Consider the following 115,343-nt stretch of genomic DNA (forward strand, 5'->3'; position numbering starts at 1 on the left):
GTACCACTGGCCGTCTTCGGTCCGGTCCCAGGCCGGCCCGCCGAACACCGACTCCCAGTCCGAGGGCGGCTGCGCACCGTCCGGGCCGGTGCCGTCGCGGAAGATGTAGCGCTCCCGCGCCGGGGAGCCCTTCGGTGCGGCCAGGGCCTCACGGAACCACTCGTGCCGGTTCGAGGTGTGGTTCGGCACGATATCGGCGATCAGCTTGATACCCGCCCCGTGCAGGGCGGCGACCAGCTCATCGAAGTCCGCCAGGGTCCCCAGCTTCGGATCGACATTGCGGTAGTCATCGACGTCGTAACCGCCATCGGCCAGGGCCGAGGGGTAGAACGGGCTGAGCCAGACCGCGTCCACGCCCAGGGACCTCAGGTACGGAACCCGGGAGGTGATGCCCCGGATATCCCCGAGCCCGTCACCGGGGATCCGGAGGCGACGCCGCTCAGGCTCCGCCGCCGGCCGACCGACTTTGGCGAATGGGCCCGGGGCGCGGCCGCCGTGGTGATCCAGCGCTCAATCCTCGGCACCCTGCACTAGCTTCCCGACGACGCCGGCGGGCGGCCCTGCAGCCCCCCCGCCGGTGCGTTCTCGGCCGTGTCCGGCCGCTGGTGAATCAGCGCCAGCCGGCCGCGGGCGCCACGTGCTTCACGATGCTCTCGAGGAGCGTTGCGTTGTACTCGACGCCCAGCTGGTTCGGGACGGTAATCAGCACGGTGTCCGCTGCCTGCACCGCCGCGTCGGCGGCCAGCTCCGCGGCAAGAACATCCGGTTCACCGATGTAGCTCTTGCCGAAGCGGGCCAGGGCTCCGTCCAGGTGGCCGACCTGGTCCCTGCCCTCGGCCTGCGCCCGGAGTCCGAAGTAGTAGCGGTCCTCATCCGTCACCAGGGGAATCACGCTGCGGCTCACGGAGACGCGCGGGGTTCCCGCGTGGCCGGCCTGGGCCCATGCCGTCCGGAACACGTCGATCTGCTCGGCCTGGAGCTGGTCGAAGGGCACACCGGTGTCTTCGGTCAGCAGGGTGGAGCTCATGAGGTTCATGCCCTGCTCCCCCGTCCACTTCGCGGTGGCGCGCGTGCCCGAACCCCACCAGATGCGTTCGCTGAGTCCCGGGGACTGCGGGTCGATCGCCAGGCGTCCGGTGGATCCGGTCATCCGGGGATCGGCCGCGGCGACTCCCGCACCGGAGATCGCGGCACGGAAGATGGCCGTCTTGCGGCGTGCGTCGTCGGCGTCGGTCAGCCCGTCCGCGGGCACGTAGCCGAAGCTCTCGTAGCCGCGCAGGGCCGGCTCGGGTGATCCCCGGCTGACCCCGAGCTGGAGTCGGCCGTTGCTGATCAGGTCGGTGACGGCCGCTTCCTCCGCCATGTAGAGCGGGTTCTCATAGCGCATGTCGATGATGCCCGTGCCCAGCTCGATGCGGCTGGTGCGGGCGGCCATCGCCGCAAGCAGCGGGAAGGGCGAGGCGAACTGGGGGACGAAGTGGTGAACGCGCATAAAAGCGCCGTCGACGCCGACCTCTTCGGCGGCGACCGCGAGCTCCACCATCTGCACCAGGGCATCCCGGGCCGTGGGGGCGAGGGAACCCGGAACATCCTGATAATGCCCGAAGGACAGGAAACCTATTTTCTTCATGCCCGGGTAGCGTACCGGGCCCGCTCCTTATTCCCCGGTTCCTCCCGGGCCGCCGCCGGCGCCGGGAAGGCCCTCCACAAACTCCACCGCCTGGTCCACGATCCGTTCCAGGGGCTGGGCCAGGTCGATCGTCACGCCCGTTTCGTCCTGCTGCAGCGTCTCCAGCACCTCGTACTGGGACATCAGGAGCGCGGGCGGCATGAACTGATGGGTACGCCCCGCCACCCGCTCCGCCACCACCTCCATCGGCCCATGCGGGTGGACCATCACCGAATCGGGTGCGAAGGAGCGCAGCAGGTCGCGGTAGGAGCGCTTCAAGGCCGAGCAGGCCATGACGATCCCGCCGTCCCCGCCCTCCGCGAGCCGCGCCCCCACGGCCCGGAGCCAGGGCAGTCGTTCGGTGTCCGTGAGGGGCGTGCCGGCCGCCATGAGTCTCCGGTTGTGCTCGGGGTGCAGGTCGTCACCGTCCACGAACACGGCACCGAGGCGGGCCGCCAGCAGCGTTCCCACCGTGGTCTTTCCGGAGCCCTGCACTCCCATGACGACAAGCGGCGGAATCGGGGAATGCGTCATGGCTGGCCCTTCGTAGCGCCGCGGGGTTCCGCGGGGAGGAAATGCACCTCCCCGCATTCTACAAACCGCTGCCCGGGGATCCACCGAAACCGATGGACGCGGCGCCGATCTAGGATTCAGGAATGACTTCTGAGATGTGGCGGGCGCGCACGGAGTGGCCCCTGGCCGGGGCCGCGGTCCTCTTCCTGCTGATCTACTCGGTGCAGGTGATCGCCCCGCTCAGTGCTGCCGAGGCGTCCGCGCTGGCCGCCGCGAACTCGGTGATCTGGGCGGTGTTCCTCCTCGACTTCGTGGTGAACCTCGCCCTCGCCGAGCGGCGGTGGCACTGGCTGTTGAGGAACCTCCACGAACTGCTCATCCTCGTCCTGCCCATGCTGCGCCCGCTCCGTCTGCTGCGGCTGCTCACCCTCCTGAGGGTGCTGAACCGGGCCGGTGGGGACGCGCTCAGGGGCCGGCTCGCGCTCTACGTCCTTGCCTCAGCGGTGATCCTTTCCTACGCCAGCGCCCTGGCTGTGCTCGACGTCGAGCAGGATGCTCCGGAAGGCAATATCCTCACGATCGGGGATGCCCTGTGGTGGTCGCTGACGACCGTCACCTCGGTGGGCTACGGCGACCACTTCCCCGTCACGGTGCCGGGCCGGCTTGTCGCCTCGGGCCTCATGGTGCTTGGCATCGCGGTCCTGGGCGTTGTCACCGCCACCGTGGCGTCCTGGCTCGTGGAGAGCGTCTCGACCGGCTCCGCCGACGACTCGGCCGACGCGGTGCAGCGGGAACTCGCGGCCGTGCGTGCCCAGCTCACCGAACTCACCGACCAGCTCGCGGCCCGGCGCGGACCACCGGAGTGAGGCACCGGGGTGGGCTGACCTACCCGGGCAAGGGTCCGCCGGTGAGCAGTTCCCCGGCGAGCCGCCGGAGTTCGTCCTGGATAACCAGATCGGGCTCAACGGTTCCGATCTGTTGGGCCGACGCGGAGGCGGTGCCATCCATGGCCGTCACGGCCATGATGTACAACGTTTGGCCGGTCGGCAGATGCTGGGTCAGCAGGTAGGACACAGACTCCGCGCCTACCGTCTCGACAGGAAGCTCCTCCATCGTGGCTGTCACCCTCTGGCCCTGGACTTCGAAGGTGAACTGGGCACATCGGCTCATGTCAAGGCTCAGCCCGTGGGCGAGAATTGCGGGATCATCGATCGATGCGAGCGCGGCAATAGTCATCGAGCCGGAGGGATCGGAGGCGCTGACTCCAGTCGCCGACGCGACATCCGCGGGAATCTGCCCCATGTTCTTCTTCACCGTCTCCCCGCACTCCGCCGGGTCGATCACGACGCCGTCCAGTGCGGCCTTGACGGCGTCCGCCCCCACTGCAAGCTGATCCTGGGGTACAAGGGCGAACGGTTGGCCCTGGGCGTCGACCAGCCGGGACACGCGGGCCTCAAGGTCCGCCAGCGGAAGGACATTCAGGGCGGGCGGTGCGGCCGGTTCCGCGGCGGCCGTCGAGGCCGGGGCGGCCGGTGCTGCGGTCTCCGGCGCCGTCTCAACCGGTTCCGGGGTACCGGAGGAGACGCCCGGCGCCGGCGAACCGGACGCCTCCCGTCCCTGCCCCGGCCCTCCGCAGCCCGAGAGCAGCAGCCCAAGAGCCAGTAGCGCTCCCGCGCGCGTGCCGTTTCTCCCCATATTTTCCCCCATTGGATTGTGTGCTGACGCAACGTTCAGCACAGCGTACAGGCCCCGGGGCTGCCCCACGTAGAGACCGGCCCGAAGGTTCTGCGTCGACTTGGGCCGAGGGGGCGGCGGATCGAGTCGGACGGTACCGCACAAAAAAGTAAGCAGGTGTATTGCTAGATCGTCTAGATAAATGTCATACTCGAACCCTTCGCTGGGGAGTGGACGGACGGGCTGTGCGTGCGGCAGGACGCCGGCGGGACCTCCACCGGTCTGTGAAGGTCGAGTCCACGAACAAAGCAGGTTTCCATGCCGGGCCACACTCAAGCGACGGGTGCGCATCCGTCTGCCAGCGCATGCGCGGACGCAGGGACCCGGCAGCCATGACGGAAAAGGGCTCAACGACCCCAACCCTGCTTCGGCTCCTTGAGGAGGTGGCGGGCGGTAGCGAATCGGCGTTTGAGTCGCTCTATGAGCAGACGGTCCGCCGGGTCTACCGGGTGGCACTCAATGTGATCAAGAATCCTGCAATGGCCGCCGAGATCGTCCAGGAGGTCTACCTCCTGGTGTGGACCTCGGCTGGAAAGTACGACCCGGCCCTGGGCTCGCCGCAGACCTGGATCCTCACCCTCGCCCACCGGCGGGCCGTCGACCGGGTCCGGAGCGAGCAGAGTTCCTCCGAGCGCGGTGCCCGGCACGCCGAGGAGATGAAGGCGCTCAAACACGATTCGATCGACGAAACCGTGCACCGTTCCCTGATGGCCGAGACGGTCCGCCGATGCCTCTCGTCGCTGACCGATCACCAGGCCGAGGCCATCCGGCTCGCGTATTACGGCGGCCTGACCTACGTCGAGGTCGCCGAGGCCCTGAACCTCAAGGTCCCGACGGCGAAATCCCGCATTCAGAGCGGGCTGGTGAAGCTCCGCCGCACCCTGGAGGTCGAGGGGTACGACGCCTACTCCCGGTAGCTCCCCCGCGCAGCGGCGCACCGGCCTCCGATTGCGCGGGGGCCGGTGCGCGGACGGCGTGGGCCGGGGCTAAGGCAGCTTCACCGCCAGCACGTTGCACCGGGCCGAAAGCAGGATCGTCTGCGCGGTGGAGCCCATGATGAGCTTGCCGACCGGCGTGCGGTGCCTCAGCCCGATCACGAGGAGGTCGGCGTTCAGGCTCTCTGCCGCCTCCAGCACCTCCTCGGCGGCCGTCGCCTCGGAGGTCCCGTGGCGCACCTCGTAATCGACGGTGGAGGAGGCGAGTTTACCCTCCAGCTTCGACACGTCGGCGTCGTCGGCATAGGCCGGGTCGACCAGGCGGTCGGCGCGGGTGGTGTTCACGACGACGAGTTTGGCTTCCCGGCGCCGCGCCTCGCGGATCGCCTCGTCCACCGCTGCGTCTCCGAGGGCATTGGGCACGTAGCCCACAACGATCGTGCTCATGGCTTGTCCTTGCTGTCGTCGGGGATGGATCCTGCGGACCGGGCGCCGGTCACGGCGTCCGCCTCGGCGCCGGGGCGGGGCGCGCCGGGGCCGGTGGTGTCGGTTGGCCCGGTGCTGGGAAGGCCCGGATCGCCGGCTCCCACACCGGCGCCGCCCCCGCCTGCATCCCGGGTGTCAGCCGGAGCGCCGTCGACGCCCTGCACGCCCTGGCCCACGGTGCCGGAGGCGCCGTTCCCGTCGGTGCCCCCATCGGCGTCGACGACCGTCTCGGCCTCCAGCGCGCTCTGGCGCCTCCTCATCCAGAAGGACAGGACGAAGATGATGATCAGCACCACGTAGATTGCGGCGGCGATCGGCGAGGAGATCAGCGCCACCGGATCGCCCTGGGAGATCGCGAGGGAGCGCCGCAGCTGGTTCTCGAAGATGGGCCCCAGGATCAGGCCCACGACCATGGGCGCCACGGGGTAGCCGTAGCGGCGCATGAAGAACCCGAGGATGCCGAGGATCAGCAGGATGATCACGTCGATGGGGGTGAAGTTCACCGAGAACGCGCCCAGGGCGGCGAACACCAGGATGCCCGCGTAGAGGTAGGGCCGCGGGATCTGCAGGATCTTGACCCAGATACCGACCAGGGGAAGGTTGAGCACCAGCAGCATGAGGTTGCCGACGTAGAGGCTCGCGATCAGCGCCCACACCAGCGCGCTGTCGTTTTCGAAGAGCTGCGGGCCGACCGGGATCTGGTACCGCTGGAACGCGACGAGGAGCATCGCGGCGGTGGCGGTGGTGGGGATGCCGAGGGTCAGCAGCGGTACAAGCACCCCGGCGGCGGCAGCGTTGTTCGCCGCTTCCGGACCGGCAACGCCCTCGATGGCGCCCTTGCCGAACTGCTTCTTCCGTGCGCCCTTGGCGAGCTTGCGCTCCGAGGCATAGGAAAGGAAGGTGGCGACGTCGGCGCCGCCGGCGGGGATGGTGCCGATCGGGAAGCCGATGAAGGTGCCGCGGAGCCAGGGACGCCAGGATCGCTTCCAGTCCTCCCTGCGCATCCACTTGGTCCAGCCGCCGGTCACCGGGATGACCTTGATCGGCCCGTGGCGCAGGCGGGAGGCGACGTAGAGCGCCTCACCCACGGCGAACAGCGCGACGGCGACAAGCACGACGTCGATCCCGTCCGCCAGGAACGGGCTGCCGAAGGTGTACCGCTGCTGGGCGGTCAGGGAGTCGAAGCCCATGGTGGCGATGAACAGGCCAAGGGCGAGGGAGGCGAGCCCGCGCAGCACCGAGGAACCGAGCAGGGCTCCAACGGTCAGGAAGGCGACGACCATCAGCGCGACGTACTCGACCGGGCCGATCTGCACCGCAAAGGCCGCCACGTAGGGGGCGACGAAGCTCAGCAGCACCGTGGCGATGGTCCCGGCGATGAACGAACCGACCGCCGCCGTCGCGAGTGCCGCCGCGCCGCGGCCGGCCTTGGCCATCCGGTTGCCCTCGAGGGCCGTGACGATCGACGAGGACTCGCCGGGGGTGTTGAGCAGGATCGAGGTCGTCGACCCGCCGTACATTCCGCCGTAGTAGATGCCGGCGAAGACGATGATGGCCGCGGTGGGCTCGAGGCTGTAGGTCAGGGGCATCAGCAGCGCCACGGTCATGGCCGGGCCGATGCCGGGGAGGACGCCGACGGCGGTGCCGACGAGCACCCCGCCGAGGGCGAACAGCAGGTACATGGGCTGCGCCGCGACGGCGAAGCCCTCGAGCAGGCTCATGAAGTTATCCACTGAAGACACCGAACCCTTCGAGGAAGCCCGCGGGAAGGGAGACGCCGAGCAGCCCTGCGAACACGAACTGCAGGACGAGCGCGAGCACGATGGCGGTGATCAGGTTGCGGAACCAGGGCCGGGCCCCGAGGGACCACGCGCATCCGAAGAACAGCACGGCGGCGGCGACCGGCCAGCCCAGGGGCACGATCAGGAACGAGTGGAGCAGGACGAAGCCGGCGAGCTTCCCGACGGTGGCCCAGTCGGTCGCGATGTTCGGGTCGACGTCCTCCCCCTCCTCGGGTACGCCGGTTCCACCGCGGAGCAGCTGGATGACGAGGCCCACCCCGACGAGCACGAGCATGCCCGAGACAAGGTAGGGGAAGGCCCGGGGCCCGATGTCGCTGGCGGAGGGCGGGGTCTGGATGCCGGCGCCGGCGACGAATCCGACGACTCCGATGCTGAGGACGATCAGCGCGAAGATGAGCTCCCCGATGGGCCTGCCGGGAGCGGCGGCCGTGCCGCTCCCGGCGGGGCTGGAGATTGAGGTACTCATGGTTACAGCAGGCCGATCTCGGTCAGGGTGGTCTTCACCGTGGCGATGTCCTCGGTGAGGAAGGTGTCGAACTCCTCGCCCGTGAGGAACGCGTCGGACCAGTTGTTCTCCTTGAGGGTCGTCTTCCAGGCCTCGGTCTCGTGAAGGTCGGTGACGAGCTGGGTCAGCTTGTCGGCCTGCGCCTCGTCGATGGAGCCCGGGGCGACGACGCCGCGCCAGTTGGTGAGCACCACGTCGATGCCCTGGTCGGAGAGCGTCTCGACCTCGGGAAGCTGCGGGGCCGCCTCGTCGCCGGAGACGGCGAGGGCGCGGAGCTTGCCGGCCTCGACCTGCTCGGCGTATTCACCGACGCCGGAGATGCCCGCGTTCACCTTGTTGCCCAGCAGCGCCGCGAGGGACTCGCCGCCGCCGGAGTACGGGATGTAGTTCAGCTTGTCCGGGGCGATGCCTGCCTCCTTCAGCACCATGCCGGCGAGGATGTGGTCCGCGCCGCCGGCGGAGCCGCCGGTGATGGAGACGCCCTGGCCCTTGGCCTCGATGTCGTCGAGGAGGTCCTGCATTGTCTGATACGGCGAATCGGCGGGAACCACGACGACGAGCGGCTCGTCGGTCATGCGCGCGATCGGCGTGGTGTCCTCGATCCGGTTGGCCGCATTGTTGGTCTCCACGGCCCCGACCATCACGTAGCCCATCACCATCAGGGTGTTGGGGTCGGTCTCGGTCGCGAGCTGGGCCAGGCCGTTGGTGCCGCCGGCGCCACCGACGTTGACCACGGAGGCGGTCTCGACGAGGTCGTTGTCCTGCAGGTCCTTCTGCATGGCGCGGCCGGTCTGGTCCCAGCCGCCGCCCGGGTCCGCCGGGACCACGATGTTGAGCTTCTCGATTGCGCCTTCGCCCCCGCCGGCCGTGGTGCTTTCGGTCATCGATCCGCACGCGGAAAGGGCAAGGGCTGAGGCCAGGGCGAGCGCCGTGAATGTGGAACGGCGCGGAACCGTGTTGGAGATCTTCATGGGGGTGCCTCTTCCTTGAGTTGTGATGTGGATCACCACGCTGGATTCAGCGTAGGAAGGCCGGCGAAGCGGCGGAAGCATACGGTCGTAACGCTCGTATTGGTCTTTATGGTCCCGGCGCCCGGGCGGAATTCCGCGCCACGGTGGCGATCCGCCGTGCCACAATGGGCGCATGATCCGGACACTGTCGCTTCGATCACAATTGTTCCTGCTGCAGTTGTTCATCGTGCTGGCCGTCGTCCTGGTGGCCGGATCCACAGCCGTCACCATGCAGATGCAGCAGATCCGCGACCAGTACGAGGACCGGATGATCGGGGTGGCGCAGTCGGTGGCGCAGCTGCCTTCGATCGTGGAGGCGTTCGACGATCCGAATCCGAGCGCCACGATCCAGCCGATCGCCGAACTGATTGCCCAGTCCACCGGGGTTACCTACGTCGTGGTGACCGACGAGCGCGGGGTGCGGTACTCCCACCCCAACCCGGAACTGATCGGCAAGGTCGTCTCCACCGATCCGTCGGTCCCGCTCTCGGGCAAGACCTACGTCGGCACGCAGACCGGAACCCTGGGTGAATCCTGGCGGGTGAAGGTCCCCATCTACTCACCGGCCGGCGGCATCATCGGCACCGCGTCGGTGGGCACGCTGGAGTCAGAACTCACCGAGGACCTCTTCGAGGACCTCCCCCGCCTGCTGATCTGGCTCGTCGCCGCGGCCCTTGTCGGGTCGGCCGGCGCCATCTACATCTCCCGGCTGGTCTGGCGCCGCATCTACCAGCTCGAACCGGAGGAGATCGCCTCCCTGCTCGAGACCCGCGACGCCATGCTCCATGGCATCAGCGAGGGGATGGTCGCCGTCGACGAGCACGGCAGGATCGCCCTGGTCAACGACGAGGCCAAACGCCTGCTGGAGCTCGACGACGCCGCAACCGGCCGGCACGTCTCAACGGTGCTCGACCCGGCCCTCGCGGAGCTGCTCACCTCCCCCGGTGACGCCGACGAGACGGTCCTCGTAGGCGAGCGGGTGCTGCTCGCGAGGACGACCGACGCCGTCGTGGACTCCAAGCGGGTGGGCCATGTGATGATCCTGCGCGACCGCACCGAACTCCACCAGCTCCTGACCGACCTCGACGGCGCCCGCGACGTCACCGCGGCGCTGCGCGCGCAGGCCCACGAGTTCGCCAACCGCATGCATACGGTGTCGGGGCTGCTCGAGCTGGGGCGCACCGAGCAGGCGGTCGACTTCATCTCCCGCTCCGGCCACGGCGGCGCCCTGGTCTCCGGCAGCATCGCCCCCGGCATCACCGACCCCGACGCCGCGAGCCTGCTGATGGCCAAGAGCACCATCTGCGCCGAGAAGGACATCGCCCTCAGCGTGACCGGGACCTCCACCCTTGAGCCCGACGGCACCACCGACGCCGTCACCATCCTGGGGAACCTCATCGACAACGCGATGGAGGCCGTCGGCGCCAACGGCACGATCAGCGTCGACCTCGAGTCCGGCCCCGAAACAACGCGCATCACCGTCGCCGATGACGGCCCGGGAGTGCCCGACGAGGTGCTGGCCCGCATCTTCTCCTCCGGCTTCTCGACGAAGGACGGCGGGCACGCCGGCACCCGCGGCTTCGGCCTGGCCCTGGTGACCCGCATCGCCGACCGCCGGAACGGGCAGGTCGTCGTCGAGGAGTCCCTCCTCGGCGGCGCCGAATTCACCGTGTTCCTCGCCCGGCAGCCCGCCGGCCGACCGCTGCAGGCCTCATGAGCGCCATCCGCACCGTCGTCGTGGACGACGACTCCGAGGTGGCAGGGGTCCACACCGGGTTCCTGCTAGCGCATGGCGGCTTCGACGTCGTCGGCGTGGCGCACACCGGTGCCCGTGCGCTTGAGCTCGTCGACCTGTTGAAGCCCCAGCTCATCCTCCTCGACATCCACCTGCCCGACATGTCCGGCATCGAGGTGCTGCGCGCCGCCCGGAACCTTCCCGGGGAGCCCGTCGACATCATCGCCATCACCGCCGCCCGCGAGCTTGAGACGGTTCGCGCCGCAATGGCCGGCGGCGTGCTCCACTACCTCGTGAAGCCCTTCAACTCCCGGGTCCTCAACCAGCGCCTTGACGCCTACGTGGAGTACCACCGCGCCGTGGCCACCCACGCCTCGGTGGGGGCGGCGGCACTGGATCAGCACCGCATCGACCAGCTGCTGCGCCCCGCCGGCCCCGGGACGGCGGCCGGGGCGGGTCCGGCCCGCTCGGGCCCGACGCCCAAGGGACTCTCAGCGCCGACCCTCGACGCCGTCGTCGCGGACCTGCGCACCCGCCCGGACGGCGCCTCGGCCTCGGAGGTCGCCGAGCGCCTCGGGATGGCCCGGGTCAGCGCCCGCCGCTACCTCGAGTTCCTCGTCACCAAGGGGCAGGTGCGCATCGTTCCGCGCTACGGCACCGCCGGAAGGCCCGAGAAGTTCTACCTGTGGACCAGGCGCTGAACGCCCGGATGCCCCCGCCACCGGCGCGGGGCCGTTAGTGCGGAACTGGCCGTGGGTGCTGCTCCTCCATGCCCTGTTCCTGCAGCTTGCCGCCTACATTGTCCGTCCGGCCGCGGCCTACCGGGCCCTTGAGCTCGGCGTCGAGCCCGCCCTCCTGGGGCTGATCGCCGCGAGCTTCGCGCTCCTGCCGCTGGTCATCGCGGTCCCCGTGGGCCGGGCGACCGACGCCGGGCATCAGCGCGCTGTGCTGCTCGCCGGCGCCGGCCTGATGGCCGCCGCCGGGGTGGGGCTGGTCTTCGCGTCGTCGTCCCTTGAACTGCTGCTCGCCTGGAACGCGGTGCTCGGGCTCGGGCACCTCATGGGCGTCGTCGGACAGCAGAGCCGGATCGCCGAGGGCGAGGCAGGGAGGCTCGATGCGGCGTTCGGGCTCTACACCTTCGCCGGTTCGGCAGGGCAGGCCGTGGGCCCGTTGCTGATTGCGGTGTTCGGCGGCGGCCGGGTGCTGCCCGACACCCGGGCGCTGTTCCTTGCCTATACCGCCTCCGCCGTCGTCCTGCTGGCGCTCACCTTCCCCCTGGTGCTCCGCCCACGGCGGGCGCGCAGGACAGGCGGACGGCCCCCGGTGCCCCGGGGCAGCCTGGCGAGCGCGTTCACCCGGACCACCCGGGAATCCCGGGGGAAGCTGTTCGGGGCGATGGTCGTCAGCGCCATGGTCCTCGGCGCCGTCGACCTGATCGCCGTGTACCTTCCGGCGCTGGGCGTCGAGCGCGGCATCCCGGCTGCCGCCGTCGGGGTCCTGCTGAGCGCGCGGGCCGGTGCCACGATGGCGTCCCGGCTCTACCTCGGGCCGCTCGTCGCGCGTTTCGGGCGGGCCGGACTGATCGTCGCCTCCACGGCGGTGTCCGCCCTCGCCGTCGGTGCACTCGCCGCACCGCTGAACCTGGCCGCGCTGGCGGCCGTCCTGGTGGTGGCGGGGGTTGCGCTGGGCGTCGGGCAGCCGCTGACCATGACCGTCATCTCACTCGAGGCGCCTGCGGGCACCCGGGGAACCTGGCTGGCGCTGCGCCTGAGCGCGAACCGGCTGGGCCAGTCCGCGATTCCGGCGGCGGTCGGCCTCGTCGCGGCGGCGGCCGGCGTGGCGGGGGTCTTCGGCGTCACGGCGGGCGGCCTCGCACTGGTGGCCGCAGGCTCCTGGTATGCGCTGCGGAAGGGGCGGGGCCAGGAGTAGCACCGGACAGAGCGCGCTCGTCAGTCCTCGCCTGGGGAGGTCCGGTCCGGGCTCCGCCGCCGCGGTGAGCGCCGTCCCACCCCGGGCAACCAGCCGACGCCTGCGGCCGGGATCTCGATCCGGCTGAGCCATGGCTTGGTGCTGCGCTCGCTGTGCTCCAGGTCAAGCTGCGAGACGGCATGGTCGATGGCGGCCAGCACGGAGCCCTGGAGCATCCACAACTCCCTTTGTTCCCGCGGATCGACATCCAGCAACATCAGTTCGGTAAGGACGGCACGGGTCTCGCGGACACTTTCGAGCATATGCGCCAGTGCCTCGTCGGCGCGCTCCCCCATGCCGCTGCCATACTCGGCCTCGACGAGGTCACCGAAGGCGCGCAGTCCGTTCGCCAGATCGTCGAGCACGAACGCGAAGGCCCGGCGAAGTTCCTTTTCGGTGGGGTTCGGCAATCCACTCTGCTCCGCCGGCGCCTCTTTTCCGATGACGACGAGCAGCGCCCGTTGCGCGGCGAGGCATTTTTCCAACCGGTCCAGTGCCGCGCGCAGCCCCGGGTACACAACCGCCATGGCCAACGCGCGCGGGTTGAACCGGCGGCTCTCCTTCACTGTCTCCACTTCGGCCGACGCAGAACGGAGTTCTTTGGCGATGTCGTCCGTCCAGTCGAACCATGCCTTCACCTCGTCGGGATGCGGTGGTCCACCCCCGAGTGCCCGTGCGACTTCGTCCATCAGGGCCGCCTGCGACCGCGTAACCCGCCGCACCGCATCGCTGGCACGGGAGTTCGGGATCGCGACCGGGACCACGAGGCTGAACGCGATGCCCACCACCGTGCCGATCAGGGTGTTCGCCAGCCGCACCTCCGCGGCAATGCCGGGCGTCGAGACCGCGAGGATCAGCATTCCGCTGATGGGCGCCTCGAGCGTCTGGTCCCCCAGCCGCAGCACCATGGCGGCGGTCAGGGAGGCGGCGATCACCAGGCCCAGGCTCCACCACGACAGGCCCATCATCTCCGCGAAGCCGACCGCGATCAGGATCCCGGTGAGCACCGCCCCGACGCGAACCATTCCCATCAGCAGCGTTCCGACCGTCGAGGCCTGAACCACCAGCAGCGCCGTGAGCGGTGCCGTCAGATCGAGGATGCCCGGGAAGAGGGTGTCGGCGACGATGTAGGCGACCACTGCTGCGACGGTGAGCCGGAGGATCTGCGTGGCAGCCGGGCTGAGGCGCTTCGGCACCTCACCCCAGGACGCCGGCATGGCAGGCCAGATCGACCACAGCATCCGGCGCACGGACCACTGAGGACGGGGCCTGGAACTTCCATTCCGTTCACTCATGTCGATCCCGGGTCTGTTGGGAGGATGCGCCACCCGGCAAAGCTAGCGCTGAGCCGGAGCGCGCCTTGGCCTGAACGTACCCCTGACTCGGCCGCGTGACTACCCCGACGGAGTTCCAACAACGGACTTCCCTGACCGCGGCCGAGGACCTGTAGTTCGCTGCGCGGTTCCCTTCGGCATCGAAGGATTCAGACCCCGGGCACCTGGGGATCTGCCGCGCCCCAGATCGAGAAGCGCCTGCCTACCGGATAGGAGAATTCGGCGTCGTCCGGCTCGATCAGGTCGCCGGGCTCCAGCGCCACCGCCGAGGAGACGACGACCCGCCCCTCGGCGCTGACGAGTGACACGGCCGGCCCCAACTGGCGCAGGCCGCGGATGAGGTGCTGCTCGAGGGTCCGCACCGCGACGTCGGTCCCGACGATCCCGGCAACCGCGTCGCTGCCCTCCCGGCGGACGGGATGGGTGAAGGTGACGACGTAGTCATCGGTGCACAGGAAGTCGATGTAGGGCCCGGTGGCGTGCGGCAGCCCGGTCCCGACCGGGATCCGGAACCATTCCGCCTTCAGGTAGCGCTCCATCGAGCTCGGGCTGAAGTTCGCCAGCGCATCAACGCGCTCGAGCTGCTGGCCCTGCCACCAGGCGATGTAGCTGCGGTCCGGCCCCACGAGGCCGGAGTTGGCGATGAATCCCGCTCCGGCGAGTTCGGGCCGGTCCCTGGCGAGCAGTCCCTTCACGGCGGGCTGGACCAGGGCGTCGATCGCCGCGCCGGGCACCACCCCCCTCATGCCCGAAAGGTCCCGGCCAAGATCCCGGGCCCACTCCTCGAGGATGCCCTCGATGCCGGCGATCAGGGACTGCACCTGGCGGACGGGTGCCGGTACTTCACTGTGTTCTGCAGCCATGGCAGGCTCCTTGGGGGCGCGGACGGTCATCGCGAATGCTCGTCGAGCAGCCAGTGGATCAGGGCGCTGATGAGCTCCTTGGTTAAGGTTTCGGCGAGCGCGCTGTCACGGGCCTCGATGGCCGTGGCGACAGCGGTCCGCATCCCGACGGAGGCCTCCCGGAAGGATCCGTCGGTGTAGGGCAGCAGGGTGAGGGTTCCCAGGTCGGCCTGCAGCCGCACCAGCTCCCGGCCCAGGCGCGCCGAGCGGGCGATGGCGGCGAGTTCGAGCAGGAACTCCGAGTCGACAAGGCGCCACGCCAGCAGCGTGTCCTCGGCAGGTCGGAGGTAGGTGCGCAGGATGCCCAGCTCCGTGGCATCGGCCCGGCGTGCGGCGAGCCCGGCGCACGCCACCGTGACGATCGAGTAGTGAAGACCGAGATCGTTGATCTGCACCCGGGTGAGCGCCCGGAGCTGTTCGAGGGCGCTTCGGGTCGAGGGGAGGAAATCCTCGGCGACGAAGCTGCCGCCGTTGCGTCCCCGGGTGGTGGTGATCAGGCCCCGGGCCCGCAGGCTCGACAGCGCTTCCCGGGCCGTCACCGGCGACACCCCGAGGGCCGCCGCAAGTTCGACCTCACTCGGCAGCCGCTGGCCGCTGACCAGCAGCCCGGTCTCCACCGCCTGCTCGATGCGCTCGACCACCTGCTCGGCGAGCCCCGCCGAGCGCAGCGGCGAGAAAACGGCGGCAAGTCCCCGGGACGCGGAGGCGGCTTGCTGGGTCACGCACCCACTGTAACGAGGAATTAATCAAAGCGTCTATACATAAAACATATAAGGTCATATGCTTTAGCGCAGATCGATGAGTGAGGCAGGTCACAGTGCCTCGACAGCTGCCGGCGCAGCGGAAAGGCACCGCCCCCGATGACCCAGACGGCCCTCAACTCCCCAAGGATGATGAACGTGTCCTCAGATGTCCCGGCGATCTCGCTGCGCAAGCTCACCAAGGAGTTCGGCGAGACGACGGCGGTCGACGGGATCGACCTCGAGATCCGCCAGGGCGAGTTCTTTTCCATGCTCGGCCCGTCGGGTTCCGGCAAGACGACGGTGCTGCGCCTCATTGCGGGCTTCGAATCGCCCACCAGCGGAACCGTCGAGCTTGAGGGGACCGACGTCACCGCCCGCGCCCCGTTTGACCGGGATGTGAACACCGTCTTCCAGGACTATGCGCTCTTCCCGCACATGAGCCTCATCGACAATGTCGCCTACGGCCTGCGGGTGCGCGGGGTCCCGAAACGGGAACGCCGCGAGCGCGCCGGGGCGGCGCTGGAACGGGTGCAGCTTGGGGGCTTCCTCGGCCGGAAACCGTCCCAGCTCTCCGGCGGCCAGCGGCAGCGCGTCGCCCTCGCCCGGGCCCTCGTGGTCGAACCGCGGGTCCTCCTGCTCGATGAACCACTCGGAGCCCTCGACCTCAAACTGCGCCAGCAGATGCAGGTCGAACTCAAGGAACTGCAGCGCTCCCTGGGCATCACCTTCATCTTCGTCACCCACGACCAGGAGGAGGCGCTCACGATGAGTGACCGGATCGGCGTCTTCAACGCCGGCCGCCTGGTGCAGGTCGGCTCGGCGAAGGAAATCTATGACAAACCGAACGGCGAGTTCGTCGCCAATTTCGTCGGAACCTCGAACATCTTCCCGGCCGCCGTCGGCTCGAGCCTCTACGGAAGGGCCGAAGCCTTCTCCGTCCGGCCCGAACGCCTGCGGCTCGCCCATCCCGCCGACGCCCGCCGGGACGGCGCCACCGCGATCCGCGGAACCGTCGCGGCCCTCGTCTACCTGGGCCATGCCACCCAGGTCCGGGTGACGATCAGCGACGGAACCACCGTCGTGGTCCTCGTCCACCCCGCCGCCCTTGCGGAGGAGGACGTCGCGCCGGGCCGGGAGGTCTCCGTCGAGTGGCGGGCCTCCGACGTCGTCTGGCTCCCGCCCACCCCCTGACCGGGCAGCCCCCCGGACCGGCACCGACTTTCCCGCAACACCGATCTTCCCGCATCACCGACCTTCGAAAGGCAGAACCATGACCACGTCCCCCAAGCGGTACTGGCCGCTCTCCCTGGCGGCCGTCGCCGTCCTCGCGGCGACCTCCTGCGGCACCACCTCCGGCGGCGGCGACTCCGACGCCAAGGCACCGGAAAAATCGGCGCAGGCCGAGATCGGCGAGGGCGAAGGCAAGCTCTCGATCCTCGCCTGGCCCGGCTACGTCGAGGACGGAAGCAACGACCCCGAGGTCGACTGGGTCTCCGCCTTCGAGGAGGAGACCGGGTGCATGGTCGACTTCAAGCCCTTCGGGACCTCCGACGAGGCCGTCACCCTCATGCGCACCGGCCAGTACGACGTCGTGTCCGCCTCCGGGGACGCCTCCCTCCGGCTGATCGCCGGCGGCGACGTCGAGCCGGTGAACACCGACCTGCTGGAGAACTACGCCGACGTCTACCCCTTCCTCAAGGACCAGCCGTGGAACACCGTCGACGGCGAGAACTACGGCATGCCACACGGCTGGGGCGCCAACGTGCTGATGTACCGCAGCGACCTCGTCGACCCCGCCCCGACGTCCTGGAAGGCGGTGTTCGAGGACGCGGAGAAGTACTCGGGCAAGGTCACCGCCTACGACTCCCCCATCTACATCGCCGACGCCGCGCTGTACCTGATGAAGCACAACCCGGAGCTGGGGATCGAAAACCCCTACGCCCTCGACAAGGACCAGCTGGCGGCCGCCGTCGACCTGCTGAAGTCCCAGCGTGAGCATGTCGGCGAGTACTGGTCCGACGTCGTCAAGGAGGTCCAGTCCTTCGCCAGCGGCGGCAGCGTGGTGGGCACCACCTGGCAGGTCGGCGCCAACATCGCGACGGCCGACGGCACCAAGGTCGAGACCATCCTCCCCGAGGAGGGCGCCACCGGCTGGTCGGACACCTGGATGATCGGCGCCGAGTCGCCGAACAAGAACTGCGCCTACATGTGGCTCGACTACATCGCCAGCCCCGAAGCGAACGCGCAGGTCGCCGAGTACTTCGGCGAGTCCCCGGCCAACCCCGCCGCGTGCGAGCTGACGACGGACAAGAACCACTGCGAGACCTTCCACTCCGGCGACGAAGAATACGCCAACCAGATCTGGTACTGGACCACCCCGGTGGCCGAGTGCATCGACGGGCGCACCGACGTCGAATGCACCGACTACTCCGAGTGGACCAAGGCCTGGACCGAGATCAAGGGCTAGAGAACATCCCCATCAGCAGGGCGGACGGAAAAGGTAAACCGACATGACACTCAAGATCCAGCCGAGGCCCACCCCGGCGCCTCCCGGCACGGGGAACCGGCGGGTATCGGCGGCGCTGCACCGCAGCCCCCGGCTGCGCCTGGCGGGCCTGCTCACCGCTCCGGCGGCCTGGCTGATCCTCGTGTACATCGCGGCGCTGGCCGCCCTGCTGATCACCGCCCTCTGGACGGTGGACACCTTCACGGGGAAGGTGTCCACCACCTGGACCCTCGACAATATCCTCACCGTCACCACCGACCCCGTGTACCAGGCGATCGCGCTGCGGACCCTGCGCATCGCCGTCGTCGTCACCCTGATCGACATGGTGATCGCCCTGCCGATGGCCTTCTTCATCGCCAAGGTGGCCACCAAGCGGTGGGAGAAGCTGCTGATCGTCGCGGTGCTGATGCCCCTGTGGGCCAGCTACCTCGTCAAGGCCTACGCCTGGCGGAACGTCCTCGCCGAGGGCGGACTGCTCGAGTGGCTCGGCGCCCCGGTCGGGCTGAACAGCCCCGGCTACAGCGAGACCGCGATCGTGCTCACCCTCGCGTACATCTGGCTGCCCTACATGATCCTTCCCATCCACGCCGGCTTCGAACGGGTGCCGGACTCGCTGATCGAGGCCTCGGGTGATCTGGGCGCGAAGCCCCTGGCCACACTGCGCCTGGTGGTGTTCCCCATCCTGGTGCCCTCCATCATCGCCGGCACCATCTTCACGTTCTCGCTCTCCCTCGGGGACTACATCACCGCGCAGATCGTCGGGGGCACCACACAGATGCTCGGCACCGTGGTGTACGCCAATGTCGGGGCGGCGAACAACCTGCCGCTGGCGGCCGCCGTGGCGCTCATCCCGATCGCCATCATCATGATCTACCTCTTCGTGGTCCGCCGCACCGGCGCCCTGAACAACCTGTAGGAGCGGACCGTGAAACTCTCGCGCAGTGCCAAGACCATCCTCGGGGTCATCACCGGGCTGATCCTGCTGTTCATCTACCTGCCGCTGCTGCTGGTCGTGGTGAACTCCTTCAACGGCGACCGCACCTTCGGCTGGCCACCGCGCAGCTTCACCCTCGAGTGGTGGGGCCGCGCCTTCGCCTCCGAGGGGGTGCGCGACGCCCTGGCGACGTCGGTGCAGGTCGCCGTGATCTCCACTCTCCTCTCGCTCGTCCTAGGGACGCTGCTGGCCCTGGCCCTGCAGCGCTACAGCTTCTTCGGACGCGACGTCATCAACCTCCTGGTCATCCTGCCCATCGCGCTGCCCGGCATCGTCACCGGCATCGCCCTGAACAATCTGTTCACCACGGTGCTGGGGGTCCCCCTGAGCCTGTGGACAGTCATCGTCGCACACGCCACCTTCTGCATGGTCACCGTGTTCAACAACGCCATCGCCCGGCTGCGGCGCATCAACGGCAGCCTGGAGGAGGCCTCGGCCGACCTGGGCGCCGGCGTCTTCACCACCTTCGCCCTGGTGACCCTGCCGCAGCTGCGCTCCGCACTGCTCGCCGGCGGGCTGCTGGCCTTCGCGCTGAGTTTCGATGAAATCATCGTCACCACCTTCACGATCGGCGCCGGCCAGCAGACCCTGCCGGTCTGGATCCTCTCGAACCTCTTCCGCCCCAACCAGGCCCCCGTGGTGAACGTCGTCGCGGTGATCCTGATCATCGTCTCCATCGTCCCCATCTGGCTGGCGCAGCGGCTCTCCAGCGATTCGGTGACGGGAACCGGCGCGCCGGGCCTCGGACGGGGCAAGATGAAGAAAGCCAAGGCTCAATCCGCCCCCTAACCCGGAGGTGACCCAATCCTCGACCTGCTGCTCGTCAACGCGGCCATCTTCACAATGTCCGAGGCCTCCCCCACCGCCGGCACCCTCGGAATCCTGCACGGGCGGATCGTGGGGCTCGACGGGCAGGTCGAGGGCCTGCCCGCTCGCCGCACCCTGGACTGCCGCGGCGCGGTGGTCCTGCCGGGGTTCGGGGACGCCCACAACCACATGGCCTGGTTCGGGCAGTCCCTCTCCGAGCTCGACCTCAGCTCCTGCACCACCGTGGACCAGGTGTACGACGCCGCGGCGGCCTTCGCTTCCGGGCTCCCCGCCGGCGCGTGGGTAATCGGTTCCGGGTACGACAACACGGTCCTGGGCGGCCACCCGCACCGGAGGGGACTCGACGCCGCGGCGCCGGGTCACCCGGTCTGGCTCAAGCACCGCTCAGGCCACGCCTGCACGGTGAACACCGAGGTGCTGGTGCGCGCCGGGGTGATGAACGGATCGGCCGGGGCCCCGGTCGGCGGAGAAGTCGTCCGCGACGCCGAGGGACCCACCGGGGTGCTGCAGGAACAGGCGCAGAAACTTGTCACCGAGCTCGTGGTTCCCTACCCGGTGGAGGACCTCGCCGGTGCGATCACCGCCGCCAGTGCGCGCTACGCCGCCGAAGGGCTAACGCACGTCACCGAGGCCGGGATCGGCGCCGGCTGGATCGGGCGCAGCCCCGTGGAGCTCGCGGCCTACACCCTCGCCCGCGAACGCGGCGGCCTGAAGACCCGGGTGCAGCTGATGGCCAGCAGCGACGCCCTGCACCCGCTCCGGTCCCACCGCCGTGACGGAATGCGCTTCGGGCTCGATCTCGGGGTGCGCACCGGGTTCGGGGACGACACGCTGCGGCTGGGGCCGATGAAAATCTTCATCGACGGCTCCCTCATCGGGCGCACCGCCGCCGTGACCGAGCCGTTCTGCGGGCACGGGCACAACACGGGCAGCCTCCAGCTCTCCCTCGAAGAGCTCACCGGCCGCATCGTCGACGCCCACTGCTCCGGCTGGACGGTCGCCGCCCACGCCATCGGTGACCGCGCCGTCGACGTCGCCCTCGACGCGTTCGAGGCCGCGCAGGCCGCCCGGCCTCGCCCGGACGTGCGCCACCGGATCGAGCACGCCGGCATCGTCCGGGAGGACCAGCCCGCACGCTTCCGGGCCCTCGGCGTCACCCCGGTCCCCCAGCTCCGTTTCCTCCACGAAATGGGACAGGTGATGCTCGGGACGGTCGGCGGGGAGCGGGAGGCCCTCGTGTACCGGCACCGCTCCTTCCTTGAGGCCGGAGTCCGGGTGCCCGGCAGCTCCGACCGCCCCGTCGCCGCCGGCGCCCCGCTGCTGGGGATGCAGTCAATGGTCCAGCGCAGCACCGCCGGCGGCAGGGTGATGAGCCCCGGCGAACGGGTCGATGCGCAGACGGCCCTGCGCGCCTACACGGTCGACGCGGCCTGGATCGCCGGCGACGAGGACATCCGTGGGACCCTCGAGCCGGGAAAGCTGGCCGACCTTGTCCTGCTCTCGGACCATCCGGCGGCCGTCCCGGCCGACGGAATCGGGCGGATCGGGGTCCTCGCCACCTTCGTCGACGGCCGGTGCGTGCACGGGGAGGACTTCGTCTCCTCCCTGGAGGTGGAGCCTGGTGCCTGATCCCCGAACGCCACCGGACGGTGTTCCCTGGTGGAAGACCGCGGTGATCTACCAGGGATATCCGCGCTCCTTCGCGGACGGCGACGGCGACGGCGTCGGGGACCTCCCGGGCCTGCTGGCGAGGCTTCCCTACCTCGCGTCACTGGGGGTCGATGGGCTCTGGCTCACCCCGTTCCAGCCCTCCCCGCAGGTGGACCAGGGCTACGACGTGAGCGACTACTGCGGGGTGGATCCGCTGTTCGGCACTCTGGCCGACTTCGACGAGGTGCTCCGCAGAGCCCACGCCCTGGGGCTGCGGGTGCTCGTCGACGTCGTTCCCAACCACTGCTCGATCGAGCATCCCCTCTTTCGGCGGGCTCTGGCCGCTGGGCCCGGTTCGGCCGAGCGGGAGCTGTTCCACTTCACCGAGGGACGAGCCGATGGGGCTCCCCCGAACAACTGGCAGAGCGTGTTCGGGGGACCCGCGTGGACGCGGGCACACCCGGAGTCCGCCACCGACACCTCGTGGTATCTTCACCTGTTCTCCCCGGCCCAGCCCGACTGGAACTGGCGCAACCCGGCCGTGGGCGACTTCTTCGAGGACGTGCTGCGGTTCTGGCTGGACAAGGGCGTCGACGGGCTGCGCATCGACGTGGCCCACGCCCTGTTCAAGGCGGAGGCACTCCCCGATTCCCCCACCGGCGCCCCCGTGGTGGACGGGCTCCGGTCGAACCGGCAGGTCTCCGATCAGGAGGAGGTACACGCCGTCTACCGACGGTGGCGCAGGCTCGCGGACTCCTACTCGCCGCACCGCGTGCTGGTGGGCGAGGTGAACCTCGAGCCGGCACGTGCCGCCCGGTACACCCGGCACGACGAGCTGCACCAGGCGTTCGCCTTCGCCTTCGTCCGCCTCGGGTGGGATCCGGCCGCCTGGGCCGCCGTCGGGACGGAGCTGGAGGCGGCGCGGAAGGCCCACGGCGCATCGCCCACCTGGGCGCTCGAGAACCACGACGTCGTGCGCGCGGCCACCCGCTTCGGCGGCGGGCAGCGCGGCACCGCCAGGGCGCGCGCGGCCCTGCTGGCCCTGCTCGGTCTTCCCGGCGGCGCCTACCTCTACCAGGGGCAGGAACTCGGGCTGCCCGAGGTCGCGGTCCCGGCGGCGGCACGGCGGGACCCGATGGAGGCCCGCGGCGGGGTGTCCCGCGACGGCGCACGCGTGCCGATGCCGTGGACCGGGGACGCGGCCCTGACCCACGGGTTCTCACTCGCCGATCCTGCGGCCGATCCCTGGCTGCCGGTGCCCCCGGGGTGGGGCCGGTGGGCCATCGAGGCACAGCGGGGCGACCCGGCGTCGACGCAGCAGCTCACCGTCCGGGCCCTTGCCCTGCGCCGCCGGCTCCTCGCGGAGGGGGTGCTCGACGCCGGCGACGGCGCCGTCTGGCGCGTGGAGGACGGCGGCCTGTTGATCTGCGAGCGCGGCCCGCGTTTCCTCGTGGCCGTCGCCATGGGCGCGGCGCCGGTCCGGCTTCCCGCCGGCACGGTGCTTGCCAGCGCTGTGCCGCAGGCCGCCGAGGGCTGGCTCGAACCCGACAACGCGGCATGGCTGCTCCGCGCTTGAGCCCGGCGCCGGCCGGGCCCAAGCGGCGGTGCCGGGCTAGTCTTCGGTCGGCAGGGTCCCGGTGGGGATCGTCGATTCCTCCGGCGACGGCGAGTCCGTCATCTCCCCGTCGGAGGTCGGCAGGGTCCCGGTGGGAATCGTCGACTCCTCAGGGGACGCCGAATCCGTGGGCACCGGGGTGATATTGCCCGTGGGGGGCGTCACCGGTTCCTCGGCCGGATTATCGCAGCCCACGAGGGCCAGCGCGCTGAGGGCCACGACGGCCGGGAAGCTCCTCATTGTCTTCGATCGCATGACCGCCTCCTGACTTCGGTCCGTCCCCTGACCCTTCAACGCTAGCGAGGCCAAAAACCGAGGGACAGCACCGTTCCCGCCACGATCTTCCTTGGAGACCGGCCGTCCCAGGCGTAAAATATGGGGGCTTTCGGCCCCGTTCAGGCCGGGGTTGTCCGGGGGCCCGGGGCAAAGCGGAGGGTCATCAGCTGGAACGGGCGCAGCAGCAGGGCGACCCCTTCGGACGCCGCCTCAGGCACTCCTGTCCGGCGCTCGAGCAGGTCGGTGACGAGCACGGCGGAGTAGTCGAAGTCCGGCGTGAGCACCGCCCTCGCCCGGGTGCCGTGCGCCTCGTAAAGACGGACGATCACATCCCCCGAACGGTCTTCGGCCAACTTCACGGCTTCGACGACGATGGCCGGATTATCCACCGTGAGCAGGGGGGCCAGGTCCGTCCGGTCAACCCCCTCCAGCTCCCGCAGCGGCAGGTTCAGCCGGTAGCCCGCCGCAACGGCCTCGGGAATCCCGGAGTCGGGGCGGAGGCTGAAATCGAACGAGTGCGTTCCCTGGTCCGCGTCGGGGTCGGGGAAGAGCGGTCCCCGCAGCAGGGACATCCTGGCAAGGGTGAACGATCCGCCGTCGGGGCCCTGCACGCGCGAGATGTCATGGCCGTACGTCGAGTCGTTGGCGATGACGACGCCGAAGCCCGGCTCCCCGACATGGACCCACCGGTGTGCCACCGTCTCGAACCGTGCGGAGTCCCAGGAGGTGTTGGAGTGCGTCGGCCGGGAGACGTGCCCGAACTGGATCTCCGACGCCGCGGAGTCGGCCAGCACATCGAGTGGAAACGCGAGTTTGAGGAGTTTCTGCTGTTCATGCCAGTCGACCCACAGCGAAATGTCGACGGCCGTTCCGTCAGCGCTCAGGCGGATGTCTTCGACGATGCGGGACTTCCCGAAGGAGCGTTCGATGTGGAGGGAGGTTCCCACCGCCTGGATCGGATCCGTGGCACGCAACTCCGTCCTGGTGAAGCGGTAGTGCTCATCGATATCCCAGGCGTCCCATTGGTTCGGGGTGTCCCGGAACAGCTGGAACACGTTGCCATGCATTCCGGCAGGCAGCACTTCCCGGCCCGAGGGGAGCGAGAGGAGCGAGACGAAGTGGCCGGCGCTGTCCACAGTCAGCCGCAGGTGGCCGCTTTCGAGGACCCACTTCCCATCCTGTTCGGTGAGCCGCGCTCCACCCTGGACAGGCGTGCCGCCCCCGAGGGCGGGGACTCCGTCCACTTCGTACGGCCCGGCATTGAGGGACAGGGCCGAGGTCCCGGGCGGGAGCAGGGCCCGCAGCGCCGTCCCGATCAGCTCCTCGAGCACCGCCTCCACCTCGGCATAGCGCCGCTCCGCCTCCTCATGGACCCAGGCGATGGAGGAACCGGGCAGGATGTCGTGGAACTGCTGCAGCAGGACCGTGTGCCACGCCTCCTCCAGTTCGGTGTAGGGGTAGGGAGCATCCGCCCGCAGGGCGGCGGTGGCGCACCACAGTTCGGCCTCGCGCAGCAGGTGCTCGCTTCGGCGGTTCCCTTTCTTGGTCTTCGCCTGGGAGGTGAAGGTGCCGCGGTGCAGTTCCAGGTAGAGCTCACCGGACCACACCGGGGAGTCGGGGTATTCGGCCTCGGCCGTCTCGAAGAACCGTGAGGGGCTGGAGAGGGTCACCGTCGGCGAACCTTCAAGGGAGGCGGTGCGGTGGGCGGCCGCAAGCATCTCCCGGGTTGGTCCTCCCCCGCCGTTCCCCCAGCCGAATGGAACGAGGGACGTGTTCGCCGCACCCTTTTCCCGGTAGGTACGCTGCGCGTGCGCGAGTTCGCGCCCGGACAGCTGGGCGTTGTAGGTGTCCACCGGCGGGAAATGGGTGAAGACCGATGTCCCGTCGATGCCTTCCCAGCGGAAGGTGTGGTGCGGAAACAGGTTCGTCTCGTTCCAGGAGATCTTCTGCGTCAGGAACCACCGGGACCCCGAGGCCTTTACGATCTGGGGCAGGGCCGCCGAATAACCGAACGAGTCGGGGAGCCAGACCTCCAGGGGTTCGATGCCGAAGTTCTCGAGGAAGAACCGCTTGCCCGCGACGAACTGCCGGGCGAGGGCTTCACCGCCCGGCATGTTGGTGTCGCTCTCCACCCACATACCGCCCGCCGGGACGAACTGGCCCGAGCGGACCTTCTCGGCGACGCGCTGGAAAAGGTCGGGGTAAAACTCCTTCAGCCACGCGTACTGCTGGGCGGAGGAAGCGGTGAAGACGAAGTCCGGGTCCCGGTCCATCAGGTCGAGGACGTTGGAGAAGGTCCGCGCGACCTTCCGGACGGTTTCACGGGTCGGCCACAGCCAGGCGCTGTCAATATGCGCGTGGCCGACGGCGTGCAGGCGGTGCGCGCTCGCGTAGGCCGGCGAGGCGAGGACGCCGGCGACGGCGGCGCGGCCGGCCGGGGCCGATCCGCCGACGTCGTCAGGGTCGACCGCATTGACGGCGGCTTCCAGTGCGCGGAGGATCTCGTGGCGGCGCGGCAGCTCGACGGGGAGTTCGTGCATCAATCCGTGGAGGGTCGAAAAATCCTGGATCAGTTCCCAGACCGGGACGTCGAGGAGTGCCAGGTCCGCCCTCCGGAAGGTGTACAGCGGGCCGGCACCGGCGGTGGACAGTGAGCCGAGCGGGGTGGGCGCATAGTTGAACCCTTCGATGACATTGGGATTGGACGCCGCTTCGAGGTAGAACTCGAACGTCCTGCCAACGGTGCCCTCCGGAAGGAGCGCCTCAACCGGAATCCACGCGTTGAGGGGCTCGACCGCCTTGAGAACGCGGCCTCCCGCGGAGTACGCAAGGGCTTCGGCCTGGAAGCCGGGCATCAGGCTGGTGAACCCCAGGTCGATGAGCACTTCGGGCCGTGCCTCCATGCCGCCGTAGGAGGCCCATTCCTCGGGGACCGTGCCCGTGATCCGGAACCAGGTGGTGCCCCACGGTGCTCCCCAGCTGGTGCTGGCGGAAAAGCAGGTGAAGGTTTGGGTCACCGCTTCGGCAAAGGGAACGGGTTCGCCGGGGCACTGCCAGGCGGCGATGTCGAGGTGCACGGCGGAATGCCAGGCCGCGGGAACGAGGCGTTCCCGCAGAAAACGGTCGATGCGCGCTTCAACCAGCAGCCGGTTGTCATGCATGGCTGATCCTATCCTTTCAGGGCTCCGGACACGGTGAACGAGCCGCCGAAACCGCGCGAGACCACTATGTAGAGGAGGATCACGGGCATTGAGTACAGGATGGAGAAGGCTGCGAGCTCTCCGTAGGCGACCGATCCGTACTGGCCGAAGAAGCGGAAGATGCTCACTGCGGCGGGCTGGTTTTCGAGCGAGAACAGGAGGATGAAGGGAACGAAGAAGTTTCCCCAGGCCTGGATGAAGACGAAGATGAAAACGACGCCCAGGCCCGGCCGCATCAGGGGGACCACGACGTGCCAGAGCGCCTTCATCGGCGACGCCCCGTCCATCCATGCCGCCTCCTCAAGGGAGATGGGCACCGAGTCCATGAAGTTCTTCGTCATCCAGATGGCCATGGGCAGGAAGGTGGCGGCCATGAAGAACGTCGTGGCGGCCAGTGAGTCGAGCAGATTGAGCTGGACGAAAAGGCTGTACACCGGAACCATGATCGCCGTGATGGGCAGGCAGGTGCCGAACAGCACCGTGTAGAGGAACGGCCGATTGAACCTGGTGTTGAACCGCGAGAGCGGGTACGCGGCGAGCACCGCCGCGGAGACCGTCAGGGCGGCGGATCCGGCGGAGAGGATCACGCTGTTGAGCAGCGGGAGAAGGGTCTGGTCCGGCGTGAGGACGGCGGCGAAGTTCGCCAGTGAGTAGGATGCCGGCAGCCTCGTCTGGTACGTCGCCCCGGCATCGAGTGAGGCAAGGATGAGCCACATGAGTGGAACGAGGAAGCACAGGGCCAGGAGGATCAGGACTCCGTTGGAGAACCGCGATGCGGTGGTCGACGGCCTGGTGTGCCCGGCAGGCCGGGAGGACGGCGCGCGGGTGGCGGTACTCATGCCTCATTCCTTTCCCGCAGCAGCCGGATGTAGGCGAGGGAGAACGCCCCTCCGATGATGAGCATCACCACCGCGATGGCCGTGCCGTAGCCGATGTTGCTGTAGCTGAAGGCTTCCTCGTACGCCAGAATCGGGAGCGTGGTGCTCCGGTTGGTGGGGCCGCCGGCGGTCATCACGTAGATCAGCGTGAAGACGGCGAGGGTCTGGAGCGTGATGAGCATGAGGTTCGTGGCAATGCTGCGGCGGATCATGGGAAGGGTGACGAACAGGAGGCGCTTGGCGCCGCCCGCGCCGTCGATTTCCGCTGCCTCGGTGATTTCCCGTGGCACATCGTTCAGGGCCGCCTGGTACACCATCATGGAGAACGCGGTTCCGCGCCAGATGTTGGCCAGGATGATCGCGGCCATCGGCGTCTCGTACAGCCAGTCCACTCCGGGCAGGCCGAGGAATCCGGTCAGCTGGTTCAGGGTGCCGTCGCGGAAAAAGAAGGCGTAGGCGACGAACGCCGCAACAATTTCCGGCAGGACCCACGCAGCCACGACGCAGGTGCCCACCACTGCCCCCACCACCCGGTTCGCCTGCCGCATCAGCAGGGCGAGGGCAAGTCCGAGGAAGTTCTGACCGATGACGGCGGAAACCAGGACAAAGACCACGGTCAGGAGAACCGAGCGGGGAAAAAGCGGATCGCGGAACAGCGTGAGGTAGTTCTCGAGTCCTATCCACCGGGGATTGCTTGCGTTGGGACCCGTGAGGGCCGCGTTGGTGAAGGAGCCGTAGAAGGACCAGAGGATCGGCCCGGCCAGGAACACCCCGATGAGCGCGGTGGCCGGGGCCAGCGGCAGCACCCGGAGCCAGCCCCTGCGGTGGCGGCGCGGCGGCCGCGCTCCCCGGCCGTCGGTGCCGCCCTCCCCCTCGCGGCCCTCCCGGTTCCCGGGCCCTGCTGCCGCCCGGGTCCTCGTCGCGGAGATGGCCTACTCCTCGACGACGTTGTCGTCCCCAACGATGCCGCGCAGCGCTTCGTCGTAGGCGGCCGCGGCCTCCTCCGGCGTGCTGTTTCCGGTGATGACCGCCTCGGTCGCCTCCTGGACCGCGGTTGAGATCTCGGGGTAGTCCGACGTCGCGGGCCGGTAGTGGGTCACGTCGACAACCTCGGAGACCTCCTCGATGAACGGATTGGCCTCGAGGTAGGCGGGATCCTCGGCGATGTCGGTCCGCACCGCGATCTGGGAGTTGTCCACGGTGTACTGCAGCAGGTTGTCCTTGCTCAGGGCCATGCTGAGGAATTCGAAGGCGAGGTCGGGCTCTTCCGTTCCCGCGCCGATGGCGAGGGTCCACCCGCCCGACATGCTTACCGCGCCGGGTTCCTGCCCCTCCTGCGTGGGGAACGGCACGGCCCCCATGACGTCGCCGTACTCGGGCCACTCGAAGTCGCCGCCCTTCTGCCAGAACGAGGGCGCGTACGAGCCCTCGACTGTGGCGCCCATCGCGTCTTCCGGCAGCAGGTCCCCCACCACCTTCTGCCATACGTTCGCGTCAAGCGCCTCGGCGGGAGTGACGGCGAGTTCCTCCTCGTAGAGGGTCTGCAGGAATTCAAGGGAATCGATGAAGCCCTGGGATCCGGCAATCCATTTCTTCTGCTCCTGGTCGTACAGGCCTCCGCTTTCCGTGCCGTAGAGGAGTTCGTAGAAGCTCTGCATCACGGTGCCTTCTCCGGTGCCGGTGCCCGCGTACAGGCTGAAGGGCACGGCATCGGGCTGGGCCTTCTTGACGGCGCGCGCCATCTCGAGGAGGTCGTCCCAGGTCTTGGGCTCCCAGGGGACCTCGACGCCGGCGTTCTGCAGGACGTTCTTGTTGTACCAGATCACCCTGGTGTCGGTTCCCAGCGGCACGGCGTAGGTGCCTCCGTCGTCGGCGACTCCCGCTTCCTTGGCCGCATCGTTGAAGCTGTCCCACTCCTCCCACTCGCTGAGGTGGTCGTCGAGTTTCAGGAGATATCCGGCTTCGACGTCCGACCGGAGCTTGAAGGTGTCCTCATAGAACACGTCGGGGGCGGTGTCGGGTGAGCGCTGCGACAGCGCCAGGCGCGTCGCGTAGTCCTCGTCGGTGCCCTCCACCGGTTCGAGCTTGACTGTGACGCCCTCATGGGCGGCCTCGAACTGTTCCTTGGTTTCCTGCATCAGCGCGTGCAGGGGGGATGCGTCCCCCATCTTCTGGTACACGATGCGCAGGCTTGCGGTTCCGTCGTCGCCGCCTCCTGCGGAGCACCCCGTCAGCGTCAATGAGCCAATCGCCGCAGCCGCGGCAAACGTCCTGGTGCTCCCCCGCATGGTTCTCCTTTGAGCCTTTGGGCAGCATGCCCCCCACGGCACGCTGCTCGGTAATAGTACATCGAATCGATTTACTCAACAATGGATGTTTTAAGCACCGGTTCAAGCGGTCATTCACCCAGGAGCAGGCGGTCCGAGCGGGGCCCAAGGGTGTTCTCCAGGACCAGGCATGCGGCGCCGATCGCCGCCACGTCCTCCCCGATGGTCGTGGCGATCACCGTGACCGGGTGGATGCTCCGCGCCGCCCTGAATTCGGCCAGGGATGCGGGGATCATCTCAAGGTAGCGCCGTTCCAACGGGCCCCAGAACGGCCCGCCGAAGATGACGCTTTCGACGTCGAGCATGTTGGCGAGGACCGAGACCGCCCGCGCGGTCCTGGCCGCCGCACGGTTGAGGATGTCGATGGCACCCTGATGGCCCCGGTCCGCGGCACGGCACAGCTGCAGGAAGCTGTCGGTCACTTCGGTTCCGGCGCTGCGCTGGCGCCGGTCCTCGAGGATGCCGAGCTGCTCGGCCTCGCGCACAAGGGTCTCCGGGATGCAGGTCACCGCCACGCACCCGCGCATCCCGCATGCACAGTGCGGTCCGCCCGGATCCGTCACGATATGGCCGATTTCCCCCGCATTCCCCGATGACCCCCGGAGTACCTCACCGTTGATCACCATGCCGCTGCCGATACCTGTGCCGATGTAGACAAAGACAAAGCTCTGCGTCGCCTGCCACCGCCCGGCCCAGACCTCCGCCACGGCAGCGGCGATGACGTCCTTCTCGACCAGGACAGGCAGCCCGGTTTTCGAGGCCAGCGCCTCACGCAGTGGGACGCGGTGCCATCCCAGCAGCAGCGGCGGATCCACAACGGTTCCGGCGGGCAGGTCGACCGGTCCCGGTGGTGCGACGCCGATCCCCTCGATCCGCCCGGAGTCGACGCCCGACTCCCTGACCATCTCATCGATCAGCTGGGCGATGGCCGCGATGATCCCGGCAGGGTCGGCCCCGAACGGCGTCTGCTTCACCCTTCGGGCGAGGACACGGCCCAGCAGGTCCATGAGCACCACAGTCATGACGGCGGGATCGAGGTGGACTCCGACCGCATACCGTCCCTCGGGGTTGATGCGGAGGATCGTGCGTGGCTTGCCGGGTCCGGTGCCACTCTTCCCGCCTTCGAGGATCAGTCCCTCGTCGAGCAATCTCCGGGTGATGTTCGAGACGGCCTGCGCGGACAGGCCGGTGGCCTTGACCAGCTCGACCCGGCTCAACCCCTCCTCCGAGCGGCGGATCGCATCGAGGATCACACTTTGGTTGAAATCTCCCATTCTCGGGAGGTTCGTACCCCGGCGCATGCTCCACCTCTCGGCGCGGGCCCGTCCCGTCACCCCGCCGTCACCCCGGCGGTGTGCCCGCTGGAGGCACCCTACCGCGAATCCACCGGCGGGCGGAGGTGGAAACCGAACGTTCCACGGGCCAGTGGCCCCAACCGGCGGAGCGGCGCACCGGGGACACCACCTCCACTAGGATCGGAGCGATGTTTTCCACCACGGGCGGAGTTCGGCATTGAGCGTTTCCATCGGCACCTCCGGGTGGAGCTACGACCACTGGAACGACGTCCTCTATCCCGCCGGGACGCCGACCGCCCGGCGGCTGCAGTATTACTACGAGCGGTTCGGCACCGTCGAGCTCAACGCCAGTTTCTACCGGTGGCCGCGGGAATCGACCTTCGCAGGCTGGCGGGAGCGCCTCCCGCCGGGATTCCTCTTCTCGGTCAAGGCGCCGCGGGGGCTGACCCACGCCAAGAAGCTGTACTCGCCGGAGGTGTGGGTGGAGCGCATCGTCCGGTGCTGGCACGAACTGGGTGACAAGCGGGCCGTCCTCCTGGTGCAGCTGCCGCCGGCCATGGCGCGCGATGACGCCCGGCTCGACTATTTCCTGACCCTGCTGCCGGACTGGATCCGGGTTGCTGTTGAGTTCCGGCATCCGAGCTGGGAGACGGAGGACGTCTATGCGCTGCTCGAACGACACGGCGCGGCGTACTGCGTGATGAGCGGAGCCAACCTGCCGTGCGTGCTGCGGGCCACCGCGCCGTTCGTGTACCTGCGCATGCACGGCCCGGACACCCACCATCTCTACGGGGGATCCTATTCGGATGAAGACCTGCACTGGTGGGCCGACCGGATCCGCGAATGGCAGGGCGCCGGGAAGGACGTGTACGTGTACTTCAACAACGACGGCGGCGGCAATGCCGTGCGCAATGCCGACACGCTGCGGGGCATCCTGGGCGCAGGCTGAACCCTCCGGCCCCGCGGCTCAGGATCCCGCCGAAAAACAGCTCGGTTCCCCGCGGGCGTTCCGTCTAGGGTAAGCACCATGACGAACTCTGCTGACACCGGACCCGACGCGAACCACCGACGCCCGGGCGGCGTCGACGACGCCACTGTCGAGGCCCTCGGGAAGCTCTCCGAGGCACTCGAAGTGGTTGAGCAGGCCCGGGGTTATCTTTACGGCTTCCACCGCCTGACCGGCAAGGCGGACCTGGCCCTGGGCGAGGCGGTCGAGCTGCTGCGCACCGCCGGTCACGCGGACCTGGCGGACACCGTGGAGACGGACCTCGTGGGCCGCAACGTGATCGAGGGCCGCTGGACCTTCCAGATCGTCGAGGACTACGACGACTCCTACTACGCGGAGTTCAAGGCGCTCGAGAAACTGGCCCGCGACAAGCTCGCCGGCGGGAAGCGCCACCTCTTCGAGGCCGAAATGAAGGAGGACCGCCGCACGCAGGGCCGGAAGCACCACGAGGCGCTGCCACCGGAGACCTCCTAGGCGCTCAGCGCTGCTTCCGGTTCGTGATCGCCGCCCGCGTCGTCTCCAGCGCGTCCACTGTCGCGTCGTAGCTGCTCTGCGCCACCCCGACGAAGATGCAGTCCACGAGGGCGAGCTGGGCGATCCGCGACGCCATGGCGCCGGAGCGGAATGCCGTCTCGCGGACCATCGTGAGCAGGCACAGGTCGGCGGCCTCGGCGAGCGGTGACCCTGCACCGTTGGTGATGCCGATCGTCGTCGCACCAGCCTCGCGGGCCCGCTCGACGAACTCGAGCGTCTCGGCGGTCCTGCCGCTGTGGGAAAAGGCAACGGCGACGTCGTCGGCTCCCATCAGGGAAGCGCCCATCAGGGCGTCGTGCGGGTCGTCGAACGAATGCACCATCCGGCGGATGCGGAAGAGCTTGTGCTGAAGGTCATCGGCGACGACGGCGCCCGCGCCGACTCCGTAGACGAGGATCTGGCGCGCCGAGCCGATGCTCCCGATGACGCTGCGCAGCTGGTCGATGTCGAGGTGGGAGAGGGTCTCCTCGATGCCCAGGGTCTCGGCGAAGGCGATCTTGGCGACGGTGTCCGCAAGGGAGTCGTCGGGGCTGATGTCGGCGCCGAACCGCTTGGTGTCGCCGAACTGCGCCGTCTCGCGCCCGATCTCGGTGGCCATCGAGAGCCGCAGCTGGGCGTAGCCCGCGTATCCGACGGCGCGGCAGAAACGGACGACGGACGGCTCGGAGGTGCTGCAGATCTGCGCCAGTTCCGAGATGGTGTGGCGCAGCACGGTCTCCGGATCGGCGAGGATTTCCTCCGCCACCCGCCGCGCGGAGGGAGGAAGTGTGGGCAGCTGCGCCTGAATTGCCGATTGGATGCTCATCTGCCGCTTTCGGGAACCGGTCGGAAGGAATAGTCAGTCAGTTACAACCATGTAAAAGGTATCGTAAGTGACCTACAAGGGAGTTGGTGCAGTGGGGGATGAAATTCGAGGCGGCCGGTCCGCTGCGAGCGCCCATTCCGGACCGCGGCCATCGCTCGTGCTCACGGCGCACGCCGTCACCGTCCCGCTGATCCGGCCCTTCATCACCGCGGTCCGCCGTACGACGGTCCTCGAATCGGTGCTGGTCGAGGTGCGTGACGGCGAGGGACGCTCCGGCTGGGGCGAGGCGCCGATCAGCCGGGTGACCGGCGCAACCACCGCGGGCGTCCTCGGCGCGGTCCACGGCCCCCTGCAGGCGCTGGTGGCCGCGGAGGACGGAGCCGGCGGCCTTCCCGCGGCGCTTGCGCGGATTGCCGGATCCGGGGAGCGAAGTGCCGCACGGATGGCGGTTGACTGCGCACTGCACGACCTCGCCGCCCGCCGGGCCGGGCTGCCCCTGTACCGGTACCTTGGCGGCCGGAGCGGCCGGATCAGCACCGACATGACGCTTTCGGTCGACGGGCCCGAGGCCCTTGCCCGGGCCGCCGCCGCCCACCGGGACGCCGGCTTCGGCTGCATCAAGGTCAAGCTGGACGCCCAGGGCGACCCGGTGGCGAGGCTTCGGGCCGTGCGGAACGCGGTCGGTGACGGGGCGAGGGTCCGGATCGACGCCAACCAGGCCTTCACCGCCGACCAGGCCATCCGGTTCATCACGACCCTCGAGGACGAGGGGATCGACCTGGAGCTGGTCGAGCAGCCGGTCCCCGCCGGCGACTGGGACGGACTCGCCCGCGTCACCCGCGCCGTGCGGACCCCGATCATGGCCGACGAATCGATCTTGACCGCAGCGGACCTTGCACGGCTGATCGATGCCGGCGCGGCCACGATGATCAACATCAAGCTCGCGAAGACCGGAGGGCTCTCCCCCGCGCTGGAGCTCGCCTCGACGGCGAGGTCCGCCGGCATCGGAGTTCTTGTCGGCTGCATGATGGAAAGCAACGTCGGCATCAGCGCCGCCGCCGCCCTCGCCTCCGCCCTCGCCGCGGACTCCGGGGCGGACGTTCCGCAGGACCTCGACGGCGGCCTGTGGCTCAAGGAGTCACCGGTCGACGGCGGCGCCCGCTACAGCGGCAGCACCATCGCGCTGCCCGAGGTGCCGGGCACCGGAATTACGAGCCTCCGGAGGCTCCAGCCGGCCCGCTGACCGACCGATGCGCCTCGATTTCCGCCCGGTGCTCCTGCGCCCACCCGACAAGCGGCATCGCCTGCCGAAGGAAACCTGCACCGAGCGGGGTCAGGGCGTACTCCACCCGGGGAGGCATCTCCGGATAGGAGGTGCGGGTGACCATTCCGTCCTTCTCGAGGGTCCGGAGCGTGGCGGTGAGCACCCGGTGGGAAATAGGGGGCAGGGCGGCCTGCAGCGCCGTGAACCTCAGGGGCCCGCCGGCAAGCTGGTCGAGGGCGGGCATCGACCATTTGTCCCCCAACCGGCTGACGATCTCCCGCACGAAGACAATGGTGCCTTCATCCCTGTCGCAGATCACACGTTCCTGCTGGACAGCAGTCGATTCCATACTTCGCCGACTCTCCGGATCTCTCCTATTGGCCTCCGTGCGCTGGGTGCCGCCCCGCGGACTTCCGGGGGCGGCGATTCGCCCCGGCCGGGCCGTTGGCCGGTCCCGCAGCGGGAGACGGCCGGCACCACCGTGGCAACGCACCCATCGATTATGCCGGAGGAGCCTGAGCGTCAACCGGGAGTGTGGCCAAGGCCACGACCGCCGCCTCGGCGGCCGGAGCGGTCTTCCGCTGTCCGGAAATTCATTGCGCACTTTCACATCCGTATCAGGGCACTTCAAAGTGCCCATTTGAGCACCTTCAAGTGCGTATCCGGAAGGGGAAATATCCCCAATTTAGGGCGGGTTGTAGAGCTTGCTGGACAAGCACAAGTACAACCGGTCCTGAAAGGGAACAATATGACTAAGATCGCAATCATCCTCGGAAGCACGCGCCCCGGGCGCAACGGCGAAGCCGTCGCCAACTGGGTGCTCGAGCACGCTGCAACCCGCGACGGTGCCACCTACGAGATCGTCGACCTCCGGGACTACCCGCTGCCGCACTTCGATGAGCCGATGCCGCCGCTGATGGGTCAGTACTCGCAGGACCACACCAAGGAGTGGGCGGCGAAGATCGCCGGCTTCGACGGTTTCGTCTTCGTCACCCCCGAGTACAACCACTCGACCTCGGGTGTCCTGAAGAACGCCATCGACTTCCTGTCGGCGGAGTGGAACAACAAGGCTGCCGGCTTCGTCAGCTACGGCTCCGTCGGAGGCGTGCGCGCGGTTGAGCACCTCCGCCTCGTCGCCGCCGAACTGCAGATGGCGACGGTCCGGGACCAGGCAGCCCTGTCTCTGTTCACCGACTTCGAGAACTTCTCGACCCTGAAGCCGGGCGACCACCAGGTGCAGGCCCTCGAGAGCATGTTCACCCAGCTCGAAGCCTGGGCCAGGGCACTCGCGCCGCTGCGCGCCACCGTAGCCGCGTAGGCAGCCCGCAGTTCGGCCGACGGGCCGCGCCCCGCGAGAGCCCCGTGAGGGCCCCCGGCCGACGCGGAATCCGCGGTGTACCGCCCGCTGCGCCGGCCAGCACGGGTTCGGCCGCCCCCCATTCGCCAGTGGGCGGCCGCGTCCCGGCGACGACCGCGTTCCGCCGCCCCGGCGGCCGCGGCGCCCCCGGAGCCGCCCTAGCGGGCCGCCCACTCCTCAAGTGGGCCTTCAAGCACGAACTGAAGTCCTCCCGATCGCGTCCGGGACAGGCCCCAGGCGAGACGGGACAGGGCGCCGATCGCCGCCGTTGCCTCCGCCTCGCCATACGCGCGGGTGCACACCGCGAGGATGAATCCACCCGTCGGGTCGGTGCCGGCGCATGGCTGCACGAAGGCGACGTCGTGGCGGATTCCGGTGACCCAGCCCGACTTCGAACCCCACCGGGCCTCCGCGGGCAGCGCCGGCCCGATGAGGCTGTATTCCTGGGCCCGCAGCAGTTCGACCATGAACCGCGTGCTCGACCGGCCGGCGGCCCGGCCGGTGACGATGGCGCTCATGATGACGGTGAGGTCCCGGGCCGTCGTTTGCTGGGTCAGCCCGGCCTCCAGCGCCTCCAGGTCTCCGAAGAGCCGTTCCATCTTCGAGGATCCCGCCCCGCACACCGCCAGCGCTTCCCGGACCGCGTCGAGTCCGACAAGTTCAACGAGCATATTGGTGGCCTCGTTGGAGGAGACCACGATCATCCGCCGCAGCACCTCCCGCAGCGAGACCTGCCGTCCGGCGGGCGGCATGCCATCATCGATCTCACCGGGCTCGAAGTCGAAGGTGCCGCCGCCCGGCGCCGACGAGGTGAAGGTTCGACGGGAAATCAGCTGCTGGCTCAGCCGGAGCCTGCCGGCGTCCACGGCCCGCATCGCGGCGATGAGCACGGCGAGCTTGATCGTGCTCGCGGCATACACGGGGTCATCGGCGCCGTTCTCGGCGGTCACCTCCCCGTCGAGGGTGGTGAGGCAGTAGGAGATGAAGGGTACGCCGTCGCTGTAATCCGAAACGATGCTCATGCCGTCGCCTTCCCTTCAGTCGTGGCGTAGGCCGCGTCGGCGACGCGGACCCGGAACGGTCCCATGGCGTTGGTGAGCCGGTCGGGATGGACGCGGTTGGCCAGCAGCACCACCGTCACCGAACGGGTCCGGTCCATCACCAGCGAGGTCCCGGTGAAACCGTTGTGGCCGCGGGCCGCCGCGGCGTGCGTGCCCATCCAGTCGGGCTGCCCGATCCGCAGGCCCAGCGCGTGCCAGCCCGGATCGGGATGCGCGGCGCGCTGCGGGCCGAGCATGCGCGGCAGCTGGTCGTTCCACAGGCCGTCGGCGAGCGCCGGCGGAAGCAGTGCTTCGGGCCGGTCACGCAGCACGTTCCCGAGGCCCAGCACCGCTTCGGCCGTGCCGAAGAGTCCCGCGTTGGCGACGGCGCCGCCCAGGAACCAGGCGCTCTCATCGTGCACCTCTCCGCGCACCATGCCCCGGCCGGTTCCCGGCTGGTACTCGGTGGCGGCGCAGTCCTCGCGCCGGGGTGTGTAGGTCAGCGGGGCGGTGCGCGGGTCGAGGCTGCGCAGCGGGGCCAGCACCTTCGCCTCCACGAGGTCCGCCCATCCCCTCCCGGAGGCGCGCTCGGCAAGGGCCATCGCCGTGTTGAAGCCGACGCAGGAGTAGGTGAATCCTGTCCCGGGTTCGGCCTCGAGGGGCACCGCGAGCAGGTCCCCGAGCCGGTCGGCGCGGTCCGTCGCGGCGGGCAGCGTGCGCCATCCCTCCCACGTGCCGGGCAGCCCGGAGGTGTGGGTGAGGAGGTGGCGCAGGGTCACCTCGGCGCGCGGGCCGTGCCGGAAGGAGGGCAGGTGGCGGCCGGCCGGTTCGTCGAGGTCGAGTACGCCGTCGGCCACAAGCGCGAGCAGGGCCACGGTGCTGACGATCTTCGAGACCGAGGCGAGGTCGTAAAGCGTCTCCGCCCGGGCCGGCACGCAGTCACCGGGCGGGAGGGCGGCGCCGGCGTCACCGAATGCCACGGCGTTGCCGACCGCGACCGGGCCGGTGGTGCGCCCGCCGACGTCGACCGCGGCGACGGCCGACGGCGCGGCGTCGGCAGCGACCTCCTCGGTGAGGATCCGCAGGAGCTCCTCCCGGAGGGAGCCTTCGGCGCCGGCGGGCAGGGCGTAGGGAAGGGTTTCAGGAGAGGACAAGGCGGGGGCTTTCGTCGGCGGTCAGGGTGGCGGGCACGCCGAGGGGAACGCTGAGGGCCGCCGGGCCGTGCCCGAAGCCGAGTTCCCAGACGAGCGGAATGCCAAGGGGCACCAGCAGCTCCTCGACGAGCGATCTCACCTCGTGCAGCTCGCCGCACTGGCTCCACGAGCCGAGTGCGATGCCGGCGAGTCCGTCGAACCAGCCGGCGCGCAGCAGGGAGGTGAGGAGTCCGTCGAGCTTGTAGATGTCCTCGGTGACGTCCTCGAGCAGCCCGATCCGTCCCTCGTAGGAGGGTTCGGACCGGCCGCGGGCGCCCAGTGTCATGGCCAGCAGGCTCAGGTTGCCGCCGGTGAGGGTCCCGGTGGCGGTCCCCGGCACCAGCGTTTCGGCCGCGGGGCCGGCGAGGGTCCGGCCCGGGTACGCGGTGAACAGGGCCCGGCGCACCCCCTCGCGGGCGGCGGCGTCCTCGAGCAGGGCGTCGCTGGCGGGCATCGGGGTGAACCAGGTGGCCAGGCCGAGGTTTTCGGCCCAGTACTCGTGCAGGGCGGTGATGTCGGAGGAGCCGATGAGGGGTTTGGGGCGGGCGGCGCGGAGCTTTCCGGCGTCGAGCAGGTCGAGGATCCGGACCGCGCCGTAGCCGCCGCGCAGGCAGACCACCGCGGCGATGCTGTCGTCGCACACCAGGTCCTGGAGGTCGGCGGCCCGGTCGGCGTCGGTCCCGGCGAGGTAGGGCGCGCGCGGGTGTACGTCGCGGGCGTGCCGGCCGAGCACGGGTTCGAGCCCCCACTCCTTCAGCAGCCGGACCGCCCGGTCCACCTTCCCGGGAGCGGCCGGGCCCGACGGCGAGACGAGGCCCACGCGGTCCCCCGCCTTCAGCGGCCCCAGTTCGGGCCGCAATGCCCGGGCCGCCAGTGGGCCCGCTCCCCCGGCGGTGCTCACGAGGCGGCCCGGGCCGGTGCCGGCAGATCGCGGGTGCCCGCGCTGGTGGGGACGACGCTCAGCAGCTTCCGGGTGTAGTCGTGCTGCGGGTTCAGCAGCACGTCCTCGACGCGTCCCTCCTCGACGATCCGCCCCTCGTACATCACCACGACGCGGTCGGCGATGTTCCAGGCCAACCCGAGGTCGTGGGTGATTACCAGGGCGCCCAGGCCGAGCTCGCACTTGAGCCGGAGGAACAGGGCCAGGACGCCGGCGCGCACCGACGCGTCGAGGCTGGCGACGGGTTCGTCGGCCACGAGGAACTCGGGGTCCAGGGCGAGGGCCCCGGCGATGACGACGCGCTGGCGCTGGCCGCCGGAGAGTTCCTGCGGGATCGCGGTGAAGTACTTCGACGGCGGGTTCAGCTCGGCCCGGGCCAGGGCCGCGGTGACGAGCTCGCGTTCGTCGCCCTCCAGGTGGTGGAGGCGCGGGCCCTCGGCCACCGCCTCGTACACCGAGTGCTTCGGGTTCAGGGCGGCGGTTGGGTCCTGCAGCACGAACTGCACGGCCCGGCGGTAGGCCTTGAGTGCCTTGCGCCGGTGCACCAGCGGCTCGCCGCGGAAGAGGACCTCACCGGCGCTGGGCTTCTGCAGCCCGAGCAGCGTCCGGGCCAGGGTGGTTTTGCCGGAGCCGGACTGGCCCACCAGGGCGACGATCTCCCCGGCGTTGCAGGTCAGGTTCACCGAGTCGACGGCGTTGGTGGCGCTGCGGCCGAACCGCACCGAGAGGTTCCGGGCCTCGAGCACCGGAGTCGGGACGGCCGCGGGTGCTGTTGGTGCTGTCGCCGGTCCGGCCGCCGGCACTGAGGGTACCGGCACCGGGGAACCCGCCATCGGCGCTGGGGAATCCGTCGTCGGCGCGGCGGCACGGCGGCCGGCGCCAGTGCGGGGTAAGGCGCCGTCGTTGTACCGGTCGGCGTCGTGCGCCGTCGGGGCGTTCGGCGCGGTGTAGGTGGGCAGGCGCAGCCGCGAGGCCGGGTCGCCAATGGTGGGGAATGCCGACGCCAGCGCGGCCGTATGTGGGTGCTGCGGGTTCCGCATCACCTCCGCCGAGGGGCCCTCCTCGACGATCCGGCCGGCCTGCATCACCACGATGCGTTCGCAGGTGGCGGCGAGCACGGAGAGGTCGTGGCTGATCATGATCAGTGAGAGGCCGCGCTCCCGGACCAGCGAGGTGAGCAGGTCGAGGACCTGCGCCTGCACCACGACGTCGAGCGCCGTCGTCGGCTCATCCGCGATGAGCACCTCCGGCTCGCACGCCAGGGCCATGGCCATCATGATGCGCTGCTTCTGCCCGCCCGAGAGTTCGTGCGGGTAGGACAGTCCCTTGGACACCGGCAGCCCGACCTGCCCCAGGAGTTCGTTGACCCGGGCGATCCGCGCCGCCGCGTCCTTGTACTTCGCGCCGTCGCCGGTGGCGTGGATCTGCAGGGCCTCGGCGATCTGGTCGCGGACCTTCCGCACCGGGTTCAGGGAGTGCATGGCGCCCTGGAAGACGATGGCGGCCTCGGTCCAGCGCACCGACCGGAGCCTGCCCCAGCTGAGCGTGGAGATGTCGTCTTCGCCGAGCAGGATCGAGCCCTCGATCGTGGCGTTGGCCGGCAGGAGCCGCAGCACGGACACGGCGAGGGTCGACTTGCCACAGCCCGACTCCCCGGCGATGCCGACGGTGGCCCCGGGCTCGACGGTGAGGTTGACGCCGTCGACGGCGGTGACGGTGCCGCGTCCGCCCTCGGTCTGCGTCGTGTAGGTGATGCGCAGGTCCTTCAGTTGCAGGCGGGCCATTTAGCGTCCTCGCAGTGTGGGGTTGATGACGGATTCGAGGGCGCGTCCGACGAGGGTGAAGGACAGCACCACGAGGACGATGGCGAGGCCCGGCGGCAGTACGTACCACCAGTAGCCGCCCGTCGCGGCGCCGGTGTCGAGGGCGGACTTGAGCATGCCGCCCCAGGAGACGCTGCTGGGGTCGCCGAGGCCGAGGAAGGCCAGCGTCGACTCGGCGATGATGGCGGAGCCGACGGTGAGCGTGGTGTTGGCCAGCACGAGCGGCATGACGGCGGGCAGCACGTGCCGGGTGATCACGTGCGCGTCCGAGGCCCCCAGCGCCCAGGCCCGTTCGATGTAGGGGCGGGCCTCCACGGTGAGGGTCTGCGAACGGACCAGGCGTGCGGTGCCGGCCCAGGAGGTGACGCCGATGGCGACGACGATGGTGGCGATGCCGGGCCCGATGATGCTCGAGAGCACGATGGCCAGCACCAGCCCGGGCACCACGAGGAAGAAGTCGATCAGGCGCATCAGGACGGCCTGGGTGGCGCCGGTGAAGTGGCCCGCGGCCATGCCCATGACGGTGCCGATGACCATGGAGACGAGGGTGGCGGCGAAGCCCACCACGAGGGAGATCCGGGCGCCCCAGATCAGCAGGGCGAGCACCGACCGCCCGGCGGGGTCGGTGCCCAGCGGGTTGGCGGGGCTTGGCGGTTCGTTGCGCCCTGCGGTGACCTGGGTGACGTCGAGGACGCTGGCCGGAGCGAACAGCGGGATGACGGCGGCCAGCGCGATGACGGCCAGCAGGATGATGAGTCCGATCAGGCCGGCCCGGTTGCGGGCGAACTCCTTCCAGCCGTCGGCCAGGGCCTGGCGGCGCCGTGCCGCCGCGACGTTGACGCGGCGGGTTCCCGCGGATCCGGTCGTCGTGCTCATGCGGCACGCAGCCGGGGGTCGAGGAAGCGGTAGAGCAGGTCGGCGAGGAAGTTCATGACGATCACAATCGAGGAGAAGACGACGAAGGTGCCCTGCAGCAGCGGGAAGTCCGGCGCGGAGAGGGCCTGGAAGGTCAGCAGGCCGAGGCCCGGCCAGGAGAACACCGTTTCGACGGTAACCGCTCCCCCGACGAGTCCGCCCAGGGTGAGGAAGATGAGCGTCACCGTGGGCAGCAGCGCGTTGGGCACCGCGTGGCGGCGGCGCACGGCGTCCTCCCGCAGGCCCTTGGCGCGGGCGGTCTGGAGGTAGTCCGAGGTCATCTCCTCCAGCAGGGAGGCGCGCATGACCATCAGGTACTGGGCGTAGACGACCGCGACCATGGTGACAACGGGCAGGATCATGTGCCGGGCGATGTCCCAGAGCAGCGGCAGCCCGGTCGCCGAGGTTCCGGCCGTCACCAGCCCGCCGGTGGGGAACCAGTGGAGGCCCCCGCCGAAGACCAGCAGCAGGATCAGTCCGAGCCAGAAGGTGGGCACCGACCAGAAGACCAGGGCCAGCCCGGTCGAGGTCTTGTCGAACAGGCTGCCGCGGCGCCAGGCCGCCCGCTGCCCCAGCCACAGCCCGAGGACCATCGAGATGAGCGCGGCGGTGCCGGTGAGCAGGAGCGTCGGGCCGAGCCGGTCGAGGATCAGGTTCAGGACCGGCTCGCTGTAGGTGTAGGAGTAGCCGAGCCGGCCCTGGGCGAGGTCGGCGAGGTAGCGCAGGAACTGCGTGAGCAGCGGGTCGTTGAACCCGAGCTGCTCACGCAGCAGGTCCATCTGATCGGCGCTGACCCGGCGCCCCTCCGCCAGTGAGCGGACGGGGTCGCCGGGCAGGATGCGGAAGGCGAAGAAGCCGAGCAGCACCACCATGATCAGGGAGATCACGGCGCCGCCCGCCTTCAGGGCCGCGTAGCGCAGCCACGAGGACGCCCGGGGTGGTTCATCCGGTGCCGGTTCGCCAGGGGCGAGGTCGGCGGCACTCAGCGCGTTGGACATGGATTACTGCCGGTCGTCCGCGGTGGCGCGTCGGCGCTTCGCGAGGAAGAACGCGGCGAGACCGCCAACGACTAGCACGCCCACGACGGGGACGATAACCGCTGCCGGGTTGGCGTCGCTGGTCGCCCCTGCCGCTTCGAGCTCCCCGACCGGCGTCGCGCTGTAGACGCCCCAGGGGCCGTTCTGGGCCAGGATTACCCCGCCCTTCTTGGGCTGGGTGGTGAACGGCTCGAACTTGTCGGACCGGTAGGCCTCAAGGGAGTCGGCGTAGAACAGGACGTTGTTGACGGCGGCGTCGTAGATCAGCTTCTGGGCCTCGACGACGAGTTCGCTGCGGCGTTCCTGGTCGAGTTCGGTGTGCTGTTCCTGATAGAGGGCGTCGAACTCCGGCGAGCACCAGTTGGATTCGTTGGTGGCGCCGGTGCCGTCGGCGTTGGGGCGGGAGGAGCACTGGTTGATCGAGAGCTGGAAGTCGGGGTCGGGCCCGATGCCCCAGCCGGTGAAGTACATGTCGTAGTTGCCGAGGATCGAATCGTCGTTCAGCTGCCCGGAGGCCTTGATCTCGGTGGTGGCCTCGATGCCGATCTCCTTAAGCCACGGCACCACGTAGTCGGCCATCTGGGCGTGCGCGGGCTTGCTGTTGCTGCCTGCGAGGCGCAGCTTCAGGGGCTTGCCCTCCTTGTCCAGGCGGACGCCGTCGGGGCCCATTTTGTAGCCGGCTTCGTCGAGGATGCGGTTGGCTTCCTCGGGGTCGTAGCTGTAGGGCAGTTCCTCGTCGGTGTCCCAGTGGTACAGCGGGTAAACGGAGGGAATCTCGCCGGTGGCCGGTTGGCCGAGGCCTTCGAGGACCTTCTCCAGCAGGGTCTTGCTGTCGATGGCGCGCACGATCGCCTTGCGCAGTTCGATGTCCTGCAGGGCCGGGTTGCCGTCACCCATCAGGTTGCCCTCGGAGTTGATGGTGCCGGAGTTGAGGTTCAGCGCCTGGTAGCGGCGCCCTGCACCGGAGTTGACGGTGACGTTCTCCTCGGACTCGAGCGCCTTGTACTGGGCCGGGGTGAGGTCGCCCACGACGTCGAGTTCGCCGTTGAGCAGTGCCTGCACGGCGGCGTCGCTGTTGCGGTAGGGCACGTAGGTGACCGCGTCGACCTTGGCCTTGCCGCGCCAGTAGTTGGGGTTGGCCTTCATCCGCACGCCCGACGTCGGGTCGTAGCTTTCGACGGTGAACGGTCCGCTGCCCACGGCGTCCTTGGAATTTTCAAAGGTTGCGGGGTCCTCGACCTTGGACCAGATGTGCTCCGGCACGATGGCGAGGTCCGCACCGGGGTTCGGTGCCTGCGCCTCGTTGAGCTTAATGACCAGGGTCTGCTCATCGGGGGCCTCGACGGAGTCGATGTTCTCGAGCAGGGTGCCGTTGGCCGCCTTCAGGGTGTCACTTTCGGCGATCGCGTTGAAGGTCCAGGCGGCGTCGTCGGCCGTCACCGGCTCGCCGTCGGACCACTTGCGGTCCTTGCCGATGGTGTAGGTCCAGGTAGTGCCGTCCTTGGAGGTCTCCCACGATTCGGCGAGGGCCGGCACGATTTCATTGTTTTCGGCGCCATAGGTGACGAGGCCTTCGTACTGCAGCAGCAGGATGTTGGTGCTGGCCGCAAGGATGGCGGTGAAGGGGTTGAGAGAGTCGATGTCGCCGGTGAGGGCGAGCTTGAGCGTTTTCTCCTCGGCCTTCTCGGCGGCCGTGGCCGCGGGGACGGCGAGCGCCCCGGGGGTGAGGGCCAGTGCTGCGGCGAGGAGGCCGGCTCCGGCCGTTCGGGCGAGCCGTTTGCCGGGGAGGAACGGGCGCGCCGGCCCGTCGGTGGGGAGAGGAGACCTGGATGCCATCGTTTCTCATTTCGCTTGTGCCTGCCAGCAGGTCAGGGTGGCGCGGCAGAGCGCCGCGGACCCGATTCTGGTGAGAGAAAACCCGTCTGGAGAATTGGCCGGCACCACGCTGTGCGGGCCAATGTAAGTAAGCTACACATGAGGCTGTTGTGATGCAAACCACTTACCAAGGTGTGTTGGATCACGCGGTACAGTCGGAAGCTGAGGCGGATTTCCGCGCCTTGACCCCAGCACCGGAGGAACAGATGGGCAGCATCGATACGGCCGAGTTGTGTGCAGCGCTCATCCGCTTCGACACGAGCAATTACGGTGAAGGCAAGAGCGAGGGTGAGCGCGGCGTCGCCGAGTACATCGTCGGGCTGCTCACCGGCGCAGGGTACGAGCCGCAGATCCTGGGGCCCACGCCGGAGCGTGCGTCGGTGGTCGTGCGCGTCCCGGGCGCCGACCGCTCCCTGCCGGGCCTGCTCGTCCACGGCCACCTGGACGTCGTTCCCGCCGAGCCGGAGCAGTGGAGCGTCGATCCGTTCGCAGGCGAGATCCGCGACGGCTACATCTGGGGCCGCGGCGCCAGCGACATGAAGGACATGGTCGCCATGACCCTCGCCACGCTCCTGGCCTGGGCGGAGGAGGGAACGGGCCCGCAGCGCGACATCGTCGTCGCCTTCGTCGCCGATGAGGAGGACAAGGGCGACTACGGCGCCCTGTGGCTGGCGGCGGAACACCCGGAGCTGTTCGAGGGGGTCGAGGCCGCGATCGGTGAATCCGGTGGGGCGCCGACCTTGCTCACCTCTGCGGCGGGTGAGCAGGTGCGGCTGTATCCGGTGGCGGCCGCGGAGCGCGGCACGATGCACATGCGGATCACGACGACGGGCACCTCGGGCCACGGCTCGCGGCCGAACGCCGACAATGCGGTGATCCACCTCCTGGAGGCGCTGCACCGGGTCACCGGGCACGCCTGGCCGATCGTGCTGACGCCGACGGTCCGCGCCTACCTTGAGCAGACGAACGCGGCGCTGGGGCATGCGGTGGACCTCTCGAGCGAGGAGGGCGTCGAAGAGGCGGTGGCGCGGATGGGCGATCTCGGCGCCGTCGCACGGACCACCATCCGGTGTTCGGCAACGCCCACGGTCCTTCACGCCGGCTACAAGGTCAACGTCATTCCGGGCATCGCGCACGCCGAACTCGATGTGCGGTGCCTGCCGGGCACCGAGGAGGAGACCCTGGCGGTGCTCGACGGCCTGCTGGGCCCGCGGGTGTCGCGCGTCTTCATCTCGCACCAGCCGCCAGTGCAGGCGCCGATCGATTCGCCCTGGTTCGAGGCGATGCGGGCGGCCCTGATGCGGCACGACCCGGCGGCGGTCGTCGTCCCGCGGTGCATGGGCGGTGGAACCGACGCGAAGGCGTTCACGCCGTTGGGCATCGCTTGTTACGGCTTCTCCCCGCAGGGGGCGGACCCGGAGGGCAGGACGTCGGACGGCGTGCACGGGGTGGACGAGCGGGTCCCGGTGTACGGGTTGAGGACGGGTCAGCGGATCCTGCAGGACTTCCTGAGCACGGTCTAGTCCAGACGTCGTTCCTCGCGGAACGCCTATGTACGTCCATCTGCGGCTCGTCCATTCGAGTATTTGGAGCGGAGGTGGTCGTCCCGCGAAGAATGGACCGCAAAACTTTCAAGGTATATGCACCCGTCCTTGATTTAGCGCTGCGCTGATGCTGAAAAACCTGAAGTGACGGTCGGCCCGCGGCGGCCATACCCCACGGAGAAATCCATTGGTTGTATTTCCCGCGATGTCCACAAAAGGCACCTTTCCATTTGTGATGTCACCCTCGTCCGGATCAGGACTCGGATAGTCTGACGTCGACGAATCGACAAGGGGGGTACACATGGACGAACGGCAGGCCGTTGCGGCTGTGGCTAGAGCGGTAGACAACATTCCTGCAGAACATTTTGGGGTCTGGCCCGGCGGATGGCCAGGCCAAGTCGGGATGGCGTTAGTGGACGCGGTGTATTCGATTCGAGCTACCTACAGAACAACGAATCCAGAGAAGGGTGTCTTGGGCAGGGTGAAGATATTCCGCGAGACCTACCCCGACGCTGCGAAGGATCTCAAGAGTCTACAAAGCCTAGGCGAGGAACCAATCCGCGGCATCATGGGCAACGGGAAGACAGGTGGCCGATACAAGAGCGAGTGCATCATAGAGGCAGCTGAAAATTTCCTGTCCCTCGACCGGCCAGTGAGGCGCACAACGGATCTCTGCGAGAGAGACCCAAATCACCGGCGGGCTTACACACGGGTCAAAGGACTTGGCATAGTGACTTACGAGTATTTCACTATGCTGCTTGGCAAGCCTGGCATCAAGGCGGACCGAATGATTCGCGGTTTTGTTGATAGCGCAATTGCAGGCCAGGGCCTGCCTGCGGTGGATGCGCAAACGGCCCGGCGCATCGTGCAAAAAGTACATGCGTCAGGCCACTCCCAGATTGAGCTGCAGAAATTCGACCATGCGATCTGGATATACCAGAGGGATCTTCTTCGAAATTTTAGGACGGTTCCTCTGTCGGAAAGAACCAGCGGTGAATCTGATGGAGACGCGCAAAGGGATGTCCGTGGCTCTGCATGACCTTACCGACAGGGAAGCCGTACTCCGGGCAATGGAAGAGTATGACGGCATTGGGCGGCAGGCTTTTCTCGCCAAATACGGCTTCGGGCAGGCCCACAAGTATCTTCTTGTCCACAAAGGGCGTTACTACGACTCCAAGGCCATCGTAGGGGTCGCTCACCGCATCCAAACCGGCGCTCTGCTGAGCCGTTCCGAATTTAGCGGCGGTGTCCACGGCGCAGTTCAGCGCCTCGAAGCACTTGGATTCGACGTCGCCCACAACCAACCCGAGGCGGGCGAAGATCAGAGGAACGCGGCGATAGAACTTCTCTGGAACCCCGAGGAATGGAGCTGGAATGAGATCGATTTCCAGGCATCTCAAGACGCGATCACCGAGCGTGGGGTGGCGTTGGGACGGTGGAGTACTGGCACCAGGAAGCGCGACATTCACCCTGGAGATCGCGTCTTCCTCTTCCTAGTTGGCACCAAGAATCGGGGCTTGATCGCCTCAGGGCACGCAACCAGCAACATTTTTCGGGGGCCGCATTGGGACCCACTTCGACCCGGCGGCGCCCCCTACATTGACGTCGTGTGGGACGCGCTCATGGATCGCGAAAACATCCTTCCGTGGAATACGATCGTGAACTGCGTCCAAGGTTTCCCCGAGCGCTTCCAAGCAGGTGGGCAAAAGCTGGATGTTCTTCAAAGCCGCGCGTTGGAAACCCGTTGGCAGGAACACTGCGATTCCACGACTCTGAGCCGCGTCGAGACCCCGGGTAGCCCAGCAATTCAGCAAAGTTATTCGTACGGCCTCGCAAAACGCCGGAATCATCAGCGTCGGTTTCGAAACCTTCTCCTCGCCAACTATGATCCCGTCTGTCATGTTTGCGGGTTTGATCAGGTGGAAATTCTTGAAGCGGCTCACATCGTTCCTGACTCAATGGACGGGCCATCCACAGTCGAAAACGGGCGTCTGCTGTGCCCAAACCATCACCGCGCGCATGACGCCCGACTTTTCCACTTCAAGGACGATCGTCCCGTATGGCCCAATAGGAACGCCGAGTTTCTTGCGCCGACCCGGCCCTAGTTGGGCGGAGGCGGAGAGAATACCCGTCCGGCACCATGGGCTCGCTCCACTCAGCCGGTGCCCTTCCACACGCGCTGCCACCAGGAGCGCCGCTCCGCCTCCTCCGCGGCTGCGTCCTCGTCACGGGCAGCCTGGGCCGTCTTCGAGGTGCGCCGCTGGTGCCACCGCTCCACCTCGCCGTCGACGTCCCGCGTCTTCGTGATGACGGGCGGGCCGCCAAGCAGTTGCCGCCGCGCGTCGATGACGCGCTTGTTGAAATCCTCGACGATGTCGCGGACCTGCTTCTCGGTGTAAACGTGGTCGAGGCGGGCATCGAGCCCGGCGTCCTCGGTGCGCAGCAGAATAGCCTTCGGCCCGAGCCCGGTAAGGTTCTCGCGTTCGATTAGGCTCGTGACCCACCAGTCCGGGTCGTGCGCCTCCCCCAGTCCGGGGATCGGCTTGCCTGCGTACTTGAGGTTGTCCCAGTCCCCACGCGCCATCGCCTCCCGCACCAGGAAATCGGCCCTTGCGGCGTTGTCTTTGAGGCGGGCCCGCGCGGCGAGCGCCTCGTCGTCGGAGACCTGCCTGGATTGCGCGGCCTCGGCCTCCTCCTTGCGCAGTTGGGCGAGGTAGCCCTGAGGATCGCCCGATTCCCGCGCCGCCCGGTACTCCGCCGCGCGCTGCATGCGGCGTTCGTACTCGCGGGCTGCCCTGCTGTTCATGATGAGTCACCATCTCCCTGCCGGAGATTAACAAGTGGACCTATCCAGTATTCCCAGCGCTTCCGGGGCGGAGCAACTGGTTGGAACCACGGTTACGGGGCGTGCCATCGGGGACCCTGCGCATCGGCGTGGAGATCGCGGAGCGCCAGAGCGCACACCTCGTCTTCATCGGGGCGAACTGCTCCCCAAGGTCTACTCGCTGTGGGGTCCGTCGTCGGTGCAGCAGATCCAGCACCTCCGCGTCGATGTGGCGATCTTTGGCGCCGACACGGTCGACGAGCAGGGGATCTTCAACACGAGCAGTTGTGAGATCGAGCTCAAACGCACAATGCGCTCGATTTCAAAGGAAGCTTTTTTCGTCACCGACAGCTCGAAGTTTGGGCGGGAGGCCCTCTTCGAGGTGTTCGACCTCGACCAGTTCACCGCCGGCATCACCGACAACCTGCTCGACCCCATCCGTGCGTCCCATTTCCCGGTGCCGGTCATCACTGTGAACCCGCGGAACGATCCGGGGGTCTGGGCAGACCGCTGCGCCGGCTGTGCCCTTTACGCGCCGGTGCGCCGCTGCCACCATTGACGGGTGGACGAGCAGGAAATCATAGCCTTCGTCTCGTGCCTGCCCGGCGTCGCGGTGGAAACCGCAACGGAGGAGTCCGGGGCCCCGGAGGCCGCATGGGGTGACACCTTCGTCTTCTACGATCCCGACGACGGCGCTCCGACGTATCGGCGCTACCCCTTCGCCACGATCGTCGCCAGCGACTACCCGGGATTCGACACCGCCTCCGACCTGAACCGGCCCGGCGTCTTTCGGCTCAATATCTTCGTGGGGAGGTCGATGTACGAGGACCTGGTGGGCCACCCGGCCGACGAGCATGCCGAACACCTGGCCGAATTCGACTTCACCGGGGTGGACCGCATCCTGCCTCATCCGGTTTATGGTTCACAGGCGTGGGTGTCCATCCTCAACCCCGGTGAGGCAACGGCGGAGAAGGCACGCTCCCTGCTGGTCCACGCACACGAAAATGCTGTGAGGCGCTACGACCGGCGGCACTAGAATGCCCGGCCCTCTTGACGGGCCGGCAGCTCCCGGGCAGCGACGTCTCCGGAACACCGGCCGCGTCTACGGCGATGCCGAGGTCTCCGGAACCCCGGCCGGGTCCTACCGCGAGCGGCGGAAGCTTCCCAGAAGCTTAAAGATGCCTGCTGCGACAAGCTCCAACGGCGCACCATTGGCGCCCGCCGCAGGCGCCTCGATCGCCGCCGGGCGAACTGCGGGCGCCTCAAGCGCCGGGGTCGCCTTGAGTGCCGGGGTTGCTTTACTGGCCGCCCGCTCCGTGGGATGCCCGACCGCACCGGCCGCAGGTGCCAGCCATTCGAGCAGCTGATTCTCGCTGACAGCCTGGATTGTCTGGCCGGCCTCAACGTACTGCAGCGCCTTGCGTTCCTTGCCGCTGTCCGCGCTGATTTCCACGCGGGCACTGTGTGGATCCTGCCGCCCGATGACGAGCATCGTTGTCTTCTTCGTGATGTTCTTGGCGTTGGCCGCGCCGCGGTGCGCAATCTGCGCCATGGCCTCGGGCCGGTCGAGGGTCAGGAGCTCCCCGGTGAAGACGACGACCTGGCCGAACAGCGGGTGCGCCGGATCGGCCAGCGGGTTGGCCTGCGGAAGGTCTGCGAGCGCGGGCTCGCTGGTGTAGCGGCGCGAGCCGGAGGATTTCGGCGGCTTGGCGGGCCACAGCAGCTCGAGGGTGTGAAGGCCGTCACGGCGGGCGATGGCCAGGACGGCGTTGGCGCACGTCTCGGCGTCGCTGCCGGCGTCGTGGTGGCGGAAGCTGCCCAATCCCAGGGCCTCGGCGACCTGTGGCAGCCGGTTTACCTCAAGGTCCAGCTGGCGCCGCGCCAGCTCGAGCGAGCAGCGGAACTCCACCTCGGGCACCTCAAGGTTGGATTCGAGGCAGGCGTTCCGGAACACCGAGCGGTCGAATGAGGCATTGTGGGCGACGAGGACGTCGGCTCCCGCAAAGTCCAGGATCCGCTGCAGGGAGGTCACCCACGAATCAGCGCCGAGCACGTCCCGGGGGCGGATTCCGTGCACGGCGATGTTCCGCGCCTCGAAGGAGTTCACTCCGGCCGGCGGCCGGATAAGCCAGCTCACGGACTCGGTGACGACGCCGGCGCGTACTTTGGTGAGCCCGACGGCGCACACCGATCCACGCTTGCTGTTGGCTGTCTCGAAATCGATGGCCGTGAAATTCAGGCTGTCCACTCGTCCCCTTTTGAGTTGTTGCGTACGGGACCCCGCACGAAGCCCAGAAGAGCCTATACCGGCCGGGCCTCCATAGGTCCTTCGCCCCTGTCGGCGGCAGCGGTCGAGTGGGACCGTAGACAAGGGCTTCACGCGATCCCCGTACGAGGAGGATGGTGTGGCGACCATGGTGATCCCGGTGCTGATGGGCCGAGGGTGGGGTACCCCATGACGGCGTTGACGGTCCAGGTGCCTGCGGAGGTGAGGGACGAATGGTCAAGCCTCCGCTACGGCGACGTGATCCCTCCCGGCTATGAGCCGTCCCTGACGGCGGGCCTGCCGCGCCCCGTCCGGCGGTGGCTCGCCCATGCGATCCAGCCCGGCACCCCCTTGTGGTCCTCGGTGGAGCTAACCATGGCCGGGCAGATCAAACTCGGTTCCTCATGGCGACCGTTCTGGGCGCGCCAGATCCTCGCGCCGCAGCGGGGATTCATCTGGGCCGCCAAAGCGCGCGTCAGCGGTCTCCCCGTTCGCGGTTATGACTGCTTCAGTTCAGGCACCGGGCACATGCGCTGGCGGCTGCTCGGCATCGTCCCGGTGATGACTGCGGATGGCGTCGACGTCACCCGCAGCGCGGCCGGCCGCCTGGCGTGCGAGGGGGTCCTCGTTCCCACCGCTTTCCGCAGTGCAATCTGGAGCGCCGGCCCGTCCCCCGACACGGCGGTGATGACCCGCATCATCAATGGCGAAACCGAGCAGGTCACGCTCAGGGTCAACTCGACCGGGGCGCTGACGGAGGTCTCGATGATGCGGTGGGGCACCCCGGGAGGCTCTCCCCCGGGACGGTATCCGTTTGGCGTGGCGATCGAGGCGGAATCGGAATTGGAGGGGATCGTGATCCCCTCCGTCCTGCGCGCCGGCTGGTGGTGGGGCACACCCCGGGCTGCCGAGGGGGAGTTCTTCCGTGTGCGGATATCCGCGGCGGTTTTCCGGTAAGCACCCGGCGCGGTGGGCGCACCGCCGAAGTTGCCGTGCTGGACTGCGGGCCCAGACCGGCGGTACGCCGGACCGGGCAGTTGCCCTTGGAACAGCCACCCGTCGTCGCTGGTCGCCCGACGGCGGGCCTTCACGGAACACACCCTCTTCCAGCGCCGTCGCCTGCGGGGCGGAGAGCTGGCTTACGCCGGTAATCGCAGGCTGCCGGAAGGCCTGCTGAATTCCTCCCCCGGGCATCGTCACCTCCCTTCGAGCCGTCATAGACTTTCCGCATGGCTGTGCGCAGCGGATTTCCAATCCTTTCGACCCGGGAGCTTGAGCGTCTCGTGAGCTTCTACGAGTCGGCATTCGACGCCGAACGGACGTACTCATTCCCCGGGTCGGACGGCGCTGACGTCTTTGTCTCCCTTCGCATCGGTGGGGCCACCGTCGCCATTGCAGCAGACGATGTTCAATCCGGCCGCGTCGACCGGATGGCGCTGTGGTTCTACGTCGACGACGTCGATCGTTCCTACGCGAAGGCCCTCGCTGCCGGCGGTCAGGCTGTGAGGGGGCCGGCGGATATGCCGTGGGGCGAGCGGGTCGCGAGCATCAAAGACCCTGACGGGTTCCTCATCAGCATGGGCGCCGAGCAGGCAGATCCGGGCCCGACTGAACGAACCAGCAGAAGCTAGGACCCCTTCCCGAAATCCACGGCGTCCTCCCAGCTAGCAGGAGTACCGTTAGGAGAGCGTGGGGGTAAGGAAATCACCCGGAAGGCACAGTCATGGCAAAGAACTGGCAGCGTTGGCTTCCCGCCGGCATCGTCCCGGCGGTCATTGTGACGGCGACCGTCGTCGGGCCGACCCTCGCGGAGGCGAGCCCCCAACTGCCAGCGAAGTCGGCCCAGGAGCTTCTGGAGCATGTCGCCGACAGCACCGACAGCGCCTTCTCCGGAACCCTGGAGCAGTCCTCCGAACTCGGTCTGCCGGAGCTGCAGTCGATGGGACCCGGCGGCGGCAGCACCGACGGTCCGGCCGCGGCCCTCGAATTCCTCACCGCCGACCACACCGCACAGGTCCACGTCGACGGCCCCGACAAGGCGCGAGTCCAGGTACAGGACCGACTCGGCGAGCGCAACGTCATCCGGAACGGCGACGAGGTCTGGTACTACGACTTCCGCGAGCAGGAAGCAGCCCACGCGGTCCGCCCGGCGGACGTGAACGCGACCGACGCACCGGCGGCCGAGACCTACACGCCGGCCGCGATCGCCGAGAAGTTCCTTTCGAAGATCGACCCCTCGACCGAGATCAGCGTGGGGGACAACGCCCGCGTTGCCGGCCGCACCGCCTACGAACTTGTGCTGACCCCCAGCACCGACGACACCCTCGTCGGCGCAGTGTCCCTCGCCGTGGATGCCGAGACCGGCGTTCCACTGAGCTTCACCATCGCCGCGCAGGGCCAGTCCGAGCCCGCGTTCTCGGTCGCCTTCTCCAGCATCGACTTCAGCGCTCCCGACGCGGGCCTGTTCGAGTTCGCTCCCCCGGCAGGCACCACCGTTACCGAGGTGCCGGTGAAGGAGCTCCGCGATCACGATATGCCCGACCGGGACCCCGGCACTGAGCCGACGGTCCTCGGCGAGGGCTGGAGCTCGATCGTCGCTCTGCCCGCCGGCTCCGCGTCGAACGCCTTCACCGCGACCCCCAACAGCGAGGACGCCGCCGAGGCGCAGGCCCTGCTGCAGCAGGCCTTCGTCCAGGTGGATGGCGGGCGTGTGCTGCAGACCTCGCTGGTCACGGTGTTCATCGCCGACGACGGACGCGTCTTCGCCGGGGCCGTCAGTGCCGACCAGCTGATCGCTGCCTCCCAGCAGTGACGCCGGGGGCGCCGCGGGGGCAGGCAACCGACCGTCGTCGGGCCCGCCCTGGGGTGCGCCCGTGACCGCGGCCGCCACCGAGCTGGCCATCGAGACCCGGGGGCTCACCAAGACCTTCGGCCACCAGCGCGCCGTGGACGAAATCGACCTTAGGGTGCCCCGGGGATCGGTTTTTGGCTTCCTCGGACCCAACGGGTCCGGCAAGACGACCACCATCCGCATGCTGCTCGGCCTCGCCGCCGCCTCCAGCGGCGAGATCCGGCTGCTCGGCGGCGCGATGCCGGAATCCTCCCGCGACGTCCTCCCCCGGGTCGGCGCCCTCGTCGAAGGCCCGGCCATTTACCCGTTCCTCTCGGGCCGGGCGAACCTGCAGCGGTATGACGACGCCGATCTGCTCACCTCCCGCGCCACACGCAACAAACGCGTGGACGCCGCCCTCGAGCGGGTGGGGCTCGGCCACGCCGCCCGGAAGCGCGCCCACGCCTACTCACTGGGCATGAAGCAGCGCCTCGGCATCGCCAACGGCCTGCTCACCCCGCGCGACCTGCTGATCCTCGACGAACCGAGCAACGGCCTCGACCCGCAGGGCACCCGCGAGGTCCGCAGCCTCATCCGTTCGCTGGCCGACGGCGGCACCACCGTGTTTGTTTCAAGCCACCTGCTGGCCGAGGTGGAGCAGATGTGCGATCAGATCGCAGTGATGAGCGCCGGGCGGCTCGTCGCTCAGGGCACCCTCGACGAGCTGCGGGCAGAGGGCACTGCGCACGTGCGGGTCCTCACCCCCGATCCGGGCGCGGCCCGCCGGGTGCTCGAATCTCTCGGGCTGAGCCCGGAGACCGGCGACCGGGACGACGTCGTGACGGCCGAACTCACCCTCAACGGCCTCCAGCCGGAGACGGTGAATGCGGCACTGGTCCGGGCGGACGTGCGCGTCCGCGGCTTCACCGTCAGCGGAGCCTCCCTCGAGGAACGCTTCGTGGCCCTGACCGGAGAGGGGTTCGACGTTGCCGGCTGAAGCGATCCCCTCTCACCCACCCGGCAACGACGGCGCCGTGCGGGCCCGACCCTTCGCCGGCCGGGCGCTGCTGGCCTCCGAGATCTCGGTGCTCTTCCGCCGCCGTCGGACCTGGGCCATGCTGGCCGCCCTTGCCGCAATTCCGATCCTCATCGCCGTGGTGGTACGGCTTTCCGACGGTCCGGAGCCCGGGCGCGGCCCGGCGTTCCTGGCGAGCATCACGCAGAACGGGCTATTCGTGTCGCTGACCGCGCTGACCGTGTCGATTCCGCTGTTCCTGCCGCTGACCATCGGCGTGGTGGCCGGGGACACCATCGCCGGCGAGGCGAACCTTGGGACGCTGCGGTACCTGCTGGTGGCGCCGGCCGGGCGGGTGCGGCTGCTGCTGGTGAAGTACGCGGGGGCAGCGGTGTTCTGCCTTGTCGCGACGCTGACGGTGGTGACAACGGGGGCGCTGATCGGCGCTGCGCTTTTTCCGATCGGGCCGGTGGCGCTGCTCTCCGGGACGACAGTCGGCTTCGGCGGCTACGTGGTGCGCCTGCTGCTGCTGGCCCTGTACGTGACGATGTCCCTGCTCGGCCTGAGTGCGATCGGACTGTTCATCTCCACCCTCACCTCCGTTCCGGTGGGCGCCATGGCGGCGACCGCTGCGCTGGCGGCAGTCTCCCAGATCCTCGGTGCGCTGCCGCAGCTTGAGTGGATGCACCCGTGGCTGTTCACGCACTACTGGTTCGGGTTCGGGGACCTCCTGCGGGACCCGATCGCCTGGCAGTCCTTCGGCGACAACGCCCTGCTGCAGCTTGGGTACATCGCGGTGTTCGGGGCACTGGCCTATGGGCGTTTCAGCACCAAGGACATCCTGACCTAAGGTACCGGTTTACCGAGCGTCAAAGAATGCCAGGCGTTGCTTCGCAACGAAATACTCTCTGCCTGTTTCAATTGGCAAATGGAAGAACAGACTCAGGAGCTCGGCATCTTCGTCTCTGGCAAAGAAGCGGCAATCGTCGGAAACTCCGACCTCGTGCAGAAGTTCATGCAGGAGTTGGCGGTCAATCCAGAGCTGGGCGACACTGCGAAAAGGGCGACGCTTGACGCCGTTGCAGTAGTGAGCGGCATGGCAGCGCTCAGTTCTTCGATGGCGGGCAAGACGTTCACCTTGACTGCCGACTCCGCCGAATTGTTCGACAAGTTGAAACAGTTCAATCCTGACGGGAACGGCCCGCTCGCGGGAGTAATCCGGGGAGCGAAAGGGCGCATCGCCGCCCACGCGCAGTTCGAGCCCACGAAGATGAATCCGATGGTTGCGTCAAACATGGCGACGCTGAGCGCCGCCGCCGCTCTAAAGGCTGCCCTGGCCGACCTCGAGCAACTCGTGAAGGCCATGGACATCAAGCTCGACCGGCTCCTATCCGATAACAGGGCACAGGCACTCGGAGACGTTCAGGGCATCACATTGGTTCTCGATAAGGCGTACGCGCTTTACGAGGAGACCGGCCGCATCAGTGAGACGACATGGACTCAGGTCTCCGGTCATAGCACGGCGCTCGCCCAGTCGACCTCTTATGCACTGAACCAGCTGGACGTCATCGCCGATTCCCTTTCCACCGGAACTGCTGCGGAAAAATCTGATGCGATAAAGCATGCAAGCGGCTCCGAACTCCGCTCGTGGCTTGTGCTTCTCGCTGCCTGCCAGACGAACCAGACGAGACTGGATGCACTAGAGATCGCTCACGTATCAAAGTCTGAACCGGAGGACCTTGAGCATCATATTGCGGCGGTGGAGCGTGCATCTGCACGTCGCCAGGAACTGGCCGCACTTCGGCTGCAGAAGTTGAACGATGCAGTGAGCGCGACTGCAAAAATCAACGACTTCTCGCGGGTCGTAAATCCGCTTCGGAGCGCGGCGACACTGAACGCCGTTGAGAGTATTCAGCAGACTGTGGCGCAGTTCGCGAGAATCTACGGCTTGGAGGGCCTCGTCTACGGTGATGTGGAGCGGGAGACCTGGCGCAAGTCGCTCAGCGACCTCACGAGCCAGACCCGCCAGGTGCTGGGCACCGCAGCGAGTTCAGTACCCGGGGCCGTCACCAAAGCGAAGCCCCAGGTACAGAAACTGCGGGAGATAGAGTTCAGCAGACCAAAGTGGCCTAGGCGGAACAAGGCCGGCGACTCGAAGGAACTCGAGGCACCAGAGGAGCAAGCAACAATCAGCCAGTTGCCAGATACGCCCTGACGCTGGAGCGGAGGGTGTCTGCGTGCTCGTAGATCTCGTCAAGCGAGCTGATGGGCACGCGCTGCTCCACTTTCTGGTCGTCGAAGACGCCGAGGTACTTCTGCACCCGGTTGAAATGCAGCCGGGCGATTGGCTTCCGGTTGTTGTCATCCAACAGGACGGCGAAGTAGGACTTCGCGTCGCGCTGCACCACCCGGGCCGGCTTCACCTCGTTGCAGACAATGGCCCGAACGATCTGGTAGCCCTCGAGCTCCTCGAGGGTGGTTTCCACACCGGTGTCGAGGAGGTCATCCTCGACAGCCTGCTCGCTGGTGACGGTGGCCGCGATGACCGAGTCACTGGCCATTGGGAAGTTCGGCGCGCCAAGAGCAGTCTTGAGGCGGTCATTCACCTGCTCATTGAGGAACTGCTTCGTCGCCTTGGTCACAAGACCGGTGAACTGATCGCGGACCTTCTGGGTGTACGGACCGTCGTAGACCCGCGTGGCCAGGAACTTGATCCATTCACTGTCTGGTTCCTTGAACTGACCAGCGAGCGTCCGCTTGATCTGGCCGATGTACTTCAGTTCACCCGCCGCATTGATGATCGAATCGAGATCGAAGACCTCCTTGGTGAGCTTCATCAGCTCCGGTATCAGCGTTTCGTCGATGTCGTTCAGGTCCAGCACGAGGAATGGCTTTGCATCCATCCTGTTGGGCGCATCGAGGTCGGTAAAAAACTCGTACACCTCGCCGTTAGTAAGGATCGCAATCCGGGCGTTCGTCACCGCGAAATAGCGGTAGAGCTGAGACGCGTGCTCGATCTTGAGTGGTTCCTTGGATTTCTTGCACTCGATGAGGATCTGCACCGTACCGCCGTGCATGATTGCGTAGTCGATCTTTTCACCCTTTTTCACGCCGACGTCGGCCGTGAACTCGGGCACCACCTCGAGGGGGTTGAAGACGTCGTATCCAAGGATGGTTGAGATGAACGGCATGATGAATGCGTTCTTCGTCGCTTCTTCTGTTTCAATCTGAGACCTCTGCTGCCGCACCTTCGCGGCCAATGCCGTCAAACGCTCTGCAAACTCCACTAATCCCCCTGCATCGGAATGAATGGTGCAACCATAGCGGACCGCTAGGACAACTCAGCGGAGCTTGAGATGGCGGCGCCGAATCGGACTTATTGTTCTTGCCCTTGAATACACCCAGGACGTCATTTTGTCCCCGATCGTCGGCATGCCGTCCGCCAACCGCTGAGCGTCGTGGGTGGCTGCGAAATGGCACCGGCATGATATTCGCTTTTCAGCCAAGTTGCAGGAATCAGTCCGCCTCCGTGGCCGATTTGCGCGCCGCCGTGCACGCGAAACGGCGGGGCCAACACGTTCCAGTGTCCGGCCCCGCCGTCGTGCTTCAAATCCCTAGAACACCCGGATGGGAATCTCCGCCGGATCCAACAGCAGCGACTCGATCTCCTCGTCGAGCTTCACTAGGGTGATCGATGCCCCGGCCATGTCCAGCGAAGTGCAGTACTCCCCCACGTAGCTGCGGCCCACGCTGATGCCCTGCTCGGCAAGGCGCTTGTGCGCCTGCCCGTACAGCAGGTACAGCTCGCTGATCGGGGTGCCGCCGAGGCCGTTGACCATGAGGGCGACCCTGTCCCCGTCGCCGAAGGGCAGATCCTTGACCACCGGGCCCAGGACCTCCTCGACGATCTGGTTGGCCGGCATCATCTTGGCCCGGCGCCGGCCCGGCTCCCCGTGGATGCCCACGCCCATCTCAATCTCGTCCTCGCCCAGGTCGAACAGCGGGCTGCCCTTGGCCGGCGGGGTGCAGGCGGTGAGGGCAACGCCCATGGTGCGCGTCATCGAGTTCACCTTCTCACCGATCCGAATGATCTCGTCGAGATCCGCCCCGCGCTCGGCGGCGGCCGCCACGGCCTTGATCACGAAGAAGTTACCCGCCACCCCGCGGCGCCCGATGGTGTAGGTGGAGTCCTCAACGGAGACGTCGTCGTTGATAAACAGCGTGCGGACCTCGAGTCCGTCGGCGGAGGCCATCTCCTGCGCCATTTCGAAAACCATCTTGTCGCCGGTGTAGTTGTTGACCAGCAGCAGCACCCCCTTGGGTGAGGCGAGGAGCTTGGTGGTCTCGTACACGTAGTCGAACGGCGGGGCGGCGAACACATCGCCGGGGCACGCGGCGTCGAGCATGCCCTTGCCGACGATCATGACGTGGGCAGGCTCATGTCCGGACCCGGAGCCCTGCACGATCGACACCTTGCCCTGGTCGGGCGCGTCGGCGCGCATGATGAGGTTGTACTCGGGCACGTACTTGAGGGTGTCGGGGTTCGCGAGCGCCAGGCCCTCGAGCATCTCCGGGACGAACTGCTGCGGATCATTGACGAACTTCTTCATGGGGACTCCACATCGTTGTTGGAATTGGGCTGGGGAACTCGGGGCCAGTCGGCCACGATCCGCTCGATCAGGATCGCCACCGCGACGGCGCCGGCGTCCGGCGAACCGATGCTGCGTTCCCCGCTGTAGCTGGCGCGGCCGCGCTTGGCCTCCAGCTTCGAGGTGGCATCGGCGCACTCGCGGGTCTTCGCCGCGAAGGCCTTCCGGCACTCTTCCGGCGAAGCACCGGCCGCGATCTGCTGTTCGAGTTCGTCGGTTGCCGGGATCAGCGCGTCGAGCAGCGTCTTGTCGCCGAGGTCGGCATTGCCGCGCGTCTTAATGCCATCGGTGGCACCGCGCAGCATGGCGACGACTGCGGTGCCGTCAATGGTTTCCACGGATTTCGCAGCCGCCGAGGCCTTCAGGAACGCCGTTCCCCACAGCGGCCCGGACGTGCCGCCAATCCTGCTCGAGATCACGAGGGCTATCTGCTGGAGGAAGGTGGCGACGTCGTCGCGCTTCAGCGAGTCCCAGTCGGTAAGCACCTTCTCGAAGCCGCGGGCCAGGGAGTAGCCGAGGTCGCCGTCACCCACCACGGCGTCAAGGTCCCCGAACTCCTTTTCCTTCTCCACCGCCGTGGCGGCAAGCGTGTGCACGACGTACTCGACGTCGGCGAGGTTGGTGGCTGTCATGGTGCCTCCGTATCGGTGGTTGGGGCGTCCGCGGCGCCGGGCGCGGGGCGTGCCAGCAGGTCCTGCAGCGTGGAGAGGGTGACGACGCCGGGAACGTCTGCGCCGAACGGGTTCGCGAGGACCTCGGCCCGTTCACCGTCGGGCTCGCCGAGGGAGCTGACCACGAGGGAGGCGCCGGTGAAGTCCTCCTCCCGGGTGAAGCCGTTGACGGTCACCACGGTGCGAAGGCCGGCGGCGAGCGCGGCGCGCAACCCATTGCGGCTGTCCTCCACGACCATGGTGTCCGCAACGGACACCCCGAGTTCCTTCAGCGCCAGCAGGTAGATGTCCGGCGCGGGCTTCTTGGCGGGCACGATGTCCCCGGCGAACACGGAAAACTGCCCGGCGAGGTCGTCCCCGACGGCGTGGGTGAGTACCGCCCGGACGGCGGGCTCCGCCGAGGTCGAGGCGACGGCGAGGGTCCAGCCGGCGTCGGAGGCCTCACGCACGATCCGGGCGATCCCCGGCCGGGCGGGCATGACGCCGCTCGCTACAAGCCCCTTGTAGACCTCGGTCTTCCGCTTGTGCCAGGCGAGGATCGCCGCGTCGATGGCGGCCTCGTCCTTCAGGCCCAGCTCCACCGCGAGCGCCGGGGTGAGGATGCTGCGCATGCGCTCCTTGCCGCCGCCGATCTTCACCTTCTCGGCGTACTGCTCAACGCTCCACTGCACGGGGACGTCGAAGTCGGTGAAGGTCTGGTTGAAGGCCGGCAGATGGCCGAACTGTTCCGTGTCGGCGAGCACGCCGTCGCAGTCGAAGATGAGCGTGGGCATGCTCAGCGCCCTCCTTTGCCGGCGCTGCCGAACTGGGTGCAGAGGTCCGTGACCAGGGCGAGGACGTCTGCGCGCGTGGCCTTGAAGAGCGACGGTGGATCCCACTTGTTGTTCTGCTCCGCCTGCTTCAGGAACGCCAGGCTCGACTGCATGTAGGTCTCCTTGAGCGCGGTGGAGATGTTGACCTTCGCGCAGCCCCGGGCGATGAGGTCGGCGAACTGCTCGCTGCTCAGGCCGCTGCCGCCGTGCAGCGCGATTGGGACATTGCGGGCCTCCACGATCTGGGTGACGCGTTCGACGTCGAGCACGGGGGCTGCCTTGTAGCTGCCGTGGGCGTTGCCGATCGACGGGGCGAAGACATCGATTCCGGTGGCGTCAATGAAGGCGAGCGCAGTGTCGAGGCTCTGCTGCTTAGAGACCTCGTCCGAGCCATGGTCGTCCTCGACGCCGGTGATCGCCTCGATTTCCCCCTCAACCTGGGCGCCGTAGCTGCGCGCCTCGGCGACGACGTCGATGGTCTGCCGCTGGTTCTCCGCGACCGGGAGTTCGGACGCATCGAAGAGCACGGAGTTCCAGCCGGCCTTCAGGCATTCGGTGATCACGGCCCGGTCGGGGCAGTGATCAAGGTGCAGGGTGACGGGTACCTCGATGCCGCGGGTCAGGGACTGCCACATGTCGAAGAGCACCCGGGACCCGATGCTGCGCACGGTTTTCACCGAGGTCTGCACGATCACCGGCGAGTTCGCCTCGACCGCTCCGGCCAGGACGCCCTCCAGAGTCAGGTCATTGAAGATGTTGATCGCGGGCACACCGTACCGCTGCTCGAACGCCGGACCAACGATGTCTTCCAGGGGTACAACGGCCACAACAAATCCTCCTGGCTAGGCTGCCTCCCACGGTAGGCCCGCTCCGGGCGGGCCGGTATGGGGGGTACCCCTCCCCTGGTGCTGGGGGTAATCACCACCTCGCCAGCGGCAGGCATCGATGGTTGAGTTGGGCGCGGCTGGCAGGTCGATTCACCCACCACCCCAGCCCACCCGCCTCACTTCACCGAAGAAGGACACCATGGCTACAGGATCCGTACTTGAGACCATCACCGCCGACGAAGCCCGGCGCGTCATCGACGCCGCCGCGGCAAAAGCTTCCGAGATCGGGCAACCGATGGACATCGCCGTCGTCGACGCCGGCGGAAACCTCAAGGCGCACCTCCGGATGGACGGCGCGAACATCGGCAGCATCACCATCGCAATCAACAAGGCCTACACGTCCATCGCCTTCCAAAGCGAGACCGGTGACCTGCAGGAGGCCACCCGTCACGACGGGCCGATCTTCGGACTGAGCGATGCGCACGGCGGCCGCCTCGCGGTGTTCCCTGGAGGTATTCCGCTGGTCCGCGACGGCAGCATCATGGGCGCCATTGGCGTCTCCACCGGCACCATCGAGCAGGACCAGGAAGTGGCCTCGGCGGGAGCCGCCGCCTTCTGAACTGGCCCGCTGACCCCGCCTACTGGCCCTGGTGCTGCAGGCCGACGAGCATGGTGCGGTTGCGGGCACCGGTCTTCCGCAGCATCGCCCCCACGTGCTTCTCGACGGTCTTCACCGAGATGGCGAGCCGGGAGGCGATCTGCTTGTCGGCCAGGCCCTCGCCCAGCAGGTCGCGGACTTCGAGTTCGCGGGCTGTCAGGCGGCCGGTCGAATCCTCCTTCACCGCAGCGTTCCCGTGTGCTTCGGTGAAGCGGGTGAACACGGCGCCGTCGAGGAGGGCATCACCGCGGGCGGCGGCGACCACCACGCGGGCGACCTCGGCGGGAGTCGAGGCGGGCGAGAGGAACCCCCGCACCCCGGACGCCGCGGCCAGCCGCAGTTGGTCAAGTGTGGGGTGATCGATCACGGCCACCACGGGCCGGTCGATGGGGTCCGCCTGCCCTGATCGCTGGGCGGCGGTGTACTGCTCCAGCAGGTCCCAGTCGAGCACGATCATGTCCGGCTGCAGCAGCGAGACCGACTCCACGAGGTCCTCGAGGCTGCCCGGCTCCCCCATCACCTGCACCGACGGTTCGGAGGTCTCGAGCAGGCGCACCAGGCCAGCACGCACTATCGGCTGGACGCAGGCGACAAGCACCCGCCACCGCTCGCGGGAGACTTCCCCATTGGCGGAGTAGGGCACTTCTGCGCGGACGCTCGTGCCCCAGCCCGGCGTCGAGTCGATCGCGAGGTCGCCGCGCAGGTAGTGGGCGCGGGCAGCCATTCCGTGGAGTCCCAGGCAGGCGGACGACGACGGCGACCCCGCCGTGCCGCGGCTCGCGGTGGCGTCGAACCCGCGGCCGTTGTCCTCGATGACGGTGGTGATTCCGGTGGCATTGTAGAACAGGCCCACCCGGCAGGTGCCGGCGTGGGCGTGCGAGGCAACGTTCCCCACCGCTTCTTGCACAATCATGAACACCTGATGGGCCACTTCCGGCGCGAGGTCGTGGGGTGGCCCGACCACCGAGAGCGTCGCGTCGAGAGCGTAGGTGCCTTCAACACGTTTCAGTTCGCTGCGGAGGGCTTCTTCGAGGGTCCAGCCGGCGAGGCTGGTGGGGCCCAGCCCGAGGACAGTGCGCCGGGTGTCGAAGAGGGCTTCGTGGGCCAGGACCCGGGCGGAGTCGATGTGCTGGGTTGCCGGCGAACCGGCGGGGGTGGCCTTGTCGGCGCGGTCGAGGTGGAGCAGCAGTGAGCCAAGGGAGCGCCCGATGGTCTCGTGGACATCGCGCACCGCCCGCTCACGTTCCCCGGCAACCGCCGCTTCGCGCTCCCTGCCGGCGGCGGCGTTGTGAAGCCGGGAATTCATGATCGCGATGGCGGCGTGGTTGGCGAAGAGCTCCACCAGCGATGCTTCGGCGGCGGTGAAGGACCGGCCAGGTCCGTCGCTGAAGATGGCGAACGTGCCGATGATTTCGCCGTCCCAGGCGATGGGTACGCCGATGACGGCGCTCCCCCAGCGTGGATCGTCCGGGGAGATATGGCCGGTGGGGACGGAGGCGTAGCGGTCGAGGATCACGGTGCCGCGGCGCTTCACGATCTGCCCGGTGAGGCCTTCGGTCAGCGGGAAGGTCTGGCCTTCGAGGCAGCCGACGCCCTGGTCCACCTCCTTGCGGTAGTAGCCCTCGGACTCGTGGACGATCGAGATGGAGCCGCTTTCGCAGCCGAGGAGGGCGACGGCGTGGCCGAGGACGCGTTCAAGGAGCGGGACCAGTTCGAAGCGGCCGGCGAGGTCTCCAGCAAGTTCCGTGATGCGGTCAAGTTCGGACCGTGCAGTGGGAGGTGGCTGCTGGGGGCGTTTCGGCGTGGAGAGCTGCATGCGGGCACCTGTCTGCGACGATCCGGGCGCGACGCTGCGCACGGGCCTCCAATATAGCGGGCCGTTTCGAGGCGCCGAAAAACTCGGCGGGTACTTGACTCGCAAGCTGGCCCCGTTCTGCCCTGTAGGATGACCGCCGCAGAAATTTCGAGTAAGAGTACGGCTCCATCGGGGGTTTCTGCGAGCTACCACCGTTAGGACAGACCGCCGCATTTCCGCCGGACGTCCTACCCGGTACCTCGCGGCCCGCTCGTTCTTCGATCGCTTCCGGTACCCGATCCGCACCTGGTCGTAGTAATCACCTGTTGGTGAATGAGGATTCTTGATTCTTCGACGCCGGCCCCTTTGAGAGCTTCGACCTGCATCGCTGCGGGCTGGTCTGTGGTGCTGATCCTGACGTACCCGAGCGTCACGCAGCTCTCTGCAAGAGCATGACCGCGGAACGCTAACACCGCCGGCCTCCAGGCTGTCAACGAGAACATCCACGCTTAGCGACGGGACCGCGAGGCAGCCCGGGACCTGCACAAGAAGAGGCCGTCCGCGCCGGATGGCCCCTCTGTCAGTTCTGTGTCCTGCTGCTCATTCTTCGAGGTGGAACTCCACCCGGTAGCGCAGGAACCGAATGTTGGGTGCGACCGACAGTGCCCTGCGGATCCGCGTGTCATCCTCCTGGGCGATGATGACGCCATCGACGCCCTGGCCCGGCTCGGCGAGTTCGGCCTTGGCGTAGCCCATGTAGCGCTGGATTTGGCCGACGACGACGTCGCTGGCGCGGCCGCGCTTGAGTTCGACAACCAGCAACCGTGTGCGGTCCTTGCTGACGGCCAGGATGTCCATTGGGCCGGTGTCGGTCAGATACTGTCGGCCGATGACGCCTTCCTCCTCCGTGGAGTAGATGTCGTACTCGGCGCCAAGCGCCGTACGGCTCCAGTTGTGCACCAGGAAGTCCTCGAGCTGCTTTTCCATCTGGAAGGCCAGCGGATCCTGCACGTCGGGCGGGATGACCTCGGCGGCCGGCACCGGGGTGGGAGCGTCAGCGGAGCCGGCATTCGTGAAGTCCGCCGCCGGGGAGCCAAGGTCGGTGAGTCGGGTGAGCTCGGCCAGCTCGGGTGCGTGCTCCGGTGAGAGCTTCTTGATGGTCTGCGGGGTCCCGGCGGCCGAGGCCAGCCTCGGGCTCATCAAGGTCCGGTCGAAGGACCCCCTCCAATCGACGCGGCGCCGGTGTGGCAGCACCTGTTCGGGGTGGAACTCATAATCCGAAGCGACGATCCCGAAGTGGTAGCGGATGGGGCTGGCCGTCGGTGCGAGCACAAGGTCTCCGATCGCCATGGTCTCCGCTGCCGCGTGCAGGCTTCCCATCGCTTGCGCTGCAACGATCTTCGACATGCCAGGATGGAGGCCGATGGTCACCGGGATCATGGCCTTCCGGAAGGCCTCCGGGCCTTGCCCAAGGTGGTCTCTTATGTCGTGGTCCTGAACGAAGTCGACGCCCAGATAGCCGGCCTCGACCAGCTCGTCCACGTTGGATCCTCCGGTGCCGAGGCGCACCACCCATGATGTCGTCATTGCTCCCCATTCGATGACCGGACCGCCTGCTTCTGCGGCAATCCCCTGATGCGGACCACGTCTGTGCCGCCGAGCCCATTATCCCTGGCGGGCCTTCGCACCTACGCCTGGGCTCCAAACCTGACTATCCTGCTCTGGCCGAACATCTCAGGTAGCCGGTTACGATCAGGGGAACCCAAACAGATGGAGACGACGTTGTCCGACGTAGCCGCACCACAGAACGATCCTCAGATCGCCAGTTCCATCACGGAGCGGGAGGCCCGAGCCGCCGTAGCCGTTCTGCGGGAGGTCGCCTCCCGGTACAACGGGACCATCACCTACGGGGAGCTCAAGGACCAAGTATCGAAGCTCACCCACCGGTCATCCAACCAGCTCGCCAACACGTGGGCCGACCGGGTGCTCAACCGAGTCATCAGGATCTGTGAGGCCGACGGGCTCCCACAGCTGACCGCCCTCGTCGTCCGGGCCTGGGACGGAGGGGTGGGAGACGGCTTCAATGCGATCCTGACACGCTCCGGGCGCGACCGCATCGATGACCCGCAGCTGCTGGAGGTCGTCGCCGCGGAGGAGCGCCTGAACTGCTATCGACAGTTCTGCCCGGACTTCCCGGAGGACGCGGAGCCCACGCTCACCCGTGTGTACAAGGCCCACGCGGCCCGGCGAAACAAGCCGGAGCCCCGGGAGCGTCCCGTCTGCGGTTCATGTGGGCTCCAACTGCCAGCCACCGGCATCTGCGACGCCTGTGACTGACCCGACGGCTGGTCCCAGGTTGAGGACCGGTGTGCACATACACTCCACCTATGCGCGTCTTCGACATCACCTTCGACTAAAAGTCCGATGTACGAACAGGGAAAGACCCGGACAGCCACAGTCAGGAGCTCAAAGCTGATCACGAGCTGCTGTGGACCAAGGCACTGAGCTCCGATGTCCTTTTCGCGCCCACGGAGCCGACCGACCCGAAGACCCGGCGGAACAACTACCTGATGTTCGAGCAGACCCCCGATAAGAAATTCACGTTCGGCAGCGACGCCATCACGAACTCCTACACCAAGTGGAGCAGGCCGAAAGCCTTGGTCGAGGCCAAGGCCGGATTGAGCGCGAAGCAGAAGCTCCGCTATTTCAACCCGCCGTACACGATCGGCAGTGCCATGATCTGGCCCGTCAGGAAAATACACCGGCCCACCATGAACACCGCACGAGGCATGCGCGGCAAGATCGCGGACCGCATGGACCTGACCATGGAGTGCATCCGGCGCCACTACGCACAAGAGCCCGGCAATCCTCTCGCCGATGTCACCACCAACTACGCAGACTTCTTTGAGCTCTTCCGCACTTTCGAGCAGTTCGTGAAGTTCTTCCATTTCCAGGACCTCGTGACGCCGGAAGGAAAAATCGACTTCTTCCTACAGCAGGGCGAGGACTTCAAGCGCTCCGGTGTCCCGGTCACGACGGATGAGTACGTGGAAGTCCGGGAGGCGTCGCTGAAGTTCATCAAACTGCGGGGCGACCGGATGGCCGACTGGGTCGAGGAGAACCATTCAGGCATCGAGGTTCGCCGGTAACGTCGGCTGCCCGGCCGACCGGCGAAGCATCCCACTGCAACCCGGTGACTGACCCCACTGATATATCCAGCGGGTAAAGGTTCGGATGCGTGCCGTGCGGCATGGCATTCACCAACGGCTCATGCCCCACCATCGCCCTCGACACGGACTGCCTCTTCGACTGGAGCACCCGGTTCGCGGATCCTTGTAGAACAGGTGCCTAGGAGTGGAAACAGCTCCCCGGGACCTTATGGTTTTGGTGGCGCGCTCCGGGTGCGGCGTCCACGAGCCGGACGACCTAAGGAGTGCCTTGACCGTAAGGGTCAGGCTGACGCTGATCCAGTCGGATTCCGACCGACACGCTTCCAGATCTCTTCCTGGAGAGCATGCGCAAAATACTCAGGAATAGGCGACTGGCTATTCGCAGACGTGAGCCAGTAATTTCCAGTAAGTCGCCCATAGTCGTTGAAATCAACTTCGGCGGTCCATGTCGACAAGCCGCTGTTAGATCGCACCTCAAGCAGGACGTTGACTCCAGTGGATGTGATTCGAGAGACTCGGGGTGTATGGTCGGCTACCCGCGTCGCGATCGTGACGAAATCCCGCTGATTCAGACGATCATCAAACTTCATGGGGGAGCTTTTCCGGCGGCTGGTTTCCCGAGCGGATCGATAGGTTTGGACGATGCCACCGCCGATAAGGGCCGCGGCTCCGCCTACCAATAGCTTGTCCAAAAAACCCACGACGTCCCCTATCTACGTTCCCGCTGACAATATACCCGGCGTGAAGACGAATGATCCTCCGTGAGGTGGATTGTGTGGGATTTGCTGTGGCTCTATCGTTCTCCATATGAGTCTCACGCCGTTTACCGACAGGGCGAAGAAGATCGCCAAGGCTATTGGGTACAAAGCCATGCAAGAGCATAGCGACGATGCACGCTCGGATTCCTGGTGGAACAACCTCGTCAATCATGGGCCGTGGAAAGGGTCAGGCGAGAGCCGGGTGTTCCCACCTTCGGTAGAAACGATCCCCGGCATCGCGAAGCTTTTCGAGAGCACAGAAGCCGAGGTTTACGCGATGATCGCAGCCGACTGGTACGGCGTAGATTCCGACGCCGTTATGACGCATCGCGTACTCACGTTCGCATCCGCAATCGACACGCTGGACGAGTCGGACGCCAAGATCATTCTTGAACTGATACCGAGGCTCAACCATGCGTCGTTGGAAAGATTCATCAACGAAGAACTCTGATGCAGCGCCCCGTATTCCCGCAGTTATCGCGACTTCCTTTCGAGGCCGAGCCTCGGAATAAGTTTCCGGATTACTGATGTGACTCGCAGCTTCGAACGAGTCGAGGGTGCGTAGCCCGCTTCGAAGGCCTGAAATGGCCCACAAGCGCTCCGGCCATGTACTAGCAAGTCCTAGCTCTCCCGCTTTCTGACAAGTCCGGCAGGTACGAGCACTACATGGATATTGTTGAGGGTCTGCAGTCGACTGCGAATCTCCACCGGCACCCGTGCCTCACGAGAGGCGTCGACGTGGCGCTTCACTACCTGGCGGCCGTTCGACCGGAAAGGCCTCCACTCCAGCCCACGCCTGAGTCATACCTCCTCTGCAAAACGAGGGCCTCATCCATCTAACCGACGATCAGATCTGCTCATCAAGATGCTCGAGACTGGACTTCCTCAGCTTGTAGCGACTGGATTGCGCCTGGACGTACGTTCCCTCACGGACAACCTGATTGTGGCTCGGCCGAAAATGTTTCCGCCGGCTGTAGGATGACCACCGCACTACATTCGCTTTTCCGCTGGGGGACAATTTCATGCGCAAACCTTTCGGGCAGAGCCCTGCCTCAAATCCAATGCCCGAAGGGCCGAAACGCCGCAGAATCGAACGATCCACCTGGATCGCGATTGCGGTCGCACTCCTTGCCATTGTCGTCGCCGACACGGCGAACCTCACCGGCGGAGCCCTCGGTTCCACGGCGCTGGTCTTCCTGGCGACGGGCCTCTACGCCCTGGTCTCGGGAAGACCGTCGTGGCTGCGCCTGCCGGACCGGAAGGCCGCCGGCATAGCGGTTGCCGTCAGCGTGGTGGCCCTCATCGCAGGCATCCTTCTCAATCCTCCGGCCGACGCACCGGAGAGGACCGCGGCCGCCGACAAAACGGCGGTCAGCGCACCAGCGGAAACGCCGTCACCGCCCCCTACGCCCACTCCCCGCCCGAGCACCACCAAGGCGCCGGAACCCACCCCGACCCCGACCCTCGACGTCGCCCCCCTCGATACCGACGAGGTGCCTGCGCTCACTGTGCAGGGAGCCGTCGCGCCGCAGAGCCAGCCCGCGGCCGGCACCAAGGCCCTGGCGCTCCTTGAGACCCTGCCCATCAAGGGGCGGGCACCGAAGACCGGCTATGACCGGGACCAGTTCGGCACCGCCTGGGCCGACGTCGACCGCAACGGCTGCGACACCCGGAACGACATTCTCAAGACGCAGCTGTACGACATCGTCTTCGCCAACAGCGTGCCCTGCAAGGTTGCCGCGGGTGTGCTCGACGACCCGTACACCGCGACCACCATCCGGTTCATCCGCGGACAGGCCACCAGCTCGGCGGTGCAGATCGACCATGTCGTCGCGCTCTCCGACGCGTGGCAGAAGGGTGCGCAGCAGCTGAGCCCCGAGCAGCGCATGGCCTTCGCGAACGACCCGCTCAACCTTCAGGCAACCGATGGCCCGACCAACCAGCAGAAGGGTGACGGCGACGCCGCCACCTGGCTGCCGCCGAGCAAGGCCTTCCGCTGCACCTACGTCGCGACGCAGATTTCGGTGAAGGCCACCTATGGGCTGTGGGTCACCCAGGCCGAGCACGACGCCATGGCGTCCGTCCTTGGGTCCTGCGGCGACATCGACGCGCCGACGAATCAGGAACCTCCCGTCGTCGAGCCGGCCCCGGTCCCCGCACAACCCGAACCGGTTCCTGCGGCGCCTGCGCCGGCTCCGGCGCCCGTCGCTCCCGCACCGGCTCCCGTCGCTCCCGCGCCGGTCGTGCCCGCTCCGGCGCCTGCGCCGTACTACCCGAACTGCGCTGCGGTGCGTGCCGCGGGGATGGCGCCGATCAATATCAGCACGCCCGGATACGGCCCCCATCTCGACCGGGACGGCGACGGCTGGGGCTGCGACAGCTGACCCTGCTCAGGCGAAGCGCTTGGCTCAGGGTGCAACTGCTCCACGCTGGGCGGCCCGTGTCACCACCACTCGTGCCCGCAGGAAGGGTTTTGGCACTGCCAGGCAGGTGTTCCCAGTTCACGCTCCCCCGTCTTCGGGTTCCGGCGTTCCCTTACCTCGATGCAGCAGCCGGCGAACACGGTGTAGGGCATGGTCGCCTGCTGATCGGGCAGGATCATCCCGTAGGCGATGCGCCACGCCTCGGACCGGCAGACCGGGCACAGGCGCCGCCGTCGGGCCCGCGGGGCGCTGGTTGTTTCGTTGGCCGATTCCATGCGCCCACTGTAGAGCGGCGCACCCACTCTTGTTCCTGCCGGCTCCGCTGAAGATTTTTGTAACCGGATCAGCAGCCGTCCACAGCGCGGTGCGGGGCGAATCACACCGGAGTAATACCGTGGACAGTCGATCAGGGCCGTCATAGCATGAAGCGACGCCGCCCATCCGGCCGATTACGGGGGTAGCAGTGCGCCAGTGGTGAATCCACTGCTCGGTTACTGGGACCGCTTCATCGCGTCTTGACCACCCGTAAGACCTGAGGATTCATCCCATGAAGGGTAATACTGCGCGTCTTTTCAGCACCACACTTCTAACCGTCGCCCTCACGGGAACCGGCGCCGCTGCCGGTACGGCCGGCGTCCAGCATCATGGCGGAGGGACCGTTTCGCCCGGCGAGCCGACGGAGCTTGCGAACTCCCTGCTCAGCCCCCTGCGCATTGCCGCTGGTCCGGGCGAGTCGACCTACGTCACCCAGAACTTCGGGGGGTTGTTGAGCAGCGTCGACAACCTTGGCGTCACCACGAACCTGGTGGAGCGCCCCAATATCGAGGTGGGTGGCGTCACGACGCACGGGCCGGACACCTACTTCACCGAAAGCGTCGGCGGCCCGGGCGAGACGAGGCCGCTGGTCGCCAACGTCAGCGTGCTCCGGAATGGCGCCGTCACCGTTCTGGCCGATCTCGCCACGTTTGAGACCGCCAACAATTTCGACGCGAAATCCGAGTACGGGCTGCAGAATACCCCCCAGTCGTGCCTGGACCAGCTGCCGCCGCCGATCGCTCCCTATGCGGGCCCGCACGGCGGTGAGGTGTATTCGCATCCGTACGCGACGGCGCTGGATCCCACCGGTCACACCCTGTTCGTGGCGGACGCGGGCGCGAACTCGATCTTCGCCGTCGACTTGGCGACCGGGGCGGTTCGATTCATTTCGCTCATCGGGCCCGTTCCGACGGTTCTCACCGCGGCAGATGCCGCCGAGTTCGGGTTGCCGGCATGCACCATCGGACAGACCTACAACTCGGAGCCGGTGCCGACGGACATCGAGGTCGGGAAGGACGGCTATCTGTACGTCTCGTCGCTTCCGGGCGTGCCCGAGGGCGAGATGGCAGGGTCGGTCCTCAAGATCGACCCGGCGACCGGTAACGGGGCATCGGTGATCGTCGGCCTCCACACGCCGACCGGTCTGGCGTTCGACGACAAGGGCAACCTCTTCATCGCCGAGCTCATGGCCAACCGCATCTCGGTGGTGCCTGCCGGGACGACGAAGGCCGTGTTGTTCACCCAGGCAGTGCTGCCGGCCGACGTCGAGGTTGACGAGAAGGGACTCTTGGCGACGACGAACGTGCTGCCGGCGCCGGATGCTCCGCCGAACGGCATGCTTATGAGGTACGGGTTGGTGTACGGCGGCTGACCCTAGTTCAACGACGAAGCCGCGCCTTTCGCCAGCCCAGCGGGAGGCGCGGCTTCTTCCCGATCAACCACCTTGTTTCCAGGGACAGCCTCGTTGGGGTCGCATCCGGCGAGGCGCGGTCGCGGACATCCTCGGCGCCCCTCCATCCCCCTCCCGCTGCCGCGACGGCCTTCGTTACCCTCGGTCAAGGGACGACGGCGAATCGAACGGCATCGGTCGCGGATGACCTGCATTTGCGCACGTACTCAGAGCCCTTGGCCTGACCGCTGCACCGCGCCTGAGAGCTGCGCGGCCCTCGACATGAGGACCGCGGTACCGTCCAGTGTCAGCTATCCTTCTTTCCTCGGATGGGTGCCTCGGCCAGTAGCTCGGTTAGGAGCGTCTGCATCCGTTTGACAGCCTTCGCGGGAACGGGCGGATCCTCAGGCCCGTCCGGCAACGACTTGAAGTACTCGCGCACGTCATGGTCGTCAGCCTGGCTCTCCCAATAGCGGCGAGTGTCGGCGTCGAGTCGCTCGTCAAGGGCAAGCGCGTCGAGCACCAGCGTGCTAGCGGCGGCATTGACAGCCTTTGCGAGGGCATTGGCTTCGCGACCGGTCCTGAGCCCTTCTCCGTCTTCTCGCCGCAGCACGGCCAAAGCTCCCTGCGCGGTCGGTCGGTGGTGAGCCACGTCCATGCGGAAGAGGTTGTTGACAATATCTTGGTTTGACAGAGCCAGTTGGGCTGGCGCGTAGTCCTTCCCATCCCGGAACAACTCGGCCATCCACCACAGCCGGGCCAGGGCATGCTTGTAGTCCGGACCGATGAAACGTTCGGTCTGAGTAGCTTTTTCCGTGTCGGTTTCGCCTGCAGGTGGACCGAAGCGCCAACGGACATAGTCAGCAGCCCACAAGCCGAGGAAGCGCCACACGCCACGGTTGCCTGCCTCCCTTCGCGACAGGCGTAGGGCCGCATGCAGGCGAGGCCCGAGCCAGGCATCGGAACTAGCCGCGTTCGCCTGCTCGTAGTCCGCCATGGTCTTGTCCAGCAGACGGCGGACGTTTGCGAGATTGTGGGGGCGAACCCCTCTTGGACGGTTCACGTAGTCTGTGACGTCGATATCCTCAAGCCCGAGCCGGAAGGCGGGGGACAGGCGCGCGGCGGCGTCTACCTCCCGCAAGACGGACTCCTGGTCCAGCGGAAAAGCGATGCCGGTCATTTGTCTGCCTCCTTAGTGGCGTCTTTTTCAGCGTCCTTCTCTAACAACTCAATCCCATTACGTAACAAGGCCGGCAGACCAACCTGTCGAGCGGTGGCTGGGAGGAGCCTCTCCAACAGGTCGCCGGAGCCGTCCCGGCTGTCGCGAGCGGCGACCGCCTCGACAAGCGCATCGTCGGGCGCAAGTTCCGGGTAAATGCGAGCGAACAGCGACTTGAGTACGACCTCCTGCCACCCCTCCCGCGGGAACTCTGGCAGCTGGGTCTCCGAGTCCAGTTCGACGCTGTTGAGCGCGGTGACGAACATGGCCGACCAGACGTCGCTGGCGATGTTGCCACGCGTGCTGTGGTAGAGCGCCTCCTCAGCACGTGGACGGCGCTTACGGTCGCCCAATAATGCCTCGAGACCCTCGAAGCCGTTGTTGAGCAGGAGACTCGGGTCCTCGGGGTCCAGCCGCAAGTAGTATGGGTCGCCGCTAAAGCTCTTGAGGTAGGGGCGACCCTCGTCATTGGCGAAATCGACCCAAGATACTCTGATGCTGCCGTGGACAGGACTAGGCGGTAGATCATCGAAGGCCACGGTCCAGGTGTCGCCGCTACCGATCACCCGATTGCCTACTCCTTCCACCTCCGCGTGAATCAGCGCGCGCAGGGTGGCTCGGCCGAACCACTGGTCCCGGTCGAGTTCGATGGAGCCCTTCCAACGGGCATTCGTGCCTGTGTCGGCTTCGAGCACCACGGCCTGCCGAGTGTTGGAGTACCCGCAGTTGACTTGCAGTACGGTTTGCGGGTGGCCCCACTTGCCGTCAGCAAGCTCCACCTCGGGACCGGTCACTGTCACCTCGACTTGTGCCCGCTCCCAACCGCGCTCGTCAAGCTCGGCGAAGGCGATCTGGGCCATGTCGGGGTTAATGTACTCGGTGGACAGCGGCTTGTCGTCGATGAGGACCCGGTCGACTTTGAGCCGCACCGAATTATCGGGCAAGGTGTCATAGGGGTAGAGGTCCTTCATTTGATGCTCCCTTTGTATACGCGGACATCCACGAGGGCCTTTGCCCGGCTGGCGCCGACGGGGTGGGTGGTGGTATCGGTGACGCCCCTAAAGCGGATGGTCCGGACCCCGACCTCGGCGACGATCAAGTCGCCGTCGACCGCGCACTGGCTGAGCGGGGTCAGCGACTCCCAGACAACGGGGATTGCCGCCCCGGACTCGGTGCCGAAACGAATTGTGGGACTGAAGCGCCACGCGTCCCTGCGGGGAGGCAGCGCAACCGTCGCCTCGATTACCCAACGACCGCTGACGTCGGGGCGGCCGGAGACGCTCTTGACTCTGGGGCGCTTGGTTGTCCCCTCTCCGGGAGGGCTGATGCGAAGCAACTCCTTGATTCCGTCAGGCCCATCAGAGGAGTCCTGGCTGGGCCGGCTGACGATCTCGCGGATGCCCCCGCGGACCTCTCCCCAAAAGTCCTGAAGCGCTTTGCGGTAGCCCGTAGCGTAGGAGCGAGACACGTCCGCTGTGACCACCCAGTCGTTGTGAGCGGGGGGCTCGGCAGCGCGCAGAAAGCGCTCCGCTGCGCGATCAGCGGCCTCGTTTCCTGCCGCAAGTCCTACCAGTACGAGCGCGTGGAATGGCCGTGACCCCATCGGCAGCGGCTGAACCGACTGGCGCTTGATGATCATGTGACTGCCACGCATGAAGTAGACCTGGTTTACAAGGTCGTCATCCTCGCCCGCCTCACTGACCAGCAGCACAGCCTCATGCTCCGTGACCCCGTGGGCGCCATCCGCAGTGCGCTTGGGCACCTTCAACGTCACGGTTTTCTGGACAACTTGACCGGGCTCCTCCAGCGCCTCGACGGTCACGCCGTCCAGATAGGCTCGAAGCATTGCTGTCTTCACGGGCTCGCGGTCGACCGGATCGACAACCTCCTCCTTTACCTGCTTGCCGTTGCGTTCAGAGCGCACGATAGCGGTCATGAGGCTGGGCTGTTCCTCGCTGCGCTCCACCATAGCTGGCCAGAAATTGCGAGCCAGCGCCCGGGCCAACGCGTCATGCATTTCCTCTACGGAGTTGTGGTCACCCTTGGGATCAAAGGCCCCGACGATCAGAAACGATGTGCCCGAGCGGTCATCTACCCGCTCAAGCAGCGTGTCGATGGCGAGCGCGTTATTGCCCCAGTAGGAACGGGTGCAGCCCTTGTCCGGGTCCTCCTCGCCAAACCAAGCAGGACCGGCGAAGGCGACTTCAGTTCCGTCCCCGCTCGGCAGCCGGTGCCATGGGAGATCCATTCGTCCAATGAATCGGCCCTCCCGGTGCCCGTTCTGCGCCACGGACAGATTTGAGTTCACGAGTACGAGGCCGAACTGCGAACAGGCCCACATGACGGACTTGCCGAGACCGTAAGACCCGCCAGCGCTGTCACCCTTCTGACTGTCCAGGATGTTGCGGACCACAGCCATGTACTTACCGTCGTCGTATTCCTCGCCAAGCAGGCCGTTCGCACCGTAGTCCTCGATTTTCAATACAAGTAGCCGCGCGTCCTCGTCGAGGGCCCGCAGCCCTTCTTTAATCACCGTGGCGACCTTCTGCTGGCTGGTCGACGCCGCCTCCAGGTGCGGCCGCAACTCCCCGAACTTGATGGAATCGAGAAAAGACTTCAGGCTGGGACCCGACAGCTCGCTGATCGTGTAGCGGGCGACGACATTCGCTTCACCATCGCGCTTTTCGTCGAGAATGTTCTGGCCAGTTTCCCGAGCAAGCGTGTCGATTCCCCCGGTGAAGGCGAATCCAGCGGCATTGCCCAGCTCTCGCCCCCCGTCCTGCGGTGCTGGCCGGTAGTACCATTTGCAGGACATGCGGTAAGTTTCCCGGTCCTTCGGATCGATCACCCTCGATGGCCCATCGCCGTGCCCCAGCAGCAACCACGCCGGCGGCACCTCGAGCCACTCAGCGATCTTTAAAACGTTGCCCTGGCTGGGGGTCTTCGTACCCGCCCGCCACTGCGACGCGGTCGCCGCTGACACCCCTACCGCTGCCGCGAGCGCAGCTTGCGTCTTGCCCTGTTTCTGCAGCTCTATATCAAGGCGCTCCTTGAACGTGCTCATTGAACCTCCTGTCGTCTGAATGATTAGTGCTGACTGTATGCACCCTGATGTTCCAAGTCAACTCTCGGCTAACTTCTTATGCCAAATACGGATCGTACGCCTCTATAATTAGCTAGAGGCTACCTTCATTGCCCGCTGGTCGATTTTTGGTCTTCAAGATCCATATGTGGCCTGTGGTCTGAGCGCTACTTACCGCCAGCACCCACAGACTTTGGCAAGGCGGATCGGTCTCGCTTGTCGTCCAAGGGCCAATTGGGCCTCGTTTACGGCACCTGGAGCAGTGCCCTCAGACCTGGAAACATCCCACCACCAGTTCGAACCGTTACAGGAGGGAACTTTTCATGCCGTCTCAGATGAACACGCACACTACTGGTCCAGCTGTGGTCCACGGACCGATAAAATTGGGGCCCATGACTCCTGTACAGCTAGACCCGTCCGCTTCTACCGCTCAGATGGTGGATCTTTTCGCAGGACCTGGTGGGCTGGACGTCGCCGCACGCTGGCTGGAGTTGTCGTCGGTTGGCATCGAGTGGGATGAAAACGCTTGTGCCACCAGAGGGAGCGCCGGCTTGGAAACAGTACAGGCTGACGTGCGCGAGTACGGTCCAGAAGAGTTTCCTCACGCGACGATTCTCACCGGGGGCCCTCCTTGTCAGACCTACACAGTGGCGGGATCGGGTGCTGGCCGGCGGGCTCTGGATCAGGTGTTGACTTTTCTTGCGCGCATGGTTGAGGGAGATAACGTCACCGCCGAGCTGGCCGACCTGGATGATGTAAGAACCGGGCTGGTGTTGGAACCACTACGTTGGGTGTTGCAGGCCCACCGGATGGGGCGTCCATACGAGGTGATCGTGCTGGAACAGGTGCCGGCGGTGTTGCCGGTATGGGAAGCCATGGAGAAGGTCCTGAAAAGAATTGGATATGGAAGCGTGTCCGGGATACTCCATGCAGAGGAATTCGGGGTTCCACAGACCCGCCGCCGCGCCATACTGATAGCCACCCGGGACGGCGTGCCCGAACTACCCAAACCGACCCACCGTCGGTTCAGGAAGGCGGTGGTCGCCTCGGAGGAGCAGTCCTCATTGCTGCCTTGCGAAACCATCGGAGGGACGTTGAAGCGAGGTGGATCGTTCGTCGTTGTCTCCAACTACGGAACCGGTGGTGATCCGAAAACCCGAGGGCGCCGCACCTCCGAGGAACCGGCATTCACAGTCACAGGCAAAGTCTCACGTAATCGCCTGTTCTCAAATGGTGTCGAAATTGATCGATTGGACCTGTCGGAGGCAGGTCGGCTTCAGACATTCCCCGAGGACTATCCGTGGTCTGGGAAGGACATTTCCCAACAGATTGGAAATGCCATTCCACCCCGGCTGGCTGCCCACGTCCTCGCAGCAGCGCTCGGGCGAGAACTCGACGCGGGATTTTTCGACGAGAAGGTGGGAGAACGCTGGATGGACGCAGGAGGACAGCCTGCTTATGGCGCGGAGGTGAGCTCAGTTCAACGCCCGTCACCGGGCACGCCCCCTGGTGATCGAGAGCTAGTTTCGTCACAGCCATAAGAAGCCCGGCTACCGTCCATCCCGGTTGGTTTCGTCAGGTGACCCCATTACTGATCAGCGAATCACGCTGATCATGACCTTCGAAAGACCGGGTGTGTAATGGACCACTCTGCAGCATCATTCATCATCTTCAAGATGAGTAGGACATTGGCAGCCGCTGCTCCCAGGAATGTCACACCCGGAGACTAAGATGGTTTGAGTACTTATGCGACGGCCGGATAAGGCCTCAGTCGATCCTTAAATGAATATATGGGGGCGAACCAATGGTGGTTCAAGAAGCATGGGCAGGACTGACGTCTTCCGTCAGTCAGTTCGTGGCAGCCGAGACGCAAAGCGCACTGAACGCTTACCGGGCGCGTCCGGATCTTGTCCGTGAACACGCGAATATTGAAGCGGCGATCTCTCAAGGCGGCTACGGACGGAAGCAGCTGAACGAACTCGTTCAAAATGCCGCTGACGCCGTCAGTGAAACCGGAGGCCGCATCCGCGTTGTCCTCACACCGGAGGCGCTTTATTGCGCGAATGAGGGCGAAGCTTTCACAGAAGCTGGTTTCCGAACCCTCATGCTTTCCCACTCGTCCGAGAAACGGGATGACCAGATAGGTCGCTTCGGCCTCGGGTTCAAATCCGTAATCCAGGTGACGGACAGTCCTCAGATCTTCAGTCGCAGTGCATCCATCTCCTGGAGTCGCAGGCAGAGCCGTGAACTCCTAGAGGACGTGTACCCAGGAATGGAGACTTACCCCCTGCTGCGCATAGCTGTGCCTATCGACGCCGGCCAAGAAGCAGCGGCAGACCCAGTTCTCGCTGATCTCATGCGCTGGGCTACCACGGTCATTAAGCTGCCTCTTACAGGGAGCATAAGCTGGCTTTCGGAGGAGATGCGAAAGTTCCCCCACGAATTCCTCCTCTTCTCGGACAAGATTGGCTCCCTCGAGTTCGAGGACCGGACGCAGGCCTCCTCAATCGCGTGGACAGCGCTTCGGGAAGGCAACAAGGTGGTCCTGAGCAACGGGGAGCTCAGCGACGAATGGCTGATCTTCCAGCATCGTCACGCTGTGAGTCCCCAGGCCGCGGTTGAGGCGGGAAGCATCGCTGCCCGCGAGCTAGTCGACGTAACGTGGGCAGTTCCGCTGACCACAAACCAACGCAGGAAGCTCGGCCGGTTCTGGAATTACTTCCCGACTCAGCACGAGACCTCCCTCCGTGGGATTGTGAATGCTGCGTTCAAGATGAACGAAGACCGCCACAGCATGCTGGAAAGCCGCTACAACGAAGAGTTACTAACGACGGCGATTCCGCGGCTGGTAACGGCAGCCCTTCCGCAGCTGAGCACGCTCGGGGACCCCGCGATGTTCCTGGACATTCTGCCTTCACGTCCGAAGGAAAAAGAGTCTTGGGCAGATGGTGTCATCAACAAACCGATCTTCAAGGCCATTGCAGTCGTACCATGTCTTCCCGACCGATCCGGCACCCTCCGCACTCCGGGGCACATTAAAGTACAGCCGGAGCTTGAGGAGGCGACAAGGCTAACCTCTCTATGGGAAAGCTGGGTTGGGCTGGACCGCAAGTGGCTTCACGCGCAGGCGCTTGTGCGTGGGCGTGAGTCACAAGTCAACCGGATCCTGACGGAGGCCAACCAGAAACGCTCCTCCGTGGAGGAATGGCTCGAGGAGGTTGTGTCGGGCGGCGAGTTGCAGGATTTCGAGAATGCATTGCAGCTCGCCGCAATAATCGACAAGTCCTACGACGAGCACCGCACTGCTATGCGACGCAGCCGCATCGTTTTGATGGCCGATGGCAGCGTCCGAGCCCCGATTACATCGCGGGTGTTCCTGCCTATGGATCCAGAGGACGAATCCGAAAACCTCGTCTCGTACGATCTGCTTCACCACGGAAATGCCAACAGCTATCTTCGGGCGCTCGACCTTCAAGCTCAGGACGGCCATGGGCGAATCAACCGCGTGGCCCGGGAAGTATCCGAGGACTACGAGAACATCCAACTCGCTGAGTCCCTGTGGCGTTTGGCTCATTCCCTCTCGGTGCCCGAAAGCCTGTCAGTAATCAAGGACCGGACAACTCCGTCGAAGATCCTTGTCCGCTGCGGGGATCACAAGTGGCGTCCTCTGGGCGACGTATGGGTCCCTGGAACGCTAATCACGGGCAACAGTATCGGCGACGAGGGAGTGTTGATCGATGAGCAGTTCCACCGTCACCACCTCACCCTGATCAAGACTCTGGGCGCTCGAACAGGCCTCGAGGAAGCCCAAATGACCCGATCCGGTGCTACCTACGACCTGTGGAAGACAGCCGAAGCGAAGAGGATCTCGGAGGAATCCCGCACTGGACCGGCACCTGTCTCGGACGCCGGAATCAAATTTGATCAGGCACTGACGACCGAGGGGCTTCACCGCCTGGTAGATGCATCGATGGCAACGCGGGCCAAAATTACCCAACTTCTCCTTGATCGGCAGCAGTATCCCACTCGGATCAAGTTCACCAACACCTATAGGCCGGACGAGTTGATCGACGGACCCGACCTCTGGTGGGTAAAGACCTACGGCGTCCTTGACACCCCGCTTGGGCTCGTCGAGGCCAACAGGTGTGTCGGGCCGGTAGAGGGAATCCCCGCTGAGTACCTGCCCTTCCCCGGAGAGAATGCGGCCAAAGCCCTCACACTGCCAACTGAGGTCTCACATATCTTCTGGGCCTTCGTCCTGCCCCTTGCCGAGAAGCGGCTCCCTTTGGGTAGGCTCCATGAGCTGTATGGCTTACTAGCCAAGTTCGGGGTCAAGGTTCCAAAGGAACTCCTCGTCGCCCTGAGAGGCAGTGGGAACACCCGATACCTCACGAAGGAAGTAGTTCTCGCAGCTGACGAAAAATCCTTTCAGTACCTGACAGAGATTGCTGGCGCTCCAGTACTCTTCACCGGTCATCCGGAGCTCGATGAAGCGCTGGCGGAGAACTGGAAGCTCAATGTCCAGGCCGTACAGTTCCATGTCGAAGTCCAGCACACCCCTGCACAGGACGCGAGCCCGTCGGAGATTCGTGAGCAGTACCCGTTCATCCGGCGTGCTGCAAGCGAAGTGAAGGCAAGCTTGCTCTGTGTGCCCTGCGACTCGATCGAAGAAGTTCGGACCAACACATATGATTCCCGCGTCGTAAAAGTACCGAAGCAATTCCATCGCGAGGACCAAACGCTGTATCACCTGCGAGGTCAGACGCCGCAGGGATTGCTGGCCATCATTTTGGCGGCGCACGGCAGCAAAAAGTCCGCCTCCGACGTGGCCGCCACAATGAGGGAGTTGAAGAAGGAGGCGGAAGCCCAGGAACGGCGGGATCGTGTCGGTCGGCAGAAGACGGACGCAGGCAAAGTCGCGGAACTGGTGGGAAGATCCACCCTCCGGAGCCTTATTCCTGAATCTGTAATCGCAATGCTCGCGCACCGCGACCTCGAACTCACCGACCAGCGCATGTTCGATATCGTGAGCAATCTCCATGGAGCCAGCCTCCTGAAGAAGCTCAAGCCGGCGCTCGAAGAGGCGGGAATCGAAACCCCTGATCACTTCCGGGGCGGCCGATCTGCCCAGGAATTCGTACGCGAACTAGGATTCTCGCCGGCCATGGCAGGGCAGGCCACCAAGAAAAAACCCGAACGCGAAGAGATCGTAGGGCCCGTTCGCCTCAATCCCCTGCATGCCTACCAAGAGTCAGCTAGCCGGAAGATCACCGACCTCCTTGCCGGACGTTCGAAATCCACCCGCGGGCTCGTGCAACTTCCGACCGGGGCCGGTAAGACCCGAGTTGCCGTGGAGTCTGCAGTCAGGGACATCGCTGGTGCGCCGGGGAAACGCTTGATCATCTGGATCGCACAGTCAGAAGAACTCTGCGAACAAGCCATCGACACCTGGTCAATTGTTTGGCAGTCCACCGGTCCTTCCGGTGAACGGATGGCGGTGAGCCGGCTCTGGGGCGGCAACAACGCTGTGCCCGAGGAAACCAAGCTTCACCTCGTCGTGGCGACAATTCAAACTCTCGCAAGTATCCAGGAAAGTCGTCGCCAGATGTACGACTGGATGTCCAACCCCGACCTTGTAATCATCGACGAGGCGCACGGGGCCATTGCTTCCTCCTACACCCCGGTCCTGGCCTGGTTCGGTCGGTCCTTCACGGATAAATCGAACTTGCTCTTAGGGCTGTCTGCGACTCCATACCGCGGCTCGAACGAGATCGAAACTGAACGACTTGTAGCACGCTTCGGCCGCAACCTGATTGAACCTGACGAGTTCAGTGCGGACAACGCACACGAGTACCTGCAAGGTCTCGGCGTGCTCGCTCGCGTGAACCACGAAGAACTCCGCGGCATCGACCTGAAACTGAAAGATGTACCTTCCGCTCGGGATGAAACGGCTCAGAGCGCAATGCTCGAAGCGCGACTTGACCTCCAGCAGGTTGCGGAGAGCACGCAGCGGAATGAGGCTATCCTCGACCACATCAAGGCGTCGGAAGCTGCTGGACCGACTTTGGTGTTCGCCGCTTCCGTAGCTCACGCTGAAGCGCTGGCTGCGGTGTTGTCGGTTGAAGGCATCCCTGCTGCCGCAATATCCGGTAAAACGGACCTCGGACATCGGCGCGCCATCATCGAGGACTTCCGAGACGGCAAGGTAAGAGTGCTTACAAACTTTGACGTGCTGACCCAGGGTTTTGATGCCCCGAAGGTGGAAACAGTGTATGTCTGTCGTCCAACGTTCTCGCCGAACAAGTACATCCAGATGATCGGGCGCGGGCTCCGAGGCCCACTGAACGGAGGTAGCGAAGAGGTGTTGATCGTCAACGTGAGAGACAACTTGGATCAGTTCGGGACGGAGCTGGCGTTCACGAAGTTCGACTATTTGTGGAACCGCGAGGGAGCAGATGCTCGCTGAGTTTCAGCTGGACGCCAGTCAGCGAGCAGTGTCGGAGGCAGAACCGGAGGCTCGCCTGTTTGTCACAGCTTCCGCCGGACAAGGCAAAACTGAGGTGCTGTTGGCACGGGTGAAGTACCTGGTCGAGGAAGGTCTGAACCCGGCCGACGAGATTCTGGTCTTGAGCTTCTCTCGAGCCGCCGTCGAAGCCGTCCGGAAACGAGCCCGGAGCCATGATCTTGATGGACTTCAGATCCGAACCTTTGACTCCTTCGCCGCCCAGATACTAATTGATCAGGGCGAAGGTGACACAAGCTTCTCCGGCGGGTTCGACGCCCGAATACGAAAAGCAACCGACTCAATCGCCGGCGAAGAACGGCCGGAGCGGCTGACGTACCTCAAGCATGTCCTCATCGACGAGGCCCAGGATCTGGTAGGTGACCGAGCAGAGTTGGTCCTCTCCATGTTCCACACCCTCGACGAAGACTTCGGGTTCACCGTGCTGGGTGATCCCCTTCAGGGCATCTACGACTTTCAGCTGGATGAGTCCAAGTCCCAAATGACCTCGGGCCAATTCATCCAAAGGCTGATCGAGGAGTTCGACGCCGACCACAAATCGCTGACGGAGCACTACCGTGCTCTAACGGAGCGGACGAAGGACCTCATTTCCATTGGAGAAGAGATCAGAGGTCTCGGCCGATTGTCTGAGTCGTATGAGAGCGCACACGCGTTGCTCAACAGCTTCCGCCGGCAGTCGAGCAGCGCTTCGGTACTGCACGAATCCGGTCTGCTAGAGCCGCCTTCGGACAGCAGCACCGCACTACTGTGTTCCACCAACTACGAAGCCCTCATAGCCAGTGAGCTCTTGTGGGAAAACGGATATTCTCACCTTATTCGGCGCCGGGCGCAGGAAATGAGCGTTGCACCGTGGGTGCACCAGGTGTTTCAGGGGTTGGAAGACCGGTCCTACTCAGGCACCGAAATCAAGGAACGACTGGCAGCTGCATTCGGTGAAGAAGCGGAAGACCTCTGGCTGGCGCTGAAGACAGCGGAGGGGAACTTTGCTGCATATGATTCACTGAACGTTCCGCAGCTGAGCCAGCGTCTCCGCAGTCGTTCCATTCCGCTGAGTCTGACCGTGGAAGATGTCGCGCCTTTGGTGATCTCTACTGTGCATCGGGCAAAGGGTCTTGAGTTCACAAATGTGCTGTATCTGCAACCGGAGTTTGGTTCACCCGCATCCAAAGAGAACGCGGCCACGCTGAGGCAGAAGTATGTGGCCCTCAGCCGCGCGCGGGAAGAGGTCGTTTCCACGAAACTTCCGAAGAAGGCCCTCAAACGTGCGGAGACATCGCAGGGACGGTGGCTGGAAAAGGCCTACGGGAAGCACGGCCCGTACACAGCTCGCATGGAATTCATCAACTCAGATATCGACGATTCCTTGCCCTACTACCCTGCCGACGGCGATGCAGCGGCTATACAGAACAACCTCGTCCTCGAGGATCTCCTAGGACAGATTGTCTCCGGATCGCTGGAATCCGCACCGGAGCCGGGTGAAGTGCCCCGATACGTGCTCACAACCGATGACGGCAAGGTGATTGGGCGGACGAGCACATCATTTGCTTACGCTCTCAAGAACAGCTTTAGCTTCAAAAACAATCGCAACTATCAATGGCCGATGGGGTTCACCGGCGCCCGCGTCACGTCCATCGAGTGCGCTACCGGTCACCCGGAAGAGACGAAACTGACGGGGCTGGGGTCGTCAGGAATGTGGTTGGTCCCTCGACTGACCGGTTTGATCAAGCGGACCACGAACCAGGAGCAATAAGTGTCGAAACTAGATGCCAAGTACGCCTTCCGTCGAGAGATGGTGGACCGCCTCGAGACAGACCTGTACGGACCGGGTTCACAGGACGAGCTCATCACTGAACGCCCACTGGAGCGTTACGTCACGGGCGTGCTGTGGCCTGCAGCCGACGACACCTACGTCGAAGCCCCGGACGAGCCCGAATCCGTTTCCGCCGTGTCGGGCGAAACCGCAGTCGACAGCCCCGTAGCGAATGCGCGGCTTACATACCCGAGCAGTGTGGGTATGACGGTCTCGGTCGATACGCGACTGGCATCGAAGCTGAATGTGGCACCGGTCGCAGCACGCTATGCACCCGTGCAGACGAATCGAGAGAGCGGGAGCAAGAGGCGCGACGTGTACGACTGGCAACGGCAGCCGGCCGACTTGGGTGTGATCGACATCGAGCTGGACGAGCCGGGACCACGGCATCACCTACTCGAAGGCGGAGCACTCGAACTCTATGCTCTGGTCCGTCCGACGGAGAACGATATCGTGACTGTCACGGTCGTTCTTCGGAATACCCAGCCGAAGCCTGGCGCCTCCGAAGACAAGGACGTGGCCTGCTGGTTCCAAGTCGGTCTGACCGCCCGCACGGAGCGGTCCGCTTTGGTTGATCGGTCCAAACTCCGCGCCGATCTGCCTGTTGATGAAGACCTCGCCTCCGCAGAACTGCTCTACCGGAACCACATGATCTTCGGTGCCGGTCATGGCTGTGCGGTCGAAGTAGAAGATGACGACGTCGAGGGTCGGCGTTGCCGCCGAGTAGCGACGACCTTCGTCCCGCGACAGGACGTCCATCGCTCGATGGCGGGCGGAAGCGCCGCCGATCTGTCGCTCTCGCTCCTGGGAACCGGCACGCGCAAGGAAGTCCTCGCTCAACTGATGCAGCTGGCCACGGACTACTCGTCGTGGATAAAGGCAACCACGGAATCGATGTCCGCCGACGGGCCGTCCCATGTCCCCGCGCACCTCCAAGGTGTTGCTGAAGGTCACATGGAGCAGGCTGCTGAAGCACACGGGAGAATCACCAAGGGAATCGGCCTTCTGGCTGACGACGATGTCGCATTCGAAGCTTTCCAGCTCGCCAACAGAGCGATGCACATGCAGCGTGCTCGTCAGGACTGGGTCCGTAAAGGTGCTCGCGGCGACTTTACGCTCGGCGAGCAGTCCTGGCGTCCATTCCAGATCGCGTTCATTCTCATCAATCTGCCGTCAGTAACAGATGACCAGCACAAGGAGCGCGACATCGCCGACTTGTTGTGGTTCCCGACAGGCGGTGGCAAGACCGAGGCGTACCTCGGATTGATCGCGTATCTCCTCCTACTTCGCCGTTTGCGTGACAGCACCGTCCAAGGCGTCGCAGTGATCATGCGATACACCCTGCGGCTCCTGACGATCCAGCAGTTCGAACGTGCGGCTATGCTCATCTGTTCACTCGAGTCCGTCCGCCAGCACGACGAACGACGTCTCGGCGCGGAAGCATTTGGCATTGGACTCTGGGTAGGGGGCGGCGCGACGCCCAACGACATCCGCACGGCCAAGACAAACCTCGCCAAGCTCAGGCGGAACGAGGATGTGGTCGAGGGGAATCCACGCCAGATCGAAGCGTGTCCCTGGTGCGGGACCCGGCTCACCGTCGACGACTATCGGATCATCAAGGTTCCCTATGACCGCATGATCGTGAGCTGCGCGAACGAGCATTGCCAGTTCAGCGATGGCCTGCCGGTCCACATCATCGACACCGATGTCTACCGGGAGCGGCCCGAGCTCGTCATCGGGACTGTGGACAAATTCGCAAGCATGGCCTGGCGCGGTGAAGTCTCCACCCTCTTCGGACGGCATTCGGCGTCGGATCTCGGTCCCGACCTGATCATTCAAGACGAGCTGCACCTGATCTCAGGCCCTTTGGGGTCGACAGTCGGCCTCTTCGAGACAGCAGTCGATCTCGCGGCAGGGGGGATCAATCGCCCCGGCGGGATGGACAGACGCAAACCGAAGATCATCGCCTCGACGGCAACCATCCGTCGAGCCGAGCAGCAAATCCGTTCCGTCTTCAATCGAGACTCCCGACTCTTCCCGCCGCCCGGGCTCGACCCGGACGACTCCTTCTTTGCTGAGAGGGCGCCGTCGGACCAATTTGGGACCCGACAGTACGTAGGCGTACTCGCCTCGGGAACCAGTCATGCGACGCTGATGGTCCGCACGTACGCATCGCTACTCCATTCGGCTACCGTCATCGATGCGGACGAGAAGCCGGACCGCGACCCCTATTGGACGCTCGTGGGTTACTTTAATAGCCTCCGCGTCCTGGGCTCCGCCTACCTCCAGGTATACGACGACGTCCGCGCCCGTCTCTCCCTCCTGGCACGACGCGAGGGACGCGAATCCTCACGCAGCATCCAGCTCAGCGAGTTGACGAGTCGCGTCGAGAACCACAAGATCCCCGAGGCGCTAAAGGCGCTCGAGAAGAGCTTGATGAGTGGGCTTACCCCCGAAGACGTCGTCCTAGCTACCAACATGATCTCGGTGGGCCTCGACGTAGACCGGCTGGGCCTCATGGCTGTCATGGGTCAGCCTCAGTCCAGTGCCGAGTACATCCAGGCAACCAGCCGTGTCGGACGGCAGCACCCGGGTCTCGTCGTGACGATCTTCAACGCAGCACGGACTCGCGACCGCTCGCACTACGAGTCCTTCAACGACTTCCATGGCGCCTTGTACCGAGCGGTCGAAGCCACCAGTGCTACACCTTTCGCCGCCCGGTCTCGAGACCGTGGTCTTCACGCTACGCTCGTATCCGCTCTCCGAATGCTCGTTCCGGAACTTCGAGTGGAGGCCGGCCAGGTCCGGGTGGAGTCTCATCTGGTCGATCAGGTCATGTCCCTCATCGGAGACCGGGTGGAAGCGATCGATTCCGAGGAAGCCGCGGCGACACGGGAAGAGCTCGAACGGCTGGTGAACATCTGGCGGAAGGCCGCCCTCGACGACGTCGACCTGCCGTACCAGGAGAAGCGGAGCAGTCCTCGTTCCCTGCTCATCGATTCGAGCAAGGCGCTCGAGGATCCCGACTTCGTCTACAGCACCAGTAGCACGCCGTGGCCGACCCCGCGCAGCATGCGGGATGTAGACGCTGAGACCACCCTCCGGCCCGCACCCCTAAGGAAGGACGCTTCTCTTGGCTAGGAAGACTTACGCTGCACGTCGCAGCCAGCTTATTTCGACGTTCGGAGTCGGGAGTCTCTTTCCGGCCGAGAACAACAGCTTCATGATCACGAGCATCGATCAGTGGGACAGGAAGCATCTCAAGCCTGTCAGTGAACCTCGTCTGGCTCGCAGTCTCGGTGTATCCCAACTGCTGTTGCCGCCGGCGGGCACACGGGGCAAGATCCCGGTCGTGCGTTTCCCGCAGATGCTCGTCTGTCCGAGCTGTAATCGGATCGGTACGGTCAAGCAATTGCAAGCCTCGTACGAGGACCCGAAGTGCGGTCTGTGCAAGTCGCTGGCGCCATTGACGCCGTCCCGTTTCGTCATCGCCTGCGAGGACGGCCACATCGATGACTTCCCCTACAGCTACTGGGCCCATGGTTACACCACGAAGGACGACGCCGAGCACAAGCTGAGCCTCCTGTCCGAGGGCCGCACGTCCTCGCTCTCCGATATGGTCGTCCGCTGCTCGTGCGGGAAATCCCGAACCATGGCTGATGCATTCAACTCGATCGCGCTCAAGGAGATGAAATGCCAGGGTAATCGTCCCTGGCTCGGATGGGGTTACCGGGAACGGGAGTGCGGGAAGCCGCCAAAGACCGTCCAGCGTGGTGCTTCCAACGTCTGGTTCCCAATTGTCCGCTCTGCGATCTCCATTCCGCCCTATTCGGAGTTTCTCGCTAAGGTCGTCACGGCCAACGCATCGCAGCTCAGCAAGCCCCAAGCGCTGGAACCCGGCTCCACATGGGTGCTGGAGGGAATCGTCGAGAGCTTCGGTGGACGCTTCTCAGTCGACGAACTGCGCGCGGAGATGAAGCGCCAGTTCCATGGTGACCGCGAGACCGACCTGTCGGAAGGGCAGCTCCGCGAGCAGGAGTTCATGGCGTTGATGAACGGCCGCCGCGACAGCCCCGACACGGACTTCGTCGCCGAGAAAGTCGCTGTCCCCGAGTCTCATTCCCACTGGATCAAGGCCACTCGAAAAGTCACGCGGCTTCGAGAGGTCCGTGCACTCTACGGCTTCAGTCGGCTGCACCCCCGTAGCGAGGACAATCCAGACGCGACGAAGTCTCCACTCTTCCCGGACGACAACAAACAGAACTGGTTGCCTGCAATCGAGACCCTGGGCGAGGGTCTTTTCATCGCACTTGACCGACATCAGGTCGAGGAATGGGCGAAGACGGATTTCGCAGCAGGGAGAGAGAGAACCCTCAGACAGAACGTGAAGCGAGCTGCCGAGCAACGCGGCCTTGAACCAGTACCGGTGAATATCGCGGAGACATTGATCCATACGCTCTCTCACATCATCATCGATCAGCTCTCGCTCGATGCGGGATATCCGGCGTCCTCCATCCGTGAACGCCTTTACGTCGGCCAGGATCAGGTGGGCGTGCTGCTGTACACGGCGTCTTCCGACTCGGCAGGAAGCTTGGGCGGCATCGCCGCGCAGGCAGGGCCGGGCCGTCTCGGTGCCGCTCTCGACGAGGGCCTCTTCAGGACTTCGTGGTGTTCTGCAGATCCTGTGTGCATCGAGTCCCGGGGTTCTGGGACCGATGCCCGTAACCTCGCCGCGTGCCACTGCTGTGTGTTGGTCCCGGAGACCAGTTGTGAGCTGTTCAATTCCAACCTCGACCGGGGGACGCTGTTCGGGGTGCACGGGCAAATCGGGCTCGGCTTCAGGGATTGGGCGGAGTTGAATCCACTCCAGTCGTCAGCCGGCGCCGGCGCTCCTGCAGCCGCTGAAGTGGATAGCGACGTCCCTGAAAGCGTCCGCCAGAGCCCGTGGCTCACCGTCTTCGCCGAGTCCGGCCCGTCGCTGCGTGAGCTCGTCTCGGAACTGGTGGAAGCCGAGGTCGAGCCGGGCGATTGGGGCTCCGATATTGGCCCACACAACCAATGGCAGATCGACCTCTCCTGGCCGGGCGCACGGGTCGCAGTGCTTGAGGACAGGGACGAAACGCGCGACGACTGGCTGGCCGAGGAAGGCTGGACGATTTACCACACGGCTGATTTCGCTCCAGGTGACCTGGCTGACAAGTTGGCGGACAAAACCTACTAGGTACCGGGTGGGGGGGGGGGGGGGGGGGGGCCCCCCCCCCCCCCCACCCACTTAAGGCCTAGTCTAGAAAATACTCGTAGCTAAGCGGCTTCAGGTTCTCTGGGGAAGGCCGCCAGCCAAGGTAGACGCTCATCGTTCCATCGTCAGTGGTGATCGAACCGTCGAGGTGGCGATCCCACTGGATCTCCGCAACAACAACCAGGTCGGTCAACTCGTAGTCGTTAGCGTGTGTGACCTCATTGCGCGTCAGGATGACCTTCTCGACATCCCCCTGGGACCCCTTGACTTCGACATGCCGCTCTTCAGCGCCTCGAGTAGCGAGCAGATCGTAGGACCGATACGCGCCGACGTCCTCGACGTTGTATCCGGACGCCTCGTAGTGAGTAATCGCCTGGCGGACCGCCTGCATCTCGATCGCCTTCTTCAGAATCGGGTCGGCGCAGAACCCCGCATATCGTTGCCGAACCCCGTTCTGCCCGCCGACGGGTGGCGCAACAGGGAAAGTGTCGAAACCGCCCCAATCGCTGTCGGGAAGCAGGCCGTCGATGGTATCGATCAGCTCCGCCGGTAGTTTGAACAGGTATCCCTGGTTCGGTTTGAGGCCACTGGTCGGATGCCTTTGGAACGGGAAGTAGATTGTCTGTCCGGCGGTATCCGTATAGGTGCGCTCGAGGACACCTCTGACGCCCAGGATGTCCTCCTGGTGGTTGGACCGGAGATCGGTCAGTAGATAGGGATTTGGTAGTGGAGTGTAGTCCGTAAGGGGGATCGTGTTAGCTGGCTTCCCGTACCAGTCACCCGCGCGCGGCTGAAGTTGACCGGCCACGATTGAAGCGCCATACATTCCCGACTTGAAGCGCATCGGGTTGTTCTTGCCCACCCAATGAAGCACGACATCACCGACACGGACGTCTTTCATCAAGTCGTACCGCGGCGTATCGGGTGCGATGAGTTCGCTCCCCCACGTGTCGACATTGACCAATTCCATCCAATACCGCTGAGTGGCATCTCCGTCCCACCAGCGGGACTTCCTAACCGACGTCCCTACTGCCATCTCTCCCCCAGATCTCGTTGATGTTTACCGACGCTACTTCGTGCCAAGCAACTCCGACGGTTTTCCGCTCCACGACACCACCAGACCATCCCGTGCCCTCGTCGCGGCCACGTAGAGAAGCGAACGCTCACGCAGGAGCGCATCTGCCTGCTCGGCCGGGGCCATGTTCTTCAATTGATGCGCGGCCGGCAGGTACTGATCGGATAGGCCGAAAAGAACGACACGGGTGAACTCCATGCCCTTAGAGCGGTGCATGGTCATCACGGCTGGCACACCAGAGGAGACAGCGGATCCAGCTGTACGTGCAGTGATGCCCCGCTCGTCCAACCCGCTGATCACTTTGCCGATTTGATAGTTGGCGCGGACGAGGACGCCGACGGTCTCGAGCAGCACTCCTTCCTCCTGCCATGCCCGTAGCGTCTCGGCGAGGTTGTCCAGCTCTTCTACATAGGAAGCTGCCGCGTGTTCCTGGGGCGCAGGTCCGGTACGGGAGGACGTGTATCCGTTGATGGACTCGTCGGCACCCTCGAGATCCGTGATCGGCACACCGTGCAACAGGCCGACGGCGTACGCCAGATTCTGTCGGGTGGTGCGGTAGTTGAGGGTGAGCCGACGCGATCTGCCGACGATTCCGATACCGAAACGGGACAGTGGCACCTTTTGTCCGTAGATGCGTTGGTGTGAGTCCTCGGCGATGAAGATGTCGTCCGGACCCTGCTGTACCAGCTCCCGAAGGAAGAGCCAATGGCCCGCGTGCAGGTCCTGCGCTTCGTCGATGAGGACGTGATCGGCAGTACGCTTCGTGCCATCGCTCGCGCGGTCCCGCAGGATCAGCGCCGCCAGGTGCGCCATCTCGACATAGGAAGCATGCATTTCAATCCTGTTGTAATACCTGTAGCCCTCGACAAGTTTCCACACGGCCAGTCGTTTGGCCCGGTTCAAGGCGGTGCCGCGGCCGGCTCGAGGGACTTTCAGGTACTCGTCCTTGGCGGTGATGACATTCGGCAGCACTACGGTCTCGTACTCCTGCTGTAGGAACGTCGGGTTAGCAAGCTCCGGTTCCAGTCCATGCTCCACGTCTCGGAGAACTGATTCCCACTGCTGGTTCTCATGGTCCGAACCCACGACTTTGCCGGGGGCTGCAGTCTCAAGACCGAAAAGGCGCTTCATCGAATACCGCTGTTCCATCTCGGTAGCGGCACGGAAGACCCTACTGACGAGCGAATCCACCCCAGCGATATGGACACCCGGGTCACCGGGCCTCGATGCACGAGGAAGATCGGCATCGAGCTTGGCCAGTCCGGTTTCAAGGGACTCGGCGAGCGTCGTCGTGTACGTGGTCAGGACTATTCGCGCGGAAGGGTCCGCTGCGGACAGCGCCCGTGCCCGATGCAGCAGTACGACGGTCTTCCCTGTACCCGCACCACCCGAGAGCCGGAAGGACCCGTTGTAGCGCCGTTCTGCGTAGATCCGCTGTTCCGGGTGAAGGAAAGTACGCCAGGTATCGAAGTCTCCGGCGTCGATAACCTTCTTCAACTCCTCCGAATCAGTTCCCACAAAAGTGAACTGCATCTTGGTCGCCGGATGCTCGAGCGCCCGCTTGATCTTTTCCTCGTCGGACTCCTCCGGGTCGTCGACGTAGCGTCCCAGAGCGAGCTTGTCCTGGACCTCGGAAACAGACGTACCCGCGGCGAGCTCCAGCAGTGCCGTCGCCTGCCAGTCCGGAGCGTCGCCCAGGACATCCAGGAGCTCTTCTTCTGAGGAGACTGCGAATGCCTTCCCTACCAGGTCCGCAGCAAGTCCGAGTACTGCAACCAATCCGGCCTGATCCATCCCGCACTCCGTGAGTGGATTTATCCAGAGCGGTGTGGAGACAAGCTCATCCTCGGGCTCTTCCGGAGCCTCCCTTTCGATCTCATCAACGGGGTGCTCGGACTCGTCGTCTCCCGTCTCCGGCGTCTGCTCTCCAGGGTCAGGTGTGGAAGTGCGCAGCACCTCGAGCACGCCGTTGACCGAATTGACCTGCAGCACACTGGAGCGCGCGATCTCGATGGCCTCATCGTGCGGCCACGCACCGTAGTAGAAGTAATGCGGGATGTTCTCGTAAGAGACCTTGAACAGCACTGCCCTGAAATTGAGGTCGATGCGTCCGGTACGGACACGTTCATCCGCTGGGGAACGCATCGGTTCGATGTGCAGACCCGGAGCGGTGTCGTCCTTCTGGAGCTTCTCAAAGAAGGAGTAGACCTTCGACTTCATTGAGCCGTCGATCTTGTCTTTCTGCTTGACCAACGTCAGCAGCGCCATCTCAAGCCTCCTTCATCTTCCGTAGTCCACGGATCTCGTTAATGTCGTACCACCGGCGACCCACCCCGCCGTCTGGCTCTGCAAGTGCCCATTGCCGTCACATGCTCCTCCAACACGTCGGTTGTGCCGGGGAATGCTAATCACAAATTTACTTGCTCTGAATTCGAGTTTTGCGTCGATACCGATTCCTCACGCAGCGAGCTCGATGAGCTCTATCCAGGTCGGTAGCCTGCTCGATTGAAGAGCCGCACCCCTTCACGCCAGGACTCCTTACGGAAGGACGACGTCAGCGCCTTCACGTGGCGCCGAAAGTACCGCCACAGCGTGCGAGTAGAGCCCGTCAAGTACTCCGCCGATTGGGGCGTCAGCGTCGTGCAAAGCGTAGTTTCCAGGAACAGGCGTGCGCAGCGGTAGCTGAGGGTGTCATCACCCACGCCTCTGGACTTCCTCAGGTCCACCGCTTCTACAGTTTCCCACGCGGAGTAAAAGGCGGTCGCGGCATCACGGATATGCTCACCGAGGCCTCGAACTTGAGTGAGGATGCCGTCGACAAATTTCGACACTGGACCGAGCCAGTCCTCATCATCGATTGAACCACCAAATCAGGCGCGCTGTCGGAATTTCGGTCTTCGACTGTAACTCTCAAGACCTGCTCCTATGTTTGCCGCTTCCTAGTGGGGCAATCCTGGGCCGATACGACTGGGAGTCATTATGTACACCATTCGACTTTGTTCACTGCCCAAATTCGACCTAAGCCGATCACTCTACCGACCAGCAGGCACTGGAACTCTACTGATAGTGCTTCTTTGCCTCTTGCCCGTCCTACACCTCTTGTGGCAAGCCGGGGGGATCGAATCCAACCAGCCTCAGTCAATGTGTCCAGGATCTTGCCTAGGAAAAGCATATTGCGCCGTAGCAACGTCGCCCTTCGGTCTACGGTAGGTGTAGGCGATTGGGGTTAAGTCCGTATCCTCCAAGCGCCATGGACTGGTCACATCCAGCTCCCCGTCATGCGCGATGGGGTTTTCTCCTCGCGGGTCCAGAACGATGCTATGAACAACAGCCAGAGCATTGAGGGGGTACTCGGAACGGTGCAGCTCAACTTCGTTCTTGGTGAGTAGAACCGACTCCCCCCGGGATGTCGTTCCCTTTACCTCCACGAAGAGTTGGCGACCCTCTCGGACGCAGCGCAGGTCATAAGACTCACGGTCGCCGACGTCCTGTACCTTCCACCCTTGGGCCTTATAGTGAGCCGTGACCACGTCGACAGCGCGGCGTTCAACCGCCCGTTGCTCGGGCTTGGTAAGTCCAAAGCCCTGCCGCCCTCGCCCCCTCCGCTTGCCGGCCGCCGCCATGACTGCATCGGTAACTAGCTCAACCTCTGGTGCTGGCACTCCGGGAGCGCGAGGATCGATATCCTCAGCAATGTAGAGCTGCGACAGCAGGACGAGCATTAGTTCTAGGTCTCGGAGAATGTCATCATCCGAAGGCATGTGATCTAGCAGGTATTCGAACGCCGCTACGGTGCCTGCCTCATATGACGGACCGAGCGGACTACGCCGGGCGTCGAGCAAAATCCCCTGTCGCAGTCGCTCGTGGTCGAGACCGCTTCGAAGAACAGAACGGGCCCACCGCACCGACTCTTTCATTTCCGGGAGAGGACGCGGTTTGAATTCGACGCCGTCCCACCGGGTAGCTCCGTGACCGAGCGACAGGTAACAACGGTCACCCAGCGCGCTAAACAAGAAAACGACATACCAGCCATTGGTGGCTGATGGACTCCGCGATCCCGAGTACAGGCGCGTCCAAGGGATTTCTGTCTTCGGGCCGGTCCCATCGCGCCCTTCTGTCTCGAGGTCACCCTCCGGCCATAGCACGGACCGAATCAGCACGTTGAAATTTGAGCGCAGCCAGTTAGGAATCTCAGTACGCACAATCTGACCACGACGATCCATCGCGGCGGTCTTCTTATGGCTCCAATCGCTTTGCAGCAGCAACACCTCTTCGAGGTGGTCACTCAGCGGGCCCGGTACACTCCCCGTAATCACGTGAAAGCCCATCCGAGCCAACACAGGAACAACAGTCGCATCGCCGCCGCTGAAATCTGAGCTGCCTAGCAGCTTTCCATATTGATATGCGTGTGCGGCACCAACAACTGCCTTCGAGTCGTAGAGCTTCTCATCCCGGCTAATGAAGTACCTGCGAGCCGGTCGAAAACCATATTTGGACAGAAATGCTTTACGGCCCACGGCATCAAATTCATCCAGCGCGGCTACGACGGCAGCTCGATCAGTAAGGTCAACTAAAGCCATAGAGCGACTGTATCGAATAGGCCCCGTATTGGAACAAGCCAACGGAGTGTGTCACCCATTTATGGGTTTACCTGGCTTAGTTTGCTTACGAATTGCCCCCTCGGGCCACTCCCGGTGCATATCATTAAGGTGCACCAATGAAACTGACGTAAATGTGGACGACCTTCGCGTCGGGACCTCGCGGTATACGAGACATCGCTAGTGCGCGCATCTATTCGTTAGACGAGCAACTCTGCCGGTATGTCTGCGGCCAGCGTCGCGGCGCATTAGGACCTAGAGGGATTTTCAGCAATGTCCTTCTGCGTGCCTCCTCCTTGAGACGAACCGCTGGTACCCGTAGGTCATGGCGACGTAGCTGATGCCGCCGGCCCCGATCGTCCCGGCGATCGCCGAGTACTCAATCATGGCGATGACCTGGATGGTCAACCCGCCAATCACAGCCGGCACATCCTCGAACGGTTTAGTGGGCCGATGAAGGCATCTCCACAGTTTCAGACGAACCGACGAGGCCGAATCATCGCCTAGGGCGATCCGCCTTGGTTCACTTCGTTGTTCGGTATGAAGGCGCGCAAATACGCCCGTAAGTCAGGGTCGCACACGTACACATAGGTTCCTCTGATGCCTCGCGTCAGCAGCACGGCATAGATGTTTTGGATGAACCGCAAGAGATCGTCGTCTGTGTAGATCTTGCCCAGAACCGGATTGTTCTCCTTGCCCTTCTTGTCGAAGTACGAGCCCCGGTCGACGACAATCCTCTTTCCAGCGACGTCGTAGCGGAGATCAAGTCCGATGATCACGCCCGCGTAGTTGAGGTCGTACCCCTGCACGGTGTGTATCGACCCCACTTCCTCCCGCGACTTTGAGGAGGCGATCCAGTCCGTCTGGATGCTGTTCCAGCGGAACTGGTTCCCCTCGATCTCAATGTCGTACGCGGTCTTATCGACCTTCGTCTTCCACGGCCACGCATACCCGGCCACCAACCTCGATAAGCCGGCTTCCGCATCTCGCCGCAGTATCTCGGCACGCATGTCAGCAATGCTCTCGAACAAGCGGAAGTCGTATCCCTCGAAGCTTTCCGCTGACGTCGGCCCCGTTGTCACATCTGTGCCCCCAAGAATCCGCCTGACGTATCCGACATAGTCGGATCCGGCTCGCACCCGCATCTGCGACACAAGCGGATAGTGTCGACTTGCGCCCTTGGCTTCCACAACCAGTTCGTGCAGAAGTTCTGGAGAAAGGTCCGCCGGCCGAACGCTTTGCGCCGCGTCTAGGAGAAAGATTTGGTTCTTGCTCTTCGCGCGAATCCAGTCGAGTTGTGTCTTCGTCTTATCGTCATGGCCGAAGAGCTTCTCGTTGATCTCACGGAACTTCTTGTTCTGCACTCCAGAAGGTTGGTTGGCGCGCTGATTGAGGCGATGTGACTCGTCGACGATCAGTAGATCGAAGGGCTCATCTGCGACGCCGACATCGAAGGCGGTCATCACCATCTCTGGACCCAGTCCCGGCGTCTTCCGGAAAACCTTCTTGATCGACTCGCGTAGGGACTGTTGAGGCACCACGAGCCCGATGCGCAGTCCAGCGAGAAGAGCGGCATAGTCCTCGATGAAGAACTCGGAGAACATCGAGTCACTGTCGAGGTCTACGGCCGGCGCGGCGCTGGCGATATCAACGATCAACTTGAGCATGTAGATCGCGACAACCGTCTTACCGGTGCCTGGGTCGCCTTGGACGACGATTGTGCTGCGCGAGTCGGCCTTTAGATCCTCAAACAGTCCCTCAAGGATTCCCTCGACGGCAATCGCTTGATCCTGGGTCAGCTCTTTGAAGGGCGATAGCTTGAAGAGGTCGCTGTTTTCGATCTCGGGGATACTTCGGCTAAAGACACCGTCATCTCTGAGACTCTCGAAGACTTTGTGGAAGGTCTCCCTGTACTGGTCGCGATTGTAGTAGTCGGCCTCGATGATGCCGTCGTTCCGGTTCAGCACCCGGTATGCACCGTCCCCTGCAAGCATTCGAATGAGATAGGACTCGAGGTCGAGGCAGACGGACTTGTTGAAGGTGGCGTCGACAACGACGCGCACCGTACTGAGATGTTGCTTTTCCGGGGAGGCGAAATGCTGATTCATTCGCGCTGCTGCGTTGCGCGACTCCCCCACGTAGACGTCATTCAGACCCGCTCTGGGGGCGCCCGGCATAGCGCCCGCGGCGTCATCCAATACGTAGACGACCGGCCAATTCGTGTTGCGGTGGTTCAGTGGCGCCCAGTCGGCGACGGCGGCGGCAGTGAAATCGAGCCGCTGAATCTCAAAGGGCGTCATACTTGGCGCTTCGCCCCCGCGCTTTCTCAATCGGGTACTTCTCCCGCGTCTTCGCGAGCTTGTCGAGCACTATCCGGTCAGGATCGACACCCAGTCGATCGGCCAGCAGAAGGCAGTACGTGAGCACGTCGGCCAGCTCTTCACGGACCCGCGCGTCGGCGGCGTCCGCATTCCACTGGAAGCACTCAAGTAGTTCGCTGGCCTCAATGACGATGCTCTTTGCGAGATTCTCTGGCGTATGGAACTTGGCCCAATCGCGCTCGGCTACGAAGGCGGCTAACTCATCCCGTACAGAGGGTTCTACCATCCCGCCAACTTAACAGGTTGAAGAGCATACGTTACAAATCTAACTTAGCTCGGGAATCGCCGGTCACGTGCCCGCGGCATTCTGTGCAAGGGCTTTCGCTGGCCTGTGCCGCTGTTTTGGCTGTCGACGTCTTCTCAGGTAGGTAAAATCCGACTTGCCACCGGCATTGCTAACAACTAGGAACAATGTGCGCTCGCCGCGCAGATTATTTTCGTTTCGTCCCAGCAGCCGTTCTGCCAACTATCTCCCGCAGTCCAGCAGCTCAGAGCACCCGCCGCACGGCACGCTCAAAGCTCGTCACATGCTCTAGCGCGAGCTTCCCAGCACGGTCCGCATCGCCCCCCGCGATCGTCTCCAACAGCTCCGCATGCTCGGCGATGTGCTCCGCCACGGCCGGCACCTTCTCCACCACCAGGCACCAGATCCGTGTCGCCAGGTTGTCGTAGCGGATCAGCACATCCTCCAGGTGCGGATTCGCCGCCGCCCGGTAGATCAGGCGGTGGACCTTCATGTCGAAGCGCATCAGCTCGTAGGGGCTGCCCTCCGCCAGGGCATCCCCCGCAATTGCAGCAGCCGTCTCGCGCAGCTCGGCACGCATCCCCGCCGTCGCCACCTGGGCGGCCCGCCGCGCAGCAAGCGGTTCGAGGGAGGCCCGGATCTCCGAAACGTCGGCGAGCTCGGTGATGTCCACGACGGTGGCGAAGGTGCCCCTGCGCGGGTAGGAGACAACCAGGTGGTCGAGCTCCAGCCGCTTCAGCGCCTCCCGCACCGGCGTGCGGCCGATACCGAGTTCGGCGGCGAGCTGCCCGTCGTTGATGGCCTCCCCCGGCCGGATCTCCAGCATGATGAGCTTGTCCCGCAGCTGGTAGTACGCCAGCTCCGCCATCGACCTCTCCGTGCCGTCCGGCAGCCGTCCCTCCAGTGTCGACGTCATAGGAACTCCTCGGCTTCGGCGGCAACAGCGGGGGCCACAGGACCCTTGACTCCCCTGCAATGCCAAACATACTATTGCACCACTACTGATATATCAGTCGCATACTAGAAGCAGTGCTGCTTGAAGCCAAAGGAGAAACCATGCCGGACGTGCTCACAGGTTCCCTCACCGAGACGGACTCCGAGGTCGCCGGCGCCCTCGCCAGGGAGCTCGACCGCCAGCAGTCCACCCTGGAGATGATCGCCTCCGAGAACTTCGCGCCGGCAGCCGTCATGGAGGCCCAGGGCTCGGTGCTCACCAACAAGTACGCCGAGGGCTACCCGGGCCGGCGCTACTACGGCGGCTGCGAACACGTCGACGTCATCGAACAGCTCGCCATCGACCGGGTCAAGGCGCTCTTCGGCGCCGGGGCAGCCAACGTCCAGCCGCATTCCGGCGCGCAGGCCAATGCCGCAGCGATGTTCGCCCTCCTCGACCCGGGCGACACCATCCTGGGCCTGGACCTCGCCCACGGCGGCCACCTGACGCACGGGATGCGCCTCAACTTCTCCGGCAAGCTCTACAACGTCGTCCCCTACCACGTCGGCGAGTCCGACCACCGCGTGGACATGGCCGAGGTGGAGGCCCTGGCCCTCGAGCACCGGCCCCGGCTGATCGTCGCCGGCTGGTCCGCCTACTCCCGGCAACTCGACTTCGCCGAGTTCCGCCGCATCGCCGACCTCGTCGGCGCGTACCTGATGGTGGATATGGCCCACTTCGCCGGGCTCGTCGCCGCCGGGCTGCACCCCAGCCCGGTGCCGTACGCCGATGTCGTCACCACCACCACGCACAAGACCCTCGGCGGCCCCCGCGGCGGCGTCATCCTCAGCCGGGCCGAGCACGCCCGCAAAATCAACAGCGCGGTGTTCCCCGGCCAGCAGGGCGGCCCGCTCGAACACGTCATCGCCGCCAAGGCCGTGGCCTTCAAGCTCGCCGCCTCGGCGGAATTCCGGGAACGCCAGGAGCGCACCCTCGAAGGCGCCCGGATCCTCGCCGACCGCCTGCTGCGCTCCGACGTGGCCGACGCCGGCATCTCCGTGGTCACCGGCGGCACCGACGTCCACCTCGTCCTGGTCGACCTGCGCAACTCCGACCTGGACGGCCAGCAGGCCGAGGACCGCCTGCACCGCATCGGCATCACCGTGAACCGCAACGCGGTCCCCTTCGACCCCCGCCCCCCGATGGTCTCCTCCGGGCTGCGGATCGGCACCCCCGCCCTGGCCACCCGCGGCTTCAGCGCAGAGGAATTCACCGAGGTGGCCGACATCATCGCCACCGCACTCACCAGCACTGCCCTCACCAGCCCCGCGCACGACGACGCCACGTACGACGGCGGAACCGACGCCGCCGCGGACAACCTCCGCCGCCGGGTTACCGCACTGGCCGAGCGGTTCCCGCTCTACCCCCACCTGAATGACCCCGCCCGGCAGGCGGACCTCGACGCAGCAATGATTGGAGCCGCCCAGTGAGCGCCGACAAGCTCCCCGAACACCCGGACTTCCTCTGGCGGAATCCCGAGCCCAAGTCCTCCTACGACGCCGTCATCGTCGGCGGCGGCGGACACGGCCTGGCCACGGCCTACTACCTGGCCACGAACCACGGCATGACCAACATCGCCGTGCTGGAAAAGGGCTGGCTGGCCGGCGGCAACATGGCCCGCAACACCACGATCATCCGCTCCAACTACCTCTGGGACGAGAGCGCCGCCATCTACGAGGCGTCCCTGAAGCTGTGGGAGATCCTGCCCGAGGAACTCGACTACGACTTCCTGTTCAGCCAGCGCGGCGTCATGAACCTCGCCCACACCCTCGGCGACGTGCGCGAGAGCATCCGCCGGGTCGGAGCGAACCGGCTCAACGGCGTCGACGCCGAATGGCTAAACCCGGCACAGGTCAAGGAACTGTGCCCCATTCTGAACATCAGCGACAACATCCGCTACCCGGTGCTGGGCGCCACCTACCAGCCGCGCGCCGGCATCGCCAAGCACGACCACGTGGCGTGGGCCTTCGCCCGCAAGTGCGACCAGCTCGGCGTCGACATCATCCAGAACTGCGAGGTCACCGGCTTCCTCAAGGACGGCAACCGCGTCGTCGGCGTGAAGACCAACCAAGGCACGATCCACACCGAGAAGGTGGGGCTGTGCGCCGCCGGACACAGCAGCGTGCTCGCGGAGATGGCAGGCTTCCGCCTGCCCATCCAGTCCCACCCGCTGCAGGCCCTCGTCTCGGAACTCCACGAACCCGTCCACCCCACAGTGGTGATGTCCAACCACGTCCACGTCTACGTCTCCCAGGCTCACAAGGGCGAACTGGTCATGGGCGCCGGCGTCGACTCCTACAACGGCTACGGCCAGCGCGGGTCCTTCCACGTGATCGAACACCAAATGGCCGCCGCCGTCGAACTGTTCCCCATCTTCGCCCGGGCGCACGTGCTGCGCACCTGGGGCGGAATTGTCGATACCACCCTGGACGCCTCCCCCATCGTGGGCACCACCCCGGTGGACAACATGTTCGTCAACTGCGGCTGGGGCACCGGCGGGTTCAAGGGCACTCCGGGTGCCGGACTCACCTTCGCCCACACCATCGCCACCGGCACCCCCCACGCCCTCAACCGGCCCTTCGCCCTGGAGCGCTTCGAGACCGGTGCCCTGATCGACGAACACGGCGCCGCCGCCGTCGCCCACTAGACGCCGCCCACGTGACGCCGCCTCCAAGAAAGCAGCCGACATGCTCCTGATTCCCTGCCCCCACTGCGGGCCCCGCGACGAAACCGAGTTCCACTACGGCGGCCAGGCCCACGTGCCCTACCCCGAGAACCCGAACGAGCTTGACGACCGCCAATGGGCCGAGTTCCTCTTCTACCGCGAGAACCCCAAGGGCGCCTTCGCCGAACGCTGGCTCCACAGCACCGGCTGCCGGCAGTGGTTCAACATGGTCCGCGACACCGCCACCTACGACATCCAGGCCGTCTACCGCATGGGCGAACCCCGCCCGACGACGGCGCCACCGGGCGGCACTCCCGTCACCGGCGGACCCGGCCCCGGCGCTCAGACCGCCGCCCCCGCTTCCCCCGAAGGAGCACGCCCATGACCGCCCAGCAGCCTGCCCGCCTCGCCACCGGCGGGCGGATCGACCGCAGCACGCTGTGGCGGTTCACCGTGGACGGCACCGAGTACACCGGCCACCCCGGCGACACCCTCGCCTCGGCCCTGCTCGCCAACGGCCGCATCGCCGTAGGCAACTCGATCTACGAGGACCGGCCGCGGGGAATCCTCGCCGCCGGCGTGGAGGAGCCCAACGCCCTGGTCCGGGTCTCCCCCCGCTTCCCAGGGCACGTCGCCGAGTCGATGCTCCCGGCCACCACCGTCTCCCTCGTGGACGGGCTCGACGCCGAACTGCTCACCGGCCGCGGCCGGCTCGACCCGGAGGAGGACCGCGCGGAGTACGACAAGAAGTACGTCCACACCGACGTCCTCGTCGTCGGCGGCGGCCCGGCGGGCCTGGCCGCGGCCCGCGAGGCCGTGAGCAGCGGGGCCCGCGTGATGCTCCTCGACGATCAGCCGGAACTCGGCGGCTCCCTCCTCTCCGAACCCGCAAGCACTGGGCCGACGATCGAAGGCAAACCGGCCCGCGAGTGGGTGGCCGACGTGGAGGCAGAACTCATCGCCGCCCCCGAATGCACCGTCCTGAACCGCACCACGGCCTTCGGCTCCTACGACTCGAACTACATCGTCGCGGCCCAGCACCGCACCGACCACTTCAGCGCCCCGGCCGCCCCGGGCGTCTCCCGGCAGCGGATCTGGCACATCCGCGCCGCGCAGGTGGTCCTGGCCCCGGGCGCCCACGAACGCCCGCTGGTCTTCGAGAACAACGACCGCCCCGGCATTATGCTCGCCTCGGCGGTCCGGACCTACCTCAACCGCTACGCCGTCGCCCCCGGCTCCCGGGTGGTCATCGCCACCACCAATGACAGCGCCTACGCCCTGGCCGCCGACCTGAGCGACGCCGGCATTCCGCTCGCCGCCGTCGTCGATGCCCGGCCCGTCCTGAGTCCGACGGCGCAGGCCGCCGCCGACGCCGGCATCCGGGTCCTCACCGGCAGCGCGGTGGCCGACACCGACGTGGCGAGTGGTGCAGGATCCGGCGACGGCCGCCTGACCGGCGTCACCGTGCGAGGCCTGAACGACGACGGCACCCTCACCGCCGCTTCCGAGCAGCTGGAGTGCGACTTGTTGGCCGTCTCCGGCGGCTGGTCCCCTGTGGTCCACCTGCACTCGCAACGGCAGGGCAAACTGCGCTGGGACGACGACCTCGCCGCCTTCGTCCCCGCCCGGCCCGTGCCTAACCAGCACCTCGCCGGCTCAGGCCGCGGCAGCTTCGAACTCGCCGACTGCCTCGCCGAGGGCGCCGCCGCAGGGACAGCGGCCGCCACCGCCGCAGAGTTCGGCGCCGCCGGCCCCGGACCGAAACCGGCACCGATGAGTGAACCGACGGCGTCCGCCCCCATCCGGCAGCTGTGGCTGGTGCCAGGCCAGACCGGTACGCCCGATGACTGGAACCGCCACTTCGTCGACCTCCAGCGCGACCAGTCGGTGGCCGACGTCCTGCGCTCCACCGGCGCCGGCATGCGCTCGGTCGAGCACATCAAGCGCTACACCTCCATCAGCACCGCCAACGACCAGGGCAAGACCTCCGGGGTGAACGCCATCGGCGTCATCGCCGCGGCCCTCCGCCAGGTGGGGGAAGCGTCCCGGGGCATCGGCGACCTCGGCACCACCTCCTACCGGGCCCCGTTCACCCCGGTGGCGTTCGCCGCCCTCGCCGGCCGCCAGCGCGGCGAGCTGTTCGACCCCGCCCGGGTCACCTCCATCCACCCCTGGCACGTGGCCCACGGCGCGGAGTTTGAGGACGTCGGGCAGTGGAAGCGGCCCTGGTACTACCCGCAGCCCGGGGAGGACATGGACGCCGCCGTGCTGCGCGAATGCGCCGCCGTCCGCGACTCCGTGGGCTTCCTCGACGCCACCACCCTCGGCAAGATCGAAATCCGGGGCAAGGACGCCGGTGAGTTCCTCAACCGGATTTACACCAACGCGTTCAAGAAGCTCGCTCCGGGCTCGGCCCGCTACGGCGTGATGTGCATGGCCGACGGCATGATCTTCGACGACGGCGTGACCCTGCGCCTCGACGATGACCGCTACTTTCTGACCACCACCACCGGCGGCGCCGCGAAGGTCCTGGACTGGCTCGAGGAATGGCTGCAGACCGAATGGCCGGACCTCGACGTGCACTGCACCTCGGTGACCGAGCAGTGGACCACCATCGCCGTCGTCGGCCCGAAGTCCCGCGCGGTGCTGGCCACGCTGGCCCCGGACCTCGCGGCGGACGGCGGGCTGGAGGCCGAGGCGTTCCCGTTCATGACCTTCCGGGAAACTCCCCTGGCGAACGGGGTGCCGGCCCGGGTCTGCCGGATCTCGTTCTCCGGTGAGCTCGCCTACGAGATCAACGTGCCCGCCTGGTACGGGCTCGCCACCTGGGAGGCCGTCGCGGCGGCCGGGGCCGAGTACAACATCACCCCGTACGGCACCGAAACCATGCACGTGCTGAGGGCCGAGAAGGGCTACCCCATCGTCGGGCAGGACACCGACGGGACGGTCACCCCGCAGGACGCCGGAATGGAGTGGGTGGTCTCCAAGGTCAAGGACTTCATTGGCAAGCGCTCCTACGCCAGGGCGGACGCCTCCCGACCGGACCGCAGGCACCTGGTCAGCGTGCTGCCCGTCGACCGGACCTTCCGCCTCCCGGAGGGCTCCCAGCTCATCGACAAGGGCGTGCCCGTCGACCTCGGCCGGGGGCCGGCTCCGGAGCCCGTGCCGATGCAGGGCTTCGTCACCTCCAGTTACACAAGCGCCGCGCTCGGCCGCACCTTCGCCCTCGCCCTGATCGACAACGGCCGCAACCGGATCGGTGAAACCCTGGTGGCCGCCGCCGGGGACCGGCTCGTGGACGTGGTCGTCGGCGACACAGTGCTTTTTGACCCCGAAGGGACCCGCAAAGATGGCTGACACCCAGGAACTCGACACCCCGCAGGACATCCCCCGGGACCTTCACGCCCTCCGGCGGAGCCCGGCGTCGCTGCTGCACGAGGCGTTCTCTGCCGGCTCCACCGTCGGCGTCGTCGAGCTGTCCGAGGTCGAATTCCTCACCATGGCCGGCGTCCGGGTGGAGCCTGGATCCGCGGAAGGGCAGCGGATCGCCGCGGTGACCGGCGGCCTGCCAGCACGTTGCGGGGACGTGGCTGGCAGCACGGGCGCCAACGTGCTGTGGCTCGGCCCCACCGAATTCCTCGTCGTCGCCCCGCCGGAGGCGCACGAAACCCTGGGTGGAGACCTCGTCCCCTCCCTGGTGGAGGCGCTGGCGGACGGGCAGGGGCAGGTGGTCGACCTCTCCGCCAACCGCACCACCTTCGAACTCACTGGGCCCCGCGCCCGCGCCGTGCTCGAAAAGGGATGCTCCCTGGACCTCCACCCCCGCGTCCACCCCGCCGGCACCGCCCTGTCCACCGAGGTCGGCGGCATCCCGGTCATCCTCTGGAAGACCGCCGAGGCCACCTACCGCATCCTCCCCCGGGCCTCCTTCGTCACCTTCCTCGGCCATTGGCTCCTCGACGCGATGCGCGAATACGCCTCCCCCGAGGTCCCCTGATGGCCCTGAGCGTGCTCGACCTGTTCTCGGTCGGCATCGGACCCTCCTCCTCCCACACGGTCGGGCCCATGCGCGCGGCCAAACGGTTCGCCGACGGGCTCGCCGAGGACGGGCTCCTCCCGGCCACGGCCCGGGTGCGCGCCGAACTGTACGGGTCCCTGGGCGCAACCGGACGCGGGCACGGCTCGGACAAGGCGGTAGTTCTCGGCCTGCAGGGCAAGGACCCCGAGACCGTCGACACCTTCACAGCCGACGACCAGGTGGCCGCCGCGGCGCTGAACGCCGAACTTCATCTGGCCGGACATCACCGGATCGACTTCAACTGGGAGGAAGACCTGGTGCTGCACCGCCGCAGGTCCCTGCCGGCCCACCCCAACGGCATGACCTTCTGGGCCCTGAACCACTCCGGCGCGGTGCTGCGGGAGCGCAGCTACTACTCCGTGGGCGGGGGCTTCGTCGTTGACGGGGACGCAGAGGGAGCCGCCAAGGTCGTCCCCGACGCCACGGTGCTGCCCTACCCCTTCGCCAGCGCCGACGAACTGCTGGAGATCTGCCGCCGGGAGGACAAGTCGATCCCGGAGATCATGCTCGCCAACGAACTCACCTGGCACTCCGAGGCCGAACTGCGGGACAAGCTCCTTGCCCTCTGGGCGGTGATGCGCGAGTGCGTCGAGAACGGATGCGCCGCTGAAGGCATCCTGCCCGGCGGGCTGAAGGTCAAGCGCCGCGCCCCGGCCCTGTTCCGGACCCTCGCGGCAGCGGCGTCCGCCGGCTCCGCGTCCGCCGGCTCTGCGTCCACCGGTTCGGCCTCAACCGGCGCCGCACCAGGCACCCGCCCGGCCGCCGACAACGCGCCCGCCACCCTGGCCCAGGCCCCCGCCGACCCGCTGCTGGCCATGGAATGGGTGAACCTCTTCGCCCTGGCCGTCAACGAGGAAAACGCCGCCGGCGGCCGCATCGTCACCGCCCCAACCAACGGGGCGGCCGGCATCGTGCCCGCGGTGCTCCACTACTACGTCAAGTTCGTCCCCGGAGCCAACGACGACGGCGTCGTCCGCTTCCTGCTCACCGCTGCCGCCGTCGGCATCCTGTTCAAGACCAACGCCTCGATCTCCGGGGCCGAGGTCGGCTGCCAGGGCGAAGTGGGCTCGGCCTGCTCCATGGCCGCCGCCGGACTGTGCGAGGTGCTCGACGGCACCCCGGCGCAGGTGGAGAACGCCGCCGAGGTCGGCATCGAACACAATCTCGGCCTCACCTGCGACCCGGTCGGCGGGCTGGTCCAGATCCCCTGCATCGAACGCAATGCGATCGCCAGCGTCAAGGCCATCAACGCCGCGCGCCTGGCCCTGCACGGGGACGGCAGCCACGTCGTCTCCCTCGACAAGGCCATCAAGACAATGCGCGAAACCGGAGCCGACATGATGACCAAGTACAAGGAGACCTCCCGCGGGGGCCTCGCCGTCAACGTCATCGAGTGCTGAGGAAAGGTGCCGGTCCCGGACCTGCGGTACGCGTCTCCAAGCCGCCCACGGGCGGCGGCTGCCCGCCAGGAAAGCAGGCGCGGACCCGCCACCGCGGGCTGAAGCGGGTTCCGGACATTAGGTGAGAGCATGGGCCATGGCTTCCAATAATTCTTCCGGCCCCGACGTGGACCTCGACGCCGACGCCGGCCAGGCCGGGGGTGTGCAGTCGGTGGACCGCGCCATGGCCATCCTCGAGATCCTAGCCCGCGACGGCAATGCCGGCGTCAGTGAGATCGCCGAAGAGATGGGCATCCACAAGTCCACCGCGTCGCGCCTGCTCGGCTCCCTCGTGGCCCGCGAGATGGTCCACCAGAACAGCGAGCGCGGCAAATACCAGCTGGGCTTCGGCATCCTGCGCCTCGCCAGCTCCATCCCCGGCCGGCTCAGCCTGGTCCAGGAAGCCCGCCCGGTGCTCGAAGCCCTCGCCGACGAATTCAAGGAAACCGTCAACCTCGCGGTGCTCCGCTCCAACTTCGCCGTCAATGTCGACCAGGCCATGGGCCCCTCGACCCTGGCCACCTACGACTGGATCGGCAGCCTCACTCCCCTGCATGCCACCTCAAGCGGCAAGGTACTGCTCGCCTCGCTGACGGCAGACGAGCGGGACCGGATCTTCCGGGAGACCGGGCTTCCCGCCCGCACTCCGCGCACGATCACCAACCGCAAGGAGCTCGAGACCCAACTGCACGACGTCGTCCGTACCGGCTACGCCGTGGCCAATGAGGAGTTCGAGATCGGCCTGCGGGCCATCGCCGTGGCGGTGCGGAACCACCTGGGTGTGGTGATCGGAGCCGTCAGCATCTCGGGGCCGGCGTTCCGTTTCGATCCCGAAAAGAAGCCCGGCCTGCTCGATTCACTCGCACAGGCCGGGCAGCTGATCAGTTCCAAGATGGGTTACACGGGACGGTGACGGTGCCCGTCCCGCGGAGGGGCGCTACCGGGTCGGCACGACGTCGCCGACCTTGCTTTCCACCCAGTCGTGGAAGGCACGGATGTGGTGTTCGCTGGGCACCAGCACCCCGCCCTTGGCGTAGACCTTCGAGTTCATCGCCGGCTGGCAGCGTTCGCAGGCATCGAAGTCCTGCAGGTTCACCCGGTGGAACAGCTCCACCGAGGCGGTGAGGTCCTTCCCGGCCGCCACGACGCTCGGCAGGTACAGCCAGTCGCACTCGACGATGGTGCGGTCGGCGGCCATCGGGAACATCCGGTGGATGATCACGTGGTCCGGCACCAGGTTCACGAACACCGTCGGCTTGATCGTGATGGCGTAGTATCGGCGGTCCTGGTCCTCGTCGATGCCTGGAATCCGGTCGAGGCCCTCGGAGCCGTCAACGGTGAAGCCCTTGATGTCCCCGCCGAACTCCGCCCCATGGCCCACGAAGTACTGCGCCGCCAGCCCGTCGGCGAACTCCGGCAGCACCTCGGTCAGCTCCGGGTGGATGGTGGCGCAGTGGTAGCACTCCATGAAGTTCTCGATGATGAGCTTCCAGTTGGCCTTCACGTCGTACCGGATCCGCTTGCCCAGGCTCAGGTTCGCCACGTCGTAGCCCTCGATGGCGCGCAGGTCCCCGAGGCGCTCCTCGATGGCGCCCATGACCTCCTCCTCGAAGGACGGCGGCTCGGCGGCCAGGCACACCCAGACGTACCCGAGGTACTCGCGCAGGTGCACCTTCACCAGGCCGTACTCGTCCCGGTCGATGTCGGGCATCTTGGTGAGGTTCGGCGCAGCGATCAGCTTGCCCTCGAAGTCGTAGGTCCACGCGTGGTACGGGCACTGGAAGGACCGCGCGGCCTGCCCGGATTCCTCCATGCACAGCTTCACCCCGCGGTGGCGGCAGATGTTGTAGAAGGCGCGGATCCCGCCCTTGCGTGTGCGGGAGATCAGCACGCTCTCGCGCCCGATCTGCACGGTCCTATAGGCGCCGGGCTTGTCCAGGTCCTCCGAGCGCACGGCGCAGAACCACATCTGCTCGAAGATCCGTTCCTGCTCGGCCCGGAACACCCCTTCGTCGACATAGGTGGACCCCGGCAACGTCGGGATCAGGCTCGGGGTATTTACCTCTACAGACACAACTACTCCTCCCAGCAACATGGCAGAACAACGAACGGAAACTTCAGGAAGCCAGCACGGCCCCGCTCAGGACGGGGGTGGCGACCAGGGAACGCCGCCACTTCGTGAACAGGCGCGGCTGGTTCATTCCGAGGACCGCGACCGGCCGCTCCCCGCTGTAGTAGACGGCGAGGAAGCTGTGCGCCGACGGGTCGCCGGCCTCGAGCACGAGGCGGTCGTGCCCGGTGATGTCACCGGCGAACTGCAGCTTGACGCCGTGCTGGTCGGACCAGAAGTAGGCGGGCCGGGTCGGCAGCTGGGCGGCGCCCGGGTCGAGCAGGGCGGCGACGGCCAGCGCCGGGCGCTCCAGTGCGCCGGTCCAGTGTTCGAGCCGCCGGTGGAGGTCGCGGGATCGATCGAACCAGGCGGCGCAGTCACCGACCGCGGCGATCCCCGGCACATTGGTGCGCCCCATGCCGTCGCAGACGACGCCGTCGCGGACCGCGATGCCCGAGCCGTTCAGCCACTCGGTGTTGGGCTGCGCTCCAATGCCGACGACGACGACGTCGGCCGGGACGTACCGCCCGTCCGCCAGCCGCATCCCGGTGACGTTGCCTTCGCTGCTGTAGAAGTCCTCAACCGTTGCCCCCGACAGCAGGCGCACGCCGTGAGCCCGGTGGAGCGCCGCGACGTGCGCCCCCATCTCCTCGCCCAGCTGCGCGGTGAACGGCACCGGTCGGTTATCGATGACGGTGACGTCCATGCCGCGGGAGGCTGCCGCCGAGGCCACTTCGGCGCCGACGAACCCGCAGCCGATGATCGTCAACCTGCTGCCGGCCACCAACTCCGGGGCGAGGCCCTGCGCATCGGCCAGGGTCCGCAGGGTGAAGACGTTGGAAAGCCCGGCGAGGGACGGAAGCGTCCGCGCCCGGGCTCCGGTCGCGAGGACCACGGCGTCGGCCGTCACGGCCCGCCCCCCCCTGAGGCGGACGGTGCGTGTGGAGCTGTCGAGGGCGACGGCCGACGTGCCGAGGATCCACTCTGCTTCCAGCTCGTCGAGGTCGGCCTCGAGGCCGAGGTCTTCCGCCGAGATGTTCCCCAGCAGGAAGTCCTTCGACAGCGGAGGCCGGTCGTAAGGCCGGTGCGGCTCGTCCCCCACGAGGACAAGGCGCCCGGTGAACCCCTGGTCGCGGGCTGCACGGGCAGCCGAGAGCCCGGCGAGGGATGCGCCGACTATTGCCAGCGTCTGCACGCGGATGCCTTTCCGTTCATTGCGTAATACGCAACGCTAATCGTCATACGGAACACTGTGAGTCACGTCACGGTGAGTGTCAAGAGGGCGAATGGCAACTCTTGACATCGGGTGTGACCTAGAGCACTCTGTTGCATATCGCGGTCCCTGTTGATTCATAGGGAACAACCGGCCAACCGGGACCGCTTCTCGACGTAGAGAGGCCTCCCCATGCACAAGGCATGCCCCCTCAGTGAACTGGCCCGTGGTGAGGCCCTGCGCCTCGACACCTCGCCACCCATCGCCGTCTTCCACACGGAGGACGGCGAGCTTTTTGCCATCGACGACACCTGCACCCACCAGGACGCGTCGCTGGCGGACGGCTGGGTGGAGGGGTGCGAGGTCGAATGCCCGCTCCACGCGTCGAAGTTCGATCTGCGGTCGGGCCGGGTGGACGCCCCGCCGGCCAAGCTCCCCGTGCGCGTCCACGAAGTATCGGTCATCGACGGCGACATCATGATCACTGAGTCGAGCGATGCTCCCAACCTGCCACCCGGACTGACCATCGACGGCCACGTCTGACCCCGCGCGCCTCCATTCATAAGGACAAGCCATGGCAACCAGCAACGAAACCCCGGTCGAGACTGACACGGCAACCGGGGTTCCTGCCAGCTCCGCGCCCCCCACCCCTCCAACGCCGCTGCCGCCCATCGACGACAACGAGCGGATCCTCGACGAACTGCAGCAGAGCGCCGGACGGTCCGAAGCCACGGCGGCCCGGCCCGCGCTTCCGCCGGGACTCGACAAGGTGATCTTCGGGGTCACCGGCGTGCTCGCCCTGGCCTTTGTCCTGTGGGGCTTCCTCGGTACCGAAAGCATGGCGACCACCTCCCAGACGGCACTGAACTGGGTCATGCAGAACACGGGCTGGCTCTTCATCACCCTCGCGTCCCTTTTCGTGGTGTACGTGCTGTGGCTGGCGCTGGGCCGCTTCGGAAACATTCCCCTCGGCAAGGACGGCGAAAGGCCGGAGTTCCGCACCATCTCCTGGATCGCAATGATGTTCGCGGCAGGCATGGGCATCGGCCTGATGTTCTACGGGGTGGCCGAGCCGCTCTACCACTACGTCTCACCGCCGCCCGGAACCGTCGACGGGCAGACGCCGGCCGCCATCCAGACGGCCATGGCCACCTCGATCTTCCACTGGACGCTCCACCCCTGGGCGATGTACGCCGTCGTGGGCATCGCCATCGCCTACGGCACGTTCCGCCTCGGCCGCCGCCAGCTGATCTCCGCCGCCTTCACCTCGCTGTTCGGCCGCCGGACGGTCGAGGGCCCGGTGGGCAAGTTCATCGACATCCTCGCGATCTTCGCGACGCTCTTCGGCACCGCCGCCTCGCTGGGCCTCGGTTCGCTCCAGATCGGCAGCGGCCTCGCCTCCAACGGATGGGGCGGTGAGCTCGGCACGCCGATGCTCGTGGCCATCATCGCGGTCCTGACCGTCTGCTTTGTCGCCTCCGCCGTCTCCGGCATCCGGCGCGGCATCCAGTGGCTCGCCAACATCAATATGGTGCTGGCCGTCCTCCTCGCCCTGATTGTCTTTGTTGCCGGCCCCACCCTGTTCATCCTGAACCTGATCCCGGCGGCGATCGGGGACTACGCCCGCGACGTCGCCGAAATGGCTTCACGCACCGAGGCCGTCGGTGATGAGGCGCTGCGCGAGTGGCTGTCCGGCTGGACCATCTTCTACTGGGCCTGGTGGGTCTCCTGGACGCCGTTCGTGGGCATGTTCATCGCCCGGATCAGCCGCGGCCGCACCATCCGCCAGTTCGTCACCGGCGTCCTTCTCGTCCCGAGCATGGTCAGCGTGATCTGGTTCGGCATCTTCGGCGGAGCCGCCTTCGGCGTCCAGACGAAGGCCGACGCCACCGAGAACCCGGACGATGGGCTCGTCACCATCGTCGACGGCTCACCCTCGATCTCCTTCGACGGCGCCCTTTTCGACCTCCTGAGGAACCTGCCCCTCCCCGGCGTCATCGCCGCCGCGACAGCAATCCTGGCCATGGTGCTTGTCGCAATCTTCTTCGTCACCGGCGCCGATTCGGCCTCCCTCGTGATGTCCTCCCTCAGCTCCAACGGCACCGACCACCCGACCCGCGGCCTGGTCATTTTCTGGGGCGTCCTCACCGGGGCGGTCGCGGCGGTGATGCTGATGGCGGGAGGCGACGAACCGGCTGAGGCCCTCTCCGGGCTCCAACGGATCACCATCATCGCGGCCCTTCCCTTTGTCCTGGTGATGCTGCTGCTCTGCTTCGCCCTGACGCGCGACCTCCGCAGGGATCCGCTTTCGCTGCGGAGGCGCCTGGCCAGCTCCGTCGTCGAACGTGCCGTCCGCTCCGGAGTCAGCGAACACCGCGGGGCGCAGTTCGACCTCGTGACGAAGCATCAATGCGATGAGCGCTGTGCCACCGGCAGCCGCTGTCCCCTCAACGCCGAGATCCCCTAGGAGGATTAGTGACAACTGTTCTGGGAAACCGTCCCGCCGCCGCCGGCGCGGCGGAGCACAAGACGCCGACCGCGCAGTTCGTGCTGACCCTCGCCTGCCCGGAGCGCCCGGGCATCGTCCGGGCGATCAGCTGCTTCCTGGCCGACCGGGAGTTCGATATCGTCGAGCACCAGCAGTTCGATGACCATGTCAGCGGCAACCTGTACCTGCGCACGGCCTTCACCGGGGACTCCCCCGACGTCACCGCCGAGGGCCTCACCGAGGAGTTCGCGGCGGTCGCCGCGGAGTTCGGGATGGACTTCACCATCCACGACGGCCGCCCGCAGCGGGTGCTGGTGATGGTCTCGAAGTTCGGCCACTGCCTCAACGACCTGGTCTCCCGCTGGAAGGCCGGCAGCCTCGGCGCGGAACTCGCCGTCGTCGTCTCCAACCATGAGGACCTGCGACCCATGGCGGAGGCGGCCGGCCTGCCCTTCATCCACGTGCCGGTCACGGCCGACACCAAGCCGGACGCCGAGCGCATGCTGCTCGACCTGGTCGACGAATACGGCGCGGACCTGGTGGTGCTCGCGCGCTACATGCAGGTGCTCTCCGACGGGATGTGCACCGCGCTGCGCGGGCGCGCCATCAACATCCACCACTCCTTCCTGCCCGGCTTCAAGGGCGCCAAGCCCTACCACCAGGCGTACGACCGGGGCGTGAAGCTTGTGGGCGCCACCGCCCACTACGTGACCCCGGACCTCGACGAAGGGCCGATCATCGAGCAGGAGGTGTTCCGGGTGGACCACACCCAGGACGCCGACGCCCTGGTGACGGTGGGCCGTGACGCCGAATCGCAGGCCCTCGCCCGGGCCGTGCGGTGGCACTGCCAGCACCGGGTCCTGCTGAGCAACACCCGCACTGTCGTATTCCGCTGACGCCAACCAGGAGAACCTGAATGAACGCATCACCCCGAGTCGTCATCATCGGCGCCGGCATCGTCGGAGCGAACCTCGCCGACGAACTCGCCACCCGCGGTTGGAGCAACATCACCGTCCTCGACCAGGGACCCCTCCACCTCGCCGGCGGGTCGACGTCGCACGCCCCGGGACTGGTGTTCCAGACCAACCCGTCGAAGACCATGACTGAGTTCGCCAGCTATACGGTGAACAAGCTGCTCTCCCTGCGGGCCTTCGGGGCCTCCTGTTTCAATCAGGTCGGCGGACTCGAACTCGCCACCACCGAGGCGCGGCTGGCCGACCTGAAGCGCAGGCTGGGGTACGCCACCTCCTGGGGCATCGAGGGCCGGCTGATCGACCCGGATGAGTGCGAGAAGCACTACCCGCTGCTCAACACCGACACGGTGCTGGGCGGACTGTACGTCCCGACCGACGGTCTCGCCTCCGCAGCCCGTGCCGTCCAGCTGCTCATCAGCCGGGCCACCGAGGCCGGGGTGAAGTTCATCGGCTCCACTCCGGTCACCGGCGTCACCCAGTCCAACGGCAGGGTCACCGGCGTCGAGACCCCCGACGGCGTGATCCCGGCGGACATCGTCGTCTCCTGTGCCGGGTTCTGGGGTCGGGAGG

General features: G+C 66.2%; 94 protein-coding genes and 2 pseudogenes (1 of these 96 running past the window's edge). 48 read left to right on the forward strand and 48 right to left on the reverse strand.

Translation table 11 applies throughout. The features are described from left to right. The 3 genes and pseudogenes from ACX80W_RS09485 to ACX80W_RS09495 form a co-directional block, all read right to left on the reverse strand. Positions 1–417 (reverse strand): annotated as a pseudogene (locus tag ACX80W_RS09485) (alpha-amylase family glycosyl hydrolase); the annotation flags it as partial. Between the two features lie 193 nt (positions 418–610). Beyond that, positions 611–1,630, reverse strand: a complete 1,020-nt coding sequence (locus ACX80W_RS09490) for an LLM class flavin-dependent oxidoreductase (protein ID WP_459282635.1) — start codon at positions 1,628–1,630, stop codon at positions 611–613. A 27-nt stretch (positions 1,631–1,657) separates the two neighbouring features. Further along, positions 1,658–2,203: a gluconokinase gene (locus ACX80W_RS09495; protein ID WP_459282637.1), complete on the reverse strand. Its 546-nt coding sequence runs from the start codon at positions 2,201–2,203 to the stop codon at positions 1,658–1,660. Positions 2,204–2,325: 122 nt separating this feature from the next. Here ACX80W_RS09495 and ACX80W_RS09500 point away from each other — a divergent pair, with 122 nt between their 5' ends. Beyond that, the gene (locus tag ACX80W_RS09500; RefSeq protein ID WP_459282639.1) at positions 2,326–3,048 is read left to right on the forward strand and encodes a potassium channel family protein; all 723 of its coding nucleotides are present in this window, start codon (positions 2,326–2,328) and stop codon (positions 3,046–3,048) included. 19 nt (positions 3,049–3,067) lie between these two features. On the opposite strand, the gene ACX80W_RS09505 is transcribed toward ACX80W_RS09500, so the two are convergent. Beyond that, positions 3,068–3,877, reverse strand: coding sequence for a hypothetical protein (locus ACX80W_RS09505; RefSeq protein ID WP_459282641.1), 810 nt, complete (start codon positions 3,875–3,877; stop codon positions 3,068–3,070). Positions 3,878–4,248: 371 nt separating this feature from the next. Between ACX80W_RS09505 and ACX80W_RS09510 the strand changes: the two genes are divergently transcribed. Continuing rightward, the gene (locus ACX80W_RS09510) at positions 4,249–4,833 is read left to right on the forward strand and encodes a sigma-70 family RNA polymerase sigma factor (RefSeq protein ID WP_459282642.1); all 585 of its coding nucleotides are present in this window, start codon (positions 4,249–4,251) and stop codon (positions 4,831–4,833) included. 69 nt (positions 4,834–4,902) lie between these two features. Here ACX80W_RS09510 and ACX80W_RS09515 read toward each other — a convergent pair whose 3' ends face one another. Genes ACX80W_RS09515 through ACX80W_RS09530 form a run of 4 tightly spaced genes read right to left on the reverse strand, consistent with a single transcriptional unit; the run spans position 4,903 to position 8,615 of the window. Further along, complete coding sequence (locus tag ACX80W_RS09515; RefSeq protein ID WP_459282644.1) at positions 4,903–5,298, reverse strand: universal stress protein; 396 nt, start codon at positions 5,296–5,298, stop codon at positions 4,903–4,905. Then, the gene (locus tag ACX80W_RS09520; RefSeq protein WP_459282884.1) at positions 5,295–7,070 is read right to left on the reverse strand and encodes a tripartite tricarboxylate transporter permease; all 1,776 of its coding nucleotides are present in this window, start codon (positions 7,068–7,070) and stop codon (positions 5,295–5,297) included. The genes ACX80W_RS09515 and ACX80W_RS09520 overlap by 4 nt, the downstream gene beginning before the upstream one ends. Next, the gene (locus ACX80W_RS09525) at positions 7,063–7,605 is read right to left on the reverse strand and encodes a tripartite tricarboxylate transporter TctB family protein (protein ID WP_459282646.1); all 543 of its coding nucleotides are present in this window, start codon (positions 7,603–7,605) and stop codon (positions 7,063–7,065) included. The genes ACX80W_RS09520 and ACX80W_RS09525 overlap by 8 nt, the downstream gene beginning before the upstream one ends. Before the next feature lie 2 nt (positions 7,606–7,607). Then, positions 7,608–8,615, reverse strand: coding sequence for a Bug family tripartite tricarboxylate transporter substrate binding protein (locus ACX80W_RS09530; RefSeq protein ID WP_459282647.1), 1,008 nt, complete (start codon positions 8,613–8,615; stop codon positions 7,608–7,610). A gap of 172 nt (positions 8,616–8,787) precedes the next feature. Here ACX80W_RS09530 and ACX80W_RS09535 point away from each other — a divergent pair, with 172 nt between their 5' ends. The 3 genes from ACX80W_RS09535 to ACX80W_RS09545 are packed head-to-tail and all read left to right on the forward strand — an operon-like array spanning position 8,788 to position 12,318. After that, positions 8,788–10,371, forward strand: coding sequence for an ATP-binding protein (locus ACX80W_RS09535; RefSeq protein WP_459282649.1), 1,584 nt, complete (start codon positions 8,788–8,790; stop codon positions 10,369–10,371). Next, on the forward strand, positions 10,368–11,090 hold the full coding sequence (locus ACX80W_RS09540) for a response regulator (RefSeq protein WP_459282651.1): 723 nt from the start codon (positions 10,368–10,370) through the stop codon (positions 11,088–11,090). The genes ACX80W_RS09535 and ACX80W_RS09540 overlap by 4 nt, the downstream gene beginning before the upstream one ends. Positions 11,091–11,127: 37 nt before the next feature. Then, positions 11,128–12,318, forward strand: a complete 1,191-nt coding sequence (locus ACX80W_RS09545) for an MFS transporter (RefSeq protein WP_459282653.1) — start codon at positions 11,128–11,130, stop codon at positions 12,316–12,318. A gap of 20 nt (positions 12,319–12,338) precedes the next feature. Here the strand turns inward: ACX80W_RS09545 and ACX80W_RS09550 are convergent, their stop codons facing one another. From ACX80W_RS09550 to ACX80W_RS09560, 3 genes are all read right to left on the reverse strand, one after another. Continuing rightward, a complete protein-coding gene (locus ACX80W_RS09550) occupies positions 12,339–13,574 on the reverse strand; it encodes an FUSC family protein (protein WP_459282654.1) in 1,236 nt (411 codons plus the stop codon). Between the two features lie 266 nt (positions 13,575–13,840). Further along, entirely contained in the window at positions 13,841–14,554 is a 714-nt protein-coding gene (locus tag ACX80W_RS09555; protein WP_459282656.1) for a cache domain-containing protein, read from the reverse strand. 26 nt (positions 14,555–14,580) lie between these two features. Continuing rightward, positions 14,581–15,315 (reverse strand): FadR/GntR family transcriptional regulator, encoded by a 735-nt coding sequence (locus ACX80W_RS09560; RefSeq protein ID WP_459282657.1) that lies wholly within the window; start codon positions 15,313–15,315, stop codon positions 14,581–14,583. Between the two features lie 138 nt (positions 15,316–15,453). Here ACX80W_RS09560 and ACX80W_RS09565 point away from each other — a divergent pair, with 138 nt between their 5' ends. The 6 genes from ACX80W_RS09565 to ACX80W_RS09590 all read left to right on the forward strand — a co-directional run bounded on the left by ACX80W_RS09565 (position 15,454) and on the right by ACX80W_RS09590 (position 22,890). Then, positions 15,454–16,527 (forward strand): ABC transporter ATP-binding protein, encoded by a 1,074-nt coding sequence (locus ACX80W_RS09565; protein WP_459282659.1) that lies wholly within the window; start codon positions 15,454–15,456, stop codon positions 16,525–16,527. Positions 16,528–16,606: 79 nt separating this feature from the next. Next, positions 16,607–17,803 carry an ABC transporter substrate-binding protein gene (locus ACX80W_RS09570; RefSeq protein ID WP_459282661.1) on the forward strand — a complete coding sequence of 399 codons (1,197 nt, stop codon included), beginning with the start codon at positions 16,607–16,609 and terminating at the stop codon, positions 17,801–17,803. Between the two features lie 43 nt (positions 17,804–17,846). Continuing rightward, on the forward strand, positions 17,847–18,758 hold the full coding sequence (locus ACX80W_RS09575; protein WP_459282663.1) for an ABC transporter permease: 912 nt from the start codon (positions 17,847–17,849) through the stop codon (positions 18,756–18,758). A gap of 9 nt (positions 18,759–18,767) precedes the next feature. Then, a complete protein-coding gene (locus ACX80W_RS09580; protein WP_459282665.1) occupies positions 18,768–19,625 on the forward strand; it encodes an ABC transporter permease in 858 nt (285 codons plus the stop codon). A gap of 54 nt (positions 19,626–19,679) precedes the next feature. Next, entirely contained in the window at positions 19,680–21,293 is a 1,614-nt protein-coding gene (locus ACX80W_RS09585; protein ID WP_459282666.1) for an amidohydrolase, read from the forward strand. Next, positions 21,286–22,890: an alpha-amylase family glycosyl hydrolase gene (locus ACX80W_RS09590; protein WP_459282668.1), complete on the forward strand. Its 1,605-nt coding sequence runs from the start codon at positions 21,286–21,288 to the stop codon at positions 22,888–22,890. The genes ACX80W_RS09585 and ACX80W_RS09590 overlap by 8 nt, the downstream gene beginning before the upstream one ends. A gap of 36 nt (positions 22,891–22,926) precedes the next feature. Here the strand turns inward: ACX80W_RS09590 and ACX80W_RS09595 are convergent, their stop codons facing one another. The 6 genes from ACX80W_RS09595 to ACX80W_RS09620 all read right to left on the reverse strand — a co-directional run bounded on the left by ACX80W_RS09595 (position 22,927) and on the right by ACX80W_RS09620 (position 30,884). Beyond that, complete coding sequence (locus tag ACX80W_RS09595) at positions 22,927–23,184, reverse strand: hypothetical protein (protein WP_459282670.1); 258 nt, start codon at positions 23,182–23,184, stop codon at positions 22,927–22,929. 140 nt (positions 23,185–23,324) lie between these two features. After that, complete coding sequence (locus ACX80W_RS09600; RefSeq protein ID WP_459282671.1) at positions 23,325–26,366, reverse strand: alpha-mannosidase; 3,042 nt, start codon at positions 26,364–26,366, stop codon at positions 23,325–23,327. An 8-nt stretch (positions 26,367–26,374) separates the two neighbouring features. Then, positions 26,375–27,244, reverse strand: coding sequence for a carbohydrate ABC transporter permease (locus tag ACX80W_RS09605; protein WP_459282673.1), 870 nt, complete (start codon positions 27,242–27,244; stop codon positions 26,375–26,377). Beyond that, positions 27,241–28,089, reverse strand: a complete 849-nt coding sequence (locus tag ACX80W_RS09610) for a carbohydrate ABC transporter permease (protein WP_459282675.1) — start codon at positions 28,087–28,089, stop codon at positions 27,241–27,243. The genes ACX80W_RS09605 and ACX80W_RS09610 overlap by 4 nt, the downstream gene beginning before the upstream one ends. Before the next feature lie 126 nt (positions 28,090–28,215). Further along, on the reverse strand, positions 28,216–29,571 hold the full coding sequence (locus ACX80W_RS09615; protein ID WP_459282677.1) for an extracellular solute-binding protein: 1,356 nt from the start codon (positions 29,569–29,571) through the stop codon (positions 28,216–28,218). A 110-nt stretch (positions 29,572–29,681) separates the two neighbouring features. Then, on the reverse strand, positions 29,682–30,884 hold the full coding sequence (locus ACX80W_RS09620; protein WP_459282679.1) for an ROK family transcriptional regulator: 1,203 nt from the start codon (positions 30,882–30,884) through the stop codon (positions 29,682–29,684). Between the two features lie 238 nt (positions 30,885–31,122). On the opposite strand from ACX80W_RS09620, the gene ACX80W_RS09625 reads away from it, so the two are divergent. After that, entirely contained in the window at positions 31,123–31,854 is a 732-nt protein-coding gene (locus ACX80W_RS09625) for a DUF72 domain-containing protein (protein WP_459282681.1), read from the forward strand. Between the two features lie 78 nt (positions 31,855–31,932). After that, the gene (locus ACX80W_RS09630) at positions 31,933–32,385 is read left to right on the forward strand and encodes a hypothetical protein (RefSeq protein WP_459282683.1); all 453 of its coding nucleotides are present in this window, start codon (positions 31,933–31,935) and stop codon (positions 32,383–32,385) included. A 4-nt stretch (positions 32,386–32,389) separates the two neighbouring features. On the opposite strand, the gene ACX80W_RS09635 is transcribed toward ACX80W_RS09630, so the two are convergent. Further along, on the reverse strand, positions 32,390–33,250 hold the full coding sequence (locus ACX80W_RS09635; protein WP_459282685.1) for a MurR/RpiR family transcriptional regulator: 861 nt from the start codon (positions 33,248–33,250) through the stop codon (positions 32,390–32,392). 67 nt (positions 33,251–33,317) lie between these two features. Between ACX80W_RS09635 and ACX80W_RS09640 the strand changes: the two genes are divergently transcribed. Continuing rightward, entirely contained in the window at positions 33,318–34,493 is a 1,176-nt protein-coding gene (locus ACX80W_RS09640; RefSeq protein WP_459282687.1) for a dipeptide epimerase, read from the forward strand. Here the strand turns inward: ACX80W_RS09640 and ACX80W_RS09645 are convergent. Further along, positions 34,459–34,863, reverse strand: coding sequence for a winged helix-turn-helix transcriptional regulator (locus ACX80W_RS09645; protein WP_459282689.1), 405 nt, complete (start codon positions 34,861–34,863; stop codon positions 34,459–34,461). The two genes, ACX80W_RS09640 and ACX80W_RS09645, sit on opposite strands and share 35 nt — an antisense overlap. Before the next feature lie 399 nt (positions 34,864–35,262). On the opposite strand from ACX80W_RS09645, the gene ACX80W_RS09650 reads away from it, so the two are divergent. Then, complete coding sequence (locus ACX80W_RS09650; protein ID WP_459282691.1) at positions 35,263–35,832, forward strand: NADPH-dependent FMN reductase; 570 nt, start codon at positions 35,263–35,265, stop codon at positions 35,830–35,832. 197 nt (positions 35,833–36,029) lie between these two features. Here ACX80W_RS09650 and ACX80W_RS09655 read toward each other — a convergent pair whose 3' ends face one another. From ACX80W_RS09655 to ACX80W_RS09685, 7 genes are read right to left on the reverse strand one after another with little or no spacing between them, the layout of a single operon-like run. Beyond that, the gene (locus ACX80W_RS09655) at positions 36,030–36,893 is read right to left on the reverse strand and encodes a serine hydrolase (protein WP_459282693.1); all 864 of its coding nucleotides are present in this window, start codon (positions 36,891–36,893) and stop codon (positions 36,030–36,032) included. Continuing rightward, positions 36,890–38,065 carry a serine hydrolase domain-containing protein gene (locus ACX80W_RS09660; protein ID WP_459282695.1) on the reverse strand — a complete coding sequence of 392 codons (1,176 nt, stop codon included), beginning with the start codon at positions 38,063–38,065 and terminating at the stop codon, positions 36,890–36,892. Before ACX80W_RS09660 ends, ACX80W_RS09655 begins: the two co-directional genes overlap by 4 nt. Then, positions 38,052–39,005 carry a S66 peptidase family protein gene (locus tag ACX80W_RS09665; protein WP_459282697.1) on the reverse strand — a complete coding sequence of 318 codons (954 nt, stop codon included), beginning with the start codon at positions 39,003–39,005 and terminating at the stop codon, positions 38,052–38,054. Before ACX80W_RS09665 ends, ACX80W_RS09660 begins: the two co-directional genes overlap by 14 nt. Continuing rightward, entirely contained in the window at positions 39,002–40,828 is a 1,827-nt protein-coding gene (locus ACX80W_RS09670) for a dipeptide ABC transporter ATP-binding protein (protein ID WP_459282699.1), read from the reverse strand. The genes ACX80W_RS09665 and ACX80W_RS09670 overlap by 4 nt, the downstream gene beginning before the upstream one ends. After that, complete coding sequence (locus ACX80W_RS09675) at positions 40,829–41,743, reverse strand: ABC transporter permease (protein WP_459282701.1); 915 nt, start codon at positions 41,741–41,743, stop codon at positions 40,829–40,831. It abuts the gene before it with no gap. After that, on the reverse strand, positions 41,740–42,780 hold the full coding sequence (locus ACX80W_RS09680; RefSeq protein ID WP_459282703.1) for an ABC transporter permease: 1,041 nt from the start codon (positions 42,778–42,780) through the stop codon (positions 41,740–41,742). The genes ACX80W_RS09675 and ACX80W_RS09680 overlap by 4 nt, the downstream gene beginning before the upstream one ends. A 3-nt stretch (positions 42,781–42,783) precedes the next feature. After that, on the reverse strand, positions 42,784–44,655 hold the full coding sequence (locus ACX80W_RS09685; protein WP_459282705.1) for an ABC transporter substrate-binding protein: 1,872 nt from the start codon (positions 44,653–44,655) through the stop codon (positions 42,784–42,786). Positions 44,656–44,900: 245 nt separating this feature from the next. Between ACX80W_RS09685 and ACX80W_RS09690 the strand changes: the two genes are divergently transcribed. The 3 genes from ACX80W_RS09690 to ACX80W_RS09700 all read left to right on the forward strand — a co-directional run bounded on the left by ACX80W_RS09690 (position 44,901) and on the right by ACX80W_RS09700 (position 48,343). Next, the gene (locus ACX80W_RS09690) at positions 44,901–46,217 is read left to right on the forward strand and encodes a M20/M25/M40 family metallo-hydrolase (protein ID WP_459282707.1); all 1,317 of its coding nucleotides are present in this window, start codon (positions 44,901–44,903) and stop codon (positions 46,215–46,217) included. 322 nt (positions 46,218–46,539) lie between these two features. Then, positions 46,540–47,277 carry a DUF8548 family protein gene (locus ACX80W_RS09695; RefSeq protein ID WP_459282708.1) on the forward strand — a complete coding sequence of 246 codons (738 nt, stop codon included), beginning with the start codon at positions 46,540–46,542 and terminating at the stop codon, positions 47,275–47,277. Next, a complete protein-coding gene (locus tag ACX80W_RS09700) occupies positions 47,240–48,343 on the forward strand; it encodes an HNH endonuclease (protein WP_459282885.1) in 1,104 nt (367 codons plus the stop codon). The genes ACX80W_RS09695 and ACX80W_RS09700 overlap by 38 nt, the downstream gene beginning before the upstream one ends. Before the next feature lie 50 nt (positions 48,344–48,393). Here the strand turns inward: ACX80W_RS09700 and ACX80W_RS09705 are convergent, their stop codons facing one another. Continuing rightward, positions 48,394–49,044 (reverse strand): DnaJ family domain-containing protein, encoded by a 651-nt coding sequence (locus tag ACX80W_RS09705; RefSeq protein WP_459282710.1) that lies wholly within the window; start codon positions 49,042–49,044, stop codon positions 48,394–48,396. A 34-nt stretch (positions 49,045–49,078) separates the two neighbouring features. Between ACX80W_RS09705 and ACX80W_RS09710 the strand changes: the two genes are divergently transcribed. Together ACX80W_RS09710 and ACX80W_RS09715 are read left to right on the forward strand one after the other, a co-directional pair. Further along, complete coding sequence (locus ACX80W_RS09710) at positions 49,079–49,621, forward strand: DeoR/GlpR family DNA-binding transcription regulator (protein ID WP_459282712.1); 543 nt, start codon at positions 49,079–49,081, stop codon at positions 49,619–49,621. 3 nt (positions 49,622–49,624) lie between these two features. Then, a complete protein-coding gene (locus ACX80W_RS09715) occupies positions 49,625–50,098 on the forward strand; it encodes a DUF6194 family protein (RefSeq protein WP_459282714.1) in 474 nt (157 codons plus the stop codon). A gap of 105 nt (positions 50,099–50,203) precedes the next feature. Here the strand turns inward: ACX80W_RS09715 and ACX80W_RS09720 are convergent, their stop codons facing one another. Then, positions 50,204–51,310, reverse strand: coding sequence for an exonuclease domain-containing protein (locus ACX80W_RS09720; RefSeq protein WP_459282716.1), 1,107 nt, complete (start codon positions 51,308–51,310; stop codon positions 50,204–50,206). Positions 51,311–51,517: 207 nt separating this feature from the next. Here ACX80W_RS09720 and ACX80W_RS09725 point away from each other — a divergent pair, with 207 nt between their 5' ends. From ACX80W_RS09725 to ACX80W_RS09750, 6 genes are all read left to right on the forward strand, one after another. Next, positions 51,518–52,285: a DUF6920 family protein gene (locus ACX80W_RS09725; protein WP_459282718.1), complete on the forward strand. Its 768-nt coding sequence runs from the start codon at positions 51,518–51,520 to the stop codon at positions 52,283–52,285. A 272-nt stretch (positions 52,286–52,557) separates the two neighbouring features. Next, positions 52,558–52,959, forward strand: a complete 402-nt coding sequence (locus ACX80W_RS09730) for a VOC family protein (protein WP_459282720.1) — start codon at positions 52,558–52,560, stop codon at positions 52,957–52,959. 92 nt (positions 52,960–53,051) lie between these two features. Further along, positions 53,052–54,140: a LolA family protein gene (locus ACX80W_RS09735; protein WP_459282722.1), complete on the forward strand. Its 1,089-nt coding sequence runs from the start codon at positions 53,052–53,054 to the stop codon at positions 54,138–54,140. Positions 54,141–54,201: 61 nt separating this feature from the next. Next, positions 54,202–55,155: an ABC transporter ATP-binding protein gene (locus tag ACX80W_RS09740; RefSeq protein WP_459282724.1), complete on the forward strand. Its 954-nt coding sequence runs from the start codon at positions 54,202–54,204 to the stop codon at positions 55,153–55,155. Positions 55,156–55,159: 4 nt separating this feature from the next. Then, positions 55,160–56,023 carry an ABC transporter permease gene (locus ACX80W_RS09745; protein ID WP_459282887.1) on the forward strand — a complete coding sequence of 288 codons (864 nt, stop codon included), beginning with the start codon at positions 55,160–55,162 and terminating at the stop codon, positions 56,021–56,023. A gap of 78 nt (positions 56,024–56,101) precedes the next feature. Then, positions 56,102–57,388 carry a hypothetical protein gene (locus ACX80W_RS09750; protein ID WP_459282726.1) on the forward strand — a complete coding sequence of 429 codons (1,287 nt, stop codon included), beginning with the start codon at positions 56,102–56,104 and terminating at the stop codon, positions 57,386–57,388. Here ACX80W_RS09750 and ACX80W_RS09755 read toward each other — a convergent pair. From ACX80W_RS09755 to ACX80W_RS09775, 5 genes are all read right to left on the reverse strand, one after another. After that, positions 57,363–58,460, reverse strand: a complete 1,098-nt coding sequence (locus tag ACX80W_RS09755; protein WP_459282728.1) for a type I restriction endonuclease — start codon at positions 58,458–58,460, stop codon at positions 57,363–57,365. The genes ACX80W_RS09750 and ACX80W_RS09755 overlap by 26 nt on opposite strands. A gap of 327 nt (positions 58,461–58,787) precedes the next feature. Next, positions 58,788–59,783, reverse strand: a complete 996-nt coding sequence (dhaK, locus tag ACX80W_RS09760; RefSeq protein ID WP_459282730.1) for a dihydroxyacetone kinase subunit DhaK — start codon at positions 59,781–59,783, stop codon at positions 58,788–58,790. Then, the gene (dhaL, locus tag ACX80W_RS09765) at positions 59,780–60,454 is read right to left on the reverse strand and encodes a dihydroxyacetone kinase subunit DhaL (RefSeq protein ID WP_459282732.1); all 675 of its coding nucleotides are present in this window, start codon (positions 60,452–60,454) and stop codon (positions 59,780–59,782) included. Before dhaL ends, dhaK begins: the two co-directional genes overlap by 4 nt. After that, complete coding sequence (locus ACX80W_RS09770) at positions 60,451–61,266, reverse strand: HAD-IA family hydrolase (protein WP_459282734.1); 816 nt, start codon at positions 61,264–61,266, stop codon at positions 60,451–60,453. The genes dhaL and ACX80W_RS09770 overlap by 4 nt, the downstream gene beginning before the upstream one ends. Positions 61,267–61,268: 2 nt before the next feature. Continuing rightward, positions 61,269–62,132 (reverse strand): class II fructose-bisphosphate aldolase, encoded by an 864-nt coding sequence (locus ACX80W_RS09775; RefSeq protein WP_459282736.1) that lies wholly within the window; start codon positions 62,130–62,132, stop codon positions 61,269–61,271. Positions 62,133–62,331: 199 nt separating this feature from the next. Between ACX80W_RS09775 and ACX80W_RS09780 the strand changes: the two genes are divergently transcribed. After that, the gene (locus ACX80W_RS09780) at positions 62,332–62,751 is read left to right on the forward strand and encodes a GlcG/HbpS family heme-binding protein (protein WP_459282738.1); all 420 of its coding nucleotides are present in this window, start codon (positions 62,332–62,334) and stop codon (positions 62,749–62,751) included. 19 nt (positions 62,752–62,770) lie between these two features. Here ACX80W_RS09780 and ACX80W_RS09785 read toward each other — a convergent pair whose 3' ends face one another. Together ACX80W_RS09785 and ACX80W_RS09790 are read right to left on the reverse strand one after the other, a co-directional pair. Next, a complete protein-coding gene (locus tag ACX80W_RS09785) occupies positions 62,771–64,648 on the reverse strand; it encodes a hybrid sensor histidine kinase/response regulator transcription factor (RefSeq protein ID WP_459282740.1) in 1,878 nt (625 codons plus the stop codon). Positions 64,649–65,185: 537 nt separating this feature from the next. Next, positions 65,186–66,172: an endonuclease NucS domain-containing protein gene (locus ACX80W_RS09790; RefSeq protein WP_459282742.1), complete on the reverse strand. Its 987-nt coding sequence runs from the start codon at positions 66,170–66,172 to the stop codon at positions 65,186–65,188. 183 nt (positions 66,173–66,355) lie between these two features. On the opposite strand from ACX80W_RS09790, the gene ACX80W_RS09795 reads away from it, so the two are divergent. The 4 genes and pseudogenes from ACX80W_RS09795 to ACX80W_RS09810 all read left to right on the forward strand — a co-directional run bounded on the left by ACX80W_RS09795 (position 66,356) and on the right by ACX80W_RS09810 (position 70,897). Continuing rightward, positions 66,356–66,922 (forward strand): hypothetical protein, encoded by a 567-nt coding sequence (locus ACX80W_RS09795; protein ID WP_459282744.1) that lies wholly within the window; start codon positions 66,356–66,358, stop codon positions 66,920–66,922. A gap of 95 nt (positions 66,923–67,017) precedes the next feature. After that, positions 67,018–67,734 (forward strand): annotated as a pseudogene (locus ACX80W_RS09800) (DUF6994 family protein); the annotation flags it as partial. 828 nt (positions 67,735–68,562) lie between these two features. After that, the gene (locus ACX80W_RS09805) at positions 68,563–68,964 is read left to right on the forward strand and encodes a hypothetical protein (protein WP_459282746.1); all 402 of its coding nucleotides are present in this window, start codon (positions 68,563–68,565) and stop codon (positions 68,962–68,964) included. A 571-nt stretch (positions 68,965–69,535) separates the two neighbouring features. Beyond that, entirely contained in the window at positions 69,536–70,897 is a 1,362-nt protein-coding gene (locus ACX80W_RS09810; RefSeq protein WP_459282748.1) for a GmrSD restriction endonuclease domain-containing protein, read from the forward strand. A 59-nt stretch (positions 70,898–70,956) separates the two neighbouring features. Here ACX80W_RS09810 and ACX80W_RS09815 read toward each other — a convergent pair whose 3' ends face one another. Then, positions 70,957–71,211, reverse strand: a complete 255-nt coding sequence (locus tag ACX80W_RS09815; protein WP_459282749.1) for a hypothetical protein — start codon at positions 71,209–71,211, stop codon at positions 70,957–70,959. Positions 71,212–71,483: 272 nt separating this feature from the next. Here ACX80W_RS09815 and ACX80W_RS09820 point away from each other — a divergent pair, with 272 nt between their 5' ends. Further along, a complete protein-coding gene (locus tag ACX80W_RS09820) occupies positions 71,484–72,623 on the forward strand; it encodes a ScyD/ScyE family protein (RefSeq protein WP_459282751.1) in 1,140 nt (379 codons plus the stop codon). A gap of 325 nt (positions 72,624–72,948) precedes the next feature. Here ACX80W_RS09820 and ACX80W_RS09825 read toward each other — a convergent pair whose 3' ends face one another. Genes ACX80W_RS09825 through ACX80W_RS09835 form a run of 3 tightly spaced genes read right to left on the reverse strand, consistent with a single transcriptional unit; the run spans position 72,949 to position 76,924 of the window. Continuing rightward, the gene (locus tag ACX80W_RS09825; RefSeq protein WP_459282753.1) at positions 72,949–73,821 is read right to left on the reverse strand and encodes a DUF6339 family protein; all 873 of its coding nucleotides are present in this window, start codon (positions 73,819–73,821) and stop codon (positions 72,949–72,951) included. Beyond that, positions 73,818–74,831 (reverse strand): hypothetical protein, encoded by a 1,014-nt coding sequence (locus ACX80W_RS09830; RefSeq protein ID WP_459282754.1) that lies wholly within the window; start codon positions 74,829–74,831, stop codon positions 73,818–73,820. The genes ACX80W_RS09825 and ACX80W_RS09830 overlap by 4 nt, the downstream gene beginning before the upstream one ends. Next, positions 74,828–76,924, reverse strand: a complete 2,097-nt coding sequence (locus ACX80W_RS09835) for a helix-turn-helix domain-containing protein (RefSeq protein WP_459282756.1) — start codon at positions 76,922–76,924, stop codon at positions 74,828–74,830. The genes ACX80W_RS09830 and ACX80W_RS09835 overlap by 4 nt, the downstream gene beginning before the upstream one ends. A 410-nt stretch (positions 76,925–77,334) precedes the next feature. On the opposite strand from ACX80W_RS09835, the gene ACX80W_RS09840 reads away from it, so the two are divergent. The 5 genes from ACX80W_RS09840 (at position 77,335) to drmB (ending at position 90,496) form a co-directional block, all read left to right on the forward strand. Continuing rightward, positions 77,335–78,483 (forward strand): DNA cytosine methyltransferase, encoded by a 1,149-nt coding sequence (locus ACX80W_RS09840; RefSeq protein ID WP_459282758.1) that lies wholly within the window; start codon positions 77,335–77,337, stop codon positions 78,481–78,483. Positions 78,484–78,797: 314 nt separating this feature from the next. Beyond that, positions 78,798–83,408: a DEAD/DEAH box helicase gene (locus tag ACX80W_RS09845; RefSeq protein WP_459282760.1), complete on the forward strand. Its 4,611-nt coding sequence runs from the start codon at positions 78,798–78,800 to the stop codon at positions 83,406–83,408. Further along, positions 83,398–85,215, forward strand: coding sequence for a UvrD-helicase domain-containing protein (locus ACX80W_RS09850; protein WP_459282762.1), 1,818 nt, complete (start codon positions 83,398–83,400; stop codon positions 85,213–85,215). The genes ACX80W_RS09845 and ACX80W_RS09850 overlap by 11 nt, the downstream gene beginning before the upstream one ends. Then, complete coding sequence (locus ACX80W_RS09855; RefSeq protein WP_459282764.1) at positions 85,216–88,416, forward strand: helicase-related protein; 3,201 nt, start codon at positions 85,216–85,218, stop codon at positions 88,414–88,416. Then, the gene (gene drmB, locus ACX80W_RS09860; RefSeq protein ID WP_459282766.1) at positions 88,409–90,496 is read left to right on the forward strand and encodes a DrmB family protein; all 2,088 of its coding nucleotides are present in this window, start codon (positions 88,409–88,411) and stop codon (positions 90,494–90,496) included. The genes ACX80W_RS09855 and drmB overlap by 8 nt, the downstream gene beginning before the upstream one ends. A 58-nt stretch (positions 90,497–90,554) precedes the next feature. Here the strand turns inward: drmB and ACX80W_RS09865 are convergent, their stop codons facing one another. The 7 genes from ACX80W_RS09865 to ACX80W_RS09895 form a co-directional block, all read right to left on the reverse strand. Continuing rightward, complete coding sequence (locus ACX80W_RS09865; RefSeq protein ID WP_459282767.1) at positions 90,555–91,484, reverse strand: protein NO VEIN domain-containing protein; 930 nt, start codon at positions 91,482–91,484, stop codon at positions 90,555–90,557. 99 nt (positions 91,485–91,583) lie between these two features. Continuing rightward, positions 91,584–93,857 (reverse strand): 3'-5' exonuclease, encoded by a 2,274-nt coding sequence (locus tag ACX80W_RS09870; protein ID WP_459282769.1) that lies wholly within the window; start codon positions 93,855–93,857, stop codon positions 91,584–91,586. Between the two features lie 866 nt (positions 93,858–94,723). Continuing rightward, positions 94,724–96,169, reverse strand: a complete 1,446-nt coding sequence (locus tag ACX80W_RS09875) for an MrcB family domain-containing protein (RefSeq protein WP_459282771.1) — start codon at positions 96,167–96,169, stop codon at positions 94,724–94,726. A gap of 285 nt (positions 96,170–96,454) precedes the next feature. Continuing rightward, positions 96,455–96,616, reverse strand: a complete 162-nt coding sequence (locus ACX80W_RS09880) for a hypothetical protein (RefSeq protein ID WP_459282773.1) — start codon at positions 96,614–96,616, stop codon at positions 96,455–96,457. A 74-nt stretch (positions 96,617–96,690) separates the two neighbouring features. Then, entirely contained in the window at positions 96,691–98,487 is a 1,797-nt protein-coding gene (locus ACX80W_RS09885; protein WP_459282775.1) for a DNA/RNA helicase domain-containing protein, read from the reverse strand. Beyond that, on the reverse strand, positions 98,474–98,794 hold the full coding sequence (locus ACX80W_RS09890; protein ID WP_459282777.1) for a nucleotide pyrophosphohydrolase: 321 nt from the start codon (positions 98,792–98,794) through the stop codon (positions 98,474–98,476). Before ACX80W_RS09890 ends, ACX80W_RS09885 begins: the two co-directional genes overlap by 14 nt. A 262-nt stretch (positions 98,795–99,056) precedes the next feature. Further along, positions 99,057–99,728, reverse strand: coding sequence for a GntR family transcriptional regulator (locus ACX80W_RS09895; RefSeq protein ID WP_459282779.1), 672 nt, complete (start codon positions 99,726–99,728; stop codon positions 99,057–99,059). A 140-nt stretch (positions 99,729–99,868) separates the two neighbouring features. Here ACX80W_RS09895 and glyA point away from each other — a divergent pair, with 140 nt between their 5' ends. From glyA to ACX80W_RS09930, 7 genes are all read left to right on the forward strand, one after another. After that, positions 99,869–101,236: a serine hydroxymethyltransferase gene (glyA, locus tag ACX80W_RS09900; RefSeq protein ID WP_459282781.1), complete on the forward strand. Its 1,368-nt coding sequence runs from the start codon at positions 99,869–99,871 to the stop codon at positions 101,234–101,236. Next, on the forward strand, positions 101,233–102,453 hold the full coding sequence (locus tag ACX80W_RS09905) for a sarcosine oxidase subunit beta family protein (protein ID WP_459282783.1): 1,221 nt from the start codon (positions 101,233–101,235) through the stop codon (positions 102,451–102,453). The genes glyA and ACX80W_RS09905 overlap by 4 nt, the downstream gene beginning before the upstream one ends. Before the next feature lie 40 nt (positions 102,454–102,493). Beyond that, the gene (locus ACX80W_RS09910) at positions 102,494–102,856 is read left to right on the forward strand and encodes a sarcosine oxidase subunit delta (RefSeq protein ID WP_459282785.1); all 363 of its coding nucleotides are present in this window, start codon (positions 102,494–102,496) and stop codon (positions 102,854–102,856) included. Then, positions 102,853–105,828: a sarcosine oxidase subunit alpha family protein gene (locus ACX80W_RS09915; protein ID WP_459282787.1), complete on the forward strand. Its 2,976-nt coding sequence runs from the start codon at positions 102,853–102,855 to the stop codon at positions 105,826–105,828. Before ACX80W_RS09910 ends, ACX80W_RS09915 begins: the two co-directional genes overlap by 4 nt. Next, positions 105,821–106,468, forward strand: a complete 648-nt coding sequence (locus ACX80W_RS09920; protein WP_459282789.1) for a sarcosine oxidase subunit gamma — start codon at positions 105,821–105,823, stop codon at positions 106,466–106,468. The genes ACX80W_RS09915 and ACX80W_RS09920 overlap by 8 nt, the downstream gene beginning before the upstream one ends. Then, complete coding sequence (locus tag ACX80W_RS09925) at positions 106,468–107,949, forward strand: L-serine ammonia-lyase (protein WP_459282791.1); 1,482 nt, start codon at positions 106,468–106,470, stop codon at positions 107,947–107,949. The genes ACX80W_RS09920 and ACX80W_RS09925 overlap by 1 nt, the downstream gene beginning before the upstream one ends. A 136-nt stretch (positions 107,950–108,085) precedes the next feature. Continuing rightward, positions 108,086–108,901, forward strand: a complete 816-nt coding sequence (locus tag ACX80W_RS09930; protein ID WP_459282793.1) for an IclR family transcriptional regulator — start codon at positions 108,086–108,088, stop codon at positions 108,899–108,901. A 24-nt stretch (positions 108,902–108,925) separates the two neighbouring features. On the opposite strand, the gene ACX80W_RS09935 is transcribed toward ACX80W_RS09930, so the two are convergent. Continuing rightward, positions 108,926–110,062 (reverse strand): aromatic ring-hydroxylating oxygenase subunit alpha, encoded by a 1,137-nt coding sequence (locus ACX80W_RS09935; RefSeq protein ID WP_459282795.1) that lies wholly within the window; start codon positions 110,060–110,062, stop codon positions 108,926–108,928. Positions 110,063–110,105: 43 nt separating this feature from the next. Then, a complete protein-coding gene (locus ACX80W_RS09940; protein WP_459282797.1) occupies positions 110,106–111,293 on the reverse strand; it encodes an NAD(P)/FAD-dependent oxidoreductase in 1,188 nt (395 codons plus the stop codon). Between the two features lie 210 nt (positions 111,294–111,503). Between ACX80W_RS09940 and ACX80W_RS09945 the strand changes: the two genes are divergently transcribed. The 4 genes in view from ACX80W_RS09945 to ACX80W_RS09960 are tightly spaced (at most 31 nt apart) and all read left to right on the forward strand, a layout consistent with a single transcriptional unit that may run on beyond the window. Further along, positions 111,504–111,854: a bifunctional 3-phenylpropionate/cinnamic acid dioxygenase ferredoxin subunit gene (locus ACX80W_RS09945; RefSeq protein ID WP_459282799.1), complete on the forward strand. Its 351-nt coding sequence runs from the start codon at positions 111,504–111,506 to the stop codon at positions 111,852–111,854. 31 nt (positions 111,855–111,885) lie between these two features. After that, positions 111,886–113,778, forward strand: a complete 1,893-nt coding sequence (locus ACX80W_RS09950) for a BCCT family transporter (RefSeq protein WP_459282801.1) — start codon at positions 111,886–111,888, stop codon at positions 113,776–113,778. Between the two features lie 8 nt (positions 113,779–113,786). Continuing rightward, complete coding sequence (gene purU / locus ACX80W_RS09955) at positions 113,787–114,695, forward strand: formyltetrahydrofolate deformylase (RefSeq protein WP_459282803.1); 909 nt, start codon at positions 113,787–113,789, stop codon at positions 114,693–114,695. Between the two features lie 20 nt (positions 114,696–114,715). After that, positions 114,716–115,343 carry the 5' end (the start) of a GcvT family protein gene (locus ACX80W_RS09960; RefSeq protein WP_459282804.1) on the forward strand. Its footprint extends 1,859 nt past the window's final position, so only the first 628 of its 2,487 coding nucleotides appear in the window; the start codon lies at positions 114,716–114,718; its stop codon lies off the right edge, out of view.

Source organism: Arthrobacter melezitosi, from assembly GCF_054511055.1.

Excerpts from the sequence above, each read along its gene's own strand:
- ACX80W_RS09490 (WP_459282635.1), bottom strand. The coding sequence starts at position 1,630 with ATGAAGAAAATAGGTTTCCTGTCCTTCGGGCATTATCAGGATGTTCCG.
- ACX80W_RS09495 (WP_459282637.1), bottom strand. The coding sequence starts at position 2,203 with ATGACGCATTCCCCGATTCCGCCGCTTGTCGTCATGGGAGTGCAGGGC.
- ACX80W_RS09500 (WP_459282639.1), top strand. The coding sequence starts at position 2,326 with ATGACTTCTGAGATGTGGCGGGCGCGCACGGAGTGGCCCCTGGCCGGG.
- ACX80W_RS09505 (WP_459282641.1), bottom strand. The coding sequence starts at position 3,877 with ATGGGGAGAAACGGCACGCGCGCGGGAGCGCTACTGGCTCTTGGGCTG.
- ACX80W_RS09510 (WP_459282642.1), top strand. The coding sequence starts at position 4,249 with ATGACGGAAAAGGGCTCAACGACCCCAACCCTGCTTCGGCTCCTTGAG.
- ACX80W_RS09515 (WP_459282644.1), bottom strand. The coding sequence starts at position 5,298 with ATGAGCACGATCGTTGTGGGCTACGTGCCCAATGCCCTCGGAGACGCA.
- ACX80W_RS09525 (WP_459282646.1), bottom strand. The coding sequence starts at position 7,605 with ATGAGTACCTCAATCTCCAGCCCCGCCGGGAGCGGCACGGCCGCCGCT.
- ACX80W_RS09530 (WP_459282647.1), bottom strand. The coding sequence starts at position 8,615 with ATGAAGATCTCCAACACGGTTCCGCGCCGTTCCACATTCACGGCGCTC.
- ACX80W_RS09535 (WP_459282649.1), top strand. The coding sequence starts at position 8,788 with ATGATCCGGACACTGTCGCTTCGATCACAATTGTTCCTGCTGCAGTTG.
- ACX80W_RS09540 (WP_459282651.1), top strand. The coding sequence starts at position 10,368 with ATGAGCGCCATCCGCACCGTCGTCGTGGACGACGACTCCGAGGTGGCA.
- ACX80W_RS09550 (WP_459282654.1), bottom strand. The coding sequence starts at position 13,574 with ATGCCGGCGTCCTGGGGTGAGGTGCCGAAGCGCCTCAGCCCGGCTGCC.
- ACX80W_RS09555 (WP_459282656.1), bottom strand. The coding sequence starts at position 14,554 with ATGGCTGCAGAACACAGTGAAGTACCGGCACCCGTCCGCCAGGTGCAG.
- ACX80W_RS09565 (WP_459282659.1), top strand. The coding sequence starts at position 15,454 with ATGACCCAGACGGCCCTCAACTCCCCAAGGATGATGAACGTGTCCTCA.
- ACX80W_RS09570 (WP_459282661.1), top strand. The coding sequence starts at position 16,607 with ATGACCACGTCCCCCAAGCGGTACTGGCCGCTCTCCCTGGCGGCCGTC.
- ACX80W_RS09575 (WP_459282663.1), top strand. The coding sequence starts at position 17,847 with ATGACACTCAAGATCCAGCCGAGGCCCACCCCGGCGCCTCCCGGCACG.
- ACX80W_RS09585 (WP_459282666.1), top strand. The coding sequence starts at position 19,680 with ATGTCCGAGGCCTCCCCCACCGCCGGCACCCTCGGAATCCTGCACGGG.
- ACX80W_RS09595 (WP_459282670.1), bottom strand. The coding sequence starts at position 23,184 with ATGCGATCGAAGACAATGAGGAGCTTCCCGGCCGTCGTGGCCCTCAGC.
- ACX80W_RS09600 (WP_459282671.1), bottom strand. The coding sequence starts at position 26,366 with ATGCATGACAACCGGCTGCTGGTTGAAGCGCGCATCGACCGTTTTCTG.
- ACX80W_RS09605 (WP_459282673.1), bottom strand. The coding sequence starts at position 27,244 with ATGAGTACCGCCACCCGCGCGCCGTCCTCCCGGCCTGCCGGGCACACC.
- ACX80W_RS09615 (WP_459282677.1), bottom strand. The coding sequence starts at position 29,571 with ATGCGGGGGAGCACCAGGACGTTTGCCGCGGCTGCGGCGATTGGCTCA.
- ACX80W_RS09620 (WP_459282679.1), bottom strand. The coding sequence starts at position 30,884 with ATGGGAGATTTCAACCAAAGTGTGATCCTCGATGCGATCCGCCGCTCG.
- ACX80W_RS09630 (WP_459282683.1), top strand. The coding sequence starts at position 31,933 with ATGACGAACTCTGCTGACACCGGACCCGACGCGAACCACCGACGCCCG.
- ACX80W_RS09635 (WP_459282685.1), bottom strand. The coding sequence starts at position 33,250 with ATGAGCATCCAATCGGCAATTCAGGCGCAGCTGCCCACACTTCCTCCC.
- ACX80W_RS09645 (WP_459282689.1), bottom strand. The coding sequence starts at position 34,863 with ATGGAATCGACTGCTGTCCAGCAGGAACGTGTGATCTGCGACAGGGAT.
- ACX80W_RS09650 (WP_459282691.1), top strand. The coding sequence starts at position 35,263 with ATGACTAAGATCGCAATCATCCTCGGAAGCACGCGCCCCGGGCGCAAC.
- ACX80W_RS09655 (WP_459282693.1), bottom strand. The coding sequence starts at position 36,893 with ATGAGCATCGTTTCGGATTACAGCGACGGCGTACCCTTCATCTCCTAC.
- ACX80W_RS09670 (WP_459282699.1), bottom strand. The coding sequence starts at position 40,828 with ATGGCCCGCCTGCAACTGAAGGACCTGCGCATCACCTACACGACGCAG.
- ACX80W_RS09675 (WP_459282701.1), bottom strand. The coding sequence starts at position 41,743 with ATGAGCACGACGACCGGATCCGCGGGAACCCGCCGCGTCAACGTCGCG.
- ACX80W_RS09680 (WP_459282703.1), bottom strand. The coding sequence starts at position 42,780 with ATGTCCAACGCGCTGAGTGCCGCCGACCTCGCCCCTGGCGAACCGGCA.
- ACX80W_RS09685 (WP_459282705.1), bottom strand. The coding sequence starts at position 44,655 with ATGGCATCCAGGTCTCCTCTCCCCACCGACGGGCCGGCGCGCCCGTTC.
- ACX80W_RS09690 (WP_459282707.1), top strand. The coding sequence starts at position 44,901 with ATGGGCAGCATCGATACGGCCGAGTTGTGTGCAGCGCTCATCCGCTTC.
- ACX80W_RS09695 (WP_459282708.1), top strand. The coding sequence starts at position 46,540 with ATGGACGAACGGCAGGCCGTTGCGGCTGTGGCTAGAGCGGTAGACAAC.
- ACX80W_RS09700 (WP_459282885.1), top strand. The coding sequence starts at position 47,240 with ATGGAGACGCGCAAAGGGATGTCCGTGGCTCTGCATGACCTTACCGAC.
- ACX80W_RS09705 (WP_459282710.1), bottom strand. The coding sequence starts at position 49,044 with ATGAACAGCAGGGCAGCCCGCGAGTACGAACGCCGCATGCAGCGCGCG.
- ACX80W_RS09725 (WP_459282718.1), top strand. The coding sequence starts at position 51,518 with ATGACGGCGTTGACGGTCCAGGTGCCTGCGGAGGTGAGGGACGAATGG.
- ACX80W_RS09730 (WP_459282720.1), top strand. The coding sequence starts at position 52,558 with ATGGCTGTGCGCAGCGGATTTCCAATCCTTTCGACCCGGGAGCTTGAG.
- ACX80W_RS09735 (WP_459282722.1), top strand. The coding sequence starts at position 53,052 with ATGGCAAAGAACTGGCAGCGTTGGCTTCCCGCCGGCATCGTCCCGGCG.
- ACX80W_RS09750 (WP_459282726.1), top strand. The coding sequence starts at position 56,102 with ATGGAAGAACAGACTCAGGAGCTCGGCATCTTCGTCTCTGGCAAAGAA.
- dhaK (WP_459282730.1), bottom strand. The coding sequence starts at position 59,783 with ATGAAGAAGTTCGTCAATGATCCGCAGCAGTTCGTCCCGGAGATGCTC.
- dhaL (WP_459282732.1), bottom strand. The coding sequence starts at position 60,454 with ATGACAGCCACCAACCTCGCCGACGTCGAGTACGTCGTGCACACGCTT.
- ACX80W_RS09770 (WP_459282734.1), bottom strand. The coding sequence starts at position 61,266 with ATGCCCACGCTCATCTTCGACTGCGACGGCGTGCTCGCCGACACGGAA.
- ACX80W_RS09780 (WP_459282738.1), top strand. The coding sequence starts at position 62,332 with ATGGCTACAGGATCCGTACTTGAGACCATCACCGCCGACGAAGCCCGG.
- ACX80W_RS09790 (WP_459282742.1), bottom strand. The coding sequence starts at position 66,172 with ATGACGACATCATGGGTGGTGCGCCTCGGCACCGGAGGATCCAACGTG.
- ACX80W_RS09795 (WP_459282744.1), top strand. The coding sequence starts at position 66,356 with ATGGAGACGACGTTGTCCGACGTAGCCGCACCACAGAACGATCCTCAG.
- ACX80W_RS09805 (WP_459282746.1), top strand. The coding sequence starts at position 68,563 with ATGAGTCTCACGCCGTTTACCGACAGGGCGAAGAAGATCGCCAAGGCT.
- ACX80W_RS09810 (WP_459282748.1), top strand. The coding sequence starts at position 69,536 with ATGCGCAAACCTTTCGGGCAGAGCCCTGCCTCAAATCCAATGCCCGAA.
- ACX80W_RS09815 (WP_459282749.1), bottom strand. The coding sequence starts at position 71,211 with ATGGAATCGGCCAACGAAACAACCAGCGCCCCGCGGGCCCGACGGCGG.
- ACX80W_RS09820 (WP_459282751.1), top strand. The coding sequence starts at position 71,484 with ATGAAGGGTAATACTGCGCGTCTTTTCAGCACCACACTTCTAACCGTC.
- ACX80W_RS09825 (WP_459282753.1), bottom strand. The coding sequence starts at position 73,821 with ATGACCGGCATCGCTTTTCCGCTGGACCAGGAGTCCGTCTTGCGGGAG.
- ACX80W_RS09830 (WP_459282754.1), bottom strand. The coding sequence starts at position 74,831 with ATGAAGGACCTCTACCCCTATGACACCTTGCCCGATAATTCGGTGCGG.
- ACX80W_RS09835 (WP_459282756.1), bottom strand. The coding sequence starts at position 76,924 with ATGAGCACGTTCAAGGAGCGCCTTGATATAGAGCTGCAGAAACAGGGC.
- ACX80W_RS09840 (WP_459282758.1), top strand. The coding sequence starts at position 77,335 with ATGACTCCTGTACAGCTAGACCCGTCCGCTTCTACCGCTCAGATGGTG.
- ACX80W_RS09850 (WP_459282762.1), top strand. The coding sequence starts at position 83,398 with ATGCTCGCTGAGTTTCAGCTGGACGCCAGTCAGCGAGCAGTGTCGGAG.
- ACX80W_RS09865 (WP_459282767.1), bottom strand. The coding sequence starts at position 91,484 with ATGGAATTGGTCAATGTCGACACGTGGGGGAGCGAACTCATCGCACCC.
- ACX80W_RS09870 (WP_459282769.1), bottom strand. The coding sequence starts at position 93,857 with ATGGCGCTGCTGACGTTGGTCAAGCAGAAAGACAAGATCGACGGCTCA.
- ACX80W_RS09875 (WP_459282771.1), bottom strand. The coding sequence starts at position 96,169 with ATGGCTTTAGTTGACCTTACTGATCGAGCTGCCGTCGTAGCCGCGCTG.
- ACX80W_RS09885 (WP_459282775.1), bottom strand. The coding sequence starts at position 98,487 with ATGACGCCCTTTGAGATTCAGCGGCTCGATTTCACTGCCGCCGCCGTC.
- ACX80W_RS09890 (WP_459282777.1), bottom strand. The coding sequence starts at position 98,794 with ATGGTAGAACCCTCTGTACGGGATGAGTTAGCCGCCTTCGTAGCCGAG.
- ACX80W_RS09895 (WP_459282779.1), bottom strand. The coding sequence starts at position 99,728 with ATGACGTCGACACTGGAGGGACGGCTGCCGGACGGCACGGAGAGGTCG.
- glyA (WP_459282781.1), top strand. The coding sequence starts at position 99,869 with ATGCCGGACGTGCTCACAGGTTCCCTCACCGAGACGGACTCCGAGGTC.
- ACX80W_RS09910 (WP_459282785.1), top strand. The coding sequence starts at position 102,494 with ATGCTCCTGATTCCCTGCCCCCACTGCGGGCCCCGCGACGAAACCGAG.
- ACX80W_RS09915 (WP_459282787.1), top strand. The coding sequence starts at position 102,853 with ATGACCGCCCAGCAGCCTGCCCGCCTCGCCACCGGCGGGCGGATCGAC.
- ACX80W_RS09920 (WP_459282789.1), top strand. The coding sequence starts at position 105,821 with ATGGCTGACACCCAGGAACTCGACACCCCGCAGGACATCCCCCGGGAC.
- ACX80W_RS09925 (WP_459282791.1), top strand. The coding sequence starts at position 106,468 with ATGGCCCTGAGCGTGCTCGACCTGTTCTCGGTCGGCATCGGACCCTCC.
- ACX80W_RS09930 (WP_459282793.1), top strand. The coding sequence starts at position 108,086 with ATGGCTTCCAATAATTCTTCCGGCCCCGACGTGGACCTCGACGCCGAC.
- ACX80W_RS09945 (WP_459282799.1), top strand. The coding sequence starts at position 111,504 with ATGCACAAGGCATGCCCCCTCAGTGAACTGGCCCGTGGTGAGGCCCTG.
- ACX80W_RS09950 (WP_459282801.1), top strand. The coding sequence starts at position 111,886 with ATGGCAACCAGCAACGAAACCCCGGTCGAGACTGACACGGCAACCGGG.